Origin of the sequence: Streptomyces sp. ISL-10, from assembly GCF_018614575.1 — a bacterium.
GTDB lineage: Bacteria > Actinomycetota > Actinomycetes > Streptomycetales > Streptomycetaceae > Streptomyces.
In genome coordinates, this window is record NZ_JAGGOJ010000027.1 from 1 (window position 1) to 95368 (window position 95368).

Annotated in this window: 86 protein-coding genes, 10 pseudogenes and 1 riboswitch; of the genes and pseudogenes, 41 read left to right on the forward strand and 55 right to left on the reverse strand. The window is 71.2% G+C overall.

Annotation, left to right across the window (positions count from 1 at the left end; genetic code table 11):
* Window positions 1–217: 217 nt before the first annotated feature.
* From J7E88_RS27220 to J7E88_RS27235, 5 genes and pseudogenes are all read right to left on the reverse strand, one after another.
* The gene (locus J7E88_RS27220) at window positions 218–1669 is read right to left on the reverse strand and encodes a LuxR family transcriptional regulator (RefSeq protein ID WP_215185651.1); all 1452 of its coding nucleotides are present in this window, start codon (window positions 1667–1669) and stop codon (window positions 218–220) included.
* 603 nt (window positions 1670–2272) lie between these two features.
* A pseudogene (locus J7E88_RS27225) lies at window positions 2273–2500 on the reverse strand (ATP-binding cassette domain-containing protein); the annotation flags it as partial.
* A gap of 429 nt (window positions 2501–2929) precedes the next feature.
* The gene (locus J7E88_RS36850; protein WP_285427606.1) at window positions 2930–3064 is read right to left on the reverse strand and encodes a hypothetical protein; all 135 of its coding nucleotides are present in this window, start codon (window positions 3062–3064) and stop codon (window positions 2930–2932) included.
* Between the two features lie 94 nt (window positions 3065–3158).
* Window positions 3159–3821 (reverse strand): response regulator transcription factor, encoded by a 663-nt coding sequence (locus J7E88_RS27230; protein WP_215185653.1) that lies wholly within the window; start codon window positions 3819–3821, stop codon window positions 3159–3161.
* Window positions 3796–4968 carry a histidine kinase gene (locus J7E88_RS27235; protein WP_215185655.1) on the reverse strand — a complete coding sequence of 391 codons (1173 nt, stop codon included), beginning with the start codon at window positions 4966–4968 and terminating at the stop codon, window positions 3796–3798. Before J7E88_RS27235 ends, J7E88_RS27230 begins: the two co-directional genes overlap by 26 nt.
* A 175-nt stretch (window positions 4969–5143) precedes the next feature.
* Here J7E88_RS27235 and J7E88_RS27240 point away from each other — a divergent pair, with 175 nt between their 5' ends.
* Window positions 5144–7453, forward strand: coding sequence for an MMPL family transporter (locus J7E88_RS27240; protein ID WP_215185656.1), 2310 nt, complete (start codon window positions 5144–5146; stop codon window positions 7451–7453).
* Window positions 7454–7520: 67 nt separating this feature from the next.
* Here J7E88_RS27240 and J7E88_RS27245 read toward each other — a convergent pair.
* From J7E88_RS27245 to J7E88_RS27255, 3 genes and pseudogenes are all read right to left on the reverse strand, one after another.
* Window positions 7521–8107: pseudogene (locus tag J7E88_RS27245) on the reverse strand (transposase).
* Window positions 8108–8431: 324 nt separating this feature from the next.
* The gene (gene glpK / locus J7E88_RS27250) at window positions 8432–9946 is read right to left on the reverse strand and encodes a glycerol kinase GlpK (protein ID WP_215185658.1); all 1515 of its coding nucleotides are present in this window, start codon (window positions 9944–9946) and stop codon (window positions 8432–8434) included.
* A 41-nt stretch (window positions 9947–9987) separates the two neighbouring features.
* Entirely contained in the window at window positions 9988–10755 is a 768-nt protein-coding gene (locus J7E88_RS27255; protein WP_215185660.1) for an IclR family transcriptional regulator, read from the reverse strand.
* 139 nt (window positions 10756–10894) lie between these two features.
* Between J7E88_RS27255 and J7E88_RS27260 the strand changes: the two genes are divergently transcribed.
* A complete protein-coding gene (locus J7E88_RS27260) occupies window positions 10895–11323 on the forward strand; it encodes an ATP-binding protein (protein WP_215185662.1) in 429 nt (142 codons plus the stop codon).
* Window positions 11324–11391: 68 nt separating this feature from the next.
* On the opposite strand, the gene J7E88_RS27265 is transcribed toward J7E88_RS27260, so the two are convergent.
* The 4 genes and pseudogenes from J7E88_RS27265 to J7E88_RS27275 all read right to left on the reverse strand — a co-directional run bounded on the left by J7E88_RS27265 (window position 11392) and on the right by J7E88_RS27275 (window position 16388).
* Window positions 11392–13386: a VWA domain-containing protein gene (locus J7E88_RS27265; protein WP_215185664.1), complete on the reverse strand. Its 1995-nt coding sequence runs from the start codon at window positions 13384–13386 to the stop codon at window positions 11392–11394.
* 744 nt (window positions 13387–14130) lie between these two features.
* A complete protein-coding gene (locus J7E88_RS27270) occupies window positions 14131–14769 on the reverse strand; it encodes a protein-L-isoaspartate(D-aspartate) O-methyltransferase (RefSeq protein WP_215185666.1) in 639 nt (212 codons plus the stop codon).
* Window positions 14770–15112: 343 nt separating this feature from the next.
* Window positions 15113–15358: pseudogene (locus J7E88_RS36290) on the reverse strand (amidohydrolase); the annotation flags it as partial.
* 76 nt (window positions 15359–15434) lie between these two features.
* Window positions 15435–16388: an alpha/beta hydrolase gene (locus J7E88_RS27275; protein ID WP_215185668.1), complete on the reverse strand. Its 954-nt coding sequence runs from the start codon at window positions 16386–16388 to the stop codon at window positions 15435–15437.
* Between the two features lie 507 nt (window positions 16389–16895).
* Between J7E88_RS27275 and J7E88_RS27280 the strand changes: the two genes are divergently transcribed.
* Window positions 16896–17048 (forward strand): hypothetical protein, encoded by a 153-nt coding sequence (locus tag J7E88_RS27280; RefSeq protein ID WP_215185670.1) that lies wholly within the window; start codon window positions 16896–16898, stop codon window positions 17046–17048.
* 89 nt (window positions 17049–17137) lie between these two features.
* Here the strand turns inward: J7E88_RS27280 and J7E88_RS27285 are convergent, their stop codons facing one another.
* Window positions 17138–18574 (reverse strand): hypothetical protein, encoded by a 1437-nt coding sequence (locus J7E88_RS27285; protein WP_215185672.1) that lies wholly within the window; start codon window positions 18572–18574, stop codon window positions 17138–17140.
* A 227-nt stretch (window positions 18575–18801) separates the two neighbouring features.
* Complete coding sequence (locus J7E88_RS27290) at window positions 18802–18990, reverse strand: hypothetical protein (protein WP_215185674.1); 189 nt, start codon at window positions 18988–18990, stop codon at window positions 18802–18804.
* A gap of 312 nt (window positions 18991–19302) precedes the next feature.
* Between J7E88_RS27290 and J7E88_RS27295 the strand changes: the two genes are divergently transcribed.
* Together J7E88_RS27295 and J7E88_RS27300 are read left to right on the forward strand one after the other, a co-directional pair.
* Window positions 19303–19668: an RNHCP domain-containing protein gene (locus J7E88_RS27295; protein ID WP_215185676.1), complete on the forward strand. Its 366-nt coding sequence runs from the start codon at window positions 19303–19305 to the stop codon at window positions 19666–19668.
* Between the two features lie 26 nt (window positions 19669–19694).
* The gene (locus J7E88_RS27300) at window positions 19695–20108 is read left to right on the forward strand and encodes an RNHCP domain-containing protein (protein ID WP_215185678.1); all 414 of its coding nucleotides are present in this window, start codon (window positions 19695–19697) and stop codon (window positions 20106–20108) included.
* Window positions 20109–20345: 237 nt separating this feature from the next.
* Here the strand turns inward: J7E88_RS27300 and J7E88_RS27305 are convergent.
* From J7E88_RS27305 to J7E88_RS27315, 3 genes and pseudogenes are all read right to left on the reverse strand, one after another.
* A pseudogene (locus tag J7E88_RS27305) lies at window positions 20346–20717 on the reverse strand (helix-turn-helix transcriptional regulator); the annotation flags it as partial.
* Window positions 20718–20798: 81 nt separating this feature from the next.
* Window positions 20799–21362, reverse strand: a complete 564-nt coding sequence (locus J7E88_RS27310) for a TetR/AcrR family transcriptional regulator (protein WP_215185679.1) — start codon at window positions 21360–21362, stop codon at window positions 20799–20801.
* A 2-nt stretch (window positions 21363–21364) separates the two neighbouring features.
* Window positions 21365–22060 carry a type 1 glutamine amidotransferase domain-containing protein gene (locus J7E88_RS27315; protein ID WP_215185681.1) on the reverse strand — a complete coding sequence of 232 codons (696 nt, stop codon included), beginning with the start codon at window positions 22058–22060 and terminating at the stop codon, window positions 21365–21367.
* A gap of 340 nt (window positions 22061–22400) precedes the next feature.
* On the opposite strand from J7E88_RS27315, the gene J7E88_RS36300 reads away from it, so the two are divergent.
* The 3 genes from J7E88_RS36300 to J7E88_RS27330 all read left to right on the forward strand — a co-directional run bounded on the left by J7E88_RS36300 (window position 22401) and on the right by J7E88_RS27330 (window position 25143).
* The gene (locus J7E88_RS36300) at window positions 22401–22682 is read left to right on the forward strand and encodes a zinc-binding dehydrogenase (protein ID WP_374196327.1); all 282 of its coding nucleotides are present in this window, start codon (window positions 22401–22403) and stop codon (window positions 22680–22682) included.
* Window positions 22683–22771: 89 nt separating this feature from the next.
* Window positions 22772–23704 carry a LysR family transcriptional regulator gene (locus J7E88_RS27325; protein WP_215185685.1) on the forward strand — a complete coding sequence of 311 codons (933 nt, stop codon included), beginning with the start codon at window positions 22772–22774 and terminating at the stop codon, window positions 23702–23704.
* A gap of 320 nt (window positions 23705–24024) precedes the next feature.
* Window positions 24025–25143 (forward strand): AI-2E family transporter, encoded by a 1119-nt coding sequence (locus J7E88_RS27330; RefSeq protein WP_374196328.1) that lies wholly within the window; start codon window positions 24025–24027, stop codon window positions 25141–25143.
* Window positions 25144–25149: 6 nt separating this feature from the next.
* Here J7E88_RS27330 and J7E88_RS27335 read toward each other — a convergent pair whose 3' ends face one another.
* The 5 genes from J7E88_RS27335 to J7E88_RS27355 all read right to left on the reverse strand — a co-directional run bounded on the left by J7E88_RS27335 (window position 25150) and on the right by J7E88_RS27355 (window position 31749).
* Window positions 25150–26040 (reverse strand): DMT family transporter, encoded by an 891-nt coding sequence (locus J7E88_RS27335; RefSeq protein WP_215185689.1) that lies wholly within the window; start codon window positions 26038–26040, stop codon window positions 25150–25152.
* 407 nt (window positions 26041–26447) lie between these two features.
* Window positions 26448–27866, reverse strand: a complete 1419-nt coding sequence (locus J7E88_RS27340) for a PhoX family phosphatase (protein WP_215185691.1) — start codon at window positions 27864–27866, stop codon at window positions 26448–26450.
* Window positions 27867–28033: 167 nt separating this feature from the next.
* The gene (locus tag J7E88_RS27345; protein ID WP_374196329.1) at window positions 28034–29446 is read right to left on the reverse strand and encodes an FAD-dependent oxidoreductase; all 1413 of its coding nucleotides are present in this window, start codon (window positions 29444–29446) and stop codon (window positions 28034–28036) included.
* A 64-nt stretch (window positions 29447–29510) separates the two neighbouring features.
* Window positions 29511–30683, reverse strand: a complete 1173-nt coding sequence (locus tag J7E88_RS27350) for a polysaccharide pyruvyl transferase family protein (protein WP_215185693.1) — start codon at window positions 30681–30683, stop codon at window positions 29511–29513.
* 367 nt (window positions 30684–31050) lie between these two features.
* Entirely contained in the window at window positions 31051–31749 is a 699-nt protein-coding gene (locus tag J7E88_RS27355) for an alpha/beta fold hydrolase (RefSeq protein WP_215185814.1), read from the reverse strand.
* 309 nt (window positions 31750–32058) lie between these two features.
* Between J7E88_RS27355 and J7E88_RS27360 the strand changes: the two are divergent.
* Window positions 32059–32429, forward strand: a pseudogene (locus tag J7E88_RS27360) (sugar phosphate isomerase/epimerase family protein); the annotation flags it as partial.
* Between the two features lie 89 nt (window positions 32430–32518).
* Here J7E88_RS27360 and J7E88_RS36305 read toward each other — a convergent pair.
* Together J7E88_RS36305 and J7E88_RS37520 are read right to left on the reverse strand one after the other, a co-directional pair.
* Complete coding sequence (locus tag J7E88_RS36305) at window positions 32519–32884, reverse strand: hypothetical protein (protein ID WP_251023296.1); 366 nt, start codon at window positions 32882–32884, stop codon at window positions 32519–32521.
* A 68-nt stretch (window positions 32885–32952) separates the two neighbouring features.
* Window positions 32953–33324 (reverse strand): annotated as a pseudogene (locus J7E88_RS37520) (SDR family oxidoreductase); the annotation flags it as partial.
* A 359-nt stretch (window positions 33325–33683) separates the two neighbouring features.
* On the opposite strand from J7E88_RS37520, the gene J7E88_RS27370 reads away from it, so the two are divergent.
* On the forward strand, window positions 33684–34169 hold the full coding sequence (locus tag J7E88_RS27370; RefSeq protein WP_215185697.1) for an ester cyclase: 486 nt from the start codon (window positions 33684–33686) through the stop codon (window positions 34167–34169).
* Complete coding sequence (locus J7E88_RS27375) at window positions 34166–34660, forward strand: DUF3237 domain-containing protein (protein ID WP_215185699.1); 495 nt, start codon at window positions 34166–34168, stop codon at window positions 34658–34660. The genes J7E88_RS27370 and J7E88_RS27375 overlap by 4 nt, the downstream gene beginning before the upstream one ends.
* 174 nt (window positions 34661–34834) lie before the next feature.
* Here J7E88_RS27375 and J7E88_RS27380 read toward each other — a convergent pair whose 3' ends face one another.
* Entirely contained in the window at window positions 34835–35245 is a 411-nt protein-coding gene (locus J7E88_RS27380) for a Fur family transcriptional regulator (RefSeq protein WP_215185701.1), read from the reverse strand.
* A gap of 428 nt (window positions 35246–35673) precedes the next feature.
* Between J7E88_RS27380 and katG the strand changes: the two genes are divergently transcribed.
* The 7 genes from katG (at window position 35674) to J7E88_RS27415 (ending at window position 44433) form a co-directional block, all read left to right on the forward strand.
* Window positions 35674–37905 (forward strand): catalase/peroxidase HPI, encoded by a 2232-nt coding sequence (katG, locus tag J7E88_RS27385; protein WP_215185703.1) that lies wholly within the window; start codon window positions 35674–35676, stop codon window positions 37903–37905.
* Between the two features lie 210 nt (window positions 37906–38115).
* Window positions 38116–39216 carry a M20/M25/M40 family metallo-hydrolase gene (locus J7E88_RS27390; protein WP_215185705.1) on the forward strand — a complete coding sequence of 367 codons (1101 nt, stop codon included), beginning with the start codon at window positions 38116–38118 and terminating at the stop codon, window positions 39214–39216.
* Window positions 39217–39535: 319 nt separating this feature from the next.
* The gene (locus J7E88_RS27395; protein WP_215185707.1) at window positions 39536–39970 is read left to right on the forward strand and encodes an Rrf2 family transcriptional regulator; all 435 of its coding nucleotides are present in this window, start codon (window positions 39536–39538) and stop codon (window positions 39968–39970) included.
* A 105-nt stretch (window positions 39971–40075) separates the two neighbouring features.
* Entirely contained in the window at window positions 40076–41272 is a 1197-nt protein-coding gene (locus tag J7E88_RS27400; RefSeq protein WP_308307631.1) for an MFS transporter, read from the forward strand.
* A 44-nt stretch (window positions 41273–41316) separates the two neighbouring features.
* Window positions 41317–41820 carry a GNAT family N-acetyltransferase gene (locus tag J7E88_RS27405; RefSeq protein ID WP_215185709.1) on the forward strand — a complete coding sequence of 168 codons (504 nt, stop codon included), beginning with the start codon at window positions 41317–41319 and terminating at the stop codon, window positions 41818–41820.
* Window positions 41821–42172: 352 nt separating this feature from the next.
* Window positions 42173–43588: a DEAD/DEAH box helicase gene (locus J7E88_RS27410; protein WP_215185711.1), complete on the forward strand. Its 1416-nt coding sequence runs from the start codon at window positions 42173–42175 to the stop codon at window positions 43586–43588.
* Window positions 43589–43695: 107 nt separating this feature from the next.
* Entirely contained in the window at window positions 43696–44433 is a 738-nt protein-coding gene (locus J7E88_RS27415; protein ID WP_215185713.1) for a cyclopropane-fatty-acyl-phospholipid synthase family protein, read from the forward strand.
* A gap of 80 nt (window positions 44434–44513) precedes the next feature.
* Here J7E88_RS27415 and J7E88_RS27420 read toward each other — a convergent pair whose 3' ends face one another.
* A complete protein-coding gene (locus J7E88_RS27420) occupies window positions 44514–45284 on the reverse strand; it encodes a UbiA family prenyltransferase (RefSeq protein WP_308307632.1) in 771 nt (256 codons plus the stop codon).
* 134 nt (window positions 45285–45418) lie between these two features.
* On the opposite strand from J7E88_RS27420, the gene J7E88_RS27425 reads away from it, so the two are divergent.
* The 3 genes from J7E88_RS27425 to J7E88_RS27435 are packed head-to-tail and all read left to right on the forward strand — an operon-like array spanning window position 45419 to window position 48076.
* The gene (locus J7E88_RS27425) at window positions 45419–46522 is read left to right on the forward strand and encodes a type III polyketide synthase (RefSeq protein ID WP_215185717.1); all 1104 of its coding nucleotides are present in this window, start codon (window positions 45419–45421) and stop codon (window positions 46520–46522) included.
* A 10-nt stretch (window positions 46523–46532) separates the two neighbouring features.
* Window positions 46533–47048, forward strand: a complete 516-nt coding sequence (locus J7E88_RS27430; protein ID WP_215185719.1) for an isoprenylcysteine carboxyl methyltransferase family protein — start codon at window positions 46533–46535, stop codon at window positions 47046–47048.
* Window positions 47045–48076 (forward strand): NAD(P)/FAD-dependent oxidoreductase, encoded by a 1032-nt coding sequence (locus tag J7E88_RS27435; protein ID WP_215185721.1) that lies wholly within the window; start codon window positions 47045–47047, stop codon window positions 48074–48076. The genes J7E88_RS27430 and J7E88_RS27435 overlap by 4 nt, the downstream gene beginning before the upstream one ends.
* Window positions 48077–48209: 133 nt before the next feature.
* Here the strand turns inward: J7E88_RS27435 and J7E88_RS27440 are convergent, their stop codons facing one another.
* Together J7E88_RS27440 and J7E88_RS27445 are read right to left on the reverse strand one after the other, a co-directional pair.
* On the reverse strand, window positions 48210–49388 hold the full coding sequence (locus J7E88_RS27440) for a cation:proton antiporter (RefSeq protein WP_215185723.1): 1179 nt from the start codon (window positions 49386–49388) through the stop codon (window positions 48210–48212).
* Window positions 49389–49392: 4 nt separating this feature from the next.
* On the reverse strand, window positions 49393–49872 hold the full coding sequence (locus J7E88_RS27445) for a cation:proton antiporter regulatory subunit (protein ID WP_215185725.1): 480 nt from the start codon (window positions 49870–49872) through the stop codon (window positions 49393–49395).
* 271 nt (window positions 49873–50143) lie between these two features.
* On the opposite strand from J7E88_RS27445, the gene J7E88_RS27450 reads away from it, so the two are divergent.
* A complete protein-coding gene (locus tag J7E88_RS27450; RefSeq protein WP_215185727.1) occupies window positions 50144–50434 on the forward strand; it encodes a hypothetical protein in 291 nt (96 codons plus the stop codon).
* Here J7E88_RS27450 and J7E88_RS36310 read toward each other — a convergent pair.
* On the reverse strand, window positions 50326–50940 hold the full coding sequence (locus J7E88_RS36310; protein ID WP_251023297.1) for a hypothetical protein: 615 nt from the start codon (window positions 50938–50940) through the stop codon (window positions 50326–50328). The two genes, J7E88_RS27450 and J7E88_RS36310, sit on opposite strands and share 109 nt — an antisense overlap.
* Before the next feature lie 179 nt (window positions 50941–51119).
* On the opposite strand from J7E88_RS36310, the gene J7E88_RS27455 reads away from it, so the two are divergent.
* The 3 genes and pseudogenes from J7E88_RS27455 to J7E88_RS27465 all read left to right on the forward strand — a co-directional run bounded on the left by J7E88_RS27455 (window position 51120) and on the right by J7E88_RS27465 (window position 54107).
* Window positions 51120–51464 carry an STAS domain-containing protein gene (locus J7E88_RS27455; RefSeq protein ID WP_308307633.1) on the forward strand — a complete coding sequence of 115 codons (345 nt, stop codon included), beginning with the start codon at window positions 51120–51122 and terminating at the stop codon, window positions 51462–51464.
* A 148-nt stretch (window positions 51465–51612) separates the two neighbouring features.
* Window positions 51613–51876 (forward strand): annotated as a pseudogene (locus J7E88_RS36315) (PfkB family carbohydrate kinase); the annotation flags it as partial.
* A gap of 110 nt (window positions 51877–51986) precedes the next feature.
* Window positions 51987–54107 carry a pentapeptide repeat-containing protein gene (locus tag J7E88_RS27465; protein WP_215185731.1) on the forward strand — a complete coding sequence of 707 codons (2121 nt, stop codon included), beginning with the start codon at window positions 51987–51989 and terminating at the stop codon, window positions 54105–54107.
* 45 nt (window positions 54108–54152) lie between these two features.
* On the opposite strand, the gene J7E88_RS27470 is transcribed toward J7E88_RS27465, so the two are convergent.
* Complete coding sequence (locus J7E88_RS27470; RefSeq protein WP_215185733.1) at window positions 54153–54923, reverse strand: LysR family substrate-binding domain-containing protein; 771 nt, start codon at window positions 54921–54923, stop codon at window positions 54153–54155.
* A 57-nt stretch (window positions 54924–54980) separates the two neighbouring features.
* Between J7E88_RS27470 and J7E88_RS27475 the strand changes: the two genes are divergently transcribed.
* Both J7E88_RS27475 and J7E88_RS27480 read left to right on the forward strand, forming a co-directional pair.
* Entirely contained in the window at window positions 54981–55385 is a 405-nt protein-coding gene (locus J7E88_RS27475; protein WP_215185735.1) for a DUF5997 family protein, read from the forward strand.
* A 206-nt stretch (window positions 55386–55591) separates the two neighbouring features.
* A complete protein-coding gene (locus J7E88_RS27480) occupies window positions 55592–55948 on the forward strand; it encodes a DUF779 domain-containing protein (protein ID WP_215185737.1) in 357 nt (118 codons plus the stop codon).
* A gap of 15 nt (window positions 55949–55963) precedes the next feature.
* Here the strand turns inward: J7E88_RS27480 and J7E88_RS27485 are convergent, their stop codons facing one another.
* From J7E88_RS27485 to J7E88_RS27535, 11 genes and pseudogenes are all read right to left on the reverse strand, one after another.
* Window positions 55964–56158 (reverse strand): hypothetical protein, encoded by a 195-nt coding sequence (locus tag J7E88_RS27485; protein WP_215185738.1) that lies wholly within the window; start codon window positions 56156–56158, stop codon window positions 55964–55966.
* A gap of 107 nt (window positions 56159–56265) precedes the next feature.
* Window positions 56266–57153 (reverse strand): phosphatidylinositol-specific phospholipase C/glycerophosphodiester phosphodiesterase family protein, encoded by an 888-nt coding sequence (locus J7E88_RS27490; RefSeq protein WP_215185740.1) that lies wholly within the window; start codon window positions 57151–57153, stop codon window positions 56266–56268.
* A gap of 150 nt (window positions 57154–57303) precedes the next feature.
* Window positions 57304–57565: pseudogene (locus J7E88_RS36320) on the reverse strand (ABC transporter ATP-binding protein); the annotation flags it as partial.
* Between the two features lie 137 nt (window positions 57566–57702).
* On the reverse strand, window positions 57703–58779 hold the full coding sequence (locus J7E88_RS27500) for an acyl-CoA dehydrogenase family protein (protein ID WP_215185744.1): 1077 nt from the start codon (window positions 58777–58779) through the stop codon (window positions 57703–57705).
* The gene (locus J7E88_RS27505; RefSeq protein WP_215185746.1) at window positions 58776–59966 is read right to left on the reverse strand and encodes an acyl-CoA dehydrogenase family protein; all 1191 of its coding nucleotides are present in this window, start codon (window positions 59964–59966) and stop codon (window positions 58776–58778) included. Before J7E88_RS27505 ends, J7E88_RS27500 begins: the two co-directional genes overlap by 4 nt.
* Window positions 59963–60931 carry an NADPH:quinone oxidoreductase family protein gene (locus J7E88_RS27510; RefSeq protein WP_215185748.1) on the reverse strand — a complete coding sequence of 323 codons (969 nt, stop codon included), beginning with the start codon at window positions 60929–60931 and terminating at the stop codon, window positions 59963–59965. Before J7E88_RS27510 ends, J7E88_RS27505 begins: the two co-directional genes overlap by 4 nt.
* Window positions 60932–61032: 101 nt before the next feature.
* Window positions 61033–61617, reverse strand: coding sequence for a helix-turn-helix domain-containing protein (locus J7E88_RS27515; protein ID WP_374196330.1), 585 nt, complete (start codon window positions 61615–61617; stop codon window positions 61033–61035).
* A 110-nt stretch (window positions 61618–61727) separates the two neighbouring features.
* The gene (locus J7E88_RS27520; protein WP_215185752.1) at window positions 61728–64355 is read right to left on the reverse strand and encodes a beta-N-acetylglucosaminidase domain-containing protein; all 2628 of its coding nucleotides are present in this window, start codon (window positions 64353–64355) and stop codon (window positions 61728–61730) included.
* Window positions 64356–64580: 225 nt separating this feature from the next.
* Window positions 64581–65330 carry a PIG-L deacetylase family protein gene (locus J7E88_RS27525; RefSeq protein WP_215185754.1) on the reverse strand — a complete coding sequence of 250 codons (750 nt, stop codon included), beginning with the start codon at window positions 65328–65330 and terminating at the stop codon, window positions 64581–64583.
* A 44-nt stretch (window positions 65331–65374) separates the two neighbouring features.
* A complete protein-coding gene (locus J7E88_RS27530) occupies window positions 65375–66673 on the reverse strand; it encodes an alpha/beta fold hydrolase (protein ID WP_215185756.1) in 1299 nt (432 codons plus the stop codon).
* An 87-nt stretch (window positions 66674–66760) separates the two neighbouring features.
* Entirely contained in the window at window positions 66761–68230 is a 1470-nt protein-coding gene (locus J7E88_RS27535; protein WP_215185758.1) for a cellulase family glycosylhydrolase, read from the reverse strand.
* Window positions 68231–68684: 454 nt separating this feature from the next.
* On the opposite strand from J7E88_RS27535, the gene J7E88_RS27540 reads away from it, so the two are divergent.
* Together J7E88_RS27540 and J7E88_RS27545 are read left to right on the forward strand one after the other, a co-directional pair.
* Complete coding sequence (locus tag J7E88_RS27540) at window positions 68685–69656, forward strand: acetylxylan esterase (RefSeq protein ID WP_215185760.1); 972 nt, start codon at window positions 68685–68687, stop codon at window positions 69654–69656.
* A 225-nt stretch (window positions 69657–69881) separates the two neighbouring features.
* A pseudogene (locus tag J7E88_RS27545) lies at window positions 69882–70512 on the forward strand (cupin).
* A gap of 168 nt (window positions 70513–70680) precedes the next feature.
* Here J7E88_RS27545 and J7E88_RS27550 read toward each other — a convergent pair.
* From J7E88_RS27550 to J7E88_RS27560, 3 genes are all read right to left on the reverse strand, one after another.
* Window positions 70681–71559 (reverse strand): hypothetical protein, encoded by an 879-nt coding sequence (locus J7E88_RS27550; RefSeq protein ID WP_215185763.1) that lies wholly within the window; start codon window positions 71557–71559, stop codon window positions 70681–70683.
* A 45-nt stretch (window positions 71560–71604) separates the two neighbouring features.
* A complete protein-coding gene (locus J7E88_RS27555; protein ID WP_215185765.1) occupies window positions 71605–72096 on the reverse strand; it encodes a metallophosphoesterase in 492 nt (163 codons plus the stop codon).
* A gap of 160 nt (window positions 72097–72256) precedes the next feature.
* On the reverse strand, window positions 72257–73042 hold the full coding sequence (locus tag J7E88_RS27560; protein WP_215185767.1) for a transglycosylase SLT domain-containing protein: 786 nt from the start codon (window positions 73040–73042) through the stop codon (window positions 72257–72259).
* Window positions 73043–73046: 4 nt separating this feature from the next.
* A riboswitch (cyclic di-AMP (ydaO/yuaA leader) is annotated at window positions 73047–73210 on the reverse strand.
* 452 nt (window positions 73211–73662) lie between these two features.
* Here J7E88_RS27560 and J7E88_RS27565 point away from each other — a divergent pair.
* Window positions 73663–74844 (forward strand): zinc-dependent alcohol dehydrogenase, encoded by a 1182-nt coding sequence (locus J7E88_RS27565; protein WP_215185769.1) that lies wholly within the window; start codon window positions 73663–73665, stop codon window positions 74842–74844.
* Between the two features lie 75 nt (window positions 74845–74919).
* On the opposite strand, the gene J7E88_RS27570 is transcribed toward J7E88_RS27565, so the two are convergent.
* Both J7E88_RS27570 and J7E88_RS27575 read right to left on the reverse strand, forming a co-directional pair.
* Window positions 74920–75699, reverse strand: coding sequence for an Fpg/Nei family DNA glycosylase (locus tag J7E88_RS27570; protein ID WP_215185771.1), 780 nt, complete (start codon window positions 75697–75699; stop codon window positions 74920–74922).
* 244 nt (window positions 75700–75943) lie between these two features.
* On the reverse strand, window positions 75944–76312 hold the full coding sequence (locus J7E88_RS27575; protein ID WP_215185773.1) for a VOC family protein: 369 nt from the start codon (window positions 76310–76312) through the stop codon (window positions 75944–75946).
* Window positions 76313–76608: 296 nt separating this feature from the next.
* On the opposite strand from J7E88_RS27575, the pseudogene J7E88_RS27580 reads away from it, so the two are divergent.
* Window positions 76609–76909, forward strand: a pseudogene (locus J7E88_RS27580) (DNA topoisomerase IB); the annotation flags it as partial.
* Window positions 76910–77014: 105 nt separating this feature from the next.
* On the opposite strand, the gene J7E88_RS27585 reads toward J7E88_RS27580, so the two are convergent.
* Window positions 77015–77719: a pyridoxamine 5'-phosphate oxidase family protein gene (locus J7E88_RS27585; protein ID WP_215185777.1), complete on the reverse strand. Its 705-nt coding sequence runs from the start codon at window positions 77717–77719 to the stop codon at window positions 77015–77017.
* Window positions 77720–77946: 227 nt separating this feature from the next.
* Here J7E88_RS27585 and J7E88_RS27590 point away from each other — a divergent pair, with 227 nt between their 5' ends.
* Window positions 77947–78552, forward strand: coding sequence for a CBS domain-containing protein (locus tag J7E88_RS27590; RefSeq protein WP_215185779.1), 606 nt, complete (start codon window positions 77947–77949; stop codon window positions 78550–78552).
* 33 nt (window positions 78553–78585) lie between these two features.
* Here J7E88_RS27590 and J7E88_RS27595 read toward each other — a convergent pair whose 3' ends face one another.
* Both J7E88_RS27595 and J7E88_RS27600 read right to left on the reverse strand, forming a co-directional pair.
* Entirely contained in the window at window positions 78586–81000 is a 2415-nt protein-coding gene (locus J7E88_RS27595; RefSeq protein WP_215185781.1) for a glycoside hydrolase family 65 protein, read from the reverse strand.
* Window positions 81001–81002: 2 nt separating this feature from the next.
* Window positions 81003–81803 (reverse strand): HAD family phosphatase, encoded by an 801-nt coding sequence (locus J7E88_RS27600; protein WP_215185784.1) that lies wholly within the window; start codon window positions 81801–81803, stop codon window positions 81003–81005.
* 288 nt (window positions 81804–82091) lie between these two features.
* Between J7E88_RS27600 and J7E88_RS27605 the strand changes: the two genes are divergently transcribed.
* Window positions 82092–82949, forward strand: coding sequence for a universal stress protein (locus J7E88_RS27605; protein ID WP_215185786.1), 858 nt, complete (start codon window positions 82092–82094; stop codon window positions 82947–82949).
* 93 nt (window positions 82950–83042) lie between these two features.
* Here the strand turns inward: J7E88_RS27605 and J7E88_RS27610 are convergent, their stop codons facing one another.
* Entirely contained in the window at window positions 83043–83339 is a 297-nt protein-coding gene (locus tag J7E88_RS27610) for a DUF1876 domain-containing protein (RefSeq protein WP_215185788.1), read from the reverse strand.
* A 71-nt stretch (window positions 83340–83410) separates the two neighbouring features.
* Window positions 83411–84337: an EamA family transporter gene (locus J7E88_RS27615; RefSeq protein ID WP_215185790.1), complete on the reverse strand. Its 927-nt coding sequence runs from the start codon at window positions 84335–84337 to the stop codon at window positions 83411–83413.
* Between the two features lie 54 nt (window positions 84338–84391).
* On the opposite strand from J7E88_RS27615, the gene J7E88_RS27620 reads away from it, so the two are divergent.
* A complete protein-coding gene (locus J7E88_RS27620; RefSeq protein WP_215185820.1) occupies window positions 84392–84886 on the forward strand; it encodes a MarR family winged helix-turn-helix transcriptional regulator in 495 nt (164 codons plus the stop codon).
* A 65-nt stretch (window positions 84887–84951) separates the two neighbouring features.
* Window positions 84952–85767 (forward strand): transglutaminase domain-containing protein, encoded by an 816-nt coding sequence (locus J7E88_RS27625; RefSeq protein ID WP_215185792.1) that lies wholly within the window; start codon window positions 84952–84954, stop codon window positions 85765–85767.
* A gap of 96 nt (window positions 85768–85863) precedes the next feature.
* Here J7E88_RS27625 and J7E88_RS27630 read toward each other — a convergent pair whose 3' ends face one another.
* On the reverse strand, window positions 85864–86157 hold the full coding sequence (locus J7E88_RS27630; RefSeq protein WP_251023298.1) for a DUF6296 family protein: 294 nt from the start codon (window positions 86155–86157) through the stop codon (window positions 85864–85866).
* A gap of 184 nt (window positions 86158–86341) precedes the next feature.
* Between J7E88_RS27630 and J7E88_RS27635 the strand changes: the two genes are divergently transcribed.
* Window positions 86342–86536 carry a CsbD family protein gene (locus J7E88_RS27635; RefSeq protein ID WP_215185794.1) on the forward strand — a complete coding sequence of 65 codons (195 nt, stop codon included), beginning with the start codon at window positions 86342–86344 and terminating at the stop codon, window positions 86534–86536.
* Window positions 86537–86595: 59 nt separating this feature from the next.
* On the opposite strand, the gene J7E88_RS27640 is transcribed toward J7E88_RS27635, so the two are convergent.
* Window positions 86596–87144 carry a tellurite resistance TerB family protein gene (locus tag J7E88_RS27640; RefSeq protein WP_215185796.1) on the reverse strand — a complete coding sequence of 183 codons (549 nt, stop codon included), beginning with the start codon at window positions 87142–87144 and terminating at the stop codon, window positions 86596–86598.
* Window positions 87145–87337: 193 nt separating this feature from the next.
* Here J7E88_RS27640 and pgm point away from each other — a divergent pair, with 193 nt between their 5' ends.
* On the forward strand, window positions 87338–88978 hold the full coding sequence (pgm, locus tag J7E88_RS27645) for a phosphoglucomutase (alpha-D-glucose-1,6-bisphosphate-dependent) (RefSeq protein ID WP_215185798.1): 1641 nt from the start codon (window positions 87338–87340) through the stop codon (window positions 88976–88978).
* 80 nt (window positions 88979–89058) lie between these two features.
* Here pgm and J7E88_RS27650 read toward each other — a convergent pair whose 3' ends face one another.
* Window positions 89059–90567, reverse strand: a complete 1509-nt coding sequence (locus tag J7E88_RS27650; RefSeq protein WP_251023311.1) for an alkaline phosphatase D family protein — start codon at window positions 90565–90567, stop codon at window positions 89059–89061.
* 378 nt (window positions 90568–90945) lie between these two features.
* Here J7E88_RS27650 and J7E88_RS27655 point away from each other — a divergent pair, with 378 nt between their 5' ends.
* On the forward strand, window positions 90946–91563 hold the full coding sequence (locus J7E88_RS27655; RefSeq protein ID WP_215185802.1) for an ROK family protein: 618 nt from the start codon (window positions 90946–90948) through the stop codon (window positions 91561–91563).
* 55 nt (window positions 91564–91618) lie between these two features.
* Here the strand turns inward: J7E88_RS27655 and J7E88_RS27660 are convergent, their stop codons facing one another.
* A complete protein-coding gene (locus J7E88_RS27660) occupies window positions 91619–92416 on the reverse strand; it encodes a DeoR/GlpR family DNA-binding transcription regulator (protein WP_215185804.1) in 798 nt (265 codons plus the stop codon).
* Between the two features lie 481 nt (window positions 92417–92897).
* Between J7E88_RS27660 and J7E88_RS27670 the strand changes: the two genes are divergently transcribed.
* From J7E88_RS27670 to J7E88_RS27680, 3 genes are all read left to right on the forward strand, one after another.
* Window positions 92898–93848, forward strand: coding sequence for an SIS domain-containing protein (locus tag J7E88_RS27670; RefSeq protein ID WP_215185806.1), 951 nt, complete (start codon window positions 92898–92900; stop codon window positions 93846–93848).
* Window positions 93841–94254, forward strand: a complete 414-nt coding sequence (locus J7E88_RS27675; RefSeq protein ID WP_215185808.1) for a hypothetical protein — start codon at window positions 93841–93843, stop codon at window positions 94252–94254. Before J7E88_RS27670 ends, J7E88_RS27675 begins: the two co-directional genes overlap by 8 nt.
* 145 nt (window positions 94255–94399) lie before the next feature.
* Complete coding sequence (locus J7E88_RS27680) at window positions 94400–95236, forward strand: class II fructose-bisphosphate aldolase (protein ID WP_215185810.1); 837 nt, start codon at window positions 94400–94402, stop codon at window positions 95234–95236.
* Window positions 95237–95368 lie beyond the last annotated feature (132 nt).

A 95368-nucleotide genomic window follows, 5' to 3' on the forward strand; every position in this document is an offset into this window, starting at 1 on the left:
GATCATTGAGATTCTCCTGAAACGCCGGTCATGCGTGGGATCGGCTTCCAGACAACGCGATGCGGCCTTGACGCGTCATCACACGTCACGGGGGAAATACCTCATCCGCAACCGGCGGGGGACGGGTGACGACGCCTTCGGGGGAGGGTGACGACAGCAGCCGAGTGACACGCGAGGGCTGCATGTGGTTGGGACATGAGACCGGAAGAGCAAGGGGTCAGATCAGGCCCTGCCACCGAGCCGCCTCCACTGCCGCTCGGCGCCTACTGACGTTCAACTTCCGGTAGATGCCCTTGACTTGGGTCTTGACCGTGTTGAGGGTGACGTGGCGTCGGGTGGCGATCTCTCCGAGGGTGAGGCCGTCAGGCAGCAGACGCAGTACCGCCAGCTCCGTGGGCGTCAACTGGTGGTCGTATCCACCTGGCCGCGGCATCACGGCCTCGGTGGGCCGCAGCCCCGGGCTGCCGCCCTCCTCGTCACCCGATTCTCTCGCCTGACCCGTGCTGTCCTGCCCTGCGGTGCCGTCCTTGGAGGACGGACTCACGACCCTCCGGAGTGGGACGGGCCGAGCTGTCAGCGAGAACGGATCCGGCATTCCTGCGGACGCGGCATGCCGTCCGGCCTGCTTGGCCATCCCCTGCCGCGTGTACCACTCACACGCCGCCCTATGGATGGACACGACCTCTTCGGCGCCAAAACGTTCCGTCAGTTCACGGGTGAGCACTTGCCGGAACAGCGGGTTCAGCCGGTAGGTCCACTCGCCCTCCCGGGTCAGCAGATCGTGCTCGTCGGACAGGTGGCGCAGGATCCGGTTGGCGTCGGCGCGGCCCGTGATCGAGCGGACCACCGAGGCGTTGAGGCGGCTCAACACGCTGACCCGCAAAAGCAGTTCCTGGTCCGGGGCCGGCATGGTCTCGAGGAGTTCACGCAGAAGGAAATCGGAGCAGAGCCGGATCACCTTCGACCACCCCTCGAGACAGGTGCGGCAGTCCTCGTCCTCGGAACGGGTGATGGCGGCCAGCTGCAGGCCCATCGCCCAACCGCCCGAGCAGTGCAGCACCTTGGCCACCTGGTCCGGAGTGAGAGCCACGCCGGCCTTACTGAACAGGTCGCCGGTCTCCCTCGCGGTGAACTCCAGTTCCGGACCGCGCACTTCGGCGAGATCCCTCACGGCTCGCAGCTTGTGCAGCGGCAGGTCGGGTTCGCGGCGGGAGGCCAGCACGACGCGCAGCCCCGCGGGCGCATGACGGGCCAATTGGAGTACGGCAGTGCGCGCCGGTCCGGGTCGCAGCTCATGGAAGTCGTCCAGCACCAACACGATCGGGGTGCGCAGTGCGTCAAGGGCGTTGACCACAGCGGGCAAGGAGTCGGCCTGCCCGGCGTTCGCAGGCAACTCCACAGGCTCCCCACTCCCGTCCAGGCCGCCGGCCTGCCGAAGCGCCGCCACGAGGTGGGTGCACAGCCGGGACTGTTCGTTGTCGTCCTCGTCCAGGGTCAGCCAGGCCAGCGGCCCGTCCAGCCGCGCCCATGAGCGGGCCCATGACGTCAGGAGGGCGCTCTTGCCGCTCCCCGGCGGGCCGATCACGATCGTGAGCCTCCCGCGCACCCCTTCGTCCAGCAGCCGAAAGAGCCTGGGACGCGCGAGTAAAAGGCCTGGAGGCGGCGGCATGAGCTTGGTGTACAACACCTGATCCGCAGCTCCGCGGCCTCTGCCCCGCTCGCAGTGACGCCCGGCCATTACTTCCAATCCCCCTTCATGATCCCGGTGAAAGGGATGAACGTGCGGGACCAGCGGTTCATCCGGAACCGGAACCGCACACTTTTCGCGATCCGCCGCATGGGGCGGTGCGCTTCGGCCGCGTGCTCCTCGTCTCGGTCTTCCACCCCGGAACGACGCGGGACGCCGCGCACGCGGCGGCACGTTCGGCGTTCCGATCGCATGGTGCCGGAGCCGCGCCGCTGGACAGACCGCTGCCCCTTCGGCATAGGGCCGCAACCCGGCTGCGTCCCCAGAACGTACGGCATCGCGGTGTCACGGTTGTCCGGCCACAGCCAGGCGGCGTGCGCCGTGAAGGTGGATCACTGGTGCCAAGAGGCACCGCTCGGGCAACCCCCGACTTCCCGAGCGCATGCGCCTGGCCGGCGCGACCGGCGAGGCAGGACCACGGCCCCGCTGGGAATCGCGAGGCTCAGTGCGCCTGGATCGACCGCAGCATGTTCGGGCGGGCGGCCTTCCCGGCCGGCCGGATGGCCGCCAGGACGCCGATCAGCAGATGGTGTCGAGCCCGGCCATGCAGTGCGTCAGGGTCGACTTGCCGGAGCCGGACGGCCCCATGATCGCGGTGAACCGGCCGCGCCCGAACTCCACGGAGACCGAGTCGAGGGCCACGACGCGGGTCTCGCCCGCACCGTAGACCTTGCTCAACCCGGTGGCGCGCGCGGCCGCCACGGCGGGGGCAGGGGCCTGAGGGGTTGCGGGGGTGGTGACTGCCTGCGGCATGGGGACTCCTGGAAGGGGTGCTCGACTCGCTTCCATCGTGGTCGCGGGCCGGCAGCGATCCTTCGCTCTCAAGGCGTGGATCAGCGGCCTGCCGAAGGGCAGAGCCGCCGGGCGTCCCTACGTCTTACGGAACACCGCGCCTCTGCCCAAAGGAAGACCCCGCCATCCGAGCGCTCGCCTGGGGAGCTCGGACCGCGGGGCGCTGCGAGAGCAGATCGCCGCCGGCGTCACACTCTCCCCGGGCTCCGCCCCCACCGGATCGCCCGGGAAACGCCGCGGACCCGCCTCAGCCGATCAGTCCCGCCTGGTTCGCGAGCAGCGCCGCCTGTACCCGGCTGCCCGACCCGGTCTTCTCCAGGATCGACCCAACGTCGCCTTGAGGCCGAACATCCTGCCGCCGATGCCGCTAGGGCGCGTATCGAGTCGTGATCACCGGGTGGTCCTGGTGAGGTCTTTGATCCAGATCATCGTGGCGTGCAGGTGGAGACTGGCGAGGTAGCTGTCGGGAGTCTTGTTCGTATCGGGTGTCTCACCGTCCCAGTTCCGGCCTCCTGGGTACGTCACGCTCTGGGGCGGGTGCGGCACGTGGAGCCGACGTGAGCCGACCGGTGCACTGATGTCCGGGCGGGGACTCATGGGACATGGCCCGGCACCCGGCTCAGGTTCCGGGGAGGATACGGCGCGTTTCGTAGGCCCACATCGCGATCTCGACCCGGTTGCGGGCGCCGAGTTTGGCCATCAGGCTGGCCAGATGCGTCTTCACCGTGCTGAGGCTGATGTGCAGTGCATCGGCGATCTCGGTGTTGGTCAGCCCGCGAGCGACGGCGAGGAGCACCTGCTCCTCGCGGGCGGTGACGGGTGAGACCGGCTGGGCCACGGGCCGGCCGGCTGGCAGGTCCGCGAATGCCTGGAGCAGACGGACGGTGACGCTGGGCGCGATGAGCGCCTCACCGCCGGACGCCGACCGTACGGCCTGGGCCAGAAGGTCTGGTCCCGTGTCCTTGAGGAGGAATCCGCGGGCGCCGGCACGCAGCGCGCCGTAGACGTACTCGTCGAGGTCGAACGTGGTGATGACGACCACGGCCAGCGGGTCGGCGACGCCCGGGCCGGCGACCAGCCGGGTGGCCCCGAGCCCGTCGAGTACGGGCATGCGGATGTCGAACAGGCAGACGTCGGGGCGTAGTTCGCGGGCCAGACGTACCGCTTCCCGCCCGTCGGCGGCCTCGCCGACCACCTCGATGCCGGGCTGGGCGTTCAGCATGATCCGCAACCCGGTGCGGATGATCGTCTGGTCGTCAGCGACGAGGACGCGAATGGACACCGCTCTCGCTCCTCGCTCTCGGCAGTTCGGCTTCGACATGCCAGCCCCGGTCGGTACCCGGGCCGGCTCGTAGTGTGCCGCCGAGCAGGGTCGCGCGCTCGCGCAGTCCGGTAAGTCCGTATCCGTCGCGACCCCGGCCGGTGCGCCGGCCGTTGTCGCGCACGCTCACCCGTACCGTGTGCCGTTCCGCGGCGACCCGGACGACGAGCTCGGTCGCGTCGACCGCATGGCGCAGCGCGTTGGTCACCGACTCCTGCACGATCCGGTAGACGGCCGCGTCCACAGCCGGGGGCAGCGCGTCCAGTTCGCCGTCGAGCCCCAGGTCGACCCTGAGGCGACCACCCGGGGTGCGCACCAGGCGCTCCAGATCCGCGACACCGGCAGGCGGCGCCAGCTCGGCGCCGACCCCGCGGTCGCGCAGCGCGGCGACCATGGCGCGCATTTCCTCCAGCGTGCGCGCCCCTTCCTCCTCGACCCCCTCCAGCGCCTCGACGGCGGCGGACGGGTCGGTGCCCGCGAGAACCCGGCCCGCCTGGGCGATGATCACCATGGCCGACACGTGGTGGGCCACCGTGTCGTGCAGTTCCCGGGCGAGCTGCTCGCGCTCGCGGGAGCGCACCTGCTCCAACTGCCGCTCGCGAGCGGTCACCCGGAACCGCACGGCAGCCCCGACCACGCCGGGCAGCAGCAGGAAGACGAAGCCCACGACCTTTTCGACGACCGGGGTCTCGTCCATGACGACACACAGCGCGCCGGCCGCGAGGATCACCGCGCCGCCCAGCACGATCTCGCGTCCCGATCCCCACCGGGGCAGCGCGTACACCAGCACGAGCACGACCGCGCCGGTGTACAGGCCGACGGGCTCGCGCGGTGCGGCGACGAGCGAGGCCAGCGGAAGCAGGATCACCGAGCCGAACGCCAGCGTAACCATCGCCAGCGGGCGGGTCCGGCGCCACAGGGGCAGCAGGCACAGCCATACGGCGAACACCACCGCCACCGGCCGCCACACGACGTTCTCGCGCAGGGTGGCCTCCAGCGCCACACCGGCAAGGCCCGCGGCGAGCAGCGCCCAGTCCCGCCGCACCCGGGCGGGCGCGTCGGGCGGCCGGGGTTCGGTCCACAGGGTTCGCAGGTCGTCTCGGAGCACGGTTCTCAGCCTAGGGACCGCGGCGTGCCGCGCATCGGCCGAAAGGACGGGTCGTCACTCCGCCCCGGGGCCGACGGATCCGCGGCCCGCGGGCCGATGCCGCGGAGCGCCGTGGCGACGAGCCTTGGCATCGGCGGCCGTACAAGGACGGCCGACGAGGTGGTTGGAGGACCCGATGCTCTCGAAAGCCCTGTTGCGCCTGGGCGCAAGCGCCGCCCGCCATCCCTGGCGGGTGATCGCGGCATGGCTGAGCGCCGCCATGCTTGCCGTCCTCGCCGCCGTCGCCTTCGGCGGGCGGACCGCGGACTCGATGACCGCTCCGGGCCTGGACTCCCAACGGGCCGCGGAACTGATCGAGCGGGCTGGCACGGGTCAGGAGGGGATGACCGCCCAGGTCGTCGTCACGCCCCTCGACGGCGGTGCGACCTTCTTCGACAGCGACAGCGACAGCGGCAGCGACAGCGGCAGCGGCAGCGCGCGCACCGCTCTCACGCGGCTGCAGACCGAGGTGAAGCGGCTGCCGCACGTGCTCGGCACGAGCGATCCGGCGCGGGCACTCGACACAGGCCGGGACACCGCCGTGCGCGGCGGACTTGTCTCGGCCGACGGACGGATCGCGGTCGTCCGGGTGCAGTACCCCGACCAGAGCCGACTGTCGGCCGAGGACCTCGACGCCCTCGTCGATCTCGGCGACCGGCTGCGCGCCGAGCTGCCCCTTCGGATCGAGATGGGCGGGAGTCTCTTCTACGCCTTCTCCGACCCCGACGGCGGCGCAAGCGAGTTGATCGGGATCCTTGCCGCCGCCGCGATCCTGTTCCTGGCGTTCGGTTCGCTCGTCGCCGCCGCGCTGCCGATCGGCATGGCGGTCTTCGGGCTGACCGTGGGCGTTGCCACGATGACGGTACTGGCGGGGGTGACGGACGTCCCCACCTTCGCACCGGTCCTGGGCAGCATGGTCGGGCTCGGAGTGGGCATCGACTACGCGCTGTTCGTGCTCGCCAGGCACCGGGAGTACCTCGCGCGCGGGCTCGATCCCCACGAGGCAGCCGGACGAGCGGTGGCAACGGCGGGGCGGCCCGTGGTCTTCGCCGGCGGCACCGTCGTCGTATCGATCCTCGGCATGGCGGTCGCGAACGTGCCGTTCATGACGGTGGGCGGCCTGGCAGTCTCGATCGTCGTCCTGACCATGGTGCTCGCGTCAGTGACGCTACTGCCGGCCTTCCTCGGCGCGGCCGGCCCGCGGCTGGGCCAGGCCGGCCGGATCGTCCGGGCTCTTCGGGCCGGGCGGTCGGGCCGAATCGACCGACGGCGGGACACGGCGGCGGGCGCCGCCTCCGCCGTCGGGTGGCGGCGCTGGCTCGGGCACGTCGGCAGGCACCCGGTGCCGTACGCGGTCGGCGCGGCGGGGCTGCTGCTGACGGCGACGCTGCCCGTGCTCGGCCTGCGCGTCGGCCTGCCCGACGACGGCTCACTGCCGCAGAGCCGTACCGAGCGCCGGGCCTACGAACTCGTCGCCGAGGGATTCGGCCCGGGCACCAACGGGCCCCTCGTCATCGCCGCGGACCCCGCCGGTGATCCGGGAGTGGTGGACCGTCTCGTCGCGGGGGTCGCGGCGGATCCGGGGATCGCGTCCGTCGCGCCGGCGCGCATCGATCGGGCCACCGGCGTCGCGACCCTCGTGGTGTTCCCGACCACCAGCCCTCAGGACGAGGCCACGGCCGACACCATCGCCCGGCTGCGCGCCGAGGTGCTGCCCGCGGCGATCGGGCACGGCCCGGCCAGGGCGCACGTCGGCGGGGCCGCCGCGAGCCTGTCCGATGTGGGCCGACGCACCAGCGAACGTCTGCCGGTGTTCGTCGCCGCCGTGCTGGCGATGTCGTTCCTGCTGCTGATGCTGGTCTTCCGCTCGGTCGTCGTACCGCTCAAGGCGGTACTGCTGAATCTGCTGAGCATCGGCGCGGCCTACGGCATCATGGTCGCGGTCTTCCAGTGGGGCTGGGGAGGCGCACTCATCGGGCTGGAGGCGACGGTTCCGATCGTGTCGTTCATCCCGATGTTCCTCTTCGCCATCCTGTTCGGCCTGTCGATGGACTACGAGGTGTTCCTCCTCTCCCGCGTACGCGAGGAGTACCTGCGCACCGGCGACAACGGCACGGCGATCGTTGAGGGCGTCTCGCGCACCGCCCGGATCATCACCTCGGCCGCCCTCATCATGGTGGCGGTCTTCCTGTCCTTCGCCGTCGCCGAGGACCCCTCCACCAAGATGTTCGGGCTCGGCCTGGCCACCGCGATCTTCATCGACGCCACGGTCGTACGCATGGTGCTGGTACCGGCGACCATGACACTCCTCGGCCGGACCAACTGGTGGCTGCCGAAGTGGCTAGACCGGACGCTTCCCCGCGGCCCGGTCGGCACCGACGACACCGACGACACCGACACGGAATCCACGGGTGAGGCCCCGCGTCCACGGCTGGTTGACCGTTGACTCAACTCCTGCCCGCCCTTGGCGTCCGGCACCTCAGCGCGTCACCCAGGGGCATATCGAGTCGTGATCATCGGGTGGTCCTGGTGAGGTTCTTGATCCAGATCATCGAGGCGCGCAGGTGGAGACCGGCGAGGTAGCTGTCGGGAGTCTTGGCGTATCGGGTGGCGATGCCTCGCCATGCTTTGAGCTTGTTGATCAGGCGTTCGACGGTGTTCCGCTCCTCTTGCCCGTTTTGCTCTTCGAGGCCGCCCCCTTTGACCTGGCCTTCTCCTCCTCGGCCGCGGCTTTCTCCAGGGCGGTGACGACGTCCTCGTCGAGGTACATCTCGGCCGCGTCGTGGTGGGCTCGGGCGGTGGTGGAGCCGATGCTGACCAGGGACAGGTCCACCTCACCCCGCTTCGCGGCTTCCGTGATCAGGCCCTCCAGCAGAGCCGCGAAGACGCCGGCGTCACGCCACTGCCGGAAGCGGTTGTGGACGGTCGACCAGGCGCCGAACTCCGTCGGCATCTCCCGCCACTGCCCGCCCGTCTTGAACCGCCAGATCACGCCCTCGAACTGCTGCCGCAGTCGCTCGGGGTACGGGCCGTACTCGCCGATCGGCAGGTACGACTCAATGAACTCCCAATCCGGATCGGTCAGTTGCACTCGCGTCACGTAAGACCGTCTATCGGACCGGACCCTGCCACGAAGGCACACCCCGCAAATTGATCACGACTCGATACGCGCCCTAGGAGGCCACGCATGGGCGGCGGGCTCTCGGGATCGGCAGGCGGCGCGGCTGATGCGGGATGATCCGGCTGGGCACGCTCAGTGGTTCGGCGGGGCGGCGCCGCATTCCACGCCCCTCACTCCTGCGACATGCAGTCCGCACACCCCTGCGACATACATCCGCACACCCCTGCGACATACAGGCGTGACGGGACCACTCAGGTTGATCTCATCGGACGGCGGGCCGGCCGAACGCCGACCGGAAGAATGTCATGACCGCCTCGGCGGCTGGATCCACCCCAGGGACCGCTCGACGGCTCGTTGCCAGCAGTCGTATTCGCGCTCCCGCCGTTCGGAATCCATGGCCGGCAGCCATTGGGCGGCCCGGTGCCAGTTGCGGCGCAGGACCTCCATGTCCGGCCAGTAGCCGGCCGCGAGGCCGGCGGCGTAGGCGGCGCCGAGCGAGACCGTCTCGGCGACCATGGGCCGCACCACGGGAACGTCGAGCACGTCGGCGAGAAACTGCATGAGCAGGTTGTCGGAGGTCATGCCCCCGTCCACCTTGAGCTGCTTCAGGGCGAGCGCGGAATCGGCGTTCATGGCGTCGACGACCTCCCGTGTCTGCCAGCCGGTGGCCTCCAGGACGGCTCGGGCCAAGTGACCCTTCGTGATGTACGAGGTGAGGCCGACGATGACACCGCGGGCGTCGCTTCTCCAATGGGGTGCGAACAGACCGGAGAACGCGGGGACGATGTAGCAGCCGCCGTTGTCCTCGACGGTGCGCGCCAGGGTCTCGATCTCGGGTGCGCTGTTGATCAGACCCAGTCGGTCGCGGAACCACTGGACCAGCGAGCCGGTGACGGCGATCGGCCCCTCCAGGGCGTAGACCGCGGGCTGCTCCGCGATCTTGTATGCGACGGTGGTGAGGAGCCCGTGCCGGGACCGGACGACGTCGGAGCCGGTGTTCATCAGCAGGAAACTGCCGGTCCCGTAGGTGCACTTCGCCTCGCCGGGCGAGAAGCAGGTCTGCCCGAACAAGGCCGCCTGCTGATCGCCGAGGGCGGCCGTGATCCGGATCCCCGGGAGCACGGAGCGGGCCTCGCCGTAGCCCTCGGCCGAGGGCCGGATCTCCGGCAGCATCACCCGCGGGACTCCGAAGAACTCCATGAGCTCGCTGTCCCAGGTCAGCGTCCGCATGTCGATGAGCATGGTGCGGCTGGCGTTGGTGGCGTCGGTGATGTGCAGACCGCCGGCCGTTCCACCGGTGAGGTTCCAGATCAGCCAGCTCTCCATCGTGCCGAACAGCACCTCCCCGTCCCGGGCACGCTGCTCCAGCCCGTCGACGTGATCGAACAACCAGCGGATCCGGGGCGCGGAGAAGTACGTGGAGGGAGGCAGGCAGCAGCGTTCCAGGAAGAACTCATCCCCGGGCCGGTCTCTCAGATCGTCGACGAGCGGAGCGGTGCGAGTGTCCTGCCAGACGATGGCCTTCCCCAGCGGCACACCGGTCCGCCGGTCCCAGAGCACGCTCGTCTCCCGCTGGTTGGCGATCCCGATGGCGGCGATCTGCCCGGCGTCCACGCCGGCGTGGGACAGTGCCTCGGGCACCACGCGCTGTAGGTTGCGCCAGATCTCGACAGCGTCGTGCTCGACCCATCCGGGCTGGGGAAAGTACTGGCGATGCTCTCGCTGGGCGACCGACACCAGCCGCCCGCTGTGGTCGAACAGGATGCACCGAGTGGAGGTGGTGCCCTGGTCGATGGACATCACATACCGTGCAACCATGATCGGGCCTGCCTTCCGATGTGTCGCGGAGCCGCAGGTGCCTACCAGCGGGCCGCGCCCAGGTCTCTGGAGATCGCCCGGGCGGCCTCCCGGAGCAAGGTGATCAGGGCCGGTTGGGGCCGTCCTCCCGTGTCGCAGATCCGCTCGACCGGGCCGGATACGCCGAGCGCGCCCACCACGAGGCCGCCGTGCCCCCGGATCGGCGTGGCGATTCCGGCGTCACCCATGCTCATTTCCTGCACCTCGGAGCCCCAGCCGAGCTCTCGGATCTCGCCGAGCGCCCGGTTGAGGTCCTCTGGGAGCGCCAGGGTGTGCCGGGTGTAGGCCTCCAGTCCGGCCTTCAGCAACGGCTCGACGGGCGCGGCCCCGAAGGCCAGCAGTACCTTGCCGAGCGAGGAGGCGTGAAGCGGCAGCAGCGCACCCACGTCCAGGGTCTGGAGGGTGTCGTCCGGCCGGAAGACGTGGTGGACGATGAGCACCTTCCCCTCCAGGGGTGTGCCCAGGCGGACGGCCTCCCCGCTGCGGGCGGCCAGGGCGTCGGCCCAGTTGAGGGAGCGCGACCGCAACTCGTTGACGTCGAGGTAACTGGTACCGAGATGGAGCAGAGCCGCTCCGAGCTGGTATTTTCCGGTGGCCGCGTCCTGCTCCACGAAATCCACGTGCTGCAGGGTGCGCAGAATGCCATGGGCGGTGCCTTTGGCCAGTCCGAGCGACGACGCCACCTCGCCCAGTCCCAGCCTGCGGGGACCGGTGGCGAGCAGACGCAGAATCGCCGCCGCCCGTTCTATGGACTGGACCGGGCCGACCATAGAACGATCGTAGTACCTTCGGCTCAGGACCTCCGTTCGACAATGCCGACCGCCGTTCATTGACCGACCGCCCCTCTCTCCTTAGCGTTTTTCATCACGCCCGGCGACTGGCCGGCAGCGCTCGCGGAGGAGGAGGGCCATGACAGTGGCACAGCTCAGTGCAGAGCTTCCCGAAGACGTCACGTACGTCTTTCCGCTGCCGCATGCCCCCAGGGCCGCCTCGGTCGTGCGTCGGCGCGTGCGAGCGGTCCTCACCGCCTGGCACCTGTCCACGGACGTCGCCGAGGACGTGCTTCTGCTGGCCTCGGAGCTGCTCACCAATGCGATCATCCACGCCCTGCCCCCGGCGACGCTGCGGATGTCGCAGGTCCTGGTGGACGGGCTCAAAGCCGTACACATCGAGGTGACGGACGCGGGACCTGCGGCTCCGGCCGACCCGCCGGCGTCCGGGCTCGACCCGGACGAGCACGGCCGAGGCATCGGAATCGTCATGGCGCTCTCGGCCAGGCATGGCGTGCAAGAGCGTGCCGACGGGACCAGCTGGTGGGCAGACGTGGTCGTCGGATGAGATGCGGAAAGGGTCCGCGCGGCCCGGGCCCGGCCGGCGCTGCGTGAGCCGCCGGCCGGGCGTGGGCGTCAGCCCTTGTGGATCTTGATCGACCCGCCCGCGAGGGCGGTCGTCGGGTCGGCGTCGGGCGCCGAGCCGATCTGGTTGTCGTAGACGAGGGTGTCGTCCGCGGTCTTCCACACCCTCATCCGGAACGTGTCCGGCGTGCCATCGGTTGCGGTGAGCATGAATGAGTACCCGGCGAGGCCGTTGACCGTGCCCGTGCCCTTGTAGATGGCCTTGTCACCCGCCACGACCAGCCACTGGTAATCGGCGGAGTGGAAGTTGAGGCTCCCGGCCTTGAACTGGAACTCCGTGCTGCCGGTGGGTACGGTCGCGCCCTTCTTGTACTTCGACACGAAGCCGAAGTTCGCGCGCCCGGTGGCCCCTGGGTCGGCCGGGTAGGCGCCGGCCGGCGAGTTGATCCAGCCGCCGCCGGTCACAAAGCCGCCGTTGGGGTCGTACACGACGACGAAGCCGCAGTGCTGGGTGTCGGACCCGCCGTCGTCGTCCGTGACGGTGACGGCGATGTCGTAGATGCCCGCGGCCGCGTACTGATGCGTGCTGCCCACCGGGGAGTTCACGCCGGGCACATCGGTGGTGATGCCGTCGCCCCAGTCGACCGACATCGCGTGGGTGTCGAGGGCGCCCGGGTCGGTGAACGTACCGGTGAAGGAGACGTCCGTGTCGACCGCGTGGGGGTCGACCGGGCAGGTGGTCAGGGTGAGATCCGGGGCGACGTTCTTGACCGTCACGGTCGTGGAGTCGTCGTCGGTGAGGCCGTTGTCGTCCGTCACGGTGAGCGTCACGGCGTCGCTGCCGTCGTCGAGACCGTTGTACGTGGCCACCGCCGCGCCGGCGTTCGCCAGCGTTCCGATGCCGGCGCCGGCACCGCTCCAGGCGTACGAGACGACGGTGCCGTCCGGGTCGTGGCTGGCGGAGCCGTCGAGCAGGACCGCGGAGCCCTCGTCGACGGTCTTGTCGGGCCCGGCGTCGGAGACGGGCGGCAGGCAGTTGACGGTGACGACGACCTTCGGGAAGGTCACGGAGGCGTTCTGGTCGTCGTCGTAGACGACGGACTTGTTCACGTCCAGCGGCCCGCACGGGGCGCCGCGGTGCTTCACCTGGTAGGTGATCTCCAGGTCCTCGTCCCCGAGATCGGCCCGGGACCAGGTGAATCCATCGGCCGTGACGTTGTTCACGGCCGATCCGGCGAGGTTCGCGGTCACGGTGCCGGCCACGAGCTGCCAGGGCGAGTCGAGCGTGACGACGATCGACGGGTGGGTGGCTCCGGGCACCACGACCGCCTCGACGATCTTCTTCAGAAGGGTGTCGAGGCCGCCGAAGTCACCGACCGAGAAGGTGTTCTCGGAGCCGGGGCCGCTGGCGATGACGTCCAGGGTGGCCTGCTGGATCCCTCCGCCGACGCCCACGGCGAAGACGTTGGCCTTGGCCTGCAGGGCGGCGGCCTCGGCGGCGGTGTTGCCGCTGGTCGCCTCGCCGTCGGTGATGACGACGACCAGCTGGTTGCGGGCGGGGTCGTCGGCCCCCAGGACGGCGTTCGCCTCGGCCAGGCCGCAGGCGATGCATGTGCCGGTGTCCTGCTTGGGGTTGGTTTCGATGGCGTTCAGGACGGCGTCCTTGTCGCCGCTGAGCGCGCTGACGGGCGGCGCCGCGGAGTTGGCGAAGCCGACGACGCCGACCCTGCCGCCATGGGTGAACAGACCGTGGGCCGCCACGCCGTTGACCACGCTCTTGGCGAAGTCCTTCAGCTGGCCCCACTCGGTGGCGTCGATGCTGCCGGACTCGTCGAGCACGAGCACCAGGTCGGTCGGTGTCGACTGGGTGCTGGACTCGCCGTCGAGTCTGAGCGTCACGGTGGAGGTGCCGTACCGAGCGACGGCCGTGGGACTGGCCGAGGCGTCGGGCACGGGCGCCGCCGTGGCGCTGGGCGCCAAGGCCACCATGCCGGTCAGGGCGAGTGCCAGGACCGCGAGTCCGGTCAGGAGAGCCCGTACGGGCATGGGCATGCGCATACGCGCCGATAACGCGTGCATTTGATTCCCCCCTAGGAATCCAAACAGCGAGACAGGCACACCGATGTGCCCGACTCCGCCGTTGTCCGAGCACGGAGCGTGCCGACTCAAGCTCGCTGCGTCAAGAGATCGCACAGAGCGGACATGTGTACGCATCTCTGGCCTCGGCAGAACAGTCGGTGCCGGATGTTAGGTCCTCCGCGCCATCGACGCAGGTTGCGCCGTTGGAGCGCCGAGAGAGCCGGAGCGCGCGCGGGGGAGTGCCTGCCGTACCGACGCACGTAAGCCCCCTCTCGGAGGGCTGGACCCTTCCCGGCCACCTCAAGGTCAGCACCGGTCTGCTTGAGCCGATCGACATGACGGCCCGCCGCCCACATCGAGCGCGCCTTCAGCGGCCGACCGGCCGGCACCGGGGCGCCCGGACGTCTCCGCCCTGCGCGACGCCGACGGCACGCCGCTGTTCGTGCGGTTTGGTCCAGCCGGGAGACTGAAGCCAAGCCGAGCTGGTGGTCCATCTCGACCACCGACTCGATGCCCCGGCTCGGGCCCGGACAGCCGGGGCACGGGCCGCGCCGCTACTTCTTCCGCCGGTACGCCCTGTCCGAGCCGCTGGCGCTACCGCTGCCGCTGCCGCTGCACGACCGTCCCGGGCGCCGAAAGCGAGTACCTCGCCCTGAAGGGCAGCGTGCCGGCCACCGGCACCCTGAAGGGGACCCATCAGCGCTGAGCGCGTCACCGCTGGTCGTAGCCGTGGGCGCCGTACAGCCGGACGAACCGGGCTGCGGTGACCGTCCTGCGGTGCACCACGCCGCGGGCCCTCCGCTCGTACAGCTCGACGCGCTCCTGCCCGCCCTGCCCGATCGGCTGGACGAGCCGGCCACCGGCGCGGAGCTGCTCCACCAGCGGCTCCGGCACCTGCGGGAAGGCAGCGCAGACGATGACGGCGTCGTACGGGGCACGGCTCGCAATCCCGAGCGTTCCGTCGCCGAGTAGGACCTCGGCATTGCCGACGCCCTGCCCGGCCAGCCGCAGGCGTGCCTCGTCGACCAGGTCGGGCCACCGCTCGACGCTGACGACGTACGCGGCCAAGCGGGCCAGCAATGCGGTCTGCCAGCCGTATCCGGTCCCGACCTCCAGGACCTGTTCGTCTCCGGTGAGGCCGAGCGCGGCGACCATCATGGCGATCAGCGAGGGCTGGGTGGTCACCTGGCCGTGGGGGAGCGTGACGGGCGCGTCCCGGTACGCGGATGCCACCTCGTCCGTGGGGACGAATTCCGCCCGGGGGATGCTCCGTATGGCCTCAAGGAGACGGTCGTCGGTCACGCCCACGGCGCGGGCGGCGCGGGCCAGGTCCTCGGGGGATCCCTTCATGGGCCGTCGGACCGCGGAGCCGTGGCGGTGGCGGTGGCGGCCGCTGTCGTGGTGCGTTCCAATCCGACCGCGCTCCCTTCGACGCCGGCACGTTGCTGATCTCGGCCGTACTGCCCCAGCGGCACCAGGACATTGTCTCCGGGTAGTAGGCAGCGGCGCAGCCGGGCGCGGTCGGGCGCGGTCGGGTAGGCGACCAGTCGGAAGTCCTCCGCGCGGCGCTCGCGCCGTCCGTCCAGACACTCACGCGTCCACCTCGCGGCACCACCCGCACGTGGGCCCTCCTGCGTCCGCCTCCGGCAGCCCACCGCCCCTGCCCGCTTTTCGGAACCCCAGGGACCCCGTTGTCGAGGCGCAGCCACTCGTCCCCGTCCCCGGGCTTCACCATCTCCGTCCAGCGCTTCATGTCGGCGAGCTTCTGCCCAGCCGTCTGCGGGATCAGGCGGCAGGCGATCCGCAGCGACAGCTCCCCGTCCGGCGAGGTCGATGACCGCGGCGTGGTTGTCGGGGACGTTCTGGAACCCGCCGACGGCATCGCGACCGCCGAGGTCAGCCCGAATCGGTTGAGCTCGCGCAGGAAGTGACGCGTCGACGGGGCCGACGGGTGCTGCGGGTGCCGGCAGGGAGGACGCCGGCCACGGGCATGGCCGGTGTACCGGTCGTCCTCGTCATGCCAGGGCCTTGCGCAGGGTGTCGGCGGCGAGATTGACGGCGAGCTCCGCGGCCTGTGTCTCGCGCAGCGCGTTCAGCATGACGAAGTCGTGGATGGTCCCCTGCACACGCAGGGCGGTGACGGGGACTCCGGCGGCGCGGAGCTTGTCGGCGTACGCCTCGCCCTCGTCGCGCAGGACGTCGGCCTCGGCGGTGATGACCAGGGCGGGCGGCAGTCCGGTGAGCTGGTCGAGGGAGGCGCGCAGCGGGGAGGCGGTGATCTGGGCGCGCTCGGCCTCGTCGGTCGTGTACTGGTTCCAGAACCACTGCATGGCCTCGCGGTGCAGGAAGTAGCCGGTGGCGAACTGGTGGTAGGAGCCGGTGTCGAAGGCTGCGTCGGTGACCGGGTAGAAGAGGACCTGATGGACGATGCGGACGTCGTCGCGCTGCTTCGCCATGAGGGTGAGGGCGGCGGCCATGTTCCCGCCGACCGAGTCGCCCGCGACGGCGATGCGTGTGCCGTCGAGCTCCTTGTGGCGTCCCTCGCGGGCGATCCACTGGGCGACGCTGTAGTTCTGCTCGTTGGCGACGGGGTAGCGGGCTTCGGGCGAGAGTTCGTACTCGGGGAAGACCACGGCCGCCCCGGCGCCGACGGCGAGTTCGCGGACCAGCCGGTCGTGGGTGTGGGCGTTGCCGAAGACCCAGCCCGCGCCGTGGATGTAGAGGATGACGGGGAGGGAGCCGGCGACGCCGCGGGGGCGGACGATCCGCGCGCGGACGTTCCCGGTGGGACCGCCGTGGACGGTGACCCATTCCTCGTCGACGGCGGGCAGGGTGACGCCTTCACCGCTCTGGACGTCGTCCACGGCCTTGCGGCCGTCCGCGACGGGGATCTGGTAGAGGAACGGCGGCCGGGCGGTGGCATCGGCGAAGGCCTGGGCGGCGGGCTCGAGTGTCGGCTGGTTCGACATGGCGGGGTTCTCCTTCGGAGGACGTACGGGGTGGGTGCTGCTCAGCGGGTGCCGCGGTCAGCGTCCAGGATGACGTCGGTGACCACTGGCGGGCGGGATACGGCCACGGCGTGTGACGCGTTCACCTCGGTGCCATGAGGGCCGGCGCGCCGCGCCATCCATCGCTCGGTGGCAGGCAGGGTGGTCTTGTCGGCGGGCGGCGATGACCGACTTTCCTCTCCGTGCCCAGGAGTTGGCACTACAGCGCACTACCGAATACTCCATGACCAGTCCCCCGTGCACCGCCGTACCGCGTGCGCCGTCCGACCCCTCTCGGCACTGCCGGCCCGTGGTGATCGTCCCCGGCCCCTCGGGCAAGGGCATGCGTACGCGACCGCCCCAGCCCGTGCCCGTGCCCCGTGCACGATTCGCCGTGCCGGGCGGGCCACCGGCCTGACTTCCCGCCAAGGTCCCACGGATGCTGGCGGGTTCTCTCCGGGGCGGTGACGGGCTCCGGTCACCGGACGAGTGGCACAGAAGCACTCAACCCAGAGCCGCAGGTTCACCGAGTCGACGGCGCAGCGGGACCAGATCATCAAGACCTGGAACGGCGAGAAGGAGGCCGACGGCGTGGAGAGCAAGGTCGAGCGGAGGCTCAACGCCCGTGAGTGCTGCCGCTGACAGGTCACGCCCCGCCTCCCCAAGACCGCCCCCGCCGCTCATGCGGCGGGGGCGGTCCGTTCGTCCGGCCGGCGAACGGCCCGTGCGGGTCAGGTGGACTGCTTCACCCGGCCGCTCACGAGGGGCCATTCGCGGTGGAGACTGCCCAGAGGGATGCGCTTCCGGAAGACGGGCGTGCCGAAGACCGAAAGCTGGAGCTGGAGGTGGCCGCTCAGGTCGAAGCCGCCGTGGAGCGCCCAGGCGCCGTTCAGGTCCGCCGTGCCGTCCGTGGAGGCGGAGGCCCGGACCTCGCCCTCGGCGCGCAGGTACGGGGCGAAGTCGGCGGTGAGGCCGGCCATGCCGTACAGACCGACGGACGCCTCGGCCCCCAGGGCGGTCTTCGCCCGGCCTGCTGCCGTGACCGTGGCCGTCACGGGGGTGCTCGTCACGTCGGAAGTGCTGACCGGGGCCCAGCCCTCGCCGGGCGTGTAACCGCCGCCGACGCGGAAGTCGCCCTTGACGTCCTGCCGCACGTCGAGGGTGACGCGGCCGTCGGCCTCGACCTGGAGGTAGACGGTGAGGTCGAGGTTGACGACGACGGGCACGGGGCCGACCTGGATCACGGGGTCGGCATGCAGCCTGGCGAAGGGGATGCGCTGGGAGGTCTGGGCAGCCGCACGGCCCTTCAGCGCCCACTGGGCGGACCAGTCGCCGGACATGCCGAGGAACGCTGAACCGGGTCCAGGCTTGCCCGCCTGTCCGTGGGAGCCGCCGTCGTAGGAGAACTCCACCTCGGGCGCCAGCTGGACAAAGCCGGAGAGGGAGGCGGCGGCCGAGACGGGCGCGTCCTCGGCGGTGGTGAGCGCGGTGCCGACGTCGAGGCGGAGCAGACCAACGGGCACCTTAGCGCCGTTGGGGCCGAAGCGGACGCCGCCGGGTTTGGCCCAGGACAACTTCACGCCCTTCACCAAGGGCTCGACGTCGATGGTGGCCGGGTCCACGGGTATCCGGCCGTCGGCCTTGTCGTCGGCGAGCAGCGCGCTGAGCGTCGCGGGCTCGGTGGCGACCTCGGTGCCCTTGTCCGTGGTGCGCACCACCTTCGTCACCTCGACGAGGAGGCCCTCGGGGGCGCCGGGCGCGGGGGCGCTGGCGATGACGTCGCCCGTCCTGACCGGGGCTTCGGCCCGGGGCTCGGCCGATCGCCCGGACGTCGGGGTCGGGGTCGGCGAGGCGTCAGGCGGCGTGGCGATGACCGCGTGCCGGGTCCGCTGATCGTAGTCGGCGACCTTGAAGGTGCTCCGGCGGGTGCCGGTGCCGCCTTCGGTCGCCGGTCGTGCCACGGCAGTTGGCGTGTCCTGCGGTGCCGGTGTGACGTCGAGCCGTTCGCTTCCCTCGCCCACGGCGGCCGGGTTCGCGGCCGGGGTGGCGGCGGAGGTCGCTCCGGGGGTGGTGGCGGCGGTGCTGCCGGGTGTGGCGGAGCATCCGCTCGCCGCCAGGGCGAGGCAGATCAGCGTGGGGACCAGGAGTCTCCTGGTGTGAGTGCGCACGGGGGTGTCCTCCGGCGATGAGCGATGTGCGTGAGGGGGGTGGCTGCTGTCACCGGTATGTGCTTACTTGCCAGTAACAGCAGTCGGATCATGCCATGGCTGCAGACGGGTGCAGGACATGACCGCGGTCGTGCCCGGGAGTTGGCCGATCTCCTGGGGCAATTGGCGGGTTGCCGACTGCTCTGCGGCTCCACCCAGCTGAGAGCCGGCGGTGGGAGTGACCGGCGTCAGCACCCAGGCGCCGCTCGATCGCGGCAGCGGCTTTCGGCCCAGGTCGGCGACCGTACGCGCGAGCGGCCGTCCACGGGATCCTCGCCCTGGAGGACGGCCTGCTGATCCAGCACCTCCTGCGCCCCGACGAGATCAGTGGCGAGGCGGTCGTCGACGCCGCCGAACTCCTCCCCGCTGAACTCCACTTGGCGCACTCAGGCGGCCGTCCCGGGCAAGGCCGGTGGCCGCCGGGCGCAATCCGACGGCAGCCGGCTTGGCACAATCCAATGACGGTCGTGCCCGGCGTAATTCGGTGGTCGCGGCGGTGGAGGCGCCGTTACGCTGACCGGCGCCTCATCGGAAACCGTCATCGGGCCACCCGTGCCCCGGAGAGGGTGTTTTATGACCCGGACCGCGCCGAGCGCGCCTCGTCGTACCGCGTGACGTCCGTTACTCGTCGAGGAACGCTCGGCCTGTTCTTGCTGTCATGACTGTTCTCTCAGCAAGGAGCTCCCCGGGTGTCCAACCCCAACACGCACCACGCCCTGAAGATCGGCACCTTCACCTGCGCGTGGTGCGGCCTGACCGTCTCCACGTTCGCGGCCGACGGCACGCGGCGCAACCACTGCCCCTCGTGCCTGCACTCCCAGCACGTCACCGAGCACGTCGAGGGCGGCCGCAGCGAGTGCCACGGTCGGATGACACCGATCTCGATCGCCGCGCTCCGCACCGGCGACTGGATGGTCATCCACCGCTGCGTGCGCTGCGACGAGCTGACGTCGAACCCTGTCTGTCCGGACGACAACCAGCTCATCCTGATGCGCATGGCCGTACGTCCCCTGGCCCAGCCGCCGTTCCCGCTCGAGTCGTTCGGCAGCCTGTGAACGCCCGGCCAGGAAGAAAGACGACTGTGCCACGCCGCAATCCCCCCGCCCGGCGCCCGCAGCGACGAAAGGACGTGCTGCACGGGCAGCGCCGCCACCGCGCCCATGACTTCCGGTGCGTCGGCTGTCGGCTCGACGTGCCGCTGGACGCCCCGGGCACCGCCCACCGCAACCACTGCCCGCACTGCCTGGCGAGCCTTCACGTCGACAGGCGCGTCCCGGGAGACCGTGCCGCATTGTGCCGCGGCCGTATGGACGCGCTGAGCATGGCCGTACGGCCCAACGGCGAATGGATGATCATCCATCGCTGTCTGACCTGCGGGGAACTCAGCGCCAACCGCATCGCGGGCGACGACAACGCCCTGGTTCTGATGCGCCTCGCGCTCAAACCGTTCCAGAGGATCACGGACGCGGTTCACCGCACGTTGCTCGCCGACTGAGCGCATGGCCGCCGCCCGGAAGGACACGATGCCCTTCCGGGCGGCTCGGCGTGCGGCCGCGGGGCTCGAAGCAGTGGGCAGGTGTGTCCTGTCCGCTCCCCCGCGGAGCCGGTAGCCCTTCGGGGTCCGCCGCGCCGCGCCCTACGCGTACGCGGTGTTGGGCATGGGGGCAACACACCTTCAGGGCGTCTGCGCTGCTCATCCGTCAGGTCGCCGCAGGCCATCCCGAGATGACACTGCTGCTCCCTCGACGATGAGTCGGAAGGACATCCGGGGGTGGGAGTGCAGAGCCGCACCGGTTCGCCGGGCCTCGCCCGGCCCCACACCGTGGACGGCGCGGAACGCACGCGCGAAGGCCTCCCCCGAGCTGTAGCCGTAGCGCATCGCGACGTCCAGCGGTGTCCGCTCACCGGCGAGCACTTCGGCGCCCGCCACGGTCAGCCGTCTGCGGCGGATGTACTCCGGCAGCGGGATGCCTGCCGGCGCGGAGAACAGCCGGCGGAAGTGATACTCCGACGTCACTGCGATGCGCGCGAGATCAGCCACGTCGATCGGTTGACCGAGATGTGACTCGATGTGCTCCATGGCCTGGTTCAGCCGCTCCAGCATCCGGTCCTCCTCCCTTCGATCACTCACCTCAGGAAGGCCCCACCCTGCCGGACCGACATCCTGTGCCCGACGCGGTCGGGTTCAGCGAGCGCACGGCCCGGGCACCAGCAGTCCGGCGAGCAGTGCCCGGGTGGCGGGCTCCAGGAGCCGTTCGCCGTCGGGGACGGCCTCCAGGCCGATGACCAGGGCGATGCAGATGTCGGCGGCCTCGGCCGGCTCCACACCCTCCCGTGTGCCGGCCTCCTCGAAGAGGCGGATCAGCAGGCGCCGCAGGTCCGCGGTGAACGCGGTGCATATCCCGCCGAACAACCGGGCCTTGGCATCGAGGAGTTCGGCGGTGTGCGGTGACGGACCGCTGAGTCGGAGTACGAGATCAAGCTTGGCAGCCAGGACGCCCCGGATTCGGTCCGCGCAGGGGGCTTCCTGGTCCACGGCCGCCTTCCGGGCCCGTGCGAGCGCCTGGTCGTGCAGGCGTCCGGCGAGCTGCCGGAAGGCGTCGTCCTTGCTGCGCACGTACTGGTAGACCGCTGACCGGGACACGCCCATGGTGGTGGCGATGTCGTCCATCGTGGTGCGCCGTACGCCGTACCGGGTCAGGCAGTCGTAGGTGGCGTCGAGGACCTCTTCGAGCCGGTCGGCGACCATCGTCAGGCCAGCCTCTTGAGGACCTCGACCGCGAGCGGGGCGGAGGAGGACGGGTTCTGACCAGTGACCAGATTGCGGTCGACGACCACGTTCGGCGCCCACGGCTCGCCCACCTGGACCTGGACGCCGGCCTCGACGAGGCGGGTCTCGAGGAGCCACTTCGCCTTGTCGGCGAAACCGGCCTGGCTCTCCTCGGCGTTGGTGAAGGCGGCCACCCGGTAGCCGGCGAACGCGTTGGAACCGTCGGCCTTCTCGGCGGCCAGGAGCGCGGCCGGGGCGTGGCAGACGACGGCGAGCGGCTTGCCCGAGTCGAGGGTGTCGATCAGGATCCGGCCGGAGGTGGAGTCGACGGCGAGGTCCTCCATGGGGCCGTGACCGCCGGGGTAGAAGACGGCCGCGTAGTCGTCGAGGTCCACGTCCTCCAGCGTGATCGGGTGGTGCAGCTCCGTGATCGAGGCGAGTGCGGCGGCGATCTTGTCGGCGCGCTCCTGGCCGCCGTTGACCTCGGGCGCCAGGCTGCCCTTGTCCACGGTCGGCACGACGCCATCAGGCGTGGCCACGACGATCTCGTGGCCCGCGGCCTTGAACACCTCGTACGGGGCGACGGCCTCCTCGGCCCAGAAGCCGGTGGGGTGCTTGGTGCCGTCCGCAAGCGTCCAGTGGTCGACGCCGGTCATCACGAAAAGGATCTTCGACATGGTGAGTCACTCCGAGGGTGCGGGCCCGCTCGGGCCCAGGGGGATTCGGATCGCACGCTTCGACGTTCTGCGAACGCTGACGTTCCGAGTTCAGATCGTCAGGGCGGCGATGTCCTCGAAGGTAGGTCCGGTCACCCACCGGTATCCAATGAGGAATCCAATGCCGGACATTGGATTCCCAATGGATGGCGGGGAATATCCTCGGACAGGCCATGACCTGCGGTGATGGCCAATGGGTCAGATACTCGACGGCGGCACGCGCCGAAAAGTGCGCCGGCAGGCGAGCGGTGACATGCCGAGGGCGGCATGCAGGTGCTGCCGCAGCGAGGTGCCGGTGGCGATGCCGGGAAGCGACCCGCGCGAAGCGGAGCAGACAGCCGAGCGGGGCGTCCGCGCCGAGACGCTCCTCGTCGAGGCCGACCATGCCGGGATGGACGCGATCGCCGACCTCGTCCATCCGGGCGCCCTGCGCGCCCGCATCGAGGCCGTCTTCCCCCTCGCCGGGGCCGCCAAGGGCCACACCTTCGGCGAGACCGACCGCACCACCGGGCAAGAACGTGCTGGTCGGGGAGCAGGCCGGAAAGGCGTGGAAGGAGCCTGGTCACGGAGCTGCTCGCGGTGAGGGGTGCGAAAAGGGAGAGAACCGCCCCCTCCCGCGCCCCATAGGGGCCACCTACACTTGGTCGGGTGAGGCATAGGAATTCCGATGTGATGCCCGAAGCGCCAAGGCACGCCGACGCCGCACCGCACCCTGCAGACCTGAACCTCCTGCGCACCTTCCTCACGGTCTACCGCGCCGGGTCCTTCACCGCCGCCGCCCCGCTGCTGGGCCTGTCACAGCCCACGGTGACCACGCAGATCCGCACCCTGGAACGGCAGACCGGACGCGAGCTGTTCGAGCGGCTGCCGCGCGGCGTCGCCCCGACACCGGTCGCGGACGAGCTCGCCACCCGGATCGCCGCGCCCCTGGACGTCCTCGCACGCGCGACCACCTCCACTTCGCCCGAGGACAGCGACGCCGAGCCCGTCCACCTCGCCGGCCCCGCCGAACTGCTCTGCACGCGTGTCCTGCCCGGGCTCGCGCCCCTCGTCGCCGACGGCGTACGGCTACGCGTGACCACGGGCCTGACCGACCCCCTGCTCGACGACCTGCGCGCCGGCCGCCACGACCTCCTCATCGCCACCACCCGTCCGCGCGGCCGGACGGTCACCGCCGTCCCGCTGATGGACGAGGAGTTCGTCCTGGTCGCCGCCCCCGTCTGGGCAGACCGGCTCAAGGAGCAGCCGGCCGCCGACGTCCCGGCGGCCCTGCACTCCGTCCCGCTGGTCACCTACGCCGAAGACCTTCCCATCGCGCGCCGCTACTGGCGACACGTCTTCGGCAAACGCCTGACCTGCCGAGCCGCCGTCACCGTCCCCGACCTGCGCGGCGTGCTGGCGGCCGTCACGGCGGGCGCGGGCTTCACGGTCCTGCCCCGCTACCTGTGCCTGGGGGAACTCGCTTCCGGAGCCCTGGTTCCTCTGCACGAGACCGACGACCCGCCCATCAACACCGGCTACCTCGTGCAGCGGCCCGGTGGCACGGAGAATCCGCATGTCGCTCGCGTCCGCGACCATTTGCTGCAGATCGGCCGCACCTGGTGAAACCGGCGCGGACCGGGCCGGGGAAGAGAGCACGCCCGGCGCGGTGGCCGGTGGCGGTCCCTCGGACCACGGCCTGGGCTTCGGCTCGCGTCATGTGCTCGGCGGGCAGGCGAGCGGGGTGCCCGGCTCGGCCTGACCCGCCCGGCTGTCCGAGGCCCCTCCGGGCGTCGTCGATTTCCGCCGAGGCGACCTTCGCGCCGTGCCGGCCCGCTCCGGCTGACCGCGCGACCCGCCTGGTCCCACGGCGGGCCCGATTCCGCGTGCCTTCGGGCGAACAATGCACCGAACACGTGCTCCGCGGCGCGTCCGGTGGTACGCGCATGTGCATGCCCCCCAGGTCGCCGGACCGGCAGGAGCGCCCTTCGGGTGCGCCGTCCACCGCAGAGACGCAGCGGGTGCCGGACGCGCTGCGGACGGCCGCCGCGTACGCCTGGCGGATCCTCGTGGTGACCGCCGCTGTCTACGGCGTCTTCGCGCTGCTGGGGCGGTTCCACGAGATCGCGGTGGCCGTCTTCCTGGGCCTGGTCGTCACCGCTGTGCTGCGGCCGGTGGCCGATCTGGCCGCACGCTTCCTGCCTCGTCCGCTCGCCGTCGCCGGCTCGCTGCTGTGCAGCATGGCGCTCGTGCTGGGTGTGTTCGCCCTGGTCGGCGAGGTGGTCGCGGGCGAGCGGACCACACTGGTACGGGAGTTCCGCATCGGCATCGAGAGGATTGAGAACTGGCTGGAGCAGCCCCCGTTCCGCATCGCCCCGGAGGCCCTCACCGACATCCAGTCCCGCATCGGCCAGTTGCTGTCCAGCCACAGGTCCACCGTCGTCAGTGAGGCGCTGAGCGGCGCCGGGCGGCTGGTCGAGGTGCTGACCGTGCTGGCCCTCGCGCTGTTCTGCTCGGTCTTCTTCGTCCATTCCGGCGACCGCCAGTGGCGATGGTTCTGCGGGCAGTTGCCGCCCGCCGCCCGGGAGCGCGCGACGGTCGCCGGCCGGGCCGCCTGGCGGACGTTCACCGGATACACCCACGGCATTCTCCTGGTGGCGGCCACCAACGCGATCCTGGTGGGCATCGCCCTCTTCGCCCTCGGGGTCCCCCTCGCGCTGCCGCTGGCCCTGCTGGAGTTCTTCGCCGCGTTCATCCCTCTCGTCGGTTCGCCCATCGCGCTCGCCGTGGCCGCGGTGGTCGCGCTCGCGTCCGAGGGCCCGCTGATCGCGGCCGTGGTCGTCGCTCTCATCGTCGTCATCGGACAGATCGAGGGGCATCTGCTGCACCCGATCGTGATGAGCTGGGCCGTCCGGCTGCATCCTGTGGTCGTCGCGCTGTCGGTGGTCGGCGGGGCGGTCGCCGCGGGTGTGGTGGGCGCGGTCGCCGCGGTGCCGCTCGTGGCCGTGGTCTGGTCGGTCCGTCAGGCGCTCCGCACGGCGCTCCCGTCCGGCCGGGACGGCTGACCGGGCTCAGGGCACGGTGGCCCCGTGCTCTTCGGAGGCGGCAAGGGAGCGGGCCAGCGGCATCCTGGCCAGGGTAAGGACACCGGCCACCACCAACGCCACTCCTACCGCCTCGGGGAGCAGCCACCAGCCGGTGCGGACGTGTTCCTCGAAGAGGAGGATGCCGAGACACAGACTCACGGCCGCGTCGCCGAGGGTGAGCGCGGGCTGGGAAGCGACCAGCGGGCCCGCCTGCATCGCGTTCTCCAGCAGAAAGAGCGCGACCACACCGGTCGCCGCGAAGGCGTAGGTCTGCCAGGCCGTGAGAAAGGCGCCGAGGCCGTCATCGTCCAGGATGTGCACCGCCTCCTTCATCAGGGCCGCGGTGACGGCATAACTGATCGCGGTGGCCGTGCCGAGGCAGGCTGCGCGGGCCCGGCCCTCCGGGCGGCGCAGGGCGGCGGCGGCGAGCGCGACGACCACCGCAGCGCACACCGCGAGCGTGACGATCCAGCGGTCCGCCGGCACATCGGTACGGTTGCCCGAGGGCGACGCGGCGGCGAGAGCAATGCCGAGGCCCACCACGACACCGGCCACGGCCACCCATCCGGTGCGCGGCAGGCTCCCGTGCAGCAGCAGTGTCGCCAGGATGAGGGCGAGCGGCAGTTCGAGGACGAAGAGCGGCTGAACGATCGTCAGCGGCCCGGTTCCGAGAGCCACCGCCTGGCAGACGCCGGCAGTGACGACGGCGAGCATGCCGGCCAGCCAGACGGGCTGGCGCAGCAGATCGAGCATGAGACCGGCGCGGAAACCTTCCGAGCGCGGGACGACGAGAGCCGCCTTGCGCTGCAGCACCGTGGCGAACGCGTTGCTTAGCGCCGCGCAGAGCGCGAAGAGCACCGGCAGCAGAGTCTGCACGTGTCGGCCTCCGGCAGTCGACGGGTGGTCGGGCGGCGGTGGCCGCGGAACGCCGTCGGTGCCGCGGTCCGGACCGGCCGACCTCCTGCCATGATGCCCACGGGCACGCCGCGCCCGCGATCCGAACGGCTGCGGCGCGCCGTGGCCCGCGGCGGGTGCACCGGGCCGGTGAGCGGGTCACGGTGGGCTGCGGGCGGCCCACCGGTGCGGCCGCCTGCCCCGACTCACCCGGCTCCGAAGAGGCCACGAGCCGATGACGGGCCCAGCCTGGATGCTGTTCTGCAGAGCACCGACGAGGCACGTTCGGTGGCCGCGTTCGGACCGCGCCGCGGGCGGGACGACGAGCCGGTGACCGGCTCACGACAGACGCCGTCCCACAGCCCGTGCGCCCCGCCCGCGCAAGGCGGTCAGAAGCCGCCGCGGTGCCAGGGGCCCCAGATGGCAATGCTGGCTCCGAGATCCGACTGGACGTTGACGAACAGCGTGCGGCCGTCGGGAGAGAACGTCGATCCGGCGAATTCGCCACCCGGGTCGTCCGCCAAGGGCTCCATGCGCGCGAAGTCGAAGATCGACCCGCCGGCGGTGAGCCCGCGAACGTAGTTCTCCCCGTCCCCGTCCTCGCACAGCACCAGCGTGCCGCGCGGGCTGGTCGTGATGTTGTCCGGCAGGTCGAGCGTCATCGAGTGAGGTGACTCGTACACCAGGCGCAGCGTGCTGCGCCTGGTGTCGTACGCCCATACCTGCCCGCGCCCGTCACCGAACCCGCTCGGGGGCGCCTCCCCCTCCGCGGTGGCACCGCCTTGGGTGGAGACGAAGTACACCGTGCCCTGGTGGTGGACGCAGCCTTCCAACCGGGAGAAGAGCGCCGCTCCCTTGGCCCTGCCCTGGGCACCGACGGCCTGGATGGCAAAGGAGTTGCCGGTACCGGAAGGGAACTCGGGGTCCGGGTCGTCGATGTCGACCCAGCACACCTGATAGGTGACACCGCGCCGTTGTCCGAGCGAGAGGTCGGCGTTGTCCGTGCCGCGTACCGCGAGCATCTGCAATGTGCCGCCGTCCAGGAGCCTGCCGGTGGCGCGCGGGTCCCGGGGCGGCAGGTAGCGGTAGAAGCCGGAGGGGGAGTTGAAGTTGTCCTCGCATTCGTAGACGGCGCCCGTGTGGGGGTCGAATGCGACCGATTCGTGGGGGAAGCGTCCGGCGGACCGGATGGGACGGGCGGTCGCCGTTGTGTCGAGGGGTACTTCGAAGAGGTAGCCGTGCTTCTCGTGCAGGAGGCTGTTGTCTCCTCCGCTGAAGTCGTTGCCCACATCAGGGCCGTTGACCGTTTCCTCGCAGGTGATCCAGGAGCCCCATGGCATCGGTCCGCCGGAGCAGTTCATCTGGGTACCGCTGAGGCTGGCCCGGCTGTGCAGCACCTGCCCGTGACCGGTCACCAGCAGAGTCGTCGTGCCGCCCCGGCCGGCCGGATCGTACACGGTCCGCTCCGGCCCGAAGGCGGTGCCGGGGCCGTTGAGTTCATGGTTGCGGACCAGAAGGGTGGTGCCGCGCGGCCCGCGGAACGCGGCCATGCCGTCATGGTTGCCGGGCGTGACGGAGCCGTCGCCGAGTCGTTCCCCCGTGGGGTTGAACGAGCGGTAGGAGAACCCCTCGGGCAGGTGAAGCCGGACGGCACCGTCGCGCTGGTCCCTGACCGGCCGAAGCCCGCCGTATCCCTTCCCGGGCCGAGGTCCGCCCTGGGCGGAGGCGGTGGCGGCCCCGAGAAAAGGCCCGCCGAGCACCGCGCCCGCCACAGCGGTGGAACCTGCAAGGAAATGTCTCCGTCGCACGAAACCTCCTGGGAAAAGGCAGAAATAGCCAGATGTGGGGTTCGAATTCCGACACGTTATACGCGCGTAGCGTACCGAGGGAACCCCTCCAACGCGCCGACTTTAACGAAGCGTTGACGCCCCCGGCAGATCGGCCTGCACGCGCTTGGCAACGGACCGACCGCACCTCAGTGGAGTCTTGCCCCCTGCGAGCGGAGCTCTTCCTGGACCGCGTTCGCCGGGATGTCCGGGGGGCGTTGGCCCTGGGCTACGGCGAGGGCCGCGCAGACGCCCGCTGCCTGACCGGTGGCCATCGAGATCGGCATGACACGGTAGGACGAGTGGGCCACGTGGTCGCCCGATATGCAGCGGCCGGCGACGAGGACCCGGTTCACCTCCCGGGGGAAGAGGCAGCGCAGGGGGATGTCGTAGGACTCGCCACGCGGTACGCGTTTGAGCGTCGTGCCGCGACCGCTCGGGTTGTGGATGTCCACCGGGTAGGCGCCGCGGGCGATGACGTCCCCGAACTTGCGGGCCGTCAGCACGTCCTCGCCCGTCAGCTGGTACTCGCCGACGATCCGGCGCGTCTCACGGACACCGACCTGGACGCCGCTCTGCACGACATACGAGTCGGCGAATCCCGGCACGCGGCTGCGCAGGAAGCGTGCGATCTGAGCCATCTGGCGGTGAGCGGTGAATTCGGCGCGGGTGAGGTCCCAGACGCTGGTGCCCAGCACCTCGGTGACGCGGGTCGAGTTGACCGCCACTTCGCCGGTGTTGGGGGTGGCGAAGAACAGCATGTCCTCGCGCGGCAGGTCGAGTTCGCCCGCGTCGGTGGCGGCGCGGACCAGGTCCCACAGCCCGTGCACCCCCTTCCACTGATCCGGGTGGGAGCGGGCGTACGCGGCGAATCCCTCGTGGTCGAAGCGGACCATGCGGAACATCAGCGTCATGGGCTGCGTCCAGCCGTCCTCCGGTCGGCCGATCTCGTACGCGGCCCCGGCCGCGGCGGCGATGTCGCCGTCTCCCGTGCAATCGACGATCACATCCGCATCGATGACGACCGGCCCCGACTTGGTCTCGAACACCGCCCGGACGCGGTCGTCGGGCGCCTGGCAGACGCCGGAGGCGAACGCGTGCAGCAGCGTGCGGACCTCGTGGGTCTCCAACATCTCGTACAGGACCAGCTTGAACAGCTCCGCGTCGAAGGGCACCGTGTAGCCGGTGTCCAGCGAGGGTCGGATCGCCGCTCCGGCACGCACCAACTGCTCCAGCAGCACCCACAGCACGCCGCCCACGACCGGCTCGCCCTCCCCGTGATCGGGCGGCAGCAGCCGTGCGGAATCACCGGCAACGGCCTGCTTGACCTCGTTGTGGAAACTCATCAGCGGCATGACCAGCGCCGCGGTGGCGTTGCCACCGAGGAATCCGTACCGCTCGACGAGGGTCACCTGCGCGCCCGCGTTCGCGGCGCCGAGGGCCGCACCGATGCCGGCCGGTCCCCCGCCGACCACGAGTACCTGCGTCGAGCCCGCGTGCAGAGCCTGGCGCGGGGGCAGCTCGACGCTCCGGGGGACGCGGGGCGGCATCAGGTAGGACACGGTTCCTCCGTGGGAGTAAGTGGCGTGACGGCTCAGCCGATCGGGGCTGCGCCGGCGGGACGGCTCAGCCGATCGGGGCTGCGACCGTCGGCATGGTGCTACGGACGAGGGTGCGGGGGGCGGTGCGGTCGAGGTAGGCCAGGAGGCGGTCACCGGTCTCGGCTGCCCTCAGTTTCATCGCCGCCGTCCGAGCGACCGTGTGAGCCGCGCGGGCGGGCCGCTCGTCCCACAGGCGGTCCACTTCCGCCAGGAGCAGTCCCGCGGTCTCCCTGACCACACCGCGCAAGGCGGGTGCGCCGATCTGCTGGGCGAAGTCGAAGACCTTTCCCGCGTAAGGCAGGGGCAGCAGGGGAATCCCCGCGAGCGCGGCGAAGATCAGGAAGTGCAGCCTCATGCCGATGGCGAGGTCCAGCTGCTTGACGATGTCGAGGACCTGCTGCGGGTGGTAGCTGCCGCGCAGCACCGTGCAGCGATCGGCTTCGGCCATGTGCGACACCACCCCGTGCGCGTGCCGGATGTCGTCGCGTTCCATCGGGACGAAGACGACATGGGCCTCCAGCCGGTGGACGAGGAAGTCGCCGACACTGGCGAGAAGTTGGTGGTAGCCGTCCTCGTCCAGGTGCTCGGCCGCGCGGCCGGGTTCCCGCACGCTCATCCCCACCAGTCGCACCCCCTGCGGCACGGCCTCGGCCCGCAGGAGTTCGCCACCGCAGTCCCCGGGTTCGAGCAGCAGTGCCGGGTCGGCGGTGACCGTGATGGGCCGGGTCAGCCCCGCCTCTTCCAGCACCAGCTTCGACTCCTCGTCGCGGACCGTCACCTCCGCGGCGTCGGAGAGCGTGGCACGGATCCACGCGCAGTCCGCTTCGTCGGTGAGCGGACCGGCGCCTATGGCATAGGTGAAGAGGGGGACGCCGAGATCCTGTGCGGTCCGGGCCAGCCGCAGATAGCGGCGCGCCTCGGTGTTGTAGAGGATCCCGCCGCCACCGAGTACGAGCACACTCAGCCGGCGCAGGTGCTCGGAGATGCCCTCCCTGCACACGCCCTCCCAGCCGACCACCTCGACATCCGGATGCATGGTGCGGCTGTGGTCGGGACTGCGGGAGAAGAGAACGAGCCGAGCGTCCGGGCGCCCGCCCCGAATGCGGTCCAGCATGGCGGTGAGGATCGCCTCGTCGCCCACGTTGCGTCCCCCGTAGGATCCCAGCACCCCTACGGTCACGCTGCTACGGTCGCCCATGATCGGCCCCCTCACGAGGTTCACCGGAGATGGTCCCCATGGCTCGGGTGGAGGAAAGACAGCACCTCTACGGCTCCGGCCGTTACCGAGGGTGCCGCCGGCCCCGAGCCGATGGGGCCCACGTCCTGTCCGAACTGCTCTCTTCGCGTACTTCTCCACAGTTCACCCGATGGGGAGATTTACGCATCTCGGGACGAAGGAATGGGTTCGAGTCCGTGCCGGGGCCTCGCCACAGCCCCCGGGGCGGCACAAGCATCGCGTATCCGCCTGCCCCGACCGACGCCTGTGCGCGGCAGATGACGTCGGCCACGTGCCGGAACGGCGACACCTCACCCGGGGGCTCGGACCTTGCGCCGTGCGAGTGGTGTCAGGCCCCCGCCGCATCGAGGAGGATCCGCGCCAGCTCACGCGGCTGGGAGAACATCGGCCAGTGACCGGTTTCCATTTCAACCACGCGCCACTGCCCGCCGGTCCCGAGCTCGGCCACGTCGGCCTTCGGCTCAGCACCGCCCAGCAGGCAGGTGATGTACGTCCCCGGCAGCTCGGCGACAGGACATGTCAGTACGGCCGGCTCGGTCAGCGTGGCGCCGGGATGAGGCGTCGAGCCACCCATGATCCGGTCGATCTGCTCATCGGTCAGACCGTGGCCGTAGTAGCCGGCGCGATCAGGCGGCATCCAGAAGCCGCCGTTCTCGGCGATCGCCGCCTTCACGAACCTGCCGCCGTCCGGCCAGCTGGACAGGCACGATTGTCCCTGGGCCGGAACAGGGCCGTCGATGAACACCACGCAGGCGAGCCGGCCGCAGATCCGCCCGGCGGCCTGACCGACGGGGATGCTCGCATAGCTGTGTCCGACCAGAACGACGTCGTGGAGATCAAGACCTTCGACCTCCCCGACGATGTCCTGAACGTGGGTCTGCCGTCCCGCCCGCACGCGCTGCTTTTCCGCGAGTCCGGACAGCGTCACCGGATGAGCGCCGTGGCCGGCCGCACGCAGCTCCGGCACCACCTCGTCCCAAGCCCAGGATCCGAGCCACGCGCCTGCCGCGAGCACGAAATCAGCCATGAACGAACCGTAGCGCCATCGTGTGACGATCCCCGAGGAGCCGCCGCGTGAGGCCTGGTCACCGGGTGGAGGCGACGGCCGCGGCCGCACTGCAGCGGCCGTGAACCCGAGGCCGGAGCGCTGACGCCGCACCCGGCCATCGATCCATGAACAGGACGGCATCATGCGGTCGACGGTTTCCCGCGGGGTGCCGGCTGCTGTGCGCCCCTGCGCCTCGCTCAGTGCGAACAGTCGCGGCGGACAGCCCGCCGTGCTCGCGCACCACGACCCGGGTCCCGGGCCGACAGGTGAGCCACGTACCGACATGGTGAGCGGCAGGCCGCCGTACGGTACTGGAAGCGGTTGATCGAGATCGCGTCCGACCTCGAATGCCCATGGATGAACGCGGAGTTCAACGGGCGGCCGGACAAGGCCGCCGAGAGCGAGGCCGCCTTCCGGCGCTCGCTGGAGGAACTGCTGCCCCTCTTCGAACGCGAGGACATCGCCCTCGACCTGGAGGCGCACCCGGACGACTTCTGCGAGGAGAACACCGCCGCGGTCGACCTCGTCCGCGCGATCAACAAGCGCTGGGTGTGCTGCGCGAGCGGAACTTCGACGGGGTCGCCACAGCATGCGTCTTCGCCCGGGAGGAGCGGGCGCGGGAGTCGTCGTCCTTCATGCTGGAGCGCATCGCGAAGGAGCCGCCGGATGAAGCTCGGCATGAAGCTCGGCGTCTCTTTGCGTCGCTCGGACCGGACTGCGCCGAGACCAACGCGGTTTCGGTGCCGTGTCACTCGGGCGGGTGGCTGCGCAGCCATGCGGACCAGGTGAGGGTGCCGCGGCGGCCGGTCGGGCAGGTGAGGTCGCGGGCGGCCTGCCCGAGCCGGTCGGGCACCGGCAGCCTCACGACCGGGCGGCGCCGGCCGCGGATCTGCTGCCACTGCGAGACGAGGTCGCCGAAGGTGAGCAGTTCCGGCCCGCCGAAGTCTTCGCACTGCCCGCCCGGCCCGTCGGCGACGCGCTGGGCCACGTACGCGGCGAAGTCGCCGGAATCAACCGGCTGGGTCTCGATGGCCGTGGGCAGCGGCAGCAGGGGAACCCGGGCAGCCTTGCCCAGCATGCGGTCGGCCAGCCAGTGGAACTGGGTGGCCCGCAACACCGACCAGGGAACTTCCCCGCACGCACCAGCTCCTCGGCTTCGTGCTTCAGCCGCAGATACGGCAGGCGCGGCCGGTCGACTCCGACGATGGACACGTAGGCGAAATGGCCGACTCCGGCCCTGGCTGCCTCGTCGAGCAGCCGGTGTGTGCCGTGGACGTCTACGTCCGGCGGGCTACGCCAGAAGTCGGTCGGCAGGAGGTAGCCACGCCGCGCGGCCGGTGACCACGTGGCGGCATGCACCACGGTACGGACCCCCGACACCGCCTCCCGGATCCCGGCCCCGGCCCCGGCGGCAAGATCCCCCCGCACCCACTCGACGTCGGGGTCGGTGCCGCGGGAGCGGGCGAGCACGCGCACCCGATAGCCGGGCTTCAACAGGCCGATCAGGTCCCGCCCCAGATGCCCGGTCCCACCCGTGACCAGAACGGTGTCCATGGGCAGCACCTCCGGAGAACAAGCGGCTCTGTGGCCCGACTGTGTCACCCCGCCAGTGCAGCGGCATGCCCGGTCACCCGTCAGTGGTCACCGCGGCCCGACCGGACGGCCGAGCCATCGGGCAGCGACGGCAGGCCCCGGAAAGAGCGCGCGAGTTCAGCCGCCGGCGGCTGCCGAGGCGCAGGAAGGGTGGCAACCCGTTGCCGGAGGCAGCGCTCTGCGGTCGGAACCCTGCCCGCCTGGGGCAGAGCCCCGATGTCGGCGGCCGGCCGAGTTGCCGCTTCACGCCTTGCCAAACAATACGATCGGTCGTACGTTCAGTTCGGCAACCGCAACCGCCGAACGGGAAGGTGCGCACATTGAACGGCCATCGGATGTTGGAGCTGGCGCAGGCGCTCGCCGTCGCCAAGAGCCGGCGGGACGTGCCCGCGGCCATGGAACTCTGCCACCCCGACATGGTGTTGGAAGCCCCGGCCGTGGGCACGACGGCCCGCGGGACTGCCGCGAACGAGAAGGCGCTGACCAGGTTCTTCGCCACCTTTCCCGACTACGACGTCACTCTGCAGGGACACGCCGACAACGGCGACACGCTGATCTGCTGGGGAACTGCGCAAATGACCATGACCGGCGACCGGTTCGGCGTGGTCCCCAACGGCAGGCGGGCCGAGTTGCCGGTATTCATCCAGTTCGCCTTCAAGGACGGCCTGATCGCCCGCGAGCGGTTCTTCTTCGACCTGTCGGCGCTCTGTGCCCAGTCGGGCGTCTCGACGGACGCGGTCCGCCGCAAGGTGTTCGGCGCCACCGGCCTGCCCGTGTCGCCCGGCCAGGAGGGCGGTAGGACATGACGTCGGACCCGCGAGTGAAGGCCATCGCCGAGATCAGAACGGAGCACCTGTTCGACATCGTGGTCGATCTGAATCCCCGGCTGGACACCGGTGCCGGGCCGATCGGGCGGCGAGTCCTCTTCGGCGCGGCCGGCGGATCGTTCGACGGCCCGAGACTGCGAGGTGAGGTGCTGACCGGCGGCGGTGACTGGGCGTTGTTCCGATCCGATGGAGTGATGACACTGGACGTCCGGCTGATCCTGCGCACGCACGACGATCACCTCGTGCACATGACGTACGGCGGACGCTGGGTCACCCCGGCCGAACTGCGCACCGCGATGGCCGATCCCGCCACCAGACACCGGGTCGATCCCGCCCGCTACTACTTCCGGACAAACCCGCTCTTCGAAACGGGAGCGCAGCCGTACGCCTGGCTCAACGACATCGTCTGCGTGGGGTCGGGATACCTCGTCGAAGGCGGCATCGCCTACAAGGTCGCACAAGTCATGTGAACGCGACACTCGTCAGGAACGTTGTCCATCAAGCGCGTTGCAGAAGGTCGGGGCGGGCAGCGAGCAACCCGCACGGTTCGCCGCAGACCGGCGCGATCACGAGTCATAGGCATGCCTTGACCGCACGGGCGGACGCCCTGGTCGAGCCTGGCTCGCGCAGCCGGTCAAGAAGTATCAGGCGCAGGAGGGGCACAGACCGCGGTAAGTGACCTCGGCCTCGGACACCGTGAAGCCGAACCGTTCCTCCGCCGGGAGGTCGGCCAGCGGATTTCCGGTCGGGTGGACATCGCGGATCGTGCCGCAGCGGGAGCACACCAAGTGCTGGTGCGGGTGGTGTGCGTTGGGGTCGTAGCGCTTGGCGCGCCCGTCGGTGGCGACCTCCATGACCTCACCGAGGGAGACCAGTTCGCCCAGGGTGTTGTAGACGGTCGCCCGGGAGATCTCGGGCAGTCGCCGTGCCGCGCGGGCGTGGACCTCGTCGGCCGTGAGGTGCACGTGGTCGCCGTCGAGGACCTCGGCCACGACACGCCGCTGGGAGGTCACCCGCCAGCCACGGCCTCGCAGTCGCTCCAGCAGGTCACTCATATGGGTTCACCCATTCAGGCTTGGCGGAATACCCGAAGTTTACCGGTCGATGTCCGGGTCCTCATTGCACAGAGATCAGGTGAGCTTCTTGACCTGGACTGTGTCCATCGTAGGATCGGTTCCGGCGATAGCCAAGGGAGCAGGAGCCTCCAGCACGGCAGGAGACGGAGACATGACGGGACCACCGCCGACCAGCAACTTGGTGGCGAGTTGCGGCTGATGGGCCCGTGTCGCGCTGCTCGTGTCGCATCCGCGGCACCTCTCTCCCAGTCGTGCCCGGAGCCCTCCGCGCGCTCCCCGCGAGGGGACCCGTATGCCGGATGAAGCCGGTCGGCAGCCCGGCCCCGTTCGAGGAACGCCCGTGCCCCGACTGTTCCACCGCCAGCGATTACTGAGCACCACAATCCGCCCCGTCGGAAAGGATTCCCATGTCCGAGAACCCTGATGCAATCGTCACAGACGCGAAAACGGAGGGCGGAGGTGGCTGCCCGGTCGCGCACGGGCGCGCCCCGCACCCGACGCAGGGCGGGGGAAACCGCCAGTGGTGGTCGGAGCGGCTCAATCTGAAGATTCTTGCCAAGAACCCCGCCGTGGCCAACCCCCTCGGCCAGGAGTTCGACTACGCCGCGGCGTTCACGTCACTCGATCTCGCAGCAGTGAAGCGGGACATCGCGGAGGTGCTGACAACCTCCCAGGACTGGTGGCCCGCCGACTTCGGCCACTACGGCCCGTTCATGATCCGGATGGCCTGGCACAGCGCGGGCACCTACCGGATCAGCGACGGCCGAGGCGGCGCGGGCGCCGGCCAGCAGCGCTTCGCCCCCCTCAACAGCTGGCCGGACAACGGGAATCTCGACAAGGCCCGCCGCCTGCTGTGGCCGGTCAAGAAGAAGTACGGCCAGAACATCTCGTGGGCCGACCTCATGATTCTCGCGGGCAACGTCGCCCTGGAGTCGATGGGTTTCAAGACCTTCGGCTTCGCCGGCGGTCGTGCGGACGTCTGGGAGCCCGAGGAGGACGTCTACTGGGGTCCCGAGTCCACTTGGCTCGGCGACGAGCGCTACACCGGCGACCGGGAGCTGGAGAACCCGCTCGGCGCGGTCCAGATGGGCCTCATCTACGTCAACCCGGAGGGTCCGAACGGCACCCCGGACCCGCTCGCCGCAGCCCGCGACATCCGTGAGACGTTCCGCCGGATGGCGATGAACGACGAGGAGACGGTCGCCCTGATCGCGGGCGGTCACACCTTCGGCAAGACCCACGGCGCGGGCCCGGCGGACGCTGTCGGCCCCGACCCCGAGGCCGCCCCGATCGAGGAGCAGGGCCTCGGCTGGAGGAACAGCCACGGCACCGGCAAGGGCGGCGACACGATCACCAGCGGTCTCGAGGGAATCTGGACGAACACCCCGACCGCATGGGACAACAGCTTCTTCGAGATTCTCTTCGGCTACGAGTGGGAGCTGTTCAAGAGCCCCGCCGGGGCGCACCAGTGGAGGCCGAAGGACGGCGGCGGCACGGGTACGGTTCCCGACGCCCATGACCCGTCGAAGAGCCACGCCCCGACGATGCTGACGACCGACCTCTCGCTCCGGTTCGACCCGGCGTACGAGCAGATCTCGCGGCGCTTCCTCGAAAACCCCGACGAGTTCGAGGACGCCTTCGCCCGGGCGTGGTTCAAACTGACCCATCGCGACATGGGCCCGGTCGTGCGCTACCTCGGCCCGGAGGTCCCGAGCGAGACCCTGCTGTGGCAGGACCCCCTCCCCGAGGTCACGCACGCGCTCGTCGACGCCGAGGACATCGCCGCCCTCAAGCGCCAGATCCTCGGCCAGGACCTGTCGGTGTCCCAGCTCGTGTCCACCGCGTGGGCCTCGGCCTCGACCTTCCGGGGCAGCGACAAGCGCGGCGGCGCCAACGGTGCGCGCATCCGCCTCCAGCCGCAGAGCGGGTGGGAGGTCAACGACCCCGACCAGCTGGCGACGGTGCTGCGCACCCTGGAGGGGGTCCGGCAGTCCTTCAACGCCGCCCAGACCGGCGGCAAGCAGATCTCGCTCGCCGATCTGATCGTGCTCGCCGGTGCTGCCGCCGTCGAACAGGCTGCCAAGGACGCGGGCTTCGACGTCCAGGTTCCCTTCACGCCGGGCCGCGTCGACGCGTCGCAGGAGCAGACCGACGTGGAGTCGTTCGCCGCGCTCGAGCCGACGGCCGACGGGTTCCGCAACTACCTCGGGAAGGGCAACCGGCTGCCGGCCGAGTACCTGTTGCTCGACCGGGCCAACCTGCTGACCCTGAGCGCCCCCGAGATGACGGTCCTCGTCGGTGGCCTCCGCGTCCTGGGAACGAACTACCAGCAGTCGCCGCTCGGCGTCTTCACCACAACCCCGGGGTCGCTGACCAACGACTTCTTCGTCAACCTGCTCGATCTGGGCACGACGTGGAAGGCGACGTCCGAGGACGCGAACACGTTCGAGGGCCGCGACGCCGCCACGGGCGAGGTCAAGTGGACGGGCAGCCGTGCCGACCTCGTCTTCGGGTCGAACTCCGAGCTGCGCGCGCTCGCGGAGGTCTACGCGAGCGATGACGCGAAGGAGAAGTTCGTGAACGAGTTCGTCGCGGCGTGGGACAAGGTGATGAACCTCGACCGGTTCGACCTCGTCTGACCATGACGTCCAGGCCGGCCGGTACCGGCCGGCCTGGACGTTCTGCGTCGCGTGGCGTCGCGAACCAGTACGGCGCCGGCTGCCCGAGCACGGAGCATGACCGCCACGGCCGACCTGGGCAGCACGGTGGAACGCAGAGTGCCCGCACTGTCCGCGTGTGGGGGTCGATGCGGCGCCAGTCGGCCACGGCGTGCCGACTAGCCTTGCACCATGACGACGCACAAGACCGTCCAAGTGAGTGTTGAGGCGATGCTTGAGGACCTCAAAACACTCGTCGAGATCGAGTCTCCATCGCGCGATCTCGACGCCTTGACGGTATCGGCCAAAGCTGTCGCCGCTGTCATCGAGAGCCGCCTCGGCGGCCAGGCCGTGCTCATTGAAAGCGAAGCCGGGCCGCACGTCCACTGGTCAGCTGGTGGCGATCCCCACGTACTGATCCTCGGTCACCATGACACGGTGTTTCCGCTCGGCACCCTTGAACGCCGCCCGTTCATGGTCGAAGACGGGCATGCGACCGGTCCCGGGGTCTTTGACATGCTTGGCGGTCTGGTACAGGCAGTTCATGGCCTGGCGACGCTCGATGACCGGTCAGGCGTCGAGATCCTGGTGACCGCCGACGAAGAGGTCGGCTCCCGCTCCTCTCGAGCTCTCATCGAAGAACGAGCCCTTGCTTGCGGCTCTGTACTCGTTCTCGAGGGCGCCGCTGATGGTGGCGCGCTGAAGACCGGCCGTAAAGGCTGCGGCACGTTCCGCGTCTCTGTGACGGGCCGTGCGTCGCACGCGGGCCTTGAGCCCGCAGCCGGGGTCAACGCGCTGATCGAAGCAGCACACCAGGTACTGGACATCGCAGCGCTCGGCCGACCGGACATCGGCACGACTGTCACCCCGACCGTCGCGTCCGCAGGCACCCTCGACAACGTCGTTCCCGCAGCGGCGACCGTCGTCGTCGACGTCCGCGTCGAGGCGGCCGGCGAGAAAGAACGCATCGAATCCGCGTTCGCGGCACTGTCTCCGCATCTCGACGAGGCGGAGATCACGGTTCAGGGAGCCGTCAGCCGACCCCCGATGCCCGAGTCGGCGTCGGCCGAGCTCTTTGCGGTGGCCAAGCGGCTGCTTCCCGACCTCGAAGGCAAGGCAGTCGGCGGCGGAAGTGACGGCAACTTCACGGCCGCGCTGGGTGTGCCGACACTTGACGGCCTTGGAGCAGTCGGGGGCGGTGCCCACGCCGACCACGAGTACCTGGTGATCGAAGCCATGGCCGAGCGGGCGAACCTCGTTGCTGGACTGGTGGACGCGATGCGTCACGCATAGGAACGCGAACATGTGAGTTCCTCGGATGAACGGCGGTTGCTGATCGGCCAGTTGAGGTCCCCGGAGCGCCTCACCACGCGGGAAGGAAGCCCGCGTGCGGGTCCGGCTCCACGCCTCGCCGCCGACGAAGCTGCGGGCGGACTCGTGTCCTTCGAGGGTGCGGTCGCATGCGTACTCGCGCAACCGTGTCGCAGTCGCTGCGGTGATTCACGGAGGTCGGGCGTCGGACTGCAGGTACGGCTGGACATGCGAACCCGTGTCGTAACAGTATTAGTTGCGACACGGGTGACGTCGACGACTTCGGATGGCGGGAGGTCTCATGAGCACGAGCAGTCGCATGACCGTGGCCACGCACACACTCACCTGGATGGCATGGGTCTGTCCCAAGCGCCCCGACGGCATCGTGACATCCGACCAGATCGCCGCCAGCGTCAACACCAACCCTGTTGTCATCCGCCGCACCCTTGGAAGTCTGCGCGACGCGGGTCTGGTTGAGTCGCAGCGGGGTCAGGGCGCGGGCTGGCGGCTGGCCCGCGCTCCGGAATCGATCACCTTGAGGGACGTCTACCTCGCCGTCGAGCGCGATCCGCTCATCGCGCTGCACGCCGCGCCCCCCAATCAGGAGTGCCCCGTCGGGCGGGGCATCCCACCAGTGCTGCGAGAGGTGTACGACCGCGCAGCGGAGTCGATGAAAGCCGAACTGGCAACCGTCACCGTCGCCGACGTGGCGAGAGAGACGGTTCCCCACCCCTGAGCCAGCCCCCGCAATCGCTGTCGGCCGGTCCTCCCGGACCGGCCTCTCTTCGGGCCTTTGTCGTAACCATTCCTGTTACATCCAATCTCTGGAGGTCCCCTCATCGTGAACCGATCACTCGTCGTCCTGGCCGCCGGAATGTTCGCCATCGGCACCGACAGCTTCGTCATCGCCGGCATCCTGCCGGACGCAGCGCACTCCCTCGGTGTCGCGGTCGGCACCGCCGGCTGGCTGCTCACCGCCTACGCCTTCACCTATGCCGTCCTCGGCCCCGTCATGGCAGCGCTCACCACCCGTTGGCCGCGCCGAAGCCTGTTTCTCGCCGGGTTCGCCATCTTCACCACTGGCAACCTCGTCACCGCCTTCGCTCCGGCCTTCGGCGTGGCCCTGGCCGCGCGGGCGCTCGCCGGGCTCGGCGGCGCCATGGTCACTCCCGCCGCCGTCGCCGCGGCCACCGCGCTCGCGCCACCGGAGCGTCGCGGCCGCGCCATCGCCGCAGTCATGACCGGCCTCAGTGCCGCGACCGCGCTCGGGGCGCCCATCGGCACGGCGATCGCCGGCCTTACCGGTAACTGGCGGGCCACCATGCTGTTCGTCTCCGCGCTCGGAGTGCTGGCCGCCGCAGGCACAGCCCTGCTCCTGCGCCCGATACCAACACCCCCGGCAGTGCCGCTGCGCACCCGCGTTGCTCCGCTCGCCGACAGCCGCATCGGCCTGACCCTGCTGACCACCCTCCTCGTCTACACCGGTCTGTACACCGTCTACTCCTTCATCGGCGAAAGCCTCGACCGCGCCACCGGCGGCAGCGGCACTACCCTTGCTGCACTGCTGTTCGTGTGGGGACTGGCCGCCACCGCCGGAACTCTCGGCTCGGGCCGTCTGATCGACCGCTTCGGCCACCGGCGCATCATCAATGCCGCGATCACCGTGGCCGCTGTCGACTTTGCACTGCTGCCGTGGACGAGCGCACATCTGCCCTCCGCCATCGCGGCACTCCTCTTGTGGGGTGTCTGCGGATGGGGACTCCTGGCACCGCAGACCCATCGCCTGATCACCGCCATGCCGACGGCGGCACCTCTGCTCACCGGCCTCGCCTCAGCCATGGTCTACGTCGGCGTCTCGGTCGCCCCCCTGGTCGGGCAGACGGGGATGGCCTGGTTCGGCGCGCACTGGCTCGGTCCCGTCGGTGCAGCGTTCATCGCGCTCGGCCTCGGGGCGGCGGAAGCGGCGCACGCCGTCATCCACCGACACGCGAGGCACAACGCGCCCACGGCACAGTCTCAGCCATTGCAGTCCAAGTAGCGCACTGCCCTCACAACCCCGTCGAAAGCAAGGACTGAACGACAGTGATCACCACAGAACGCCTCCGGCTGCGCCCGCTCACCGTCGCCGACACCGACTGGTGGGTGCATCTCCACGCCGATGAGGAGATCAACCGGTTCGTCGGCAGCTACACCAAAGAGCAGGCCGCAACACGCCTGCACGAGATACAGCAGCAGTGGGCTCAGCGCGGTCATGGACTGTGCGCCGTCGAACTGCGCAACACAGGCCAAGTGATCGGCCGCTGCGGCCTGAACTGGTGGGAGCAGTTCGGCGAGACCGAGATCGGCTGGACCTTCGCCCGCGCCCATTGGGGGCGGGGCTATGCCACGGAAGCGGCCCGAGCGGTCCTCACGTGGGGCTTCGGGCCCCTGAGGCTCAGGCAGATCACCGCCATGATCCATCACGGCAACACTGCCTCTTCCGCCGTCGCTCAGCGCCTCGGATTCACGCGCCTACGCGAGGACGAGGTCCTCGGCCGCCCCTGCACCATCTACGCCCTGGCCCGGGACGACTTCTCTTCCCTCTGAACAACAGAAAGGCGACGGCCTGGCCCGGCCGACTGGTCCTGCGCATCCCACATCCCGCATCCCGCATCCCGGAGCGCTCAGCGCTCCACCTGACGATCGCGTTCTGGCTGAGCCGCGCCGCCCGACAGGCCCGGGCGGTGCCCGTCGCGGTTGGTTTGCGGATTCGTACGCAGCGTGGGGCACCGGGATGCACGAGGGCGAGGTCTTCGGGCAGACCCGACGGAGGACGGGCAGACCGGCTGAAGCCAAATGGTTCGATGGTAAAATGTGTATACGCTTCGACGTTCCTGGGGCCCGCACCAAGGGGTGCGGGCCCCGGCTCGTTCCGGCGCCAGACCACGGAAGGGCCCCCATGAACGCGAAGTCGTCAGCCCCTGGGCACAGCAGTGCCGACAAGACCCAGCGGGCAACGGCGCCGCGGGGCGAACTCTCGGCGGAGACGCTGACGCCCGGTTCGCCGCCCGCCGAGTCCTTCGCCGAACTGGGGCTGCCGCCGGAGGTGGTGCAGGTGATGACCGGCCACGCGGTGACGGAGCCGTTCCCGATCCAGGCGGCCACCCTGCCCGACGCGCTGGCCGGCCGGGACATCCTCGGCCGCGCGCGGACCGGCTCGGGCAAGACCCTCGCCTTCGGGCTGGCCCTGCTCGTCCGTACGGCAGGCCGGCGCGCCGAGCCGAAGCAGCCGCTCGGGCTGGTCCTGGTACCGACTCGCGAACTCGCGCAGCAGGTGAGCGACGTGCTGGCACCGTACGCGCTGGCGCTGAAGCTCAGGCTCGCGACGGTGGTCGGCGGGGTGTCGATCGGGAGGCAGACAGCCTTGATGCGGGCCGGCGCCGATGTGGTCATCGCGACACCGGGGCGGCTGACCGACCTGGTAGAGCGCCGGGACTGCCGCCTCGACCAGGTGCGGATCACGGTGCTGGACGAGGCGGACCAGATGTGCGACATGGGGTTCCTGCCGCAGGTGTCGCAGCTCTTGGATCGGGTGCGTCCCGAGGGGCAGCGGATGCTGTTCTCGGCCACGCTCGACCGCAACATCGACCATCTGGTCCGGCGCTACCTCCACGACCCGGTACTCGCCACGGTCGACCGGGCGGCAGGCGCGGTCACCACGATGGAGCACCACGTGCTGCACATCCACCCCGCGGACAAGTACGCGACCGCCACGGAAATCGCTGCCCGGGACGGCCGGGTGCTGATGTTCCTGGACACCAAGCTCGGCGTCGACCAGTTCACCCGCCATCTGCGCAGCAGCGGTATCCGGGCCTCCGCCCTGCACAGCGGGAAGTCGCAGCCGCAGCGTACGCACACGCTCGCACAGTTCAAGAACGGTGACGTCACCGTGCTGGTGGCCACCAACGTCGCCGCACGCGGCATCCACGTCGACGCGCTCGACCTCGTCGTCAACGTCGACCCGCCCGCCGACCCCAAGGACTACCTCCACCGGGGCGGCCGCACCGCACGCGCCGGCGAGTCGGGCAGCGTGGTCACCCTCGTCACCCCGAACCAGCGGCGTGACGTGAACCGGATGATGTCCGACGCCGGGATCCGGCCGACGGTCACACAGGTGCGCTCCGGCGAGGAGAAGCTGACCAGCATCACGGGAGCGAAGCGCCCGCCCACCGGAGGCAAGGCCACCGGCGGCAACGCGCCCTTCCTCGGCCTGGGCACCCGGCCGGGCCGCTCCCCGAAGGAATCCCGCAAGAGCGCCGAAGCCCGCAAGACCGCGGAAGCCCGCAAAGCCGCCCGGATACGCAGAGGCCACTGACAAGCCAGGAGCGGGCAGTCAGGACGGCGGAGGAACGGACCGGGCAGCGTCCCGTCTCCGGAGGAAAAGCAGGTGCGCGTAGCCTTGGGCCCTGTCAGGCTCCGCCGGTGAACCGTGAACAGATCTCCCGGCTTGCTCATGCGGATCACCCGATCGCGGCCCCACTCGACGACGACTCGGTGCGCCGCTTGCTGGAACGCGGCATCACACGCGGCGATGAGCGGGTACTCGACCTCGGCTGCGGCGGAGGAGAGTGGCTCGGGCGTGCCCTGACCGCGCACCCGCAGCTGAGGGCCGACGGCGTGGACATCTGCGAGGGCTCGTTGGCGCATGCTCGTGAGACCGCACGGATCCTCGGCGTTCAAGAGCGCCTCGTCCTCCACCACGGGGACGCCGCCGAGTTCACCGCCTCACACGCGTTCGACCTGGTGATCAGCGTCGGGGCCGCGCATGCCTTCGGCGGCCTGCCCGCCACCCTCGCGGCGGCACGCAAGCATCTGGCACCCGGTGGGCGCGTCCTGATCGGTGACGGGTTCTGGGCACGCGAGCCCACCCCCGAGGCCGTTGAGATGCTCGGGGACCTCACCGACCTGCCGACCACCATGGACCGCGTCGTCGCTGAGGGGTGGACACCCGCCTACGGGCACATCAGCACACGCCGAGAGCTTGACGCGTACGAATGGGCCTGGACAGGGTCGCTGGCCTCATGGGCCCTCGACCATCCCGACGATCCGGACAGTCCAAAGGCGCTCGCGGCAGCCACGACGCATCGCGACGAATGGCTGCGTGTCTACCGGGACGCCTTCGGATTCGTCTGCCTGATCCTGCGCCCGACGTCCGACTGAGCGGACGAGGGCCCGTCTTCGACGTCGCGCCAACGAATCATGATCACGGCCCTCCTTCGCGGGCAGCGGACTTCCTGGTGTCAGACGATGTGCGCGCCGCTCAGCAGCAGCTGTGCCAGCGCCAGCCCGGCCACCGTGATCGCGGCCCGGAACGGCCACCTGTCGCTGCCGTGCCGCATGGCGGTACCGGCCATCGCCGTACACGCGGCCACGGCCGCAACCGCCCAGGCAAGGACTCCGGGTGTGCCCGGAGGCTTTGAGGTGAGCACGGTGAGGGCAGTCAGCATCACCGCGGGAGCGAGCCACCGGCACGCGGTGGCGCCCAGGCGTTGCGGCAGGCCTCGGACACCGGTCGCGAGGTCGTCGTCGATGTCGGGGAGGACGTTGACGAGATGCGCCCCGACTCCGAGCAGGGCGCTCCCGGCCGACACCCACCAGGCAGGCCACGGCTGGGACGGCAGTCCGAGCGTCACGAACGCGGGCAAGGAGGCGAATCCGAGGGCGTAGGGAAGCGGGGACAGCACAGTGCCCTTCAGGAAGAGGTTGTAGGCCCAGCCGCCGGCCAGCACTCCCGCCAGGTGCACCGTCGCCGCCGAGGCTCCGCCGAGCAGCGACAGCGGCACACAGACGATCAGCGCCGCCACAGCCGCCATGGCCACCACGCGCGGTGCCAGTGCGCCGGCCGCCACCGGTTTGTCCCAGCGGCCGGTGGCCGCGTCCCGCCGCGCGTCGACCGCGTCGTTGCACCACCCCACCGAGAGCTGTCCGGCCAGCACCGCGGCCCCGACGCCCACGGAACCGGCCGGTCCGCGGCCGGCCGACACCGCGAGCGCGGTCACGAACACCGTCACGGCGACCGTCGGCTCCGGATGACACGCGCGCAGCAACACTGGTAGCCGGTGTGTCGCCCGCGGGGCAGTCGCAGGGCGGTATAGAGACACGGGTACAACGTAGTCACCGCACCGAACGTGAGGAGACATCCGGTATGCGTGTCCCCGCGCTCGACGAAGACGCCCCTGCCCAGTCCTTCGCCTCCGACCGGACCACCGCCCTCGTCGCTGTGCACACCGCCCTGCCGGCGCACCGGTACGCCCAGAACGACCTCACCGAACTGATCGGCGACCTGTGCCTGCCGCCGGGCCAGGACCGCGCGTTGCTGCGCCGCCTGCACCGCTCGGCCGGGGTGCGTACCCGTCACCTCGCCCTGCCCATCGAACGGTATCCGGGACTCACCGACTTCGGACAGGCCAACGCCGCCTGGATGAGGGCCGGTCTGGAGCTCGGCGAGGAGGCACTGGCCGGTGCCCTCGACAGCGCCGGGATCACGCCCTCGGATGTGGACCTGCTCGTCTGCACGTCCATCACGGGAATTGCCGCTCCCTCACTCGACGCCCGCCTCGCCGTTCGCATGGGCATGCGGCCCGACGTCAAGAGGATCCCCGTGTTCGGCCTGGGCTGTGTCGCGGGCGCCGCCGGCCTCGGCCGGCTCAACGACTACCTGCGCGGCCATCCGGACGACACCGCTGTGCTGCTCAGCGTCGAACTCTGTTCCCTGACACTGCAGCAGCGCGACGGATCGCTCGCCAACCTCGTCGCCGGGGCCCTCTTCGGCGACGGTGCGGCGGCCGTCGTCGCACGCGGCGGCCGGGCGGCGGGGCCGGAGGTGGTGGGCACCCGGGGCCGCCTGTACCCGGACACCGAACATCTGCTGGGCTGGAAAATCGGCGCCAGTGGCTTCCGCGTCGTCGTCGACGCCGGCATCCCCGACATCGTCCGGGCCCACCTCGGCCCGGACCTGCGAGCCTTTCTCGCCGCCCATGGCCTCGGACCGGACGACATCGGCACCTGGATCTGCCACCCCGGAGGACCCAAGGTGCTCGCCGCGGTCGCCGACACGCTCCACCTGCCGGAAGGTGCACTGGACTCCGCCTGGCGCTCGCTGGCCAGCGTGGGGAACATGTCCTCCGCCTCGGTGCTCAGACTTCTCGAGGACATCGGCAGGACCGGGTGCCCGAAACCCGGTACCTGGGGCGTGCTCCTCGCCATGGGACCGGGGTTCTGCGCCGAATTCGTCCTCCTGCGCTGGTGAGGAACCGCTGATGCTCTGGTACACCCTTCTCGTTCTCGCCATCGCTGCGGAACGCTGCATCGAACTCGTCGTGGCCCGGCGCAACGCCGCCTGGACTCTCGCCCGTGCCGGCGTGGAACACGGCCGCGGACACTACCCCGTCATGGTGGCCCTTCACACCGCTCTGCTCGTGGGCTGCCTGATCGAGCCGGTGCTCGGTGGCCGACCGTTCCTCCCCGCCCTCGGCTGGCCCATGCTGGGCATCGTCGTTTTGGCCCAGGCGCTGCGGTGGTGGTGCATCGCGACACTCGGACCGTACTGGAACACCCGCGTCATCGTCGTGCCCGGAGCGCGCCTGGTCCGTGCAGGCCCCTACCGTTTCGCGCGCCACCCCAACTACGTGGCCGTCGTGGCGGAGATCGCCGCCCTGCCACTGGTGCACTCGGCGTGGCTGACCGCCACCGTGATCACCACGGCCAACGCAGTGCTGCTCGGCGTCCGTGTCCACTGCGAGAACACCGCCCTCGCCGGGGCGGCGGCGGCATGAAAGCGGCCCACGACCTCCTGATCGCCGGAGGGGGGCCCGCCGGACTGGCGACCGCTCTGCACGCCGTGCGGGCAGGCTTCGACGTCGTCGTGGCCGAGCCGCGCAGAGCGCCGGTGGACAAAGCGTGCGGCGAGGGACTCATGCCCGGCGCGGTGCGGGCGCTGCGGGCACTCGGTGTGACGGTGCCCGGCCAGCCCCTCGCCGGCATCCGCTACGTACAGGACGGGCGGGGGGTTCAGGCGGCGTTCCGGCAGGGCCCCGGCCTCGGCGTGCGCCGTACCAGCCTCCATTTGGCACTCCATACGGCGGTCGTGGAGGCGGGAGTCCCCGTACTGCCCCTCCGCGTCTCGGGCGTGCGCCAGGACGCGACGGGAGTGACCGCATCAGGTACTGGCCTGCGCGCCAGATGGCTGATCGCCGCGGACGGCCTCCACTCGCCGGTACGGCGGTCGCTCGGCCTGGCGACCACCAGCCGGGGCACGCCCCGGTACGGACTGCGCCGGCACTACGCCGTGGCGCCGCAATCGCCGTACGTCGAAGTCCACTGGGCGCCGCAGGGGGAGGCCTATGTGACGCCGCTCGGTCCCCGGCTTCTGGGCCTGGCCCTTCTGACGTCCTGGCGCTCGCCGTTCGACACACAGCTGGCCGGATTCCGCCAACTGGCCGCCCGGCTCCCCGCCGAGGCGGCTGTCACGGACGTGCGGGGCGCGGGCCCGCTGCGCCAAATGGCCAGCACGCGCGTCCACGGACGCGTGCTGCTCGTGGGTGACGCCGCCGGATACATCGATGCGCTGACCGGGGAAGGCCTCTCGCTGGCCCTGACGGGTGCCGAAGTCCTGGTCGACCATCTGCGCCGCGGTGCACCCGCCGGTTACGAGTCCGCCTGGAAAGCCGCGACCCGGCGCCACCGGCTTCTGACCGACTGTCTTGTACGGGCTCGGCAGCAGCCCCGACTGGCCCAGCTGATCGTTCCCGCGGCCGAGCGGCTCCCACGCCTCTTCGCCACCGCGGTGAACGCACTGGCGTGACCACCGGCCCGGAACGCAGGCCCATGTGACCGCGGGCGTCAGCTCGGACCTGTGCCCTGCTGTCGCCCGCCGCTTGCTTTCATGACGCTCTTCCGGCCGGCCTCCGAGAGGCGCTGCGATCAATCAATCAATGCTACGGGGGCCTGTCGGCCTCGGCGCCGGGCGTGGGCCGGGGCGTGAGCGGGGTGGTCCCGGCCATGCGGGTGAGCAGGGGACCCGCGATGGCGAGGATGAAGACATACGCGGTCACCAGCGGGCCGAGTCTGTCGTGCATCGTCCCGACGAGTCCGACGATGACGAGGGAGAACTCGCCGCGTGCGATGAGTACCGTTCCGGCGCGCAGCCGGCCTCGGCGGCCCACCTGGTCGCGTGCGGCGGCGTACCGGCCGGTGAACACTTTCGTGGCTATGGTGACCGCGGCGAGCGCGAGTGCGGCGGGAAGAGCGGGCAGCAGGTCGCCCGGGTCGATGGACAGCCCGATGGCCAGGAAGAACACGGCGGCGAAGAGATCACGCAAGGGGCTGAGCACGGCGCGTGTGCGGATCGCGGTCTCACCGGTGAGGGTGAGTCCGACGAGGAAGGCGCCGACGGCGGCCGAGGCGTGAACGAATTCGGCCAGTGCGGCGACGATCAGCGTCAGGCCGAGCACCCTGAGCAGCAGCTGCTCGGCGTCGGGGTGGGAGACGAGCCTTCCCAGGTGGTGCCCCCACCGGTAGGAGATGGTGAACGCGGCCAGCACCGCCCCCACGGCGGCGAGCACACTCAGGACCGCCTGCCACCACACGCCGCCGGACGCCATGACGGCGAGGACCGGTAGGTAGACGGCCATCGCGCAGTCCTCGATGACCAGCAGGGACAGAACGGCGGGTGTTTCCCGGTTGCCCAGCCGGCGCAGGTCGGCCAGCAGGCGGGCAGCGATTCCGGAGGAGGAGATGTACGTGGCGCCGGCCAGCGCGAGGATCCCGACGCCGTCCATGCCCAGCAGCCAGCCGGCCACCGCGCCGGGTGCGGCGTTCAGCACCAGATCGACCAGAGCCGACGGTACGTGCCGCCGCAAACCCACCACGAACTCGGCGAGGGAGAATTCCAGGCCGAGGGCGAGCAGGAGCAGGATCACGCCGATCGCGGCACCGGTCTCGACGAATTCCCCGGCGGCGGGGACCGGGGCAATTCCTCCTTCCCCCACGGCGAACCCGGCGAGCAGATACAGCGGAATGGGTGAGAGGTTGAAGCGCCGCGCCACTGTCCCCAGCACGCTCAAGGCGGCAAGGATCACACCCAGTTCCAGCAGCAGCGCGACCGGGGTAGCCACGTGCTCAGCCCCGGATGATCTGTTCCACGCCCGCGATGCCCTCGTGCGTACCGATCACGACCAAGACGTCGCCGCCCAGGAGAACCTCCTGCGGCGTGGGTGAAGCAATCACCTCATCGCCCCGCACGATCGCGACGATCGACGCTCCGGTCAGTGTCCGCGCTCGCGTGGCGCCGAGGGGTCGGCCGTCGTACGCACTGCCCGACCGCACCTCGACCTGCCCGGACAACAGTCCCGGCACCTCCTTGGTGAGGTCCGCGAACCGCTCCGCGATGCGCGGGGCGCCAAGGATCTCCGCGACCGTATCGGCCTCCTCACTGTTCAGCTGAAGGACCGCCCGGCCCTCGTCCGGGTCTTCTCCCGCGTAGACGACCAGCTCGAAGTCACCGGTGCGCCGAGCGACCACACCCACCCGGTCCCCCCGGCGACTGGTGAACTCATAGCGCAGGCCCACACCGGGCAGCAGCACCTCGGTGACATCCATGCGCCCATCATCGAGCGACGCCGCGGGGTCGGCACCCGAGGAGGGGCCAGGCGGGGGCAGGGCCGTGTCCAGGAGGCAGCGGTCGCCTTCACCGGGCGCCGGCGAAGGCGGGTCCAACGGTCGATCCAGCACGCGGACAAGATCCGATGCACCTGCTGACGAACCTCCGCCCTGCCGACGGAAGTTCGCTGTCCCGACCCCCCGCGGCCTGCCACACCCTCACCGGTAGGATCGGCACACAATTTGAACCCGTTCAAAGGGGGATCAGGTCATGCCTGAGCCGACTGTGTCCGACCGAACCGACTCACCCGCCGTCGCCCTGGGCCCCACCTCACTTGTGCTCGGCGCCCTCTCCGCCGTAGGCGCATGGGTGCCCGCACTCGCATTCGTCACGCTCCCATGGGGGTTCATCGCCGGAGCCCTCGCCGTCACCTTCGGCACATCGGGCATCTACTACGCCCGCCACGGCGACGGCCGCATGTGGACCGCCGCCGCGGGAACCACCCTCGGCACCATCGGACTCACCGGAACCGTCACTCTCATCTGGGCGTTCACGGCATGAGCTCTGGTCTTCCTCGTCACCGGCGGCACCCGTGACGTCGCCGTTCTCGGAGCTCCCGAACCGTGTGCCGGCTCGTTACGGGCCGGCGGACCCATCCCGTGCAGGTGGGCGGGCAGGCGGAAGTTGATTCGCGCCCCACCGCCCTCGTCCGCCGGCGGCAGGGGCCGGCGGCGACGGGGCCACACATCGTTCGGAGCGCTGCCGGGCGCTTCGGCTTCCCCGTACGGCTCTCGCACGGGCGGTGGCGTCACCACCAACTCGGGGTCGAGCCCGCGCAGCCCTACCTCGACCGAGCCCGGGGCCACCTCGACCGAGCCCGGGGCCACGTCACCGGCGACCTCCGCCATCGCGGCGGACGGCGCGTTCAGCAGGGTGAGCCGGGCGGCCGACTCCACAAGCGCGGTGAGCCGCTCGGCCAGGGCGCGGACTTCGTCGCCGGCCGCGTCCGCGGCCACGGAGAGCTCATGACGGAGGTGGTCGACGCACTGAGCCCACAGCGCCACCATGGCACCATAGTGGCGTCAATGCAAAGCATTGTGGCACCTTTGTGGTGACTCACAACGCCATTCCGGCGGTGACGCCAGTCCGAGGGCGTGGTGGCCGTCGCGGTTGGGACGCCTTTCGCCGGCGCACGCTTATCGCCTGGGACAATGAAGACGCACAGGACGCTTTCTAGGAGGTCGCCGTGGCAACGGAATCGCACTCCGCCGCAGTGCCCCAGACTCCTGACGTCACCATCACCATGTCGGACGGCCGAAGAGCTGTCCTCGCCTTCTCCGGGGAGCTGCACGCGCACATGGTGCTGGAGCTGGAAGAACTACTCATGGACCAGCGACTGCGTGACGCCCGGGAGTGGGTACTGGAGATGGAGAACCTGAAGAGCATCGACCTGGCATGCGCCTACGCCCTGCTGCGGGCGCAAACGCGCCTGCCCGCGACCGCCACGGTGCACATCCGCGGTGCCCGGCGCGACGTCCAGCGGACCCTGCGCCACACCGGAGTCGATGCGATCGCCACGATCGAGGAGTGACGGACCGGGCGTGCCCGTCCCGAGATCGTGGTGTGATGCCCTGGTGCGCCAGGCTCCGCCCCCGGTCGGCGCGGGCCGGGTTCCCGAGAGGAACGCCCATGAGCTCCGGCATCGATGTTCTCGTCCTGGGAGGCGCCGGGGTCACACCATCACACCCCCGGCACCGGTGGTGGACACCAACGGCGCCGGCGACGCCGTCGCGTCCGGCTTCCTCTTCGGCTGGCCGGCCGGCGAGCCACCGCACCGGTGCGGCCTGCACGGCGCGGTGGCCGGAGCCTACGCCTGCACCGTGCCGTCGACGCAGACCGACTCGGTCTCCCGCGATGAACTCCTCCTCCTCGTCGCGGAGTTGGAGTCGACGACATCGACGCCGCGGTCGGTTCACGTCGGCGCAGTCGAGGGGCTCGCGTAGCCTGCCGAGGCCGGCTGGAGCCGCACGCGAGACAATGCCGTACAGCGTGCCGTTCGCCATGGCGATCGCGGGACGGCAACCGAACGGCCGCGTCAAAGGTCCTCTCCGACATGGCACCCGTCTCCTCCTCCCCGGCCTGGCCCCACTGCGGCCAGGGCACAACCGCCGGCGATCCGGTCGGCTGCATCGGGCATTCCGTCGATCCGTACAGCGCCTGCCTGGCTCACCTCACAGACACCGAACGCGACGCGTACTTCGCCGCGTTGGCCCCTGGCGGTGACATCGACCTCCGGGGCACCACGCTCGATGCCGCTCTCCTGGACCGTCTGCACGACGCCGTTCGCGAACCGTCCACCGGTCGGCCGGTGTTCGGCGCTGCGCAGTTCGAATCGGTGACGTTCTCGGACGACACCTTGTTCAACTCGGTGACGTTCACCGGCATTGCCTCCTTCGAGTCGGCGGCCTTCGACGGGATCGTGCTGCTCGACGCCGTGCTGTTCAGCCGTGAGGTCCGGTTCGATTCAGCGACGTTCCGCCGTGACGCCTTGTTCGACGCGGTGAGGTTCAACGACGGGGCGTCGTTCGATGCAGCGACCTTTGAGGGCGTTGCCGCGTTCGAGTCGGTGGCCTTCGCTGGTAACGTCTCGTTCGCTTCCGCGGCGTTCGGCGGTGGCACCGCCTTCAACTCGGTGGCGTTCGACGGCCATTGCTGGTTCGATTTTGCGCAGTTCGAGGGCGACGACGTTCTGTTCACCTCGGTGACCTTCGCGGGAGGTGCCTGGTTCAGGTCGGTGACGTTCGGCACCGATGCCTCGTTCGAGTCGGTGTCCTTCGACGGGATCGCCCTGTTCGGATCGGCTCGATTCGGCGGAGCCGCTTCGTTCGAGTCGGCTCGTTTCGCCGACACGGCCCGGTTCGGTTCGGCGGCCTTCACCGGTGTTGCCTCCTTCGAGTCCGCGGCCTTTGGCGGTGTCACCTCGTTCGAGTCGGTGACCTTCGGCGGCGACGCCCTGTTCTCAGGGGCGGCGTTCGCCCGCGACGCCTGGTTCGACAAGGCCGGGTTCCGCGGCAACGTCGCTTTCGGCGCGGCCACGGTGGGCGGTGATGCCGGGTTCGACGAGGCCGCCTTCGACCGGGCGGCGATGGTGGGGCCGCTGGTGTGCGCGGGGCAGGTGACGCTCGCCGGGACCGTGTTCGGCGGCCCAGTCACCATCGCTCTCGCGGCCCGGCGCGTGGTGTGCCGCCGCACGCGGTGGTCCTCCGCGGCGGCGCTGGAGGTGCGGTACGCCACGGTCGATTTCGCGCACGCGGTGTTCGAGTACCCGCTCAGCATCTCCGCCGCGGCGGATCCCTTTCTGCTGCCGGACGGTCGCGGGGTGGACGAGTCGGCGCTCGCCCAGGGGTCGGGACCAGTGGTGCGCATCTCCTCGCTGCGCGGCGTCGATGCCGCCCACCTGGTCCTCGCCGATGTCGACCTGTCGCGCTGCCTGCTGACCGGAACGGTGCATCTGGACCAACTGCGACTGGAGGGCACGTGCACTTTCGCCGAGGTCCCGCCACGTCGCCGATGGCGTCCGGTGAGGTTCACCGCGCGCCGGACGCTCGCGGAGGAGCAGCACTGGCGCGCAACGCACCGCTCGCCGACGCGCGGTTGGGACGTGGCCGTGTTCGGTGCGGGCGATGCCCGGCCCGCGTCGCTGGCGCCGGTGTACCGGCAGCTGCGGAAGTCCTTCGAGGACAGCAAGAACGAACCCGGCGCGGCCGACTTCTACTACGGCGAGATGGAGATGCGCCGGCACGACCCGGGGACCCCCAGGGCCGAGCGCGGCCTGCTCAACGTCTACTGGGCCGTGTCCGGGTACGGGCTGCGGGCGCTGCGCGCCGTGAGCTGGCTGGGGCTGACCGTCCTGGCGACGCTGCTGGTGATGATGCTGTGGGGGCTGCCGAAGGACGACCCGAAGCCGGTGTCGAAGGGGACGGTCACCGGCCAGGAGGTCAGCCTGACGACCGATACGCCGAAGCCGGTCAACCCGGACAGCGGCTACCTGGACCGGCTCTCGTCCGACCGGTTCGAGAAGAGCCTGCGCGTCGTGGTCAACTCGGTGATCTTCCGCTCCTCGGGTCAGAACCTGACCACGACCGGCACCTACACCGAGATGCTCGCGCGCCTCACCGAACCGGTCCTGCTCGGCCTCGCGGTGCTCGCCGTGCGGGGGCGCGTCAAGCGGTAGTCCGTCGCCGTGCTCGTCACGCGCCGGTCGGGCCGTCGGCCGGTGCTACGACCGGCGGCGCGGCCTGCCGCGCTTGCCGGCCTTGGTACCGGAACCGGTCCGTGCGCTCTTGCCGGCGGATGTGCGGGCCGCGGGCTTCCGCGACGCACCGCCCTTGTCCGGCTTCTTGTCCGGCTTCTTGCCCTTGGGCTCGGCTGCGGCCGCGGGGCGACCGCGTGTGCTGTTGACCGTGCGGCCGCGCACGATCCCGATGAACTGCTCCACCAGATCGGTGGTCTCGTCCTGCGGCCACGACAGGGCGACGCGCGACTGGGGTGCGTCCGTGACCGGCCGGTAGGTCAGGTCCTTGCGGTGGTGCAGGCGGGCCAGTGACTGCGGGACGACGAGGATTCCCACTCCTGCCGCCACCAGCTCGACGGCGTCCGCCGTCGTGGCCGGGCGCTCGTTGGCGGGCCGTCCCGGCGGGCGCTCCCAGTCGAGGGTGTCGTCGAGCGGGTGCAGCACGATGTCGTCGGCGAGATCCGCGGTGGCCACCTCGTCGACCGCCGCCACGAGGTGGTCCTTCGGGACCACGACCACCGTCGTCTCGGTGTAGAGGGGGATGGCGCTGAGGTCCGTACGGTCGACCGGCAGCCGTACGAAGCCGGCGTCGGCGTCACCGCCGCGCAGCATGCCGAACGCCTCGGCGGCGGGCACGCCGATGAGGGTCAGGGGGACGTCGGGCAGCCGCTCGTTCCAGATCCGCACCCACTTCGTGGGCGTCACTCCCGGGACATAGGCGAGCCGGAACGAAGGGGATACATCCGAGCCTGTCACGCCGCCAGGTTACCGTTCGTGGTCAGAGGCAGCACACACGCTCGATACCCTTGACACATGACGTCGCACCAGAGCACCCAGACCATGAAGCCCGCGACCGCGGCGAAGAAGCTGGGTGTGTACCTCGAGGCCACCCCCGCCGAGTTCCAGGAGGGTGTCGTCTCGCGCACCGAATTGAACGCGCTCCAGTCCGATCCGCCCGAGTGGCTGCAGGAGCTGCGCCGCAACGGCCCGCATCCCCGGCCGGTGGTCGCGGCGAAGCTGGGCATCTCCATCGCCGGTCTCGCGCGCGGCGGAATCACCGAACCCCTCACCACGGAGCAGATCGACGCGCTGAAGCGGGAGCTTCCCGAGTGGCTGCAGAAGGAGCGGGCCACCCAGGCCGATGTGCGAAAGGAAACCGCGCGCATCAAGGCGAAGAACGACGAGCGTGCCGCAAAGTCGGACGGTCCGCGCTCCTGACACCGGAATGTGGCGGTGACGCTGCGGAGAGTGCGCATGTGGGTCCTGCCCGCGGTCGTGAGGGGTGATCTGCACCTCTGCACCGCCTCCGCGCCGCTGCTCCTGGCCATCGTCGTACCGACGTCGGGCTCGTGCAACGTGCTTGCAACCCCCTGAGGAGTTGACTGGTCACCTTCCGCATCGGCCGCCCGTCGAAAGGTCGCCACATGAACGAGCCAGGGGCCCGGCCCGTCGGATTCACTCCTGCCGCCGCCGATCTGATGCGGCGGCTCCGGGCCGCGCACGGGCCGCTGATGTTCCACCAGTCGGGCGGCTGCTGCGACGGGAGTGCGCCCATGTGCTATCAGGCCGGTGAATTCCGGACCGGGGCGTCCGACGTGCTGCTGGCAGAGCTCCACGTGGCGGGGGTCGAGGAGCCCGTTCCGTTCTGGATGTCCCGGAGTCAGCACGAGCTGTGGAGCCACACCCGGCTCGTGGTGGACGTCGTCGAGGGCCGGGGCAGCGGCTTCTCCCTGGAGGCTCCGGAGGGAGTGCGGTTCCTGATCAGGTCGTTCCTGGCCTGACCCGTGCCGCGGTGCTCAGGGCTGGAGGCTGCTGACGACGGTCGCCGTGGCGGCGATGCCGTCCCGGATGGTCGGCGCCATGCTCGTGCCCGCGAGGAAGAACCCGAGCAGGGCACAGACCACCGCGTGGGACAGCTTCAGACCGCCGTTGCGCAGAAAAATGACTGCGAGCACCAGCAGGAAAAGCACCACCGAAATCGAAATGGCCATCGCCGAACCTCCTTCGCCGCGCCGGGTCTGCGGCATTCGGCGGCCAGTCTGGCGCAGCGCGGGCCCCGTACGGCCGACTGGCATGTCCGCCGTACGGGTGACTCGGGTCAGTGGTCCATTGAGCGGAGGAACCTCTCGAGTCCTGCCAGGTCGTCGGTGTTGACGTGGTCGACACCGGCGGCCAGCAGTTCGCGCCACAGGGCGTCGCGTGCCGGCCCGGGCGTGTCGGGGGTGGCCCAGAAGCGGACCCGCCGGCCGTCCCCGTGGGCGGTGGTGACGAGGTCGTGCAGCTTCTCCCGTTCGGCGGCGGGGAACTCGCCCGTGCCGAGCCAGCTGAAGCTGTGGGTCCAGTTGCTGGAGATCAGCGGGATGAAGGAGGCGGGAGCGGGGGCGGCGAGGTCGTCCAGGCGCCCGTCGTAGAAGGCGTATCTCCGGCGCTGTGACTCCATGGGGGCGCGGGCCGCGCGGTCGCCCGAGACGACCGGCGTGACGGCGCCGAGGCGTACGCGGCCGTCGGTGCAGCGGCTCAGCATCCGGCGGTAGCCGTGCAGTTGGCGGTCCAGTTCGAGGTACGCGGCGACGCCGTCCGTCTTGATGTCGACGAGCAGCTGAACGGGCCGGCGGTAACCGCGGTACACGCTGCCGTGGTTGGCGCGTACACGGGCGAGCAGCGGCTCGAGGTAGAGACCGCGGAGGGTGCGGGAGGGGTCGAGCTCGGCGGGCTCGTGGGCGACGAGCAGGTCGCCGTCGACGAGGAAGACGTCCGCCTCGACGCTGGTGAAGCCGTGCGAGAGGGCGTCGTGGAGCGGCCGTTGGTGCAGGTAGTCGTTGTGGGCATGGGCCCGGCGGAGCGGCCGGGGTCCGGCGGGTTCGCTGCCGCGCTCGGCGGCGTGTGCACGGGCCGGGGCGACGGTGTGTACGTAGGCGGGCGCGGCGACGGCGCCCGCTACTGCGGCGGCGAATGTCGTGACGGCTCTGCGACGGGTGGTCGGCACGGTGGCCTCCGGGCTCGGCGGGTCGTACGGGACTCCCGCGAGTATCCGACGGCGAAGGCACAACAGGCAGGCCTGTGCCGCGAGTTCGGCTGTCCTTCATCTGTCCGCCGCTTCTCGCGCCTGCGGCGTGGCATGCGCGATGACGGTCTGTCAGCAGGTGGTCTCGGAACAGTGGACGACGCGGTCGCACCAGCGTCTGCAGAACATGGCCGTGGTCGCAGCCGACGTCGAGGAGGCCCGCGCCGCTGGCCCGCCGGTAGTCCTCGACGAGACCAGGGCCGCGGTGGTGGAGGCGTCCGGCATCGCGGCCATCTCGTCGCAGACCGGCAGGCGCGGGCTGAGCCACCAGGGCGCGGGCGAGGCAGGCGCGTTGCAGCCGGCTGTCGCTGACCTCATGGGGGCGGCGGCCGAGTCCTTGGCCCCTGTACCCGTCGCGCCGCCGGTGCCCGGGTGGCGCAGGCCGCCGCGCCGAGGGTCGGCGCGGCGGCGAGCGCCGTGGCGGCCGCCATCCGTATGGACCGGCCCGTCATGCTCGTAGCACAGAGTGCGTTACGGGGCCTGGAGGTCGACGAGCGCGGCCAGTGCCTCCTTGTGGCGGCCCGCCGTGCCGAGGGCGATCTCGTCGGCCTTGGCACGCTTGAGGTAGAGGTGCGCCGGGTGCTCCCAGGTCATGCCGATCCCGCCGTGCAGCTGTACGCACTCCTCCGCGGCGTGCACGGCGACCCGTGAGCAGTACGCCTGCGCGACGGCCACCGTGAGCGCGGCCTCGGGGCTGCCGGTGGCCAGGGCGTCGGCCGCGGCGCGCGCGGCGGCCCGCGCCGAGACGACCTCCAGCCACAGCTGCGCCATGCGGTGCTTGAGCGCCTGGAACGACCCGACGGGCCGGTTGAACTGATGACGCTCCCGGGTGTGGCGGACCGTCTCCTCCAGACACCATTCCGCGACGCCGAGTTGCTCGGAGGCGAGCAGTCCGGCCCCGGTGAGCAGCCCGCGCCGTACGGCGGCCTCGCCCGCCGCGCGGTCCGCGACGCGCGTGCCCGCCGTGCCGGGGGTGACTGCGGCGAGCGGCCTGGTCAGGTCGAGCGCGGTCTGCGGCTCCACCGTGACATCGGAACGCTCCAGCAGATACAGGCCGTCGGCCCTGAGCACCAGGAACACATCGGCCCGCACGGCGTCGGCGACGCCGGTGACCACTGGCGAGTCGACGGGCAGCGGGCCGTCCGCGGCGGCCGACAGCGGCAGGGCGGCCACGGCGGTGCGGCGGCCCGCGGCGAGGTCGCCGAGCAGCGCGGTGACGTCGTCGGTCTCCGTGCCGAGCGTCAGCAGCACCTCGGTCGCGACGACCGAACTGGTCAGGTACGGAGCGGGGGTGACGCTGCGGCCCAGCTCCTCCAGGACGACCGCGGCCTCGCGGTGGCTCGCGCCCTGGCCGCCCAGCTTCTCGGGCACGAGCAGCCCGGCGGCACCGACCTCGGTCGCAAGGGCGGTCCACACGCCGGCGTCGTAGGGACTGCCGCTCTCCGCGCGGCCGGCGACCAGGGTGGCAGGGTCGGCGCGGGCGGTGAGCAGCGAGCGTACGGCGGCCCGCAGATCGGTCTCGGCCTCTGAGTACAGCAGGTCCGTCATCGCGCGAGGTCCTTCCAGGCGATGTCCTTGTCGCTGCGCGGTTCGGCGGGCAGGCCGAGGACACGTTCGGCGACGATGTTCAGCAGCACCTCGGTGGTGCCGCCCTCGATCGAGTTGCCCTTGGAGCGCAGATAGCGGTAGCCGGCGTCACGGCCGGTGAAGTCGACGAACTCGGGGCGGCACATGGTCCAGTCGTCGTACAACAGGCCCTCCTCGCCTAGGAGTTCGACCTCCAGGCCGCTGATCTCCTGGTTGAGGCGGGCGAAGGCGAGTTTCGTGCCGCTGCCCTCGGGGCCGGGCTGGCCCGCCACGAGCTGCTGGCGCAGGCGTTCGCCGGTGAGCCGGGCGACCTCGGCCTCGACCCACAGGGTCAGCAGCCGCTGGTGCAGCTCGTGGGTGCGCAGTTCCGGGCGCTCGCGCCAGGTGCGGGCGACGGGGCCGATCATCCCGCCCTCGCGCGGCAGACGCATGCCGCCGATGGACACCCGCTCGTTCATCAGCGTGGTCTGGGCGACCTTCCAGCCCTCGCCGACCTCCCCGAGCCGGTGTGCGTCGGGGATGCGCACCTCGGTGAGGAAGACCTCGTTGAACTCGGCCTCTCCCGTGATCTGGCGCAGCGGGCGCACCTCGACACCGGGGTCGGTCATGTCGCAGATGAAGTAGGTGATGCCCTGGTGCTTGGGCAGGTCCGGGTCGGTGCGGGCGATGAGGATGGCCCAGCGGGCGACATGGGCGCTGGAGGTCCACACCTTCTGCCCGGTGACCACCCACGTGTCGCCGTCGCGGACCGCGCGGGTGCCGAGTGCCGCGAGGTCGGAGCCCGCGCCGGGCTCGCTGAACAGCTGGCACCACACCTCGTCGCCGACCCACAGGGGCCGCAGGAAGCGGCGCTTCACCTCCTCGGAGCCGTAGGCGAGGATCGTCGGCGCCGCCATGCCGAGGCCGATGCCGATACGGCGCGGGTCGTTGTCGGGCGCTCCGGCGGCGGCGAGTTCGGCGTCGACGACGGCCTGCAAAGAGCGCGGCGCGCCGAGGCCGCCGAGGCCCTCGGGGTAGTGCACCCAGGCGAGTCCGGCGTCGAAGCGGGCTTCGAGGAAGGCTCCGCGGTCGGTGGTGGCCGGCGGATGGGCGGCGAGGAACTCCTGGGTGAGGGCGCGCAGTCCGGCTGCGTCGGGTGCCTTCTTCATCGGTTCCCCCCTTCCGGGACGACGACGAGACGGCCGGTGGTCGTGCCGTCGGCCACGCGCTGGACGGCGCCTGCGGCGTCCTTGAAGGCGACACGCTCGCTGACGAGCGGCTTGATCAGACCCTTGGCGGCGTATTCGGTCAGCGTCCGGTGGCAGTCCGCGATGGAGGCGGGGTCCTTCCGCGCGTACAGGCCCCAGTGCAGGCCCATGATCGAGTAGTTCTTGACCAGGGCGTGGTTGAGCGCGGGTGCCGGGATGTCGCCGCTCGCGAAGCCGACGATCACGATGCGGCCCTCGAAGGCCACGCACTTGGCGGACCTGGCGTAGGCGTCGCCGCCGACGGGGTCGTAGATCACGTCGGCGCCCCGGCCGCCGGTGGCTTCCTTGACGGCGGCGACGATGTCCTCGGTGCGGCGGTCGATGACGACGTCGCAGCCCAGTTCCCGTGCGACGGCCGCCTTCTCCGGGCCGCCCACGACGCCGATGACCGTGGCCCCGGCCGCCTTGCCGAGCTGCACGGCGGCGCTGCCGACTCCGCCGGCGGCGGCGTGGACGAGGAGTGTCTCGCCCTCCTTCAGGCCGGCCCGGCGGTGGAGTCCGAACCAGCCCGTCTGGTAGCCGATGTGCAGGGCCGCGGCCTCGGCGTCGTCGAGGGCGTCGGGCGCGGGCAGGAGTGCGGCCCGGTCGGCGACCACGTACTCGGCGAAGCCGCCGTGCGGCAGGACCGGGTTGGTGATCACCCGGCGGCCGTCCTCGGTCTCGCCGCAGATCTCCACGCCAGGGGTGAACGGCAGCGGCGGCTTGATCTGGTACTGGCCCCGGCACAACAGCGCGTCGGGGAAATTGATGTTCGCGGCTCGGACCCTGAGGAGGACCTGCCCTTCACCGGGCGTGGGCCGGTCCACCTCTTCGAGCCGCATCACCTCGCTCGGCTCGCCGCTCCGGTGCACGTGCCATGCCTGCATGTCAGGGCCTCCCACAAGCCGTAAGGGCAGTTCTGCGGCGCATACTAAGCGGTCGCTTGCCCCTCGCGGAAGACCCCGTCCGGCTGGAGGCCCAGATCGCCTCAATCGCGCCGCGGCCTGGCCCGTACATGCATCCGCTCCCCCTGGGGACCGAAGAGGCTGAGGAACTCCACGAGCTTGTCGTCGGCCGCGCCGAACCAGTGCGGCACCCGGGTGTCGAACTCCGCCGCCTCCCCCGGGCCCAGCACCACGTCGTGGTCACCGAGCACCAGCCGGAGCCGGCCGGAGAGTACATAGAGCCACTCGTAGCCCTCGTGGGTGCGCTGCTCGACAGGCTCCTCGGCCGGCTTGTACACCGCCTTGTACGCCTGGAGCCCGCCGGGCCGGCTGGTGAGCGGGTACATCGTCCGGTTGCCGCGGACGATCGGCTTCGAGCGCACCCTCGGATCGCCGACGGGCGGGGCGCCGACCAGTTCGTCGAGCGGGACCTGATGCGCGCGGGCGATGGGCAGCAGTAGTTCCAGGCTCGGCCTGCGCCCGCCCGATTCCAGCCGGGACAGGGTGCTGACGGAGATCCCGGTCGCCTCCGACAGGGCGCCGAGCGTGGCGCCGCGCTCCCGCCTGATCCTGCGGAGCCGGGGCCCCACCTCGTTGAGTACGGCGTCGAGCCGTGCGTCGTCGTCCATGCTTTCCATTGCAGGAACAGCAAGCCCATTTGTCAATTTCGCCAGCAGGGAGGGCGCGGGCATGCGTGTGCCCCGGCCGTCGGGGCGGCCGGGGCACTGAGCGGCAGCCCCTAACGGACGACGACCTCGGCGATCTGCGGCGTACCGCTCCGCCACACCAGGCGGACCGCGTCCGCCGTGCTGTTGCCGGTGTTCAGCTGCGAGTACGGCCGCCGGATCTCGCCGGCCCGCCGCCAGCTGCCATCGGGTGAGCGCAGCTCGACGACCGCGCGTGCCACGGCGTCGCCGGGCTGCAGCACCTTCACAGTCCGCACGGCCCTCGGGGCACCGAGGTCCACGGTCAGCGCCTCCCCCGCCTCAGGAGCCCGTCCGGCGCGATAGGCGGTGTCCGGGTCGCCGTCGGCCGCCGCGCGCAGCGTCGAGCCGGCCGCCGGGGGCGGGCCCCCGGTCACGGAGGCGCTGTCCGTCGCGACCGCGAACTCCCTGACCACCAGCCAGTTGCTCTGGCCCGCCGTCGCCCTGGCCCGCACATAGCGCGCTCTGGTGCCCTCGGGGGCGGTGGCCGTGACATTCGGCGTCCCGGAGAACGCGGTCAGCTGCTGCCAGTTCGTCCCGTCGGAGGAATACTCCAGCACGCCCTGACGCACGTAGTCGTTCGGGCTGGTCGGCTTGCCCATGGCGAGCGTGACCGTGCCGACCGGCCGTTCCTGGCGCAGGTCGACGCCCACGTGGTCGCCGGCCCGCGGCGCCCTGCTGCTCCAGTAGAACGTGGTGTCGTCGTCGTCGATCATCCGCGCCGGCACGTTGTCCCGGTAGGTGCCGATGCTGCTGGTGGCCCTGATGCCGCCGGGTACGCCGAGGATGCGGTCGTGCTCGGCCCGCGCGTCCTCGACGAACGTGTCCAGCACGCCTTCGCCGACGACCACGGGGACTTTGGCACCGCCGAGCCCCGTGTAGACGAACGACTGTGCGGTGGCGAGGAGTCCGGGCAGTCGCCCGCGCAGCTCCCATGCCTCTGCCGCGTCACCGTCCCGGGCGCTCTCCACGAGCCGCAGGGCGGTGCCGGCCGCTTCCGCCCACGCCGTCGTGGCGCCCAGCCAGGGCCCGGCGTCGTCCACGAAGCCCTGCTCGGGCAGCCGGTCGCGCAGTACCGACGGCGCCGCGCGCAGCTCCTCCAGGGTCGCCAAGAGAGCGTCGGCGTCACCGTCCTGCCAGAACCGCTCGAACTCCGCGGCCAGTTCGGGTGCCTGCTGCACGTTGAGGCGTGAGCTGTAGTTGACGTCCGCGAAGGCCCGCAGGGCGCGTTCGGTGCGCCCGTCGCCGCCCGCGTACCAGCGCAGCGCGGCCAGCCACGACGTGCGCGGGTCGTAGGCCCTGTCGTTCCAGGTGTAGTCGGCGACCGTGAAGAGCGCGATCTTCGACGCGTAGGGCTGGATCATCGGATTGGCGGTGATCCCGGCGAGTTCGGCGGGCAGGCCCTTCTCCCGGCCGCTGAACGGGCCGAGGAGGAGGCGGTGGGTGACGTAGTCGTTGACGGGATAGTTGTCCCAGGTCAGGATCTCGTGGCCGAACACCGAGCGGGCGGCACGGGCCTGGGCGACCGTCATGGTCGGCGCGATGACGCCGATGCCGGTCCACTCCACGACGACGTCCGCATCGAGCTGCTCCGCCAGCGCCTTCTTGTACGCGGTCGCGGTCACGTTGTAGTACTCGGTGGGCACCATCTGCAGGGGCTCGGCACCGGGGTGGGCGGCGATGAACTCCCTGTTCACCCTGTTCAGCAGATGGGCCTGCGCCGCACCCGCCGCTCCCCCGCCGGTCCCCCATCTCGCCTGGTCCTCCGGGCAGTTCCACCTGGTGTAGCTGATGTCGTCCAGCGGTACGGCGAAGGTGCGCACGCCGATGTCCCAGATCGTCCGGAACTTGTCGATCAGGGCACGGGTGTCGGCCTCGGAGCTGTAGCAGACGGACAGGCCCGGCGAGAGGGCGTAGGTGAAGTCGACATGCCGCTGCTCCGCGGCGTCGGCGAGCTCCTCGATGCGCGCCAGCGCCGGGGCGGGGTAGGGCTCACGCCACTTGTCACGCAGGTACGGGTCGTCCTTGGGCGAGTACACGTAGATGTTCATCTTGTGCTCGCCGTAGAAATCGAGCTGGTCCAGCCGGGCCTCGTGCGACCAGGGGGTGCCGTAGAAGCCCTCGATGACACCGCGCAGGGGCGCGGCGGGCCAGTCGCGGACGACAAGGCCGGCCACGTGGGCGCCGGGGCGGTCGCGGTGCGGCAGGACCTGGCGCAGGGTCTGGGCGGCGTAGTAGGTGCCCGGATCGTCCTTGCCGGCGAGGACGATCCGGTCTCGGCCGATGCCGAGGACGTAGCCCTCGGCGGGGAGTTCGTCGGGGCCCTGCGCCCCCAGGGCCCCGAGGGCTTCGGCGGAGCCGACGTGAACGGTCAGACGGTCGTCCACGGCACGGTCGGCGCGCACGATCTGCCGGGCGCCCGCGTCACGCAGCGCACGCTCGATGACGTCCAGTGCCCGGCGATCGGCGTCCTCGTCGGCGATCAGGGTGACGGTCGAGGTGATGGTGACCCGGTCGTCGAGGGGCCGGGCGGACTGCGGTGTCGGGGTGATGGCCGGGGTACGGCGCTCGGGGTGGTCCTGAATGGCGGCCTCACCGACGGACGGTGTACACGCGAGCGCGAATGTCGCGACGAAAGCGGCTATTCGCAGGCGAAGCGTCACATTTCCTCCATGGCCGCTGGGGTCGCACAAGGAAGTCGCGCATCACATCACTTGCCATTGATCTGCCCGGACAGGAGCCGTGTCAATCCGGCACCGCCACCGCCCCGTGCCGCTGCGCCAGTTCACACCGGACGTATGCGGCTCCGGCGCGTTGCTTCGCGCCGCGACAGCACGAAGCCCCGGACTCGGCAAGCGAGCCCGGGGCCTTGCGCAACGCGGTTCCCTTCAGCGGCGCGGGAACACCTCGAACGTGACGGCCGGACGGCCACCGAAGCGCGGTGCGGCAGCCTCGGCCATGCCGGTGAGGAAGCCGCGGCAGTACTCCTCCGGGTCCTTGTCCGTCAGGCCCTCGATGTACATGCGGTGTTCCAGCAGCGAGCGCACGGACCGCTCCAGGCCCGGCCGAGCGTCGACCGCGTGGGTGGGAGTGGTCGACCCCGCCACCGCCACCCAGCGGACGCCGTCCCACGGTTCGAGCCCCTGCTCGGAGATCAGCTCGGGGAAGATCCACCGGTTGCCGGCGTCGCCGGCGGCGTCCAGCGTCGCCCGGCCCACGGCACGGTGGTCGGGGGTGTTCCAGAACGTGCCGCCCCAGGTGTCCCGGTGGTTCAGGGTGATGACCAGCTCGGGCCGGTGGCGGCGGACGGCGGCCGCGATGTCACGCCGCAGCCTCGTCCCGTACTCGATGACCCCGTCCTGGTGGTCGAGGAACTCCACCGTGGGGACGCCCACCACCGCGGCGCTGGCGCGCTGCTCCTGTTCGCGCAGCGGCGCGCACTCGGCCGGGTCGATGGAGTCGATGCCCGCCTCGCCCCGGGTGGCGAGGACGTAGACGACCTCTCGTCCCGCGTCGGTCCACGCGGCGATGGCGGCGGCGCAGCCGTATTCGAGGTCGTCGGGGTGGGCGACGACGGCCAGCGCGCGCTGCCAGTCGCCGGGCATCTCCTCGAGCTGTTGGGTCACTTGTTCCGTCATGGCCGCAGGATAAGGCCCGTACGGGCACCGGGACGGACGTATCGTCAGACCTCGTCACGCGCCAGGGCCAGCAGCCGGTCGAGGACCCGGGGGCCGCTCGCGCGGACCCCGTCGTGCTCGTACTCGTCGGTGACCCAGGTGCGCAGCCCGCGGATGGCGCGGGCGGTGGACAGCGAGTCTGCGGTGTCGACGTACATGTCGTCGTGGTAGACGGCCGCGGCGACCGGTACTTCGTTGACGGCGAGGCGGGCCGGGTCGTAGAGGGCGGACCAGTCGGTGCGGGCTGCGAGCAGCTCGGCGCACTCGCGCAGCGGACGCAGCGCAGGGTCGGTGTCGAAGTGCCAGGGGTGGATGGTCTCGCCGGTGAACATCAGCGGACCATCTCCCGCGAGCGCCGCCGCCGCGTCGAACTCCGGGAACTCCGCCCGTACGCGCTCGGCGGCCCAGCCGGTGGGACGGCCGCCCTGGGCGTAGATCGCCTCGTGCAGCACGGCGTACAGGGGGTTGGCGGCGAAGGACAGGACGGGGCGGACGGCCTCGGTGAAGGCGTCGGAGAGTTCGTGTCCCGACGCGGTGCGCACAAAGGCGTTCTCGAGCAGGTAGTGCAGCTGGTGGCTGCCGTCCTGGCCGCCGAGCAGGATGCCGAGGGACTGGAACGCCGCGGGCGTGAGGGCGTAGCCGTCGGGCAGGACGGTGGGCCGGTCCATGAGGTGGGCGGCGATACGGCGGGCCCGCCCGACATCCTGCGGATAGCGGGCGTAGTGGGCCTCGACCTTGCGCCGGATGCGCGGATACGCCGCCCGGTACACGTCGTCGGCGTGCGCGTCCAGCGAGGGAAGGCCGCCGGTGATGAGGGCGGTGTGCAGTCCTTCGGGCGCCGTGGAGAGGTAGTGGGTGGTGCAGAAGCCGCCGAAGCTCTGGCCGAGCACGGTCCAGGGCGCGCCGCCGGTGAGCCGCTGCCGGATGGTCTCGCAGTCGCGGACGATGGAGTCGGCCCGGAAGTGGGCGAGGTGTGCGGCCTGCTCCTCCGGTCCGCCGCGCATCGGGAGCGTCTGGCGGCCCTGGGGTGCGGAGCGGCCGGTGCCGCGCTGGTCGAGCAGGAGTACGCGGTACTCCCTCACGGCGCGGCCGAGCCAGGCCTGCGCCCCGGTGAAGCGGCGGGCGGCGTTGCCGGGGCCTCCCTCCAGGTACAGAAGCCAGGGCAGGTCGTCCTGCGTGCGGCCGGCAGCGGTGACCTCGCGGGCGTAGAGCTCGATCTGCTGGCCGTCCGGATCGCCGTGGTCGAGCGGGACAGAGATGTGGTGGTCGGTGAGGACGACTCCCGGCTGCCGGTAGCTGGCCAATGCTGCTCCTGTGTGTGACCTGTTCCCTGTACGCCCCGTCCGCCCAGTGGATCACAGGGGCGGACGGGGACGCGCGAGGGGAGGGGGTCAGCCGGTCGGGAAGTTGTCCGGGGTCCTGATCCGGTCACGGATCCATACGCCGGCGGGCTTCAGCGACGCGGTGCCGGTCCAGGGACCGTTGTTGTTGCAGGTGCCGGTCTTGAACACGGCTCCGGACCGGTGGTCGTCGGAGTAGTTCCAGTTCACCCAGCTGATCTTCTTGCTCGCCATCAGATCGAGGTAGCGCTGGGACATGGCGAAGTCGTTGGCGCCTTCGCCCGCGTAGTCCTGGGTGCCGAACTCGGTGACGAAAATGGGGAGCTTGTCGGCGGCACGGGAGAGGGTGTTCAGGTACTCGTCCCGGTGCGAGGCCGCGTAGAAGTGGAAGGTGTACATGATGTTGGCGGCCCTGACCGGGTTGTTGACGACCTCGCTCTCGTCGGCGCCGTCCGACACGCCGAGGGAGGACCAGGCGCGGGTGCCGACGAGGATCGGGGTGTCCGGGTCGTTCTGCCGGATGACCGGGATCAGCTGCTCGGCGTAGCTCTTGACCGACGACCAGCTCACGCCGTTGGGTTCGTTGGCGATCTCGAACAGCAGGTTGTTCTTGCTGCGGTGGCGCTGGGCGATCTCGGTGAAGAACGTCTTGGCGCGGGCCAGGTTGTGGTTCGGGTCGCCCGGGCTGAGCATGTGCCAGTCGACGATCGCGTACATGCCACGGGCGGTGGCCTGCTCGATGATCGCGTGCACCTTGTCGGTGAAGCCGCGCGGGTCGGTCTCGTAGCCGCCCTCCTGGATGTACATGGAGATGCGCAGGACGTCGGCGTTCCAGTCGGTGGCCAGCGCGTTGAGCGAGCCGGTGGTGACGCACTGGCTGTACCACTGCAGGCCGTGGGTGCTCATGCCGCGCAGCTGGACGGGCTTTCCGTACTGGTTGCAGAGCTTGATGCCGCAGACCTTCAGCGAGCCGTTGACGGCGACGGGCGTGCCGGCGGTGGTCGGGGCGGCGTCGACGGCGAGGTGATCGACGTTGGGCCCGCCGTTGGCGGTGGTGGCGGTGGCCCTGATGGTGTTGGTACCGGCCTTGAGGTCGGCCGTGACAGTGGCCGTCGACCAGGAGGTCCAGGAGCCGGTTCCGGCGAAGGCGCGCTCGTCGGCGACGAGGGCACCGTTGACGAGGATGTCCATGGGGCGGTTGGTGGTGGTGCCGTTGGCGAAGCGCAGGGTCAGGGTGGCACGGCCCGACTGTGCGGCGTTGACCGACCACTGGACGTAACTGCCGCTCACATTCTCGTAGTTCACGAATCCGGTGCCGGTGTAGCCGGCGTGGTCGGACTCGACGAGAGCGCGCGAGACGGCCGCCTTCTCGGCCTCGTGGGTGATGGCCGCCGTGGGTGCGAGCGGCGCGCGGACGGGGGCGGCGGGCGCCGTGGGTGCGGCGGTGAGGGCGAGCGTCAGGGCGGTGCCGATCACGCCGAGGGCGGTGAGCGGGCGTTTCCAGAGCCGTGCCGGTCTCATGGGGGACTCCGTTGGCTGGGCGGATGGGCCGGGCAGAACCGATGGCATCGAAGCTTGATTGGAAGGAAACTTTCCTAACCGAGAGGAATAGCAGGGCGGCCGCCCATCGAGCAAGGGCCTGACGGAAAGTCGGGCGCCCCTGGACGGCGACCGCGCGGGTGCAGCCACCCGGACGGTCCGGCCCGCGTGCACCCGCGTCCGGGCAGCTTCGCGAGGGTCAGGACGCCGAGGAACCGTGGGCCGTCGAGCACCGCCACCCACCCGGCGCAGTGCTGGAGCATCTCGCCGAACGCCTGCTTCAGCGGCGTGCCGACCGGTCACCTGCCCCGTCGATCACATACGCGACCCCGTTCGCGCCGCGCACCGGCGGTCGCGGCATCCGTGCCGCCGTCTTGTCAGCGATGGCCTGACGTGCTGGTCTGCTGCCCCGGCTCCCGTACCGAAGGTGGTTCCCATGGCCCTGTTCGATCTCCCGCTGGAGCAGCTGCGCGAATATCGCAGCTCCTCCCCCGAGCCGGCGGACTTCGACGCGTTCTGGACGAAGACGCTGCACGAGGCCCGCGCCCACGATCTCGGCGCACGTTTCGAGCGCGTCGAGACCCCGCTGACCTCCGTGGAGATCCATGACACGACCTTCGCCGGCTTCGGCGGCCACCCCGTCAAGGGATGGCTGGTGCTGCCGGCCGGGACATCCGAACCGGTGCCGCTGATCGTGGAGTTCCTGGGTTACGGCGGCGGGCGCGGACTGCCGCACACCCATCTGCTGTGGGCGTCGGCGGGGTTCGCGCACTTCGTCATGGACACCCGCGGTCAGGGCAGCGGCTGGGCGCACGGCAGCACGGCGGATCCGGTGGGCAGCGCCCCCGCCTACCCCGGCTTCCTCACCAGGGGCATCGGCGATCCCCATGAGTTCTACTACCGGCGGGTGTTCACCGACGCCGTACGCGCCGTGGAGGCGGCGCGCACGCATCCGCTGACGGACGCGGCCAGGACGGCGGCCGTCGGCGCGAGCCAGGGCGGCGGGATCGCGCTCGCCGTGGGCGGCCTGATGCCGGACCTCGCGGCCGTCGCTCCGGACGTTCCGTTCCTGTGCGACTTCCCGCGCGCCACGACGCTCACCGACCGCGACCCCTACCGGGAGGTGGGCAACTACCTGCGCACCCACCGCGGCCGCAGCGAACAGGCGGCGCGCACGCTCGCGTACTTCGACGGGGTCCACTTCGCGGCGCGCGGCCGGACTCCCGCACTCTTCTCGGCGGCGCTGGAGGACCAGACGTGCCCGCCGTCCACGGTGTTCGCCGCCTTCAACGCCTACGCCCACGAGGAGAAGCACATCGAGGTTTACGCCTTCAACGACCACGAGGGCGGCGGCCCGTTCCAGGAGGCCGTCCAACTGGCCTGGCTCCCGGGTGTGCTGACGCGGTGACGGACGGGGCCGGGGGACGGCCGCCGTCTGACCGCTCCGGAAGCCGACCCTGTCGTGCGCGACAGAACGCGCTTGCCCCGGCGGTCCCGAGGAGCTGCCGTGCAACCGCCCGGAACGGCGGCCGCGCACGACGGCCTCCCCGGCGGGATCGGCGTGTCACGACTGCGCGTGCACGACTGGCCGGCTGCGGACGGACTGCGCGGCGAAACGCCCCATCTGCACCTGATGGGTTCGGAGGGTACGCCGTGACCGGCGGGCGGGGCGCCGTCCAGACACTGACCGCATCCGGGTTCGAGCAGACAGCGCTCGCTCCGGGCGCCCTGGTCCGGTTCTCCCCCGGCACGATCCACGGCTGGTCAGCGAGGGCGATCTGACCATCGTGGTCTGATGCAGAACTGCGGCCTGCCGGAAGCCGGCCCTACCGTGTGCGACAGAAAGCCGCGGTGCTGACCCTGCCGCCGCGGTATCCGGCCGACCCGGTCCACTGCCGGAAGGCAGTGGCTCTGCCGGCGAACGGCCCCGAGGAGGAGGTCGCCAAGGCGGCCCGGCACCGACGGGACCTGGCCGTCGAGGCTTCACGGCCCTGCGCGAGGCGGCCGGAGCAGGGTGGCGTCGCGCCGCTCGCCGCCTTTCACCGAGCGGGCGCCGCCCTCGCGCGGCTGCTCACGGAGAATTGGCACCGGCGCTGGACGCGCGGCACGGCGGCCGCCTCGGCCGCCACCGGTGACCAGCCGGCGCGCCTGGAGAAGGGTGACGCGTCGTACCTGGCGGATGCACGGGTGTGCGCAAGCACCGGTCCTTGGCGTATGGCCGGTTGGGCATGTGCGGACGGCTCGATGCCTACGAGGTGCGCTGATCGGGCACTCGGTGGCGGCGTGCGAGGGCGCCGGGGGCAGCGTGGGGTCGGCGAGGGGCACGGCCGGCGCGGGACCGACGGGCAGGGGCGTCAGGTGCAGGTGCTGGACCACCGCGTCGGTGATGATCTCGCACCCGGGCCCCGAGTGGCCGGTGCCCAATCCCCGGCCTACGGGGCGGGAGCGGCCGGCGCCCGGGGCGTGGCCTGAGCGGCAGGAGTGGCCGGGGCCGCGAGGAAGCGGTGCAGCGAGGTCTTCATGGCCGCGACGAACGCCTCCCGGGTCGTGTCCCCGACCAGGTCCAGGGACAGGAAGGGGTTGAGGTCCTCCAGCTCGACGAGCAGCAGTGCGCCGTCGCGGGTACGGCAGGCGTCGACGCGCTGAATGCCGTGGTCGACGGTGTTCCAGGCGATGAAGCGCCGGGCGAAGTCGAGGTCGTCCCCGGTGGGCTCGTACGGCTCCAGGTCCCAGCGGCGGGCGGGGTCGGGGGCGTGGAGGGCGTACTGGAAGGTGTCGTCGACGAAGTAGAAGGAGACCTCGTAGCGGAAGTCGATGCGCGGCTGGATCAGGACGTCGCCGCGGGCGAGGTCGGGGAGCAGGCCGGGGCGCGCGAAGTGCAGCCCTATGGAGTCCGCGCCGGTCTTGGGCTTGACCGCGTACTCGTCGGCGGCGGGCAGCAGCCCGAGGTCGTCGAGCCGGTCGACGGTGGGGATGACCGGATATCCGGCCCTGGTGAGGTCCAGCAGGTACTGCTTGCCGGCCATGTCCCCGCGGGCGGTCAGCGGGTTGTAGACCCGGGTGCCGCGCTGCACGGCCCGGTCACGGAAGGCGTCGTACGCGTCCTGGGAGTGCAGTACGGGACCGCTGTTGCGGACCACGACCCCATCGAAGCCGTCCATCAGCGCGGCGGCGTCCGCCGGGTGGGCGAGTGCGAGGGTGAAGTCCTGGCGCAGCCGGGAGGACAGGAAGATGTCCTCGTCGCAGTACCGCCGGCCCTTGGCCCGGTAGGCGAGGTCGGTGACGAACAGCAGGCGGGGCCTGGCAGACACGGGCGGCTCCTCGGATCGGTTGACCGCAAAACTACCCGGGTCCGTTCACAGGCGGTGCAGCAGCACCTCGGTGAGCGCACCGTCCGCCACCCGGGCGGTCATATACGTGTGGTGGGGCTGGCGCCTGCGGTCGGTCGGGGAACCGGGGTTGAGGAGCCGCAGGCCGCCGGGGGCCGTGGTGTCCCACGGGATGTGGCTGTGGCCGAAGACGAGCACATCGAGATCGGGAAAGCGGTCGGCGCACCGCTGCTCCCGTCCCCGGGCCGGGCCGGTCTCGTGCACGACACCGAACCGGAGGCCGCCGAACTCCGCCCGGGCCACTTCCGGCAGCCGGGCGCGCAGTTCGGCGCCGTCGTTGTTGCCGTACACGGCGAGGAGGCGGGCGGAACGGGCCTCGAGCAGGTCGAGGGTCGCGGCGTCGACCCAGTCGCCGGCATGGACGACCACGTCGGCCTCCTCGACGCGGGCCATCACCTCGTCGGGCAGCCGGCGGGCGCGGCTGGGCACATGGGTGTCGGAGATCAGCAGCAGGCGCATGCCCCTACCTTCCGCCTTCCGGCACCGGGCCGGCACATGACCGCGCCGGGTGCCGCGCTGACGTGATGTCGGCGTGGCACCCGGCGTCGATTCCCTCTGCGACGTCCGCAATCCGCGTTGCCTGCGATGCCTGCAATCGAACCGTGAATACGGCGTCCGGTCAGTACGGACCGTTCACGTTGTCGATCGATCCGTACCTGGCGGCGGCGTAGTTGCACGCGGCGGTGATGTTCGCGACCGGGTCGAAGCTGTCCATTGATGTGCCGGGCACGTGGTAGGCCCGGAACGTGGGGTCGATCACCTGGAGAAGGCCCTTGGAGGGCGTTCCGTTCACCGCGTTGATGTCCCAGTTGTTGATCGCCAGCGGATTTCCGGAGGACTCGCGCATGATGTTCCGGTGGATGCCCTCATAGGTGCCGGGAATTCCGCGCTTGGCCATGATGTCGAGCGATTCCTTGATCCAGCCGTCGAGATCGTTGGAATACGTCTTGGACTTGGCGGGCTTCGCGGCCGGGGCCTTCTTCGGCACCGGGGCGGTGCGGGCCGCGGAGCGGTCGGCGCGGGCGGTGTCGGTGGCGCGGTCCGCCGGCTTGGCCTTGGCGCCGATGGTGAGCTTCAGACCGGGGCGGATCAGCGACGGGTCAGCGCCGATGTTCCGGCGGTTGTCGTTGTAGAGCTTCTTCCAGCCGCCGCTGAGGGAGTGTTCCTCGGCGATCTTCGCCAGCGAGTCGCCCGCGACGACCGTGTACGCCGTGGGGGCCTTCTTCGCCGCGGCGGGTGCCGTGACGACGGCCTTCGCGGTCGCGGACTGGGCCGGCTGCGCGGCGCCGGCGGTGGTCGCGCCGATCACCGGCAGGGCGAACGCTGCGCCGCCCATGCCCGCGGCGACGAGGCCGCGGGTGAGCCGACTGGACTGGGGACGGCGGTGCTTACCCTTTGCAGGCATGACGCATTCCTCTCCGTCGCCTGCGGGGTGAGCTGTCGGGTTCGGGCTGGAGATGCCCGGTCGCATGGTCGGTGCGACTTCACCCCGAGCCGTTCCGGATTTCCGGATCGGCGACTTACCTGGGTCCCCCGCCCCTGCCGAACGAGTGCGTGTGGTCGGATTCCGGATGGCGGCAGGACTCGGCGGTCCATCCGGATTGCGGTGACCGTAAGGGAGAGCGACCCGAAGGAACAAGCCATGAATTCACAACCGCAATGAAGAGGCGAAAAAACAGTACGTAAATGACCTTCCTCATTCCCCGTCGAGAACTCAACTTGCGTTCTCCGTAAGGAAGCTGTGCAGACCGCCGCCGACCTCGCGGCCACGCCACGTGACCGACATCACGAAACCGAGAACAAAGAGCAAAGAGCCACACGAGTCACCCCTAAACGGACATTAAGGCAATAAAAAGGGAGGCGCCCCCACGGAAAATTCCGACACTTCACCGTTCGGGAATAGTCCGATTTCTTCCGTATGTAATGACCTAGACCGCTTCGGGTACTCGCTCGTGGTGTTCGGGTGCGCGGCCGCGCCCGTACGGCGGCCGCCGGCCGCCCACCGACATCACGCGGGAGGACACGATGCGCGCGCTGACATGGCAGGGCCGGAGGGACGTCCGGATCCAGACGGTCCCCGATCCCCGCATCAAGGAGCCGACGGATGTCATCGTCCGGGTGACCTCGACCGGCATCTGCGGTTCCGATCTGCACCTGTACGAAATCCTCGGCCCCTATCTGGACCCGGGCGACATCCTCGGCCACGAGCCCATGGGCATCGTCGAGGAGGCCGGCCCCGAGGTGAGGAGCCTCTCGGCCGGTGACCGCGTCGTCGTCCCGTTCAACGTCTCGTGCGGTGAGTGCTTCATGTGCGCCCAGGGACTCCACTCGCAGTGCGAGACGACCCAGGTGCGCGACCGCGGCACGGGCGCGTCGCTGTTCGGCTACACAAAGCTGTACGGGCAGGTGCCCGGTGGGCAGGCCGAGTACCTGCGGGTGCCCTTCGGCGACAAGCTGCCCGTCAAGGTGCCCGAAGGCCCGCCGGACGAGCGCTTCGTCTACCTGTCGGACGTGCTGCCGACGGCGTGGCAGGCCGTGGAGTACGCCGGCGTCCCGCCCGGCGGGTCACTGACCGTCCTCGGCCTCGGGCCGATCGGCGACATGGCGTGCCGTGTGGCGCTCCACCGCGGTGCCGGACTCGTCATCGGCGTCGACCTCGTCCCCGAGCGCCTCGACCGGGCCGCGGAACGGGGCGTGAAGGCACTCGACCTGCGCGAGCACGACGACGTCGCCGACGCGGTCCGCGAGCTCACCGACGGCCGGGGCTCGGACGCGGTGATCGATGCCGTGGGCATGGAGGCCCACGGCGCGCCGGTCGCCAAGGCGGGCCAGTGGGCGACCGGCCTGCTGCCCGGACGGATGGCCCGCCGGGTCATGGAGCACGTCGGGGTGGACCGGCTGGAGGCGTTCTACACGGCCATCGACGCGGTGCGGCGCGGTGGCACGATCTCGCTGGCCGGCGTCTACGGCGGCATGGCGGATCCCGTGCCGATGCTCACCCTCTTCGACAAGCAGATCCAGCTCCGTATGGGCCAGGCCAATGTCCACCGCTGGGTGGACGACATCCTTCCTGTGCTGACGGACGCTGATCCGCTCGGTGTCGAGGGCTTCGCGACCCACACCATGCGGCTGGAGAAGGGGCCCGAGGCGTACGCGATGTTCCAGGCGAAGGCCGACGGCATGGTCAAGACCCTCCTGAAGCCGTAGCCGACCCCGCTCTGTGCCGTGCCGTGCCGCACTCTGCACCGGGCTGATCAGCCCTGGCAGACGGGGCGCCGCCGCTCAGTCCTGGCAGGCGGGGCACCACACCGAGCGGCGGCCGCCGGTGCGGTCCGAGCGCAGTGGCCCGCCGCAGCGCGGGCACAGCGGGTCGGGGTCGTCCCGGCGTCCGGTGAGCCAGGTCCGCCGCGGCGGTACGCGCGCGGTCGGCACGGCCGACCGCAGGACCCGGCCCATCGCGGCGTGGATCCGGCGCAGCTCGGCCTCGTCCAGGTCGCGCGCGGGCCTGGAGGGCGCAACCCGGGCGCGCCAGAGGATCTCGTCACTGAGGAGGTTGCCCAGGCCGGCGAGCACCGACTGGTCCATGAGCACGTTCTTGACGGCGCCCCGCCGGCCGGCGACGCGCTCCAGGAAGGACACCTGGGGCAGACCGAGCGCGTCGGGGCCGAGATCGCCCAGGATGTGGCCGACGGCCTCGTCACTCCCGGCCAGATGGACGCCCTGGAGCTTGCGCTGATCGCGGTAGCGCAGCCGGTGGTCGTCGTCGAGGACGAGCACGAGCCGGTCGTGCTCCGCGACGGGGTCGTCGGACGAAGCGCACATGAGCAACCCCGTCATCCCGAAGTGCCACACGACGGTGGGCCCGTCGGTGGGCGCCACGAGCCACTTGCCGTGCCGCCGGGGCTCACCGAGCCGCCGCCCCACCAGTTCCCTGCGCAGCCGCCGCACGGTCACTCCGCGCAGAACGCCGGCGTCGCGGACGTCGACCGCCGTGATCCGCCGGCCGGTGCCGCAGGAACGCAGCACCTCTCGGAACCCTTCGACGTCCGGCAGCTCGGGCATGTCCTCCTCCGTCGGCGTCCGTCGCCCGTCCCGGGCCGCGCCGCGGCACGCGGTGCGGACCCCGGCCGGGTACCCCGTGTCCGCGGGTGAACCCACGTGGCCGGCCCGCCGGCGGGAAGCGCGTCGGCGGGTGACCGGAGCCTGCCTGGACGAACAGGGCCCCAGCCGGTGAACACGTTCGGGGTGCTGAGGCTACCGAGCCCCTCCCCGCCTGATCGCGCGACTGCGAGACGTCTTGTCGGCGTCAGCTTCTGGTCAGGCAGAAGGGATGCCCGGCCGGGTCGGTGAAGACCCGCCACCCGTCCCCGCCCGGTTGGTGCTCCGGCTTGGTTGCCCCCAACTCCAGTAGCAGGGCCTCGGCCTCGTCGAGGTCATCCACCTCGAAGTCGAGGTGAACTTGTTGCGGCACTTTTTGGCCGGGCCAGCGCGGGGCCTGGTAGTCATCGACCCGCTGGAAGCCGATGGAGAGCCCGTTTTCGCGGATGAGGCCGGCGAAGTCACCGTTGGATCTGGGGTGCAGCTCAAGTCCGGTGGCTTGCCGATAGAACGCGGCCAGAGCCTCGGGATCGGCGCAGTCGAGTGTTATCGCCGTTGGCTTCATCCGCGGGGGCATGGCAACTCCGTGACAGCCATCATGCTGTGGGTCCGAACTCGCGTAGGCGTCACACCGTAGTGATCAGCTCCACATTTCGCGACCTGATTCACGTCAACTCCGAGCCGCAGCGCAGAGTTGACAGCCCTCACGGCCACTCGCGGGGCGCCGGAGTACGGGTTCGGCAAAGTCTGCATCCGGTGCTCGCAGGTGAACCGGCGCCTCGGCGGTGGACCTGGTCCCGTCCGGTGAACCAGCGCCCTCCTCGGGTGAATCCGGCTCCGTGGGCAGCCGCGTACCGGAACGGCCCCGGAGGACGGAGCTGGCCTGCCACGGTCCTCGCTGCCGTCGCACTGGCCGTGTCCGCTCCGGTCGTCGGTACGTCGGAGGCCGCCCCGGCGGCGCGCCGCCTCCCGTGCGGTGCGGGAGGCGGCCGACCACCTCGGCAACACACCGGCCGCGTGCCGTGCCTCGTACATCAACCCGCGGTTGTTCGAGCTCTTCGACGAGGGCGTCATGATCGCGCCGATGCTCGGGGACCTGGGCCGGGACGGCCGGCCCGGGGTGCTCGCCACCCAGCAGCCGGTGGAAGCGGCGGTGCTGCGGCTGCTCGCGTAACGACCCCACGCGCGCGGCCCGGGGCAGCGGAAGTCCCACGGTGCGGCCGGTGCCGCAGCTCCGGTCAGCGGAAGTCCCACGGTGCGGCCGGTGCCGCAGCTCCGGTCAGCGGAAGTCCCATGGTGCGGGCGCCCCGCGCACCAGGATGCGGCGGCCGGTGACCCGTTCCGGCGCCAGGGCGATCCACAGGTCCCGTTCACCCCCGGCCCACGGCGCGCTGTAGGCCTGGTGCTCCAGCTCGCGTACGGCGTCCTCGTCCGTGACCGACCGGGCCCGGCCGACGATCAGCACGCTCCAGCCACGGCTGAACGCCTCGTCGATGTGGTCCACCTCGAAGGCGATCTCCTGACCCGCCGCCTGAGCGGGCACGGCTTCGGGGGAGGTCCTGAACGCCACCTCCCCCTCGGCGACGAGGTAGTTGACCGGCAGGATGGCGGGCCCCTCGCGGCCCGCGACGGCGATGCGGCCGACCCCGTGTGTGCCGAGCAGCGCCCAGCACTCGTCCTCGGCCAGCTCCACCAGCTCGGGGCGGTGCGCGGCGCGGCCCGAGCCGGGTGGCGCGTCCGGGCCGCCGCCCGTGAGCGCGGTGACGGTGGTCTCCAGGGCGTCGGCCAGCCGCAGCAGGAACCCCATGCCCGGGGTCGCGGTCTGCTCCTCCAGATACTCGATGTACCCCGGCGCGGATCCGGCCCGCAGCGCGACGTCCTCGCGGGACAGGCCGAGCTGCTGTCGGCGGGCGGCGACCCGGCGGCCGATGTCGCCCCTCGACACCCTCGGAGCCGGGGCTCCCGTCTGCGGTTTCTCGGGCATGGTGGGCACCTTCCCAGCTCGCGCTCCGGTACGGCTCGGGCCTGGCGCCCACGGTAGTCAGGGGAGCCGGGGGGCGCACGGCGGCGTGACCGCGCTGCGGCATGACCGCGCTGCGCCCCGCCGCGACCGGCGCCCGCCGCGACCGGTGGCCCGTGCTCGGAAATACTGGTGGTGGACGGCCTGGACGCAGGTGGAGGTGGAGCCATGATGCCGAGGACCGGTGCGCGATGAGACACCGCTTCGTCGCCGACCTGATGACGCCCGAGGCGGTCTTCGTCCAGCGCGGCACCACGTTCAAGGAGATCGCGCGGCTGCTCGACGAGTTCGGCATCACGGCCGTGCCCGTGATCGACGACGACGGGCGGCCCGTCGGCGTCGTGTCCGAGGCCGATCTGCTGCGCCGGCACACCAGCGGTACCGGCTCCGACACGGCCGAGGGGCTGATGAGCAGCCCCGCCGTGGTGGCGCAGCCCGAGTGGAGCGCGGTGCAGGCGGCCCGGGTGATGGAGGACCGGCACATCAAGCGGCTTCCGGTGGTGGACGGCTCCGGACGGCTGATCGGCGTGGTGAGCCGCAGCGACCTTCTCCAGCTGTTCCTGCGCCGGGACCGGGCCATCAAGGAGGAGATCGTGGAGGACGTCCTCGCCGGCACGCTGGGCGTGTCACCGGCGGCCGTCACGGTCGAGGTCGAAGAAGGCCGGGTGACGCTCAGCGGGACCCTTGAGCGCAAGAGCCTGGTGCGGGTGGTCGTACGCCTGTGCCAGAGCGTCGACGGCGTCGTGGACGTGGTCGACCGTCTCTTCTACGAGAACGACGACGCGTTCCGCACCTGAGCCGGCTGCCCCGCGGCCGGCCCCCGGCCGGAGTCAGTCGGGCGGCAGCGGCAGCACACACGACGTGCCCGGCTCCACCGCGACCGTGCGGTCGGTGACCCGTACCTCGATCGGGGAGGCGTCCGACTCCGGTACGCCGATCTCCAGCTCCCCCGGCCGCACGCGCACCCGGACGCCCCAGTGCCCGTGGTAGCGGATGGAGAATCCGTATTCGGCGAACTCGGGCGAGGGGACGGGGTCGAACCACAGCGCCCCGCCGCGGGTCTCCATCCCCGTCAGGCCGCGGTGTACGAGGTCGAGCGTCCCCCCCATGGCGCCCAGGTGCACGCCCTCCTCGGTGGTGCCGCCGTGCAGATCGGCGATGTCGCCCTCCAGCGCCTCGCGGCAGTACTCCCACGCGTCGTGCCGGCGCACCCGGGCGAGCACCCAGCCGTGGACCAGGCCGCTGAGGGTGGAGCCGTGGCTGGTGCGCCCCAGGTAGTAGTCGACGGTCCGGTGCCAGGTGCCGTCGTCCAGTTCGTAGCCGAGACGCCGGAAGACACCGCGCAGCTCGGCCGGTGAGAACAGATAGCCGAGCATCAGGACGTCGGCCTGCTTGGACGCCTTGTAGCGGTTGACGGTGTCGTCCTCGGCCTCCAGGACACGGTCGAGGCGGCGGATGTCGCCGTGGCGTGCGCGCAGTGCGGCCCAGTCCAGCTCCGCCAGGCTGCCGTAGCCGTGGAACTGGCTGATGACACCGTCGTGGAAGGGCACGTACAGCCGTCGCGACACCTCCTCCCAGTGCTCCATCTCCGTCTCGTCGAGCAGGGTGCGCTCGCTCAGTTCGCGGCGGCGGGGTGCGGGCAGTTCCCGGACGACGTCGAGCGCGCGGGCGAGCACCCAGGCAGCGGTGACGTTGGTGTACGCGTTGTCGTCGAGGCCCGGAACGCTGGCTCCCGGATACGCCTCGTGGTACTCATCCGGCCCGACGACCCCGCGGATGCGGTAGCGCTCCATGTCCTCGTCGTACACCGCGAAGCCGGCCCAGAACCGGGCGATCTGCGTCAGCATCTCCGCGCCCTTGGTGTGCAGGAACTCGGCGTCGCCGCTCGCCTCGCAGTACTCCCAGACGTTGTACGCGATGGCCGAGCCGACATGGTGCTGGAGCCGGGAGTGGTCGGGCAGCCAGCGGCCGGAGCGCGGGTTGAGATGCAGCTGCTGCGTCTCCTCGCGGCCGTCGCTCCCGCTCTGCCAGGGGTACATGGCCCCGATCTGCCCGGCGTCACGGGCCAGCCGCATCGCCTGTTCGAGGCGGCGGTACCGGTACATGAGCAGCGCCCGCGAGACCTCAGGGAAGTGCAGGTTCAGATAGGGCAGGACGAACAGCTCGTCCCAGAAGATGTGTCCCCGGTACGCCTCGCCGTGCAGTCCGCGGGCCGGTACGCCGATGTCGAGGTCGGCGGTGTGCGGCGAGAGGGTCTGCAGGACGTGGAAGAGGTGCAGGCGCAGGATGCGCCCGGCCTCCCCCGGCACGTCGAGTTCACCCCTGCCCCACAGCTGCCGCCAGGCGGTCCGGTGGGACTCCAGGAGTGCCTCGAAGCCGGAGGCGCGGACGACGCGGTCGACAGCGGCGTGCAGGGGGTCGCTGATCGCGGCGTCCCGGGAGGTGTGCAGTGCGACGGTCTTGTCGACGGTGCGGGTGCGGCCGGGCTTGAGCCACAGCCGCATGACTTGCACGGCGCGCAGGGGTTCGTGGGCACTGCGCAGCCTCTCGGCGTCCGCCCGGCGCGGATCCACCGGCTCGTCGGCGGTGGTGCGGCACGCCATCCCGATGCGGATGTCGGAGGTGGCGGTGCGGCAGCGCAGCCACATCACGTCCTGCTCGCCGCCCCCGGCGTTGACGTGCACGAGGTGGTTGCCGTTGAGCTGCCGGTAGCGGGCCACGCCGCTGTTGGTCACGGAGCCGTCGAGTGCGGTCTCGACCTCGATCTCGCCGGCCCACCCCTCGGCGGTGAACTCGGTGCGCAGTACGGCGAGATGGGGGTCTCCCATATGGACCATCCGCACTTGACGCACGGCCAGTGTCCGTCCGTCGTCCGTCGCGTACCGAAGGGTGCGCTCCAGGGTCCCGGCGTGCAGATCGAGTCGCTGACGGTGTTCGCGCAGGGCGGGGCCGTCGGGATGGAACCAGGGCGCGTCGCCGCGGGGGCTGTGCAGCCGGAAACGCAGCGGCAGCCAGTTCGGCAGGTTGACCATGTCCTCGTTGACGACCTGGCGGCCGGCGACGGTGGAGGTCAGCCGGTTGTAGCAGCCGGCCGCGTAGGTACCGGGATAGTGCACGGTGTCGGCCGTGCACTCGGGGGCTGCGCCGCGGGTGGCGAAATAGCCGTTGCCGAGCGTGCAGAGGGCTTCCCGCAGCCGTTCACGGCCGGGCGTGTAGCCGTCGTACGTCCAGATCCACTCGGGCATCGTCAGTCCTCGGGAGCGTCGGGGAGCAGTTCGGCGAGGTCGCGGACGACGAGGTCGGCGCCGTGGTCCAGCAGCGCGGTGTCCGTCCCGGGGCCGGCGGTGCGGTCGACACCGACGACCAGGGCGAACCCGCCGCGCCGGCCCGCCGCCACGCCCGCCAGCGCGTCCTCGACGAGGGCGCACCGGCCGGGTGGGACGCCGACTCTGCGCGCCGCCTCCAGGAAGAGGGCGGGGTCCGGTTTGCCGGGCAGCCCGAGCCGGGCGGCCTCGCGTCCGTCGACCAGGACGTCGAAGTACGGCAGGACACCGGCGCCGGTGAGCAGTTCGCGGGCGTGGCGGGACGCCGACACGGCGGCGAGCGGCACGGACCGGGACCGCAGCGCCTTCAGCAGCCGTACGGTCCCCGGGTAGGCCTCGACGCCGTGCTGCCGCAGGCTCTCGGTGAACAGCCGCTCCTTGTACGCGGCCACTGCGCTCACGGTGCCGGTGCCCGGCGGGTCGTCGGGGCTGCCGCGCGGCAGGCCGATCCCGCGGGAGTCGAGGAAGGCGGCGGCCCCGTCCATCCGGGACCTGCCGTCGACATGGCGCAGATAGTCGTCACGGACGTCGAAGGGCCGGCGGTCGCGGGGGTCGTCCGGTGGATGGTCCTTCAGGCAGGCGTCGAAGGCGGTCTTCCACGCGGCCGCGTGGACGCGTGCCGAGTCGGTGATGACGCCGTCGGTGTCGAGGACGACGGCCTCGGTGTCCTGCCAGACGGGACCGGTGCCGCGGCCCGGCCGCGCGGCGCCCTTGTCCACGGTCATGGCGGTCCTCCCGGTCCCTCTCCGGCCGCCCCTGCGCGGCGGGGCCGCCGGAGCCACGTGATCAGGATCGCCGGGTACCCCCTCCGGCGCCCGCCGAACGGCGTCCCCCGTGCCCGGCCGCGCGTCCGGCACGGACCGGGCTCGTACGCGTCCCCGGGGCCCGGCCGCGCGTCCGGCACCGGACCGGGCTCGTACGCACGATTGCTGGTCCACGGGTGGTGCCGTCGAGCGCTCCGGAGCGGGAGGCTGGAAAGTGGCCGCAGGAGCGATCCGAAGGAGGAAGCAACCATGACCGGGCATGTGACCGTCGGTCTGGACAACTCGCCAGAGAGTCTCGCGGCGGCCCACTGGGCGGCCCGGGACGCCGCGCTGCGCGGTGCGGACCTGCTCCTGGTGCATGTGGAGGAGTGGCCGCTGCCGGTGGCCGTGGCCATGCCCACGGTCACCCGCGACGACCATCGCGTCTGGGCGGACAGGCTGCTGGACAGCGCGGTCGGCGAGCTGCGGCGCGCCCACCCCGGGCTCCGGATCTCCACGCGCCGGACGTCGGGGCGGCCGGCCGGCGCACTCGCCGTCGAGGCCGCCGACGCGGAGCTGCTGGTGCTCGGCTCACGGGGGCTGGGGACCGTGATGGGTGCGCTCATGGGCTCGATCGGTCTGGCGACCATCGCGGCGACGACGGTGCCGGTCGTCGTCGTACGGGCCCACGGCCGCGACGGCGGGCACGGCCCGGACAGGAATGTCGTGGTCGGGGTGGACCTCCACCGGCCGGCCGATCCGGTGCTCGCCTTCGCCTTCGGCGAGGCGGCCCGGCGCGGATGCACCCTTCGGGCCGTGCACGGCTGGAAGCTGCCGCTGGGGTTCGCCCACTCCGGCGACGCCCGGGCCGAGGCCGCACGCGAGACGGCCGCGGCGCTGGGCGAGGTACTGCTGCCCTGGCGGCAGGAGTACCCGTCGGTGGAGGTGGTGGAACGACCGGTGATGGGCGCCGGTGCGCAGGCACTGGTCGACGAGGCCGCGAACGCGGGCCTGGTGGTGGTCGGCCGCCACGTCCGCCGCGCTCCCCTGGTCCCGCACATCGGCCATGTGGCGCATGCGGCGATGCACCACTGCACGGCACCGGTGGCGGTGGTGGCGCACGAGTGAGCGGCGGCGCGGCGGTTCGCGGGCCGGGGCCCTCAGCGTGCGGGCCCCGGCCGTCACGCCCGGCGGGCGGCGCAGCGGCCCTCGCGCCCCCGCTCACGGGGTCGTGTACGGCCAGCCGTATCCGGTGTCCGGCGGGTCGCCGTTGTCGGCGCCGACTGCTTCGAGGTCGCGGTCCGCGGCCTTCATCAGTTGCCGTGTGAGGCTGTGCATCGCGCGTGCGGCCGCCAGCTCGTCGCCTATCTCGGGGACGTCCACGTCCTGCGGGTTGCGGTGGGCCGTGCCGTGTCCGGTAATCCTGGTGGTGCCGGTGTCCAGCACCGCTTGTGCCTTCGTGGTGCCGTCCTCCTCGGAGAGAATGATCCTGACCTTCCACTCCAGCGTCCTGGTCATGGCGCACGCTCCCGGCCTGTCGGAGATCCTGCTTCCAGGATCCGTCCCGGCAGGCGCTCCGGCGAGGGCGGTCACTTTCGCGGCTGCCCACCGACGCCACGTGAGGCGTCCCGCATCCGGTTCCACCCTGCCGGTTCCGCCGCTCCCCCGCTGCGGGTGACGGGCCGGCCGAGGAGGACTCCGGTCAGGACCAGCAAGAGGCCGCCCAGTTGCCGGCCGGTGAGGATCTCCCCGGCGATCGCCGTGCCCAGCAGGACGCCCGTCACCGGGTTGAGCAGCCCGACCAGCCCGACGGTCGCCGCGGGCAGGTGGCGCAGGCCGGCGAACCAGGCGGCGAACGCCAGCGCCGTCGCGACGACGGTGACGTAGCCGAAACCGAGCAGGGCCGCGCCGTCGAGCGCCGGCGGCGACCCCTCCACGGCGGCGGCGAGGGGAAGCAGCAGCAGGCCGCCGGCCAGGAGCTGCCAGGATGTCGACGCCAGCACACCGGCCTGTGCGCTCCACCTCTTGGCCAGGATGTAGCCGAGCGACGACATGGCCATGGCGGCGCCGGACGCGGCCACGCCGAGTGGGTCCGGCGACCCGGTGCCGGTGAGCAGCATGAGGCAGACGCCGGACACCCCCACCGCGGCTCCCGCGAGGTGCCAGGCGGGCGGCCGCTCCGAGACCAGGGCCCAGGCGATGAGCATCATGACGAGCGGCGCGGTGGCCATGACCGCCGAGGCGACGCTCGTGGGCAGCCGCTGGGCGGCGATGTAGACGAGGGCGAAGAACCCGCCCATGTTGAGGACGCCGAGGATGAGGGACTTCCACCACCAGGAGCCCCGGGGCAGGGTCCGGCACACGGCGAGGAGCAGCAGTCCGGCGGGCAGCGCCCGGAAGGCGGAGCCGTACAGCGGGTGGCCGGCGGGCAGGAACGCGTCGGTGACGTAGTAGGTCGTGCCCCAGGCCACGGGGGCGACGGCCGTGACCACCGACCACCTCGCATTACCTTCCATGGAAGGCATTGTACCTTCCATGGAAGTTACAATGGCCGGGTGGCACAGGAACCCATGGACCATGTGGCCCGCATCCAGGCGGAATGGGCCCGCGAGCGGCCCGACGTCGACGTGGGCCCCCAGGGGGTGATCGGTCGGCTGCACCGCCTCGGCGGTCTCCTGACCGAGCGACTGTGCCTGGTCTACCGGCGTTACGGACTCGGCGAGGGCGACTTCGACGTTCTCGCCGCCCTCCGGCGGGCCGGTCCGCCGTTCGAGCGGGCGCCGGGAGAGCTAGCGGCGCACACCATGGTGACGACCGGTGCGATGACCAAGCGGATCGACCGCCTGGAACGGGACGGCCTCGTCACGCGCCGTCGTGCCGAGGACGACGGCCGGGGCCGGGTGGTCGCGCTCACCCCGGCCGGACGCGAGCTGATCGACCGGGCCTTCACCGACCACATGCGCAACGAGCGCGAACTCCTCGACGCACTGACGCCGCAGGAGGCAGCGCAGTTGGAGAAACTGCTCACGGCATGGCTGAGCCGAGTGGAGCCGCCCGGCCCGTGAGTGCGTCGCGTACGTTTCGGTAACCGGCTGCGGGGCCCGCACCGGCGGGGGGCACAATGTCCGCCATGACGAGTTCGATACTGCGGCCGCGTGGCCGGGTCCGTACCGCTGCGCCCGACGACAGGACCGCGGACGGGAGCACGGAGCCGACGCGGATCCTGGACTGGCGCCATCCGCGCGTAGGCGAACTGCTCGGCAGCCTGGGCACCGCGCCCGCGGGGGTCACGGCCCACGACAACGCCGGCACATCCGCCGGGCAGCGGATGGAGGCTCTGCGCCGGGCGCACCGCAGGATCGCGGCGACCGTGCGGCCGGTGTACTCGGTGCAGGACGAGCGTCCCGTGTCGGAGGTGCTCCGGCGCGGCCGCGGGTCGTGCAGCCAGCGGCTCGCCGTCCTCGAGGCGGTCGCGCGGGCGGGCGGTGTCGCCACCCGGGTCCGCGGCCTGCTCGTGGACGGGGCGCTGTGGTATCCGCGGTTTCCGCGGATGCGGCGGCTCGTCCCGGACCACGTGCTGCTGGCCTGGCCGGAGTTCCTGATCGACCCGGCCGCCGGGCCGGACGGAGGGTGGCTGCCGGTCTCGGAACTCTTCGGCGGCCTCGCGGAGTTGAGCAGCCGTCCCGGCGGCGGCTTCACCAACGCCGGTGCGGAGACGCTGTTCGAGGCCCTGTCCCGTACGGCGATCGACTGGGACGGGGCCACGGCCTGCCCGGCGGACGCCGCGGCCTGTGACCTGTCCGCCCATGTCGTCGCCGACCTGGGCCGTTTCGACTCGCGCGACGACCTGTTCACCCGGCACGGCCAGACGCTGTGCAGGGCGGCGCGCCTGGTGGCCGAGCCCGTGATGGGCCGCCGTGCCGCGGGGGCCGCCTCGGCCGGGTGACGGCCGGCGGACTGCCGCCGGCCCGGGCCCGGACGCCCGAGGTGGGCGGCCATGCGCCGCCCACCCGCTGCCTTCTTCGCTGCCGACCCGAGGCTGTCAGGCAGCCGTCGGCTGACCGGTCCGCCCGTCGGACGGGGTCTGCGGCGGGGGCCCGGCCCGGTCGGGGCTCGGGACCCGGACGAGCACCGGGAAGTGGTGCGCCTGGTGTCCGCCGCTGGCCAGCATCCTCACCTCGCCCCGGTTGCTGATCTCCGCGCGCACAATGCCGGTGTCGTCCTCGTAGACGGGATACCCGCCCGCTCCCGACCGCTCGGTGCGGCGGACCACGACGACGTCGTCCTCGACGGCCGACGCCTGGAAAACGAGCTCATACGTCTCAGGACTGTTCATGAAAGCCACCGCCTTCTTCCATCGTGGCTCGCGCGGGTGGACATCGCCTCCCGGGACGGCGGATCGGAGCCCGGTCATGCCATGACCTGCCGCTCCGCATGCATGTCGTCCACAAACGGGGTACCCGCAGGGTGTCGTTTCACTCGACCGCGGATGTGCGGTCGCGGACACACGGGAGCACATCATGGCGAAGGCGAAGGGCTCAGGCGCGGACAAGCTCAAGGGCAAGGCCAAGGAAGCGATGGGCAAGGCCACGGGCGACGAGCGCCTGAAGGCAGAGGGCCGCACGGACCAGGCGAAGGGCAAGGCCAAGAAGGCCATGGAGGACACCAAGGAGCGGGCACGCGGCACGGAGCGATCCCTCAGGGACGAAACCTGACCACCTGTTTTGCCGCCGCCCCCGCCCGGGGCGGCGGCAAAACACTGCTCACCGGCCGGTCACAGTCCGAATTCGGTGGGTGACAGCCCCAGCACGGAGCAGGCCTCCCGCAGGACCTGCTCCTCGGCCGGTGCGACGTATCCGTCCGCACCCGCGACGACGAAACCCGTCTGGATCACGGCGCGCGCCTCCGCCGGCTTCTTCGCGGCCTTGGCGACCTCCTGCAGAGCCTCGCTCTTCCCCTGCTGGAAATTGAGGGCCAGCTGGTCGACGTGCTTGGTGAACCGCTGCCGCAGCTGCTCCGCCGGGAAGTTCTGCAGGACGTCGTTGCTGAGGATCAGTGATTCGACGTGCTGCCTCTCGGCCGGGTCGACATGCCCGTCGGCCGCGGCCACGAGCGCGCACATCGCCATGCTGGCGTCCCGGTAGGCGCCGCTCTTCAACTCGGCCTTCAACGAGGTGAGCTGCGACTTCAGCGTCGTCACCAACTGGGCTCGGGAGCCACCCGAGGAGCCACCGGGCCTGCCGTGTCCGCCCGGGCCCCGCACGCCCTGGGACTGCTGCTGCAGACCCTTGGCCTGGTCCTTGATCCGATCCCACATCGCCACTCGTGCCACCTCGGCTTCTGCCCGTGTCGTTCCGGTCCGTGCTCGGCGCGTCTCCGCGCGTCACCATGGCAACGCCTGCCCACCCGGGGAAGTTCCGGCTCGGCCGCCACGACCCGCCCGGTGGGGCCGTCTCGCGCCGCCCGGCCCCGTGCCGCCACACTGAACGCACCGAACGAGGTGGAGGAGTGGACGGATGCCGAACGAGCGTGCGGGGCAGCAGGCGCGGCCGGAGGACCTCATCGACGTGGCGCGGCTGGTGACCGCGTACTACGCCCTGCACCCCGATCCGGCCGACCCGGCCCAGCGTGTCGCTTTCGGCACGTCGGGTCATCGCGGGTCCTCCCTGGCGACGGCCTTCAACGAGGACCACATCGCCGCGACGAGTCAGGCGATCTGCGAGTACCGGTCGCTTCAGGGCATCGACGGGCCCCTGTTCCTGGGCGCGGACACCCATGCGCTGTCCGAGCCCGCGCGGGTGACCGCCGTCGAGGTTCTCGCGGCCAACGGCGTGAGCGTGCTCGTCGACTCGGCCGACGGATACACGCCCACGCCGGCCGTGTCGCACGCCGTCCTCGCCCACAACCGCTCCCGTCCGGCCGGGCGGGCGGACGGCGTGGTGGTCACGCCCTCGCACAATCCACCGTCGGACGGCGGGTTCAAGTACAACCCGCCGAACGGCGGGCCGGCCGGGTCGGAGGCGACCGGCTGGATCCAGGAGCGGGCGAACGAGATCATCGGCGGCGGGCTGAAGGATGTGCGGCGGCTGCCCTACGCGCGCGCCCTGGCCGCGGAGACGACGGGCCGGTACGACTTCATGGGCTCGTACGTGCGCGACCTGCCCTCGGTGCTCGACCTGGACGCGGTGCGCTCCGCGGGCGTCCGGATCGGTGCGGACCCGCTGGGCGGGGCGTCGGTTGCGTACTGGGGCCGTATCGCCGAAGAGCACCGGCTCGACCTGACCGTGGTGAACCCGCACACCGACCCCACCTGGCGGTTCATGACGCTCGACTGGGACGGCAGGATCCGGATGGACTGCTCGTCGCCGTATGCGATGGCCTCGCTGATCGAGGCCCGGGACCGCTACGCCATCGCCACCGGGAACGACGCGGACGCCGACCGGCACGGCATCGTCACGCCGGACGGCGGGCTGATGAATCCCAACCACTATCTCGCGGTCGCCATCGGCCATCTCTTCCGCCACCGCGATCAGTGGCCCGCGGGCGCGGCCGTCGGCAAGACGCTGGTGTCGTCGGGGATGATCGACAAGGTGGCCGCGGATCTCGGCCGGGAGCTGGTGGAAGTGCCCGTCGGCTTCAAGTGGTTCGTGGACGGGCTGGCGGACGGCACGCTGGGCTTCGGCGGGGAGGAGTCCGCCGGCGCCTCGTTCCTGCGCCGCGACGGATCGGTGTGGACCACCGACAAGGACGGCATCGTGCTCGCCCTGCTCGCCTCGGAGATCCTGGCGGTGACGGGCCGGACGCCGAGCGAGCACTACGCGGCGCTCACCGCCCGGTTCGGGGAACCGGCGTACGCACGTGTCGACGCCCCGGCCACGCGGGAGGAGAAGGCGGTGCTGAGCCGACTGTCCCCGGAGCAGGTGACGGCGGGCACGCTCGCCGGGGAGCCGGTCACCGGCGTGCTCACCACGGCGCCGGGCAACGGCGCCGCGATCGGCGGCATCAAGGTGACCACGGCCAACGCCTGGTTCGCGGCCCGCCCTTCGGGCACGGAGGACGTCTACAAGGTGTACGCCGAGTCGTTCATGGGCCCGGACCACCTGGCCCGTGTGCAGGAGGAGGCGCGCGCGGTCGTCTCGGCGGCACTGGCCGGCTGACGTCCCCGCCCGCGGCACCCGCCGCGCCGTCCCGGTCCGGGTCGGCGCGGCGGGGGCGGTCAGCCGTCAGCCGTCAGCCGTCAGACCTGGACGCCGGGCACGCCGTCCTCGACCACGACGCTCACGCGCGTGCTGATGGGAGCGCCGGGCCTGGTGACGTACGGCACGACGCGGAAGTCGCTCGTCCAGCGCCTGCGCTCGACGCGGACCCGCACATAGCCTCGCTGGCCGTTGAAGAACTTCATGTGCGGGTTCGCGGCCAGGAAGTTCTGTCCCTCCGCCGTCATGTCGGCGCCATCGCCGCCGCTGGTGACGGACGTGCCGACGAACTCGCTGCCCACGGTGGCCGATTCGGGGTCCGCGTAGTCCCGCTTGAGGTCCCACGCGTAGTTCTGGTGCCGGTCGCCGGTGATGACGACGAGGTTGCGCACGCCGCGCGAGTCCGCCTCGGCGAGCAGCCGGTTGCGCTCGGCGGCGTAGCCGTCCCAGGGGTCCATCCACACTTTGGCGCCCGGGCCGGGGTCGTGGTCGGTCTGGCCCATCGGGGCCTGGTTGCCGAGTATCTGCCAGCGGGCGGGAGAACGGCTGAAGCCCCTGAGGACCCAGTCGCGCTGCGCGGCCCCCAGCAGGGTCCGGTCGGGGGCGAAGCGGTCGGCGCAGTCGGCCGAGATGCCGTCGCCGCATGCCTGGTCGTCACGGTACTGCCGGGTGTCGAGCATGGTGAAGTCGGCGAGCCGCCCGTAGGAGAGCCTGCGGTACATCTGTACGTCGGGGCCCTCGGGCAACTGGGGGCGGCGCAGCGGTGCGTGCTCGTAGAGGGCCTGGAAGGCGGCGGCCCTGCGCTCCATGAAGGCCGCGGGGTCCTGGTCCTTCTCCGGAATGCCGTCCGCCCAGTTGTTCTCCACCTCGTGGTCGTCGAACGTCATGATCCACGGGAAGCGGGCGTGGGCCTGCTGGAGCGGCGCCTCCGATTTGTAGAGGCCGTACTGGAGCCGGTACCGGGCCAGGTCGACGGTCTCGGTGTGGAACTTCGGGTCGGTGGTGACCCCGCGCTTGTTCGACTTGACGCCGTACTCGTAGAGGTAGTCGCCGAGGTGGACGACCAGGTCGAGGTCCTCGTCCGCCAGGTGCCGGTAGGCGGTGTAGTAGCCGTCCTGCCACGCCTGGCAGGACGCGAAGGCGAACTTCAGGTCCGCCGGATTCGCCCAGGGCAGCGGGGTGGTCCTGGTGCGGCCGACCGGTGAGGTCTCGGAGCCCGCACGGAAGCGGTAGTAGTAGACCCGGTCGGGGCGCAGGCCCTCGATCTCGGGGTGCACGGAGTGGGCCAGTTCGGGGGTGGCCACGACGCTTCCGCTGCGCACGACCCGGCGGAAGCGCTCGTCGTGGGCGACCTGGTAGTGGACACGAACCGGCGTGGCGGGCATACCGCCCATGCCGTCCTGCGCGAACGGATCGGGAGCCAGGCGGGTCCACAGCACGACGCCGTCGGACCGCGGGTCGCCGGAGGCGACGCCGAGTGTGAAGGGGTTGCCGTTCAGGGCGGGGGCGGCGAACGCGGCGCCGGAGCTCCATTCGCCGGTGCCCAGCATCAGCGCCGCGGCCCCTGCGCCGCCGAGGCCGAGCAACTTCCGCCGGGATAGGGGATGTACGCCCACGGGGTCCTCCTTGGCTGTTCGGTGTGAACCGCCAGAACCCTCGTGCCGGTTGATGACCCCCGGCCGCCGCCGATGTGACCGGTGTCCGAGAAATACGTGAACACGACAGCGACTTGGCGCAGGTCACCGCGCCGTCCCCGTTTCGTTGCCCTGGTGTTCGCCGCCGCTCGGACCCTCGTTCACATGGCTCCGCCGGCCGCGGAAAGCGGGTTCGCGAGGGCCGGGCAGCACTCGCGTACAGGCCACCGCCCCGGGCCGTCGCGATGGTCGGACGCCGGGAGTCGATGCTGCGGGAGTGGCTGCACTGCCCGGTTGCCCATCGAGAACGACGTCAACTTCGCGGTGCTCGGGGAACAGTGGCGGGGCACCGCGGGCCGCCACGGGACAGGAAGACGGGTCCGGCAGCCTGGCGTTCGTCCAGCGGGCACGCAGGATCGGCACCGGGTCATCATCAACGGCAGTCCCTCCCCGGGCAGTTCAGCGGCTGCCGGTGAGCTGGGGTTCATCGACCTGGTCCTGGACCCGGACGCTCCGGCCGGCCCCCGTCCGGCAGACGGCACAGGGCCGTTCGAGCGCCTGGTGGGCGCGGCGGCGATCCACCGGCTCGCCCTGGAGGCGGGTGCTCCCGCGGGCGCGACGAGGACGACATCGCGCCGCTCTTCGAGGCAGCGGCCCGTGGCAGTGGTGGACCGTGTGGCGACGCGTCTCGCCCGGGGCCTTGCCGCCCTGCTGCTGGCGCCCGGCCGGGTGGTGATCGGCGGCGTCTCCCGCGAGGGCGAAGTGCTCCCCGGACCGGTCCACAGGCAGGTGCGGCTCCACACCTCGATGACGGTGACCGTGCAGGCGTCGGTGCTCGGTGAGCAGGCGGTGGCGTACGGCGCGGTGCGCCATGCCCTCGATGCCGCCGAGGAACGGACGACGGCCGGCTGACGGGCGCCGGCCGCCCGCGGGGCGGGCGCGCCCCCGGTGCGCGGCCCCGCCGGTGTCAGACGGCGATGACCTTGACGCCCGCGTCGACCAGGCGGGCCGAGGTCTCCGCGGAGATGCTGGCGTCGGTCACGAGGACGTCGATGCGGTCGAGTCCGCAGATCCGGGCGAAGGCGCGCCTGCCCAGCTTGGACGAGTCGGTCACGACGATCACCCGGTGCGCCCGCTCGGCGAAGAGCCTGCTGACGCCGGCCTCGTCCTCGTGGTGCGCCATGATCCCCAGCTGCGGGTCCACGCCGTCGACACCGAGGACGACCGCGTCCAGCACGACCTCGTTGAGGACGCCCATGGTCAGCGGGCCGACGAGCTCGTACGTCTGCGGGCGGGCGACCCCGCCGGTGGTCACGATCTTGATCTGGGGACGCACCGCGAGCTCCCCCGCGATGTTGAGCGCATTGGTGACCACGGTGAAGGCGGGCGAGGGTGCGCCGGTGGACTCGCGCTGACCTCCGCTCGCCCGCAGCGCGAGCACCCGGGCGACCTCGGTCGTGGTCGTCCCGCCGTTGAGCCCCACCACCTCGCCGTCGCCGATGAGGTCGGCGGCCGCCGCGGCGATCCGCTGCTTCTCCGGTGCGTGCCGCGAGGACTTGTAGCGCAGCGGCAGTTCGTAGGAGACCCCGTGCGCGATCGCGCCGCCACGGGTGCGGACGAGCATCTTCTGCTCCGCCAGCTCGTCGAGGTCTCTGCGGATGGTCGCGCTGGAAACCTCCAGCGCGCTCGCGGCCTCCTCGACATCCAGGCGTCCCTGGGCTGCCAGCAGCTCCAGCAGCGCGCTCCAGCGCTCTTGCTTGGACATCGTCGGACTCCTTGTCGCCTGTGCAATCCGCCCCTGAGCTGCACCTGATCGTACTGGTGACGCCGCTGACGGGGGCGGGCCGGTGACCCGGCGACCGTCCATCCCTCAGCCTTTTCGCTCACTTATGCTTGAAACTGCCGAGAAATGAGCAACTCTTGACAGATGTGGCACCAGTGCGGCACTGTCCTCAGCGCAACGGATCCCTGTTCACCGCCGCGTGGAACGAGTTCGTCATGGGCCTGACACTGTCGACGATCGTGGGAGCCGGCCCCGGAGCGTCGGCGCCAACAGCTTCATCGGCGATTACCCCGTGCAGTGGAACTATCACTTCACCGGCTCAGTCATCGCCATCGTGCCCGTCGTCGTGCTGTTCGCTGTCATCGAGCGCAAAGTGGAGTCCGGTCCGACCGCCGGATCCGTCAAGTAGCGGGCCCGCGCCCTCCATCCGCCAACTGATCGCCTTCAGCAAGGAGTTCATCCCATGAGCGCCCAGGACGCCTCCCGTACCTCATTCGAGATCGCCTCCCAACCCGGCAACTGGAGGCGAGCGGCCGAGTCCGTCGGCTCACTGAGCGGCGTCCTGCCCCGCCGCGGCGAGCGCGTCGCCGTCGTCGGCTGCGGCACCTCCTGGTTCATGTCCCTCGCCTACGCCCGGCTCCGCGAGGCCGGCGGCCACGGCGAGACCGACGCCTTCGCCGCCTCCGAGTTCCCCGCCGGGCGCGCCTACGACCGTGTCCTCGCCATCACCCGGTCCGGCACCACCACCGAGGTCCTCGACCTGCTCACCGCGGCGAAGGGCACCGTCGCGACCGCGGCCCTCACGGCGGACCCCGCCACCCCCGTGATGGACGCCGCCGACGCCGTCGCCGTCCTGGACTACGCCGACGAGGAGTCGGTGGTCCAGACCCGGTTCGCCACGACCGTGCTCGCCCTGCTGCGCGCCCATCTCGAGGGGGAGGACGCCCTGCCCGCCGGGGTGCCGCCCCTGGCGAGGGCCGTCGAGGACGCCGAACGCGCCCTTGCCGAACCGATCAGCGCCCAGGTGCGCGCGGCCGAACAGTTCACCTTCCTCGGCACCGGCTGGACCTACGGCCTCGCGCTGGAGGCCGGGCTCAAGATGCGTGAGGCCGCCGGGGCGTGGACCGAGGCGTACCCGGCCATGGAGTACCGCCACGGGCCGATCAGCATCACCGGTCCCGGGCGGGTGGCGTGGCTGTTCGGCCCGGCACCCGCCGGACTGGCCGACGACGTCGCGCGGGTCGGCGGCACGTTCGTCGCCGGGTCCGGGGACGCGGCCGGCGCTCTCGACCCGCTGGCGGATCTCGTACGGACGCAGCGGCTTGCCGTGCTGCTCGCCGAGGCGCGCGGCTACGACCCCGACCGGCCCCGCAACCTGACCCGGTCCGTGATCCTCGAGGGCAGCCATGCCTGATCCGCACGGCCCGCGCGACGGCGTCGTCGCGCTGGACGTGGGCGGCACCGGCATGAAGGGGTCGCTGCTCGACCGGACGCCGCCGGGCGCACTGCACAGCCCGACGCCCCGCCGGGCCCGTCCGGATGCGGTCGTGCAAGAGATCGCCGCCGCGCTGCGCGAGCCGGCATCCCAGGCCGACGCCCGGCAGCTGACGGTCCGGCAGGCGGGGGACGGTGGTGCCCGGCAACCTCGACGAGGAGGCCGGGCGGGCGGTGTACTCGGCCGACCTCGAAACCCTGTAGGCGCCGGTGACGCCTGCGTCGCCGCTCTCGCCGCACGCGCCGCACGCGCCGCACGCGCCGCACTCGCCCCACCGCCCCATGTGCCACCAGGCCGCCCCCGCCACCGGGCTGAGCGCCGTTGATCCGTGTTGGCCGCGGACCCTGCGGGCGGCGAGGGCGCTCTCGGCCGCCGCGGCCCTGTCCCCCATGGCCGGCGATGTGGCGGCCGGGGTCCTCGACCAGTTCCGTACCAGCGTCTTCTGACCAGCGTCCTCGTGGAGAACACCCATGCCCCTCACGTCCACTGGCGACATCGTCGGTCCCGCACGCGCCGCCACCTCTGGTGTCGGCGCCTTCAACGTCGTGCAGATCGAGCACGCAGAAGCCATCGTGGCGGGCGCGGAACGCGCCGGTCTGCCCGTCGTGCTCCAGATCAGCGAGAACACCGCCCGCTACCACGGCTCGCTCGCGCCGATCGGGCTCGCGTCCCTGGCCCTCGCACGGGCGGCGAGCATGCCGGTGGCGGTGCACCTCGACCATGCGGAGTCGACCGCGCTGGTCCACGAGGCGGTCGAACTCGGCTTCACCTCGGTCATGTTCGACGCCTCCACCCTGCCCTACGCGGAGAACGTCGAGGCGACACGGGCCGTCACGGACCACTGCCACCGGGCCCAGGTATGGGTGGAGGCCGAGCTCGGCGAGGTCGGCGGCAAGGACGGTGCGCATGCGCCCGGCGTGCGCACCGATCCGGACGAGGCGCGCGCGTTCGTCGCGGCGACCGGTGTGGACGCCCTGGCCGTCGCCGTCGGAAGCTCGCACGCGATGCTCACCCGCGACGCCGTCCTCGACTTCGGGCTGATCTCCCGGCTACGGGCGGCGATCGACGTGCCGCTGGTCCTGCACGGTTCGTCGGGAGTCGGCGACACGGATCTCGCCAAGGCGGTCGCGGCGGGAATGACGAAGGTGAACATCTCCACCCACCTCAACAAGCTCTTCACCCGGACCGTCCGCGAACGACTGGACGCGGCGCCGGAGGTGGCGGATCCCCGCAAGTACCTCGGTCCGGCCCGCCGGGTGGTGGAGTGGGAGGTGGCGAGGCTCCTGGGCGTGCTCGTGGGCGGCTGACAGTCCTGCGCGACGCCCGTCCACACGTCTTGGCCCCGGTCGCCCGACCTGTCCCCATGTCAAGGCCCTCGGGTGGGTCTAGTCGGCTGCCCGCCGCGTGCGTGCAGGCGGCGGGGAGGCCGGGTCGGGGGG

Bases quoted from the DNA above. Each gene is read 5' to 3' on its own strand.
- J7E88_RS27220 (WP_215185651.1), bottom strand. From the start codon at position 1,669: ATGCCGCCGCCTCCAGGCCTTTTACTCGCGCGTCCCAGGCTCTTTCGG.
- J7E88_RS27240 (WP_215185656.1), top strand. From the start codon at position 5,144: ATGCTCTCGAAAGCCCTGTTGCGCCTGGGCGCAAGCGCCGCCCGCCAT.
- glpK (WP_215185658.1), bottom strand. From the start codon at position 9,946: ATGGTTGCACGGTATGTGATGTCCATCGACCAGGGCACCACCTCCACT.
- J7E88_RS27255 (WP_215185660.1), bottom strand. From the start codon at position 10,755: ATGGTCGGCCCGGTCCAGTCCATAGAACGGGCGGCGGCGATTCTGCGT.
- J7E88_RS27260 (WP_215185662.1), top strand. From the start codon at position 10,895: ATGACAGTGGCACAGCTCAGTGCAGAGCTTCCCGAAGACGTCACGTAC.
- J7E88_RS27265 (WP_215185664.1), bottom strand. From the start codon at position 13,386: ATGCCCGTACGGGCTCTCCTGACCGGACTCGCGGTCCTGGCACTCGCC.
- J7E88_RS27270 (WP_215185666.1), bottom strand. From the start codon at position 14,769: ATGAAGGGATCCCCCGAGGACCTGGCCCGCGCCGCCCGCGCCGTGGGC.
- J7E88_RS27275 (WP_215185668.1), bottom strand. From the start codon at position 16,388: ATGTCGAACCAGCCGACACTCGAGCCCGCCGCCCAGGCCTTCGCCGAT.
- J7E88_RS27310 (WP_215185679.1), bottom strand. From the start codon at position 21,362: ATGGTCGCCGACCGGCTCGAAGAGGTCCTCGACGCCACCTACGACTGC.
- J7E88_RS27315 (WP_215185681.1), bottom strand. From the start codon at position 22,060: ATGTCGAAGATCCTTTTCGTGATGACCGGCGTCGACCACTGGACGCTT.
- J7E88_RS36300 (WP_374196327.1), top strand. From the start codon at position 22,401: ATGCCGGGAAGCGACCCGCGCGAAGCGGAGCAGACAGCCGAGCGGGGC.
- J7E88_RS27325 (WP_215185685.1), top strand. From the start codon at position 22,772: ATGCCCGAAGCGCCAAGGCACGCCGACGCCGCACCGCACCCTGCAGAC.
- J7E88_RS27330 (WP_374196328.1), top strand. From the start codon at position 24,025: ATGTGCATGCCCCCCAGGTCGCCGGACCGGCAGGAGCGCCCTTCGGGT.
- J7E88_RS27350 (WP_215185693.1), bottom strand. From the start codon at position 30,683: ATGGGCGACCGTAGCAGCGTGACCGTAGGGGTGCTGGGATCCTACGGG.
- J7E88_RS27355 (WP_215185814.1), bottom strand. From the start codon at position 31,749: ATGGCTGATTTCGTGCTCGCGGCAGGCGCGTGGCTCGGATCCTGGGCT.
- J7E88_RS27375 (WP_215185699.1), top strand. From the start codon at position 34,166: ATGACGTCGGACCCGCGAGTGAAGGCCATCGCCGAGATCAGAACGGAG.
- J7E88_RS27380 (WP_215185701.1), bottom strand. From the start codon at position 35,245: ATGAGTGACCTGCTGGAGCGACTGCGAGGCCGTGGCTGGCGGGTGACC.
- katG (WP_215185703.1), top strand. From the start codon at position 35,674: ATGTCCGAGAACCCTGATGCAATCGTCACAGACGCGAAAACGGAGGGC.
- J7E88_RS27390 (WP_215185705.1), top strand. From the start codon at position 38,116: ATGACGACGCACAAGACCGTCCAAGTGAGTGTTGAGGCGATGCTTGAG.
- J7E88_RS27395 (WP_215185707.1), top strand. From the start codon at position 39,536: ATGAGCACGAGCAGTCGCATGACCGTGGCCACGCACACACTCACCTGG.
- J7E88_RS27410 (WP_215185711.1), top strand. From the start codon at position 42,173: ATGAACGCGAAGTCGTCAGCCCCTGGGCACAGCAGTGCCGACAAGACC.
- J7E88_RS27425 (WP_215185717.1), top strand. From the start codon at position 45,419: ATGCGTGTCCCCGCGCTCGACGAAGACGCCCCTGCCCAGTCCTTCGCC.
- J7E88_RS27430 (WP_215185719.1), top strand. From the start codon at position 46,533: ATGCTCTGGTACACCCTTCTCGTTCTCGCCATCGCTGCGGAACGCTGC.
- J7E88_RS27435 (WP_215185721.1), top strand. From the start codon at position 47,045: ATGAAAGCGGCCCACGACCTCCTGATCGCCGGAGGGGGGCCCGCCGGA.
- J7E88_RS27445 (WP_215185725.1), bottom strand. From the start codon at position 49,872: ATGGATGTCACCGAGGTGCTGCTGCCCGGTGTGGGCCTGCGCTATGAG.
- J7E88_RS27450 (WP_215185727.1), top strand. From the start codon at position 50,144: ATGCCTGAGCCGACTGTGTCCGACCGAACCGACTCACCCGCCGTCGCC.
- J7E88_RS36310 (WP_251023297.1), bottom strand. From the start codon at position 50,940: ATGGTGGCGCTGTGGGCTCAGTGCGTCGACCACCTCCGTCATGAGCTC.
- J7E88_RS27465 (WP_215185731.1), top strand. From the start codon at position 51,987: ATGGCACCCGTCTCCTCCTCCCCGGCCTGGCCCCACTGCGGCCAGGGC.
- J7E88_RS27475 (WP_215185735.1), top strand. From the start codon at position 54,981: ATGACGTCGCACCAGAGCACCCAGACCATGAAGCCCGCGACCGCGGCG.
- J7E88_RS27480 (WP_215185737.1), top strand. From the start codon at position 55,592: ATGAACGAGCCAGGGGCCCGGCCCGTCGGATTCACTCCTGCCGCCGCC.
- J7E88_RS27485 (WP_215185738.1), bottom strand. From the start codon at position 56,158: ATGGCCATTTCGATTTCGGTGGTGCTTTTCCTGCTGGTGCTCGCAGTC.
- J7E88_RS27500 (WP_215185744.1), bottom strand. From the start codon at position 58,779: ATGACGGACCTGCTGTACTCAGAGGCCGAGACCGATCTGCGGGCCGCC.
- J7E88_RS27505 (WP_215185746.1), bottom strand. From the start codon at position 59,966: ATGAAGAAGGCACCCGACGCAGCCGGACTGCGCGCCCTCACCCAGGAG.
- J7E88_RS27510 (WP_215185748.1), bottom strand. From the start codon at position 60,931: ATGCAGGCATGGCACGTGCACCGGAGCGGCGAGCCGAGCGAGGTGATG.
- J7E88_RS27515 (WP_374196330.1), bottom strand. From the start codon at position 61,617: ATGGACGACGACGCACGGCTCGACGCCGTACTCAACGAGGTGGGGCCC.
- J7E88_RS27525 (WP_215185754.1), bottom strand. From the start codon at position 65,330: ATGACGGAACAAGTGACCCAACAGCTCGAGGAGATGCCCGGCGACTGG.
- J7E88_RS27535 (WP_215185758.1), bottom strand. From the start codon at position 68,230: ATGAGACCGGCACGGCTCTGGAAACGCCCGCTCACCGCCCTCGGCGTG.
- J7E88_RS27540 (WP_215185760.1), top strand. From the start codon at position 68,685: ATGGCCCTGTTCGATCTCCCGCTGGAGCAGCTGCGCGAATATCGCAGC.
- J7E88_RS27555 (WP_215185765.1), bottom strand. From the start codon at position 72,096: ATGCGCCTGCTGCTGATCTCCGACACCCATGTGCCCAGCCGCGCCCGC.
- J7E88_RS27560 (WP_215185767.1), bottom strand. From the start codon at position 73,042: ATGCCTGCAAAGGGTAAGCACCGCCGTCCCCAGTCCAGTCGGCTCACC.
- J7E88_RS27565 (WP_215185769.1), top strand. From the start codon at position 73,663: ATGCGCGCGCTGACATGGCAGGGCCGGAGGGACGTCCGGATCCAGACG.
- J7E88_RS27570 (WP_215185771.1), bottom strand. From the start codon at position 75,699: ATGCCCGAGCTGCCGGACGTCGAAGGGTTCCGAGAGGTGCTGCGTTCC.
- J7E88_RS27575 (WP_215185773.1), bottom strand. From the start codon at position 76,312: ATGCCCCCGCGGATGAAGCCAACGGCGATAACACTCGACTGCGCCGAT.
- J7E88_RS27585 (WP_215185777.1), bottom strand. From the start codon at position 77,719: ATGCCCGAGAAACCGCAGACGGGAGCCCCGGCTCCGAGGGTGTCGAGG.
- J7E88_RS27590 (WP_215185779.1), top strand. From the start codon at position 77,947: ATGAGACACCGCTTCGTCGCCGACCTGATGACGCCCGAGGCGGTCTTC.
- J7E88_RS27595 (WP_215185781.1), bottom strand. From the start codon at position 81,000: ATGCCCGAGTGGATCTGGACGTACGACGGCTACACGCCCGGCCGTGAA.
- J7E88_RS27600 (WP_215185784.1), bottom strand. From the start codon at position 81,803: ATGACCGTGGACAAGGGCGCCGCGCGGCCGGGCCGCGGCACCGGTCCC.
- J7E88_RS27605 (WP_215185786.1), top strand. From the start codon at position 82,092: ATGACCGGGCATGTGACCGTCGGTCTGGACAACTCGCCAGAGAGTCTC.
- J7E88_RS27610 (WP_215185788.1), bottom strand. From the start codon at position 83,339: ATGACCAGGACGCTGGAGTGGAAGGTCAGGATCATTCTCTCCGAGGAG.
- J7E88_RS27615 (WP_215185790.1), bottom strand. From the start codon at position 84,337: ATGGAAGGTAATGCGAGGTGGTCGGTGGTCACGGCCGTCGCCCCCGTG.
- J7E88_RS27620 (WP_215185820.1), top strand. From the start codon at position 84,392: ATGGACCATGTGGCCCGCATCCAGGCGGAATGGGCCCGCGAGCGGCCC.
- J7E88_RS27625 (WP_215185792.1), top strand. From the start codon at position 84,952: ATGACGAGTTCGATACTGCGGCCGCGTGGCCGGGTCCGTACCGCTGCG.
- J7E88_RS27630 (WP_251023298.1), bottom strand. From the start codon at position 86,157: ATGAACAGTCCTGAGACGTATGAGCTCGTTTTCCAGGCGTCGGCCGTC.
- J7E88_RS27635 (WP_215185794.1), top strand. From the start codon at position 86,342: ATGGCGAAGGCGAAGGGCTCAGGCGCGGACAAGCTCAAGGGCAAGGCC.
- pgm (WP_215185798.1), top strand. From the start codon at position 87,338: ATGCCGAACGAGCGTGCGGGGCAGCAGGCGCGGCCGGAGGACCTCATC.
- J7E88_RS27650 (WP_251023311.1), bottom strand. From the start codon at position 90,567: ATGCTGGGCACCGGCGAATGGAGCTCCGGCGCCGCGTTCGCCGCCCCC.
- J7E88_RS27660 (WP_215185804.1), bottom strand. From the start codon at position 92,416: ATGTCCAAGCAAGAGCGCTGGAGCGCGCTGCTGGAGCTGCTGGCAGCC.
- J7E88_RS27670 (WP_215185806.1), top strand. From the start codon at position 92,898: ATGAGCGCCCAGGACGCCTCCCGTACCTCATTCGAGATCGCCTCCCAA.
- J7E88_RS27675 (WP_215185808.1), top strand. From the start codon at position 93,841: ATGCCTGATCCGCACGGCCCGCGCGACGGCGTCGTCGCGCTGGACGTG.
- J7E88_RS27680 (WP_215185810.1), top strand. From the start codon at position 94,400: ATGCCCCTCACGTCCACTGGCGACATCGTCGGTCCCGCACGCGCCGCC.